Raw genomic sequence first — 113,980 nt, forward strand, 5'->3', positions numbered from 1 at the left:
GGGGTGGGGTGCGCAATGTGCTGGTGGGAGCGGCGCTGATCGGCATCCTGCTCAACGCCATGACAATTATCGACATTCCGCTGCTCTACCAGAACCTGATCAAGGCGGCGATCCTGCTTGGCGCGATCATCGTCGACGGCATCATCAACCCGCGCGACGAACAGACCGCGCAACAGGGCGACATTTAGAGCAGATGGGCTAGCCCATCTTGCTCGGGGTACCCGGCGCGATCGCGACGATCGGCCGGCAATGAAAACCGAACCAGAGGACGTGACATGAGACTGATCAAGACACTTATGGCCGCCGCAACGGCGCTCGCCGTTACCGCCTTCGTGGCGCCGACCTTCGCCGCCGACGATCCGGGCCCGGCCGCCTATGCACAGGCGCTGAAGGGCAAGCGCGTCATGCTGGTGCCGCTGGCGATGGGCTTCGATCTGGCGCAAGGCTGGGCGCATTACCTGAAGAAGGAAGTTGACGCCTGGGGCGGCACGTTCGAAACGCGCGATCCGAACTGGGTCGTCGACGCCGGCGCGCAGGCGATCACCGACGCCATCTCCTCGGACACCAGGCCCGACGTGCTGATCATCCACGCACCGGACCTCAACTCCTACTCCAAGCTGATGAAGAAGGCGCAGGCCGCCGGCACCTATGTGCTTCTGGTCGACAATCCCGCCAACTTCCCGGCCGACGCTTTCGTCGGCAGCGACTGGGACCGGCTTGGCCAGCTCGAGGCCGAAGCGGCGATCAAGGGCTGCGGCGAGAATTCGTCGAAGAAGATCGGCCTGGTGCAGGGCGACCAGGCGAACTCTTCCAGCCTCTATCAATATGCCGGCATCATGAAGGTGCTGGACAAGCATCCTGACTTCAAGGTCGTGGCCAAGCCCGACTCCAACTGGGATGCGACGACCTCGCGCAATGTGACGACGACGATGCTGCAGCAGAACCCGGACATCTGCTCGATCATCGATTTCTGGGATGGTGACGCCACCGGCGCATCGGCCGCGATCCGCGACGCCAAGCTCGACGGCAAGGTGTTCCTGGTCACCACCGGCGGTGGCGAGAAGGCGGCCGATTGCGACAAGCTGCAGGACGGCACCTATGGCGCCGTGGTGATGACCGATCTCGCTCGCCAGTCGGGCGACATGAACGCCATCATCAAGTTCCTGCTGCAGAGCGGCCAGCCAGCCGGCACCTCGCACACCTACATCTACACGCTGGAGAAGGCGACGACCAAGGCCGACCTCAAGCCCGATACTTGCTGGGACCTGAAGGCGCTGCAGGCTGAAGCGGCGGCGAAGTAAGCCACGTCTTCGAACAGAATCAACGAGGTGGCCGGATCAGTTCGGCCACCTCTTTCTCTTGAGTAACGGCAGCCAATGTCCTTTCGCGAACGCCTCCAGTCCTGGCGCTACAATCTCGTGCCCGACCATCTCGTCGGCGAGATCCTGACCAAACGCTGGACCGACAACGCCATTCCGTTCCTGGCGCTGGTGGTGACATTGGCGAGCTTCGGCTCGGTCATTCCGGGCTTCTTCAAGCTGAACGCGCTGCAGGAATCCACCCGCCAGCTCGGCGAATTCTCGATGGTGGTCATCGGCATGACGGTGGTGATGCTGGGCGGCGGCATCGATCTGTCGGTCGGCTCGATCTTCGCGCTGTCCTGTTTCTCCGCCGTCTATGTGTTCTTCATCCTCGAACAGTCTATCTGGCTGGCGCTGGCCGCTTCGCTTGCCACCGGCCTCGTCTTTGGCGCCATCAACGGCTATCTCGTGGGGTATCTGCGGCTGCGTGCCTTCCTCACCACGCTGGTCACGTTCATTTTTGGACGGGCGCTGTTCGACATCCTGGTCACCACCTATGCCGCCGACGTGCAGCTCTCGACCGCCACATCGGATGTGCTCGACTTCATCGGCGACAGCACCTTCTGGGGCCTGTCAGTCTCGGTGTGGCTGGCGATCATCCTGGCCATCGTCACCCATATCGCGCTGACGCGCTCGCGGCCCGGCTGGCATGTGCTGGCAGTCGGCGGCTCCCGGCGCTCGGCGCACAATGCCGGCATCCGCGTGCGCCGCACGGTGTTCATGACCTATGTCTTCTCCGGTTTTTGCGCTTCGATCGGCGGCTTCCTCATCGCCTGCCGGCTGAGCGGGGCGGGGCCGGGCACGGGCCTCAACCTCGAAATCATGGCGCTTACGGCGGCGGTGGTCGGCGGCGTCAGCCTCGGCGGCGGGCGCGGCTCGGTGATCAAGGGGCTGATGGGCGCCATCATCGTCTTGACCATGACCAACGGTCTGATCCGGCTGGGCTACGGCACCGGCACCAACCAGATGGTGCTCGGTATCATGCTGGCGGTGGCGGTGACGATCGACATCCGCTGGCTGAAGAACCGCCACAAGGTGCTGAACGAAGTCTATGTCGCGCCGGTCTACCTCAGGATGGGCGCCACACAGTCGGCCGTTCCAGGCTCCGGCACGCCTTACGAACTCGACAACCGGCTGTCGGCGGCGGACCATATCGGGCTCGGCGAGCTGGAAGGGCCGGAAGACGTCATCCTCGACCGCGACGACCATCTCTATTGCGGCACCCGCCATGGCGAGATCGTCCGCTTCTTCGCGCCCGACTATGTCAAGTCGGAAGTCTTTGCGCATATTGGCGGCTTTCCGCTGGGGCTGGCGTTCGACAAATCGGGCAATCTGATCAGTTGCGTCGGCGCCATGGGGCTCTATTCCGTCTCGCCGGAGCGCGAGGTGAAACGCCTGTCGGCGGAGACCGCGCGCTCGTGGACCTCGATCGTCGACGATGCCCGGCTGCGCGATCCCAATGACTGCGACATTGCGCCCGACGGCCGTATCTATTTCACGGATTCCACGAAGCGCTATGACGCCCACGATTGGGCGCTGGACTCGATCGAGAACCGCGCCACCGGCCGGCTGCTGGTCTACGATCCCAGGGATGGTTCGACGAAGACGCTGCTCGACGGCTACCGCTATACCAACGGCGTATGCATGGCGCATGACGGCAAGTCGCTGTTCTTCGCCGAAAGCTGGGCCTGCCGCGTGCATCGCTATTGGCTGGAAGGGCCGAAGGCCGGCACCGCCGAATGCGTCATCCGCGACATGCCGGGCTATCCCGACAACATCAACCGCGCTTCGGACGGCAATTACTGGATGGCGTGGCTCGGCATGCGCACGCCGAGCTTCGACCTGTCGCTGCGCCATCCCGACATGCGCAAGCGCATGACGCGCCGGCTGCCGCAGGACGAATGGCTGTTCCCCAACATCAACACCGGCGGCGTGGTGAAATTTACCGAGAAGGGCGGCATCGTCGAGGCACTCGGTGATCTCACCGGCGACGCGCATCCGATGGTCACCTCGATGCGCGAGCACAAAGGATATCTCTTCGTCGGCGGCATCCTCAACAACCGCATCGGGCGCTACAAGATAGCAAGTGCAGACCCGAACTGGACCAGCCCGGCTTCCTATTGGGGAGCAAAGCCATGATCCTCGATCCGATCCTGGACATGTTTCGCGGCAAGGCGGTGACCATCCCGCCGCTCGACGGCGCTTTCCGGCCCAACACGCGGCTGGACGATGCGCCGGTTTTTGCCGAGCTGACTGAGCCGGATAATTTGCTGACTTCCGGAGACAGGGTGCTCGCCTCCAGCGGCAACGCCGTCTATTCGCTTGCCGCCGGAGCCGAGCCCAAGGTCGTCGAGACCACTCCGTCTCCGGTCACGGCACTGGCGCTGTCGCCGTCGGGCGAGCTCACGGTTGGGCTGGAAAGCGGCAAGCTGCTGATATCAGGCAAGGAGGTTTCGCTGCCGGTGGAGGTCCGCTGCATCACCGCGCTCGCTTATGACGAGGACGGCACGCTGTGGCTGGCCAACGGATCGGCCGAGCATGCGCCCTCGCAATGGGCCGCCGATCTGATGAAGAAGGGTGCGTCCGGTTCGCTCTGGAAGCAGGACGCGACGGGCGACGCGTTCCGCAAGGTGGCCGGCGATCTCGCTTTTCCGTATGGGCTCCATCCCCTCGGCCGGGACGTGCTGGTCAGCGAAAGCTGGCGCCATCAGCTCGTCCGCTTCGATGGCACGACCGGTAACCGTTCGACTGTGTTAACGCATCTGCCCGGCTACCCCGCGCGGCTGTCGCCGTCCGCCGATGGCGGGGCATGGCTGGCCTTGTTCGCACCGCGCAATAGACTGATCGAATTCGTGCTGCAGGAGACGCACTACCGCCAGGACATGATCGACCAGGTGCCGCCGGCCTACTGGATCGCGCCGGCGCTGGCTTCCAGCCGCAGCTTCCTCGAACCGCTGCAATGCGGTGGCATCCGCACCATGGGCATCCACAAGCCATGGTCGCCGAGCCGCTCCTATGGTCTGGTGGTCAAGCTCGACGCAAAGATGCAGCCGCAATTCAGCCTGCACAGCCGCGCCAACGGCACGCGCCACGGCATTTGCAGCGTGGCGGAAACGGATGACCGGTTGTTCATCGCCTCCAGGGGCGGTGATTGCGTGCTGGCTGTCGACGTTGCTTCGGGAGGTTTCTGATGGAACCGATCGTTCGCCTGGAGAATGTCACCAAAAACTATCGCGGCGTGCCTGCCGTGAAGAACGTCACCTTCGACTTGCGCAAGGGCGAAATCCACGCGCTGCTCGGCGAGAACGGCGCCGGCAAATCGACGCTGACCAAGATCATCGCCGGCGTGGTCGACGCCACCTCGGGCAAGATGTTCCACGACGGCCGGGAGATCTCCTACGCCTCGCCGCATGCAGCGCTCGAGGCCGGCATTGCCATGGTGTTCCAGGAGACCAGCCTGGTGCCGTCGATGACGGTGGCGCAGAACCTCTATCTCGGTACTGAAAAATTCCTCAACCGGCTGCGCGGCACGTATATTTCAGCACAGCAGTTCCTGCAGTCGCTGAATTTTCCCGTCGACCCCAACGCCATGGTGGCGACGCTGGGTGCGGCCAAGCGGCAGATGGTCGAGATCGCGCGCGCGGTGCACCACAATGCCGAGATCATCATCTTTGACGAGCCGACGGCGACGCTGACGCCGGAGGAAAAGCGACACTTCTTCGCGCTGATCCGCCGACTGAAGGCGAGCGGCGTCTCCATCGTCTTCATCAGCCACGCGCTGGAGGAGGCGCTTGCCATCGCCGACCGCATCACCATTTTGCGCGATGGCGAACTGGTCATCACCGACGACACATCAGCCTTTGACCGCGACAAGATCGTTGCCGCCATGGTCGGGCGCACGCTGTCGGGGCAGATCTATCGCCAGCGCGACGAGGCCAGGCTGCGCAAGGCCGGCAAGAAGGTGCTGTCGGTGCAGGACATTTCGATGAGCAATGTCGTGCGCAACAATTCCTTCTCGATCTTCGAGGGCCAGATCACCGGCGTGTTCGGGCTGATCGGCTCCGGCCGCACCGAGACCTTCAAGATCGTGTCGGGCATCTACAAGCGCGACTTTTTGCGCGGTGGCGCGATCGAGCTGGACGACAAGCCCGTGCGCTATCTCGTACCCAGCGAAGCGGTGGCCGACGGCATTGTCTATGTCACCGAGGACCGCAAGAGCGAAGGCATTTTCGAGACGATGGGCATTGCCGAGAATCTGTTCGGCGGGCTGCTCGCGGCAAGCCGCGAAAAGGCCTGGGTGATCAACCAGCAGGAAATGCGCACGCTTTCAGCCGAGTGGACCAAGACGCTGAACATCAAGGCGATCAACGACAATGCGCGCGTGGTCGAGCTGTCCGGCGGCAATCAGCAGAAAGTGGTGATCGGCAAGGGGCTGGTGCAGCAGCCGCGCATCGTCATCTTCGACGAGCCGACGCGCGGCGTCGATGTCGGCGCCATCGCCGAAATCCACCAGATCATCAACCGGCTGGCCGATGAGGGGCTGGCCGTCGTGGTTATTTCCTCCTATCTGCCGGAGATCATGAACCTGTCGGACCGTATTCTGGTGTGCCGGCAAGGGCGTATCGTGGAAGAGTTTTCGCCGGCGGAGGCGACGGAGGAGAAGATCATGTATGCGGCGGTGCATTAGATTCAGGTGAGGCCGGCCTGCAAACGGCGGCTTCCTGCGCTTCCCCGTTCTACTGCGTCGCAGTAGAACTGAGCTCACGTACGAAAGTACGCTCCGCTCCGGTTCTCGGAAGCCACCATTTTCGACTCGGCCTGACCTGAATCTCCACGCCAGCGCTGGAAAAGTGAATCGGGCGAGTGGATTGGCGGCGATTGCTCAAGACCTGATTCAATTCACGCTACGATTCAATGAGGAAAAAACGCCATGGCCACCACAAAACTCCTGAGCGATGCCGAGGTCGAAAAGATCCCGGCGGTGAAGGCGGTGTTCGACGATATCCGCGCAACGCGCAAATCCGATTTCGTCAACAATTTTTGGCGCGGGCTGGCCAATGACCCCCCGGCGCTGAAGCGCATCTGGGAACAGCTGAAAGTAGTGATGGTGGCCGACAGCGCCATCGATCCGCTGACCAAGGAAATGATCTATATCGCCGTGTCGACGGCCAATGGCTGCTCCTACTGCGTCCATTCGCATACGGCGGCAGCGCGCGCCAAGGGGATGACCGATGCACAGCATGGCGAACTGGTGTCGATCATCGGGCTCGCCGGCCAGACCAACCATCTGGTGACGGCAATGCAGATCCCGGTCGATCCGCAGTTCGAGGTGAAGTGAGCCTGACTTCTGTCGCGTGTCACAGGATTGTGAGCGCGGCCGATGCACCGACTAACGACAGCAAGTATCTGAAATATCTTGAATTTCCGCGCTGCGGCGATCTTCTCTGACGCTCTTCGTCGACCACTGTTCGCAATTGCACAATTTATCCCGGCGGCTGTTAAGGAAGTGACATGGAACGGCACTAAGGAAGCCCCATGCGATGCCGCCCGCCTGGGGGCGCGGCTCGCATGGTGGAGCCGGCATGAAAATCGTTCAGATCACAGACACCCATTTCAGCCCGACCAAGGCGCACTTCAACGGCAATTGGGCGCCGCTGGCCACCTGGATCGAGCAGAGCGGCGCCGACCTTGTCATCCACACCGGCGACCTCAGCGTCGACGGTGCCGACAAGGACGACGACATCGCCTTCTGCATGGATCTGATGCGGGAAATCTCCATCCCGATGCTGCTGGTGCCCGGCAATCACGATGTCGGCCATCTGCCGGGCTCGCTGCAGCCGGTCAATGCCGGGCGCCTCGAGCGCTGGCGCCGGTTGGTTGGCCCGGATTATTGGATGGAGGATGCCGGTCCCTGGCGCCTCATCGGGCTCGACAGCCTGCTGATGGGTTTCGATGATGCCGAGGACGAGGCGCAGTTCGACTGGCTGCGGACCGCGCTGGAAAGCCGTAGCGGCCGGCGCGTCGCGCTCTTCGCCCACAAGCCGCTGTTTATCGATCAACCCGGTGAGGGCGATACCGGCTACTGGAGCGTCAGACCGGTGCAGCGCCGGCGCCTCTACGATCTGATCGCCGCCCACGATGTCTCCTTGTTTGCAAGCGGCCACCTGCACCGGGCCTGGCAAGGCAAATACGAAAACACGTCGTTGATATGGGGGCCGTCGGCGGCCTTCGTCGTCGGCGACATGGAGCGCGACATGCCGGGCGAGCGGCTGCTTGGCGCCGTGATCCATCAATTCGGCGACACGGTCGCCAGCGAGATCGTCGCCATCCCCGGCATGACCACCTACGTCCTGGATGATGTGGTCGAGGAGGTTTATCCGCACGAGGCGCACAAGGTTCGAAAGCGGGTCGCGTCATGAGCGCGCTGTCCCTTCGCGGTCTGAAGAAATCCTTCGGCGGCAACGCCATTCTGAATGGCGTCAGCCTCGATGTCGAAGCCGGTGAGTTCATTGCGCTCGTCGGCCCTTCCGGATGCGGCAAGAGCACCTTGCTGCGCATCCTGGCGGGGCTCGACCACGCCGACAGCGGCGACATCTTCGTCGGTGGCAGGGACATGTCGCCGGTTGCCGCGGCCGATCGCAACATCGCCATGGTGTTCCAGTCCTACGCGCTCTACCCGCATCTGACGGCCGGCCAGAACATCGCCGTGCCGCTGGCCATGAAGCGGCTGAGCCGGTCGCAACGGCTGCCGCTGATCGGCTCGCTGCTGCCTGGCCAGAGGGAGATCCGCACCGGCATTACGCGCGATGTCCGCGAGATGGCGGGTCTGCTCAAGATCGACCATCTGCTCGACCGCAAGCCGGGGCAGATGTCGGGCGGCCAGCGCCAGCGTGTGGCACTGGCGCGCGCCATGGTGCGCCATCCCAGCATCTTCCTGATGGACGAGCCGCTCTCCAACCTCGATGCCAATCTGCGCGTCCATGCGCGCGGCGAGATCGTCGAACTGCACCGCCGCGCCGGCGTGCCGACGCTCTATGTAACGCACGACCAGGCCGAGGCGCTTTCGATGGCCGACCGCGTGGCGGTGATGATCGGCGGCAATCTGCTGCAGCTCGCCGCGCCCGAGGTGATCTACAACGATCCCGCCCATATCGAGGTGGCGCGTTTCGTCGGCCAGCCGAGGATCAACATCATCCCGGCGCAGGCCGAAAACGGCCGTGTCGGCTTCGAGGGCATCCGGCTGGCCCTGCTGGAGAAAGTGGCGAACGGTCCGGTCAGCCTCGGCATCCGGCCGGAGTTCGTCAAACTGTCCCCCAGCGGGCGCAGCGGCCTTGCCGGGCGGATCGAACGGCTCGAATTCCTCGGCTCGGAAGTCATTGCGCATTGCCGGCTCGACGCCTCCGGCGACAGCGTCATCGCCAAGCTTGTGCCGCATGAGGCGAGGGATCTGATCGCCGGAATGAAGGTGGGGATCCTTCTGGCTGCCGAACAGGCGATGGTCTTCGGGCCGGAGGGAAAGCGTCTGCGCATCGCGGCGGGCGCGCGCCAGGAGCCGGCCTATGTCTAGCGTCGTGCTGGCGGGCAATGTCGCGAGTGCGGCCGCACTGCGTGCGCGCAGCGAGGACCGGACCGCCTGGCTGCTGGCGGCGCCGGCCATCGCGCTGCTGCTGCTGTTCGTGCTGTTGCCGGTGGCCGCCGTCATCTTTCTCGGCTTCACCGACTTCGAGCTCGGCTACGGCAAGTTTCGCTTCGTCGGCTTCGAGAACTACGCGCATCTGCTGAACGACCGCACCTTTCGCCGGTCGCTGTGGAACACCTCAGTCTATACGGCTATGGTCGCGCCGGTCTCGATCGTGCTTGGCCTGGGCGTTGCCCTGCTGATCGAAGGCGAAGGGCGGGCGCGCGGCTTTTTCCGCACCGTCTATTTCCTGCCCGTCGCCTCGCTGATCGTGGCGATGGCCACCGTCTGGCAATACATCTTCCACCCGACGATCGGGCCGCTCAACGCGCTGCTTTCGCTCGCCGGCATTCCCGGCCCGAACTGGCTCGGCGCGTCGAACACCGTGCTCTACAGCCTGTCGATCATCGGCATCTGGCAGTCGGTCGGCTTCAACATGGTGCTGTTCCTGGCGGGGCTGACGGCGATCCCGCGCGAGCTCTATGCCGCCGCGCATGTCGACGGCGCGAAATCGGCGCTCGACCGATTCTTCCTGGTCACCTGGCCGATGCTCGGACCGACGACGCTGTTCGTCGTCACCATCAGCATCACCAATGCGGTGAAGGTTTTCGAAACGGTGAAGATGCTGACCGATGGCGGCCCCAACAAGGCGTCCGAGGTGCTGCTTTTCACCATCTACCAGGAAGGATTCGTCTATCTGCGCGTCGGCTATGCCTCGGCGATGACGGTCGTCTTCCTGGCGATCCTGGTCGTGCTGATGCTCCTGCAATATCGCGTGCTCGACCGGCGGGTGCACTACACATGAGCAGCACCGCCATCCCCGTTGGCCGCATCATCCGCTTCGCGCTGCTTTCGCTCGGTGCGCTGATGATCCTTGCGCCCTACATCTTCATGATCTCGACGGCTGGCAAGACGCAGAGCGACATCTTCACCTCGTCGCTGGCGCTGATCCCCCAGCATTTCTACTTTGCCGAGAATTTCGCCAAGGCGTTTGCCAAGGTGCCGATGGCGACGCTGTTGTGGAACGGCGTCGTCGTCTGCGGCCTGATCTTCTTCTTCCAGGTCGTGGTCGCCATCCCTTGCGCCTATGCGATGGCCAAGCTGAAATTCCGCGCCGCGCGGCTGATGATGGTGCTGGTCATGCTCGGCCTGCTGGTGCCGATCCACGCCACGGCGCTGCCGCTCTATGTCGCCTTCGACCGGATGTCGCTGCTCAACAGCTACACCTCGCTGGTCGCGCCGTTCACCATATCGGTGTTCGCGATCTTCATGTTCCTGCAGTTCTTCCGCGCCATGCCCGACGACCTGCTGCACGCGGCACGGCTCGACGGCATGTCGGAACTCGGCATCGTGGCGCGCGTCATCGTGCCCAATGCGTGGCCGGCGGTGACCGCCTTCGCAATCTTTTCCGTCGTCGCGCACTGGAACGATCTCTACTGGCCGCTGATCGTCGTCAGCAAGCAGGCCTACGCCACACCACCGCTCGGCCTGATGTATTTCCGCGCCGCCGAGGCCGGCGACGACTACGGCGCGCTGATGGCCGCGACGCTGATCATCACCCTTCCGCTCGTCGCCGCTTTCCTGCTCGCGCAGAAGCGCTTCGTCGAGGGCATCACCATGACCGGTCTCAAAGGCTGAATTTGCCAATAACTGACTGGGCCAACAAGGAGCACGAGCAATGAAGCTCTTTTCCAGGATTTTTGCCGCAGCAGTGGTGTCGCTGGTGGCGGCGCTTCCGGCCTATGCCGAAACGACGCTGACGGTTCACTACCCGATGCCCGGCTTTTTCAAGAACGTGATGGACACGATCTCGAAGAAGTTCATGGAAGAAAATCCCGACATCAAGATCCAGTTCGCCAGCCCGTCGGCGACCTATGAAGAAGGCATCCAGACCATTCTTCGCCAGGCTGGCACCGACGAGATGCCCGACATCACCTTCATCGGCCTCAACCGCCTGCGCATGCTCAACGAGCGCAACGTCGCCGTCGATCTCGGCCCGCTGGTCAAGAAGGAAGGCAACATGGCGGAGCTCGGCTTCTCCGACACGATCCTGAAGCTGGCGCAGGTCAACGGCAAGCAGGTTGGCCTCGCCTTCGCCACCTCCAACCCGATCATGTACTACAATGCCGACCTGGTGAAGGCGGCCGGCGGCGATCCGGACAATCCGCCCAAGACCTGGGACGAGGTGATCGCGCTTGGCGGCAAGATCAAGGCGCTCGGCAACGGCGTCGACGGCATCGACTTCCGCTGGCAGGGCGACGACTGGATGTTCTCGGCGCTGCTGTTCGGCGCCGGCGGCAAGATGCTGAACGAGGACGAAAGCAAGGTCGCCTTCAACGGACCTGAGGGCGAGAAGGCGGTGGAGATCCTCGAGCGGATGGTGAAGGAGGGCGGCATGCCGGTCTTCACCAAGCCGGCGGGCGAGCAGGCCTTCGCGGCCGGCAAGGTCGGCTTTGAATTCCAGACCACCGGCGCGCTGGTCAACACGATCAAGAATGTCGGCGACAAGTTCACGCTGCGCACCGCCAAGATCCCGCTGATCGATCCGGTCAACGGCCATCTGCCGACCGGCGGCAATGCCGTGGTCATCCTGACCAAGGACGCAGCCAAGCAGGAAGCGGCCTGGAAGTTCGCGAAATTCGCCGCTGGTCCTTACGGCGCCTCGGTCGTCGTGCCGGGCACCGGCTATGTCCCCAACAACGAGCTGGCGGCGAAATCGTCAGACTATCTCGGCGATTTCTACAAGAAGAACCTGCTGTTCCAGGCCGGGCTCAGCCAGATGCCGCTGATGGTTCCGTGGTATGCCTTCCCGGGCACCAATGGGGTCAAGGTGACGCAGACGATCGTCGACAATCTGTCGCGCATCGTCGACCAGTCGGCCACGCCCAAGGAAGCGCTCAATGACGCGGCAAGCGATGTCGAAGGCATGCTGCCGACGCAGTGAGGCTTGTCTCACTACGGGGGCCTCGCGGGTCTTCCCTTCTCCCCTTGTGGGAGAAGGTGGCCTCGCGAAGCGAGGTCGGATGAGGGGTGTTCCAGAAAGCACCAACGCCTCACTCCGCTGGAACACCCCTCAACCGTCTCGGCGCTGCGCGCCGATCCACCTTCTCCCACAAGGGGAGAAGGGAAGAGAGCGCTACACCGGCCGATAAACCTTTTCCGCCGTGTTCCAGAAGATATCGGCCTCGGCCGCCGCGCCGTGCTTCGCCACCACCTCGCGGTGCGCCTTGATCAATTCGGCGTGGCTGGTCCAGAGTTTCTCGATCGGGAAGTTCGAGCCGAACATCAGATGGTCCGCGCCCAGGATGTCGATCGCGTTGTCGACGATGTAGGCGATCAGGGCTGGATCGTTGCGATGGACGAAGGTGCCGAGGCCGGAGAGCTTGGCATAGAAATTCGGTGCCGCTGAGAGCGTGCGCAGGCCGGCTTTCCAAGCCTCGGTGGTTTCCGGCTCCATGCCGGTCAGCATGCCGGCATGGGTGAGGATGAAGTTGGTCCCGGGATTCTCGCCGACCAGCGTCAGCCCGTCCTTCATCTGGGCGGGGAAAAGCTGCAGGTCGAAGGACAGGCCGTAATCCTTCAACCTGGCGACATTGGCGCGCACCTTGGGGTCGATGACCTGATCCGCCGAGGCGGCGAAGCGGAAGGCCGGCGTTTCGTGCCAGTGCAACTGCATGCGCACCCCGCGCAGCAGTGGATATCTTTTCAGCCTGTCGATCTGCGGCCTGACATCGTCGACCGTCATGTCGGCATAGCCGACGATGGCATGCGGCCAGCCGGTCTCGTCAGCCGTCTTCTGCAGGAAGGCGACTTCCTTCTCGAAATCCTCTTTCGCCCAGTTGGTCTGGACATAGACGGCCTTCTCGACGCCTGCGCCTTTCTGGTCTTCGAGGAATTCCCCGATCGGGTAGTCGCGGCGGATCGGCTCGTAAGGGCCGAAGATGCGCGGCACCATCGGCCCGACCAGCCAGGGCTGGTCCTGTTGGCGCCAGATGTGGAAATGTGCGTCGATGGCTTTCTGCATCACGAAACCCTTTTCCAGATTGTCGATGCCGCGGGGGCAGGGCGGGCGAGCGACAGGATGAAATCGGTGAGGCCGGCGAGCGAGGAGCCGTCGACCAGATCGTCGAGGTCAGGCAGGATGGCGCGAAGCGCCGCGGTGGCCGGCCGGAAGCGTGGATCGCCAGCCAGAGGTGTGGCGAGCGACAGCCGGAAGGCGCGTGCGCTAAGCCGGCGCATCGCAATCTCCAGTTCGGCATGATCGCCGCGCTCGAGAGCGTCGGACAGGATGACCACCGCGGCACCGCGCGCGAAGGCGGAAAATCGCGGAACGGAGAGGAAGGCGAGCAGCGTCGGCCCCATGCGGGTGCCGCCGTCCCAGTCGTCGACCTGGGCGGCGGCGCGCGCTAGCGCCTGGTCGCGGTCGCGGATGCGCAATGCCGTGGTGATGCGGGTGAGCCGCGTGCCGAAGGTGAAGATCTCGGCGCGGTCGGCGCCTTGCACGGCGGCATGCGCCAGCTTGAGGTAATCGGATGTGTGCAGCTTCATCGAGCCGGAGACGTCGAGCAGCAGCAGCAGCTTGCGCGGCACGGTCTGGCGGCGGCGCAGCAGCGGGAAGGGCACGTCGCCGTCGGCGCTGACGATTTCGCGCAGCGAGCGGCGCAGGTCGAGCTTGCCGCGCGAAGGGGTGCGCACGGTGCGGAAGGAGCGGCGGGCGGGCAAGGCCGACGAAAGCTTGCGGCGAAAGGCGGTCAGCCTGTCGTCCCCGCGCTGGAAATCGCGGGTGCTCAATTGCTCCAGGGCGGAGGATAGCTCGCCGCCTTCGTGGCTGTGCTCGGCTTCGATGCGCTCGTCGTCGGCGCCGCCATCATCCTTGATCCGGGTTTCCTCGTCGGCGTCGCCTTCGACCACGGCCGATGTGTTGCCATAGAAATGGCTCTGGAAATGCGCCTCGAATTCGTCGCGGCGATCGGGTGGCGGCGCCAATGTGGCAAGGGCGGCCTCGCGGATGTCAGACATTGAGCGCGGGCCGAGCAGCGTGACCGCTTGCATGAAGCTGGAGACTTGCTCTGGGGCGATTGCGAAGGCGTGGCGGCGCAACAGCCTGGCAAAACCCAGGAACGGCGCGGTGGCCGGAGGTAGGCTCTCCTCGCCCCGTTTACGGGGAGAGGATGCCGGCAGGCAGGTGAGGGGCGGCGCCACCTTCTGCCCATGATGGCGCTGCCCCTCCTCCGCCCCTTCGGGGCACCTTCTCCCCGTAAACGGGGAGAAGGGATTGTCGAGGTCCCGCATCACTCCAGCGCCTCCTCGACAATGCGGCCAAGCTCCGGCGCGATGTAGGACAGATCCTCCTCGTCCTTGATCAGCACGCCGATGGCGCGGCGGAAGGCTTCCGGCCAGGGGCTACCGCCTTTTTCCAGGATGGTCGCGGCATTCGCCCATTCGACGGCCTCGGCGATGCCGGGCGGTTTGGCCAGCGGCCGGGCGCGGATGGTCTGCACGGCTGACGCCACGGCGCGTGCGGTTGCCTGCGCCACATCGCCGGCACGCAGCATGATGATGGCGGCCTCGCGCTCGGCATCGGGATAGCCGATCCAGTGATAGACGCAGCGGCGCCGCAGCGCTTCGGCGAGCTCGCGGGTGCGGTTCGAGGTCAGGATGACGATCGGCTGTGCGGCAGCGCGTATGGTTCCGCGCTCGGGAATGCTGATCTGGAAATCGGACAGGAACTCCAAAAGCAGCGCTTCGAACTCATGGTCCGAACGGTCGATCTCGTCGACCAGCAGCACGCGCTGTTCGGGTGCGCGCAGCACTTGGAGCAGCGGTCGGGCAATGAGAAACCGGTCGTCATAGATGTCGATTTCATGCTCGCCGGCATGGCGGATGGCGAGCAACTGGCGCTGGTAGTTCCATTCGTAGAGCGCATGCGCGGCATCGATGCCTTCATAGCATTGCAACCGCACCAGATCGCGGCCGAGGAGTTCGGCGATCGCCTTGGCCGCTTCCGTCTTGCCGACGCCCGGCGCGCCTTCGAGCAGCAGCGGCTTGCCGAGCCGGATGGCCAGGAAGATGGCGGTCGCCAGGCTGTCATCGGCCAGATAGCGCGAGGCGGCGAGATGCTGCGCCACCTCCTCCGGCGAGGTCGCGACAGTCTCTGCATTCACTCCAGACATCTCGTCTCTCAATTCGCCGCTTGCGCCTTGAGCGCGCGCAAAATGCGCTCGGGCGTGATCGGCAGCGTGTCGATGCGCACGCCGACGGCGTCGAAGACGGCATTGGCGACGGCGGGGATCTGCGGGTTGGCGCACATTTCGCCCGGGCCCTTGGCGCCGTAAGGTCCGTCGGCCGATGGCCGCTCCAGGACGATGATCTCGGTCTCGGCGAGATCGCCGGGACCCGGCATCAGATATTGGTTGAAGTCGGTGCCGCCATGGTCGCGGTTGGGATAATAGGGCTCGGTCGTCTCGTAGAGCGCATGGCTGATGCCCATCCAGGAGCCGCCGACCAGTTGCTGCTCGACCATTTTCGGATTCAGCGCGCGGCCGATCTCGAAGACGTTCTTGACCGTCAGCACGGTGACCTCGCCGGTTTCGTCATCGACCTCGACTTCGGCCACGGTGCAGGCATGCGCATAGCAGGTCGACGGCTTCATCGCGCCGGTCTCTTTCTCTGGATAGGAGCGCGGGATCAGGAACATGCCGCGGCCTGAGATCGAGCGGCCGCGCTTGAAATGCGCCGACAGTGCGACATCGAAGATCGAGATCGATTTTTGTGGCGCACCCTTGACCAGAATGTTGCCCTGGCCATCGGTCTCGAGGTCGGAGGCGTTGACCTCCAGCTCTTCCGCCGCCACTTCCAGCATCACCTGGCGGGCTTCCTTCGCCGCCTGGATGACGGCATTGCCGGCGCGGTGCGTGCCGCGCGAGGCGAAGGTGCCCATGCAATGCGGGCCGGTATCGGTGTCGGCGGTATCGACGACGACGCGGTCGGTCGGCACGCCGATCGTCTCGGCGCAGATCTGTGCCATGATCTGTTTCATGCCCTGGCCGAGATCGACCGAGGACAGCGTCACCATGAAATTGCCGGTCGGTGTCGAATGCACCAGCGCCTGGGTCGGGTCGCCACCGAGATTCATGCCCGTGGGGTAGTTGATGGCGGCAACGCCGCGTCCGCGCCTGATCGCCATCTCAGGCTCCCTTCACATAGGAGGACATCGCCATGTATTTCTCCGCCACCGGCCAGTTGGCGGCGCGCGAGGCTTCCTGCATGCATTCGATGAGTGCTGCCCCTTCGGTCGGCTGGCGATGCGCCTTCATGTCGCCGTCGCGATAGGCGTTGATGAAGCGGAATTCGAGCGGGTCCATGCCGATCAGCCGCGCCAGTCTGTCCATCTGCACCTCCAGCGCGAAATCGCCGATGGTGACGCCGAAACCGCGCATGGCCGACGACGGTGTGCGGTTGGTGTAGACGCAGTAGGTGTCGATCCAGACATTGGGGATGGTATAGGGGCCGGGATAGTGGCCGGCGCCCTTTTGCGCGCCGTATGGCGAATGGCGGGAATAGGCGCCGGCATCGGTGTAGCCGGTAACCTTGCGCGCGATGATGCGGCCATCCTTCATCACGCCGTCCTTGATGACGACCTTTTCGGCTGCGCGGGGCGACGAGATCTGCATCTCCTCCTCGCGGCTGTAGATGAAGGACACCGGGCGGCCGGTGAGCTTGGCGCCGAGGATGGCGATCGGCTCGACGATGACGTCGACCTTGCCGCCAAAGCCGCCGCCGACGGTGCCGCCGACGAAATGCAGCTTACTGCCCGGCATTTGCAGTATGATCGAGGCGTTGTCGAGGGTGAAGAACATCGCCTGCGTGTTGGTGTAGCAGGTGAACCGGTCATTTCCCTCGGGCACCACCACGCAGCCGGTGGTCTCGGTCGGCGCATGCTCGATCGGCGAGGACTGATAGCTTTGCTCCAGGATGTGGTCGGCGCCGGCAAAGCCCGCCTCGACATCGCCGAAGCGCACCTTGCGGCACTCGCCGCTGTCATAGAGATAATAGTTCCGGCCGTGATATTCGTTGACCAGCGGCGCGCCGGGTTTCAGCGCTTCCTCCATGTCGAAGACGGCCGGCAGCACTTCGTAGTCGACCTTGACCTTGGCGGCGGCTTCCTGGGCGGCGCGTTCGGTCTCGGCTAGCACCGCCACCACGGCCTCGCCCTTCCAGCGCACCTTGCCGTCGGCCAGCACCGTCTCGTCCTCCGGTCCAATCTGGATCAGGATCAGGATGGTGTAGACATTGTGCGGCACGTCCTTGGCCGTCAGCACCTTGACCACCCCCGGATGCTTCTCGGCCTCCGACGTGTCGATGGAGCGGATGCGGGCGTGGTGATGCGGGCTGCGCACCATCTTCAGGTGCAGCATACCGGGAAAGTTGCGGTCGGCGAAAAAGGCTGTTTTGCCGGTGACATGGCCGGGCGAGTCCGAGCGGGGCCGGGGCTGGCCGACCTCGTGCAGATCGTCCTTGCGGACATCGGCGAAGTAGTTCTTGCGCAGTTCCATTCTTTTGCCCCCTCAGGCCGCGTTCTGCGAGTTGGCGCGGGCCGCGGTGAGCACCGCCTGGATGATCGGCTCGTAGCCGGTGCAGCGGCAGATGTTGCCCGACAGCGCCTCGACAACTTCATCGCGGCTGGGGTTGGGCGTGTGGTCGAGCAGCACCTTGGCGGCCATGATCATGCCCGGCGTGCAGAAGCCGCATTGCGTGGCGAAGGTGTCGAGGAAGGCGCGCTGCAGCGGTTGCAGCACGCCGCCTTCGGCAAGGCCCGATGTCGTGGTGATGGCTGTCCCGTTGCAGGTCTCGGCCAAAGTCAGACAGGAGAGCCGCAGCTCGCCGTCGATGATGACCGAGCAGGCGCCGCAAGTGCCCTGGTGGCAACCACCTTTCGGCGAGGTGTCGCCGACCTTGTCGCGCAGAGCGTTGAGCAGCGTCGTGCCGCTGTCGATGAATTCGGCCTTTTCGGAGCCGTTGAGCGTGAACTGGACCGGGACCTTCGCCATGTTTCCTCCTTGCGCGCCTGCCGGCGGATCGGACAGACGCGCGCCCCCCAACGGGTGATTTCAGCTCAGCAGCAGCCGGCCGAGATGGACCGGCAAGACTTCAGCGCGGTACCAGGCGCTGGCGATCGGATCGGTGATGGGCGCGATGCCTTCGGTGGCGGCGGTCAGTGCCGCTGCGATGCCGTCGGGGTCGAGCGTCCTGCCGAGCAGCGCCTTTTCCGCCGCCTTGGCGCGCAACGGCCGGTCGGCCATGCAGCCAAGCGCAATCCGCGCCGACGACACGGTGCCGTCGGCAGCCTGTTCCACAACGGCGGCGATGCTGAGCACCGAGACACCCTTGGGCTTGACCCGCGACACTTTCAGGAAGCGGAAGCCGTCAGTCTTCGGCAACGTGAAGCTGACCGAGGTGACGATCGCACGGCTGCGGTCCCGTCCGGCCAGGAAGGTCCCGATCGGTGTCTCTCCGTCCTCAGTGCCGACCGTGGCGTCGAGCGCCAGCAAGGCCACGGCGAAATCGCCATAGGGTGCGGGCGCGAACAGATTGCCGCCGACGGTCGCCATGTTGCGAATCGCCGGGCCGCCGACAGCGCGTGCGGCCTTGGCGAGGATGGCGAGCCCGGGATGACGGGCGATCGCCGCCATGGTCACCGAAGCGCCAATGCGGGCTTTGCCGCCAGCGACCGCAATGGCCGACAGGGCCGGGTCGGTCGACCTGACAAGGCCGGAGACCGAAACATCGCCTTCATTGGCCGCGCGGACCACGAGTGTACCCCCGCCGAGATAGCGGGTGCCCTGGGCCTTCAGCGCCGCGTTGGCGTCCTTCACCGTTGCAAAAGTCTGCAGTGCCAGCGCCATGGCCCGCTCCCTCAGCTCTGGCCGGAAAAATGGCTCTTCAGGGCGTTGAAGCCGCCCTGGAAGACATTGGCGCCCATGCCGGCGGCGATCTTGTCGGCCTCTTCGGGTGCCGCATCGAAGTTGGCGGTCCATTCGGCATAGGTGCGGTCGCCATCGGTGACGCGGCGCAATTGCAGCGTCGCCTTATGGTTGGTGAGCGGCTGCGGCGTCTCCAGGATGGAATAGCTGACGAGGAAATTGTCATCGGAAAAGTCGAGCAGCTTTTCACGGATGCGCGCACCGCTGGCGAGCTCGAAATTGCGCACGCAGCCGATCGTGCCGGCATCCTTGCCGTCCTCGATATGGCTCTCGACCATGCGCGGATGCCAACCCGGCAGGCCGTTGAAGTCGCGTATGCGCGCCCAGACCTTTTCGACCGGCGCGTCGATGACGCTGGAGATGGTGACTTTTGCCATAGGACGTTCCCTTGCGAATGCGACAGCTGGGCAAGGGTAGGGCGCTGCTCCTGGCGGCGCTTATCAAAGCGTCTTGTGCGCGTATCAAGGAGTCTGAAAAAGCGGGCCCGGCGGGTCGGCTCAGGCATTCGCCCGCGCGGCCTCGCGGTAGAGCGTCGGCGGCACCCCGACATGGTCTCGGAAGAAGCGCGAGAAATTGCCCTGCGTGGTGAAGCCGAGATTGCAGGCGACGGAGATCAGCGGCTCCTGCGACCATTGCAACTGCCGCACCGCTTCCTCCATGCGCAGCGTGTTCCAGTAGACGTTGGGCGTCAGATTGGTCTGTTCCTTGAACAGCGCGAAGAAATGCGGCCGCGACAGGCCGACGCTGCGCGCCACGTCGTCGAAGGAGATGCGCTCACAGACATTGGCCTTCATCAGCTGGATCGCCTTGCGGACGCGGAAATCCTGCATGGTGTTGATGCGGGTGCGGGCTTCCTGCGGCGCCGAGGCATCGGCGGCATCGAGCACCGAATCGATAAAGCGCTCGATCTCGTAATTGGCGACATCATCGACGCTTTCATTGTCTGTCAGATGGTCGAGCAGGCTGGCGGCGGCCTGGTGCAGCCACGGCTCTAGCGTGATCGCGGCCTGGGCAAACAGTGGCGCGGAAGAGGGCAGGTCGCGGCGGCGGCGCGCCCAGTCGGGATCGATGTAGAAGGCAAGGAACAGGCCCGGCCTGCCGTTTTGCGACAGGACGTGGCTGTGCGGCTGGAAGGAGTTGATGCCGGCGGCGGTGCATGGTCCAAGCCGGACCGTCTCGCGGCCGATGGTCATCTCGCCGGCGGTGCCTTCGAGCCAGATGATCAGATGTGCCTCGACATGGGCATGGGTGACGAAGTCGCTTGCGACATTCAGGACAGAAACATGTCCGAACCGGCCCCAGTAGAGCCTGATCGCGTCCGTCATGGGTATATCCTCCCGCAGACGACTGGCCTCCCTTCGCCTGCATCGAGGATTGTGCGGCCGGTTTCCAGTTTCCGTCAAGACATCGGCTGTTGGCCGGTAGCCATGGCGGACCGCTTCTGCCGATTTTCAGACTGAGCGATAGGCACCGGAACGAATAGCGCTTCGGTGCAAACCCGATCAGTCGCTGCGCCTGAAATTGCGAATGCGATCGAACAGCACCGCCAGCAGGATGGCGCCGCCGATGAAGACGCCTTGCCAGAAGGCGTTGATGCCAAGCAGGCCAAGGCTGTTGCGGATCACCTCGATGAGGGCCGCGCCGACAATGGCGCCGAAGGCGGTGCCGACGCCGCCGGCCAGGTTGGCGCCACCGATGACGGTGGCGGCGATGACCTGCAGTTCCATGCCGGTGCCGAGATTGGTGGTGACGGCGCCGAGCCAGCCGGTCTGGATGATGCCGGCAATGCCGGCCGACAGCGCCGAGATCATGTAGACGGCGACCTTGATCTGCTTCACCGGAACACCGGTCAGGGTGGCGGCGTGCTCATTGCCGCCAATGGCGAAGATGTGCCGGCCGAATTTGGTCCAGCGCAGGATGAAGCCGGTGATCAGCGCCAAAAGGATCATGTAGAGCACGGGATTGGCGATACCGAACACCCAGGCGCCGCCGCCGAGCGCCAGCAACTTGTCGTGGTCCGGCCCGAACTGGAAGACGACCGTGTTGTTGGAGGCGACCATGGCCAGGCTGCGGGCGATCGACAGCATGCCGAGCGTCACCACGAAGGGCGGGAAGCCGAGATAGGCGATCAGAATGCCGTTGAAGGCGCCGATGGCGAGCGCGGTGGCGATCGAGGCCAGGATGCCGATTTCGATCGAGTAGCCGGCATGCATGGTAACGGCCAGCACCATGGACGACAGGCACAGAACCGAGCCGACCGACAGGTCGATGCCGCCGGTGATGATGACGAAGGTCATGCCGAGCGCGATGATGGCAACGAAGGTGATGTTGCGGGTGATGTTGTAGAGGTTCTTCGACGTCGCGAAGGCGTCGGTGGCGAACGACAGGAAAATGCAGGCGAGGATGACGGCGATCACCACCCAGAAGGTCTGGGTGGAGAACAGCCGCGACAGGAAACTGTGCTGCTTCTGTGCGATCGTCTGGTCAAGGGTGACTGCCATTATCGACCTTTCCTGCCGGCTGCGATACGCGCCAGCCTGGTGAAATTAGCCGCGCTTACGAGACCTGCTCGATGGCGCCAGTGATGAGCCCGGTGACTTCCTCGGGCGAGCTCGAGGCGATTGTCTTGTCGGCGACCTTGCGTCCGCGCCGCATGACGATGACGCGGTCGGCGACGTCGAACACGTCGGGCATGCGGTGGCTGATCAGCACAACCGCGATGCCCTGGTCGCGCAGATGGCGGATCAGGTTGAGCACTTCGGCGACCTGCCTGACCGAGATCGCCGCCGTCGGTTCGTCCATCAGCACGATCTTGGCCTGCGACAGCATGGTGCGGGCGATCGCAACCGCCTGGCGCTGGCCGCCCGACATCTGCTTGACGAGATCGCGCGGGCGGGTCTCGGATTTCAATTCGGCAAAGAGCTGGCCGGCGCGCTTGTACATCGCGGCATAGTCGAGAATGCGGAACGGACCGACGCCGCGCCGCAGCTCGCGGCCGAGATAGACATTGGCGGCGGCCGTCAGATTGTTGCAGAGTGCAAGATCCTGGTGAACGATCTCGATGCCGTGCTGGCGGGCTTCCGCCGGCTTGTTCAGGATCAATTCCTTGCCGTCCATGCGCATGATGCCATGGCTCGCGTGGAAATTGCCGGCGATCATCTTGACCAGTGTCGACTTGCCCGCGCCATTGTCGCCCATCAGCCCTACGACCTGGCCGGGTTCGATCGACAGCGACACGTCGTTGACCGCCTGGATGGCGCCGAAATGCTTCGAGATATTGGTGAGTTCGAGAACCGCCACCAGCCTATAGCCTCCCCATGCCTTGCTGCGTATGTTGAGAGCGCAGCCCTAGCACCGCTCTCCCCAGCTCCTCCCGGAGACAGCGATGGCAGGCATTTACGCAAATGCCTGTGCGGGCGTCAATTGTCCGATGAATAGGAACGGGGTAATTGTCGGACGAATAGTGGAGTACGGTTCCGAAAAATCCGTTTTGTAGGACAAATAGCAATTGACGTTGGCCGCTCGCCGTTATTAGCTGAGGCTCGGAGGAAGATTTGCCGGTTCCCAGCCATGATTGACGGCGGGGTCGGTGGGAGATCATCGATCGTATCGGCACTGCCGGTCCGGTCGCATACGAAAATGCTTATCGGCCTTGCCTGGCGGCACGAGCGTTGGCTCTGCCATCTCGCGTCAGGTCGATTTGTATGGCGGGCACGCCGTGTCCGTCTGTTTCCAAGGGAGGACTGACATGAGGAAAACTGTATTGCTCGCCGCCGTCGCCGCCATGGCGCTGGGCGCCGGGCCGGCTTTGGCCAAGAAGCAGCTCGTCATCGTGGTGAAAGGTCTCGACAATCCATTCTTCGAAGCCATCCATCAGGGCTGCGAGAAATGGAACAAGGAAAACGCCAGCTCGGAATATGAGTGCTTCTACACCGGACCGGCGTCGACTTCCGACGAGGCCGGCGAGGCACAGATCGTCCAGGATATGCTGAGCAAGGCCGACACGGTGGCGATGGCGATTTCACCGTCCAACGCGCCGCTGATCGCGCAGACGATCAAGACCGCCAATCCGACGATCCCGATCATGACCGTCGACGCCGACCTCAGCAAGGAAGATGCAGCACTTCGCAAAACCTATCTCGGCACCGACAACTATCTGATGGGTCACAAGATCGGCGAGTATATCAAGAAGGGCAAGCCGAATGGCGGCACGATCTGCACCATCGAGGGCAATCCCGCGGCCGACAACATCCTGCGCCGTGCCCAGGGCATGCGCGACGCACTGTCGGGCAAGGAAGGCCTCGCTGCACTTGCCGGCGAAGGCGGCTGGACGGAAGTTGCCGGCTGTCCGGTGTTCACCAATGATGACGGTGCCAAGGGCGTGCAGGCGATGACCGACATCCTCGCCGCCAATCCCAAGCTCGATGCCTTCGGCATCATGGGCGGCTGGCCGCTGTTCGGCGCGCCGCAGCCCTATCGCGATCTGTTCGGGCCGCTCAAGGACCGGATAGCCAAGAACGACTTCGTCATCGGCGCCGCCGACACGATCGGCGACGAAGTGGCGATCGCCAAGGATGGCCTTGTCACCGCGCTGGTTGGCCAGCGGCCGTTCGAAATGGGCTACAAGGCACCTTCTGTGATGATCGATCTCATCAAGGGTACCAAGGTCGCCGATCCGGTGTTCACCGGCCTCGACGAATGCACCAAGGACACGGTCGACACCTGCATCCAGAAGTAAGCTGATGATTTCGGGGCGCTCGGCAGCGGGCGCCCCGTCCCTTTGAATTCCTGGACAAGACGCTGTGGCGAGGGGCAACAGGCTCCGGCCTTGACGCGTCCGTAGTTTGGATTTTCGGCAACGGGATCGGCGCCGTGCAGCTCCGGATCAATCCGGTGACAGACGGCCGACCTACTGGAACGTGGATGCCGGACGAGAAGGCAAAGAAACAAGCCAGCCGGGCCAAGGCGCAAGCCAACCGCGATCCCGGGGTCGTGCGCAGGGCGGATGGGGTACACTTTCCCGGGTCCAGCGTTCATGCTTCGCTCGCCAGCGAAATTGGCCTGCGGATCGTGCGCGGCGACTATCCGCCCGGCAGCATCCTGCCCAATGAGGCCAAATGGGCTGAAACCTTCAATGTCAGCCGCTCGGCGGTGCGCGAGGCGATGAAGATGCTGATGGCCAAGAGCCTTTTGGCGTCACGCCCCAAGATCGGCAGCTGGGTCGAGCCGAAGGAGCGCTGGAACCTGCTCGACCGTGATGTGCTTGCCTGGTACGCGACCGCACCCGACCGTGAAGCCTTCCTGCGCACCGTGCAGGAGTTCCGCCACATCATCGAACCGGAAGCCTCCGCCTTTGCCGCCATGCGACGCAGCGACGAGCAGATGGCCGAGATCAGCCTCGCCTGCCGGGAGATGGGCGAGGCGGCGAACCTGCCGGAACGCATCCGCGCCGACACACGCTTTCACCTCGCCATCCTGCGGGCCTCGGGCAACGACCTTTTGGTGCCGCTCGGCGTGCTGATCGAGTCTGCACTCGACCATCTTTTCGTCTTCACGACACGCCAGGTCGGCGACCAGAACCGGGCGCAGAAGCTGCACGAGGCGATCGAGAAGAACATCCGCCTGCAACGGCCGGCGGCCGCGCGCAACGCCGTGCACAAGCTGCTCGCCGACACCGATGAGGGGATCGGAAGCCGGCGGCGGTGAGCCGTCCGGCCGTTTTGAGCACTAGATCGTCTGCTTCTTGCCATCCTTTGTCGGCATCAGGTCGACGCCGTTGACCTTGGCGATATGCGTCGCCAGCATCGGCACGAACTGCTCAGCCGGGCCGGTGGCATGGGCGCCGGCGAAGGAATTCTTGGTGGCATTGCCCAGCGGGTTGGCGATGCCGGCCGCACCCGCCATGGACTCGAGATAAGTCAGGTCCTTGAAGGCGTTGGCGATGGTGAATTTGTGGGCGTCGCGGTCGCCTTCCAGCGTCCAGCGCATGAAGGTCTGGTAGAAGCCGCAGTCCATGCGGCCGTTGCGGATGACGCTGTCGAAACGCGGCGGCGAGATGCCGACCTTTTCGGCCAGGGCCAGCGCCTCGGAATAGATGGCGGCGTAGCCCAGCGAGATGAAATTGTTGAGGAGTTTCATGCGGTGGCCGTCGCCGGTGTCGCCGATATGGACGATGCGGCCGGCCCAGGTTTCGATCACCGGCTTGACCCTGGCGAAGAGGGCGTCGGGCGCGCCGACCATGGCGTCGAGCGTGCCTTCCCAGGCCTCTTTCGGCGTGCGGCTCAGCGGCGCGTCGACATAGTCGATGCCCAGTGCCTTGAGTTCGGCCGCAAGCGCTACGGTCGAGACCGGATCCGAGGTCGAGCAGTCGACGACGACCGAGCCCTTTTTCAAGCCTTCCTTGAGGCCGCCGGGGCCGCGGATGATGGCCTCCACTTCGCGCGACCCGGTGACGCAGATGAAGACGATGTCGGACGCTGCCGCAACATCGCGCGAGGTGGCGGCCTCCTTGGCGCCGCGGCCAAGGAGATCCTCCGCGGGTTTGCGGTTCTTGCGGCCAAGGAATGTCAGCGGATAGCCCTTGTCGACGATATTCTTGGCGATGCCGTGCCCCATCAGGCCAAGGCCGATGAAGCCGATCTTTTCGCGCGCGGTGGTGGTGTTCATGTCGTCGTCCTATCCCGGATTATCGATAATTGCACTGGCGTTTTAGCCATATGCGGTTGCAGAAAGCAATATTGTCTGACAATAGACGGTTATTCCAGAGCCTGTCATGGAGACCAGAATGACGAAGCGGATCATGTTCACCGGCGGCAGCGGCAAGGCTGGGCGTCATGTCGTGCAATATCTTGTCGAGCAGGGCTGCCAGGTGCTCAACATCGACACCAAGCCGCTCGACAATCCCAAGGTGCGCACGCTGATCACCGACATCACCGACAGCGGGCAGGTGTTCAACGCGCTGTCGAGCTATATGGGCCTGCATGAGTTCGATCCGTCGCTGCGCCCGCAGCCGGTGGATGCGGTGGTGCATTTCGCCGCCATCCCGCGCATCATGATCACGCCCGACAATGAGGTGTTCCGCATCAATGCGATGGGCACCTACAATGTCATCGAGGCCGCGGTGAAGCTGGGCATCCGCAAGGTGATCGTCGCGTCGAGCGAGACGACCTACGGCCTGGTGTTCGCCAACGAGCCGCGCGATCCCAAATATTTCCCGCTCGACGAGGAGTATGACGTCGACCCGATGGACAGCTATGCGCTGTCGAAGATCGTTAACGAGAAGACGGCGCGCGCCTTCGCGCAGCGCAACGGCACCGACATCTATGCGTTGCGCATCGGCAATGTCATCGAGCCGCATGAGTATTCGCTGTTCCCGAAATGGTTCGCCGATCCCGGCTTCCGCAAGCGCATCGCCTGGAGCTATGTCGACGCGCGCGACCTTGGCCAGATCACGCTGCGCGCCATCGAAAAGGACGGGCTCGGCTACCAGGTGTTCAACGCCGCCAATGACGACACGTCGTCCGACCTGCCGACGGCCGAACTCCTGAAGCGGTTTTATCCCAACGTACCGGTCAAGGCAGAACTCGGCGAATACGAGACGCTGCTGTCGAACCGCAAGGCGCGCGACATGCTCGGCTTCCGCCCGGAACATAGTTGGCGCAAATATGTAAAAACTGCTTGAGCAAGCGGCTGAATGAGGCTGGCTTGTGTATAGCGGCGCGCTTTGCGGCCCAAGCGTTCGGTGGTGCTTGACAGCTTCCACAAACCGGCCTTTCTGAAGCATATGCGGGACGCAAAGCCGAACAAGGAAAAACCGCCGAAGAAGCCGGCATCCGGCGAGCGCCAGGCTGGCGTTCGTCGACCCGACGCGGCACGCATTCCCGGCGCCAGCGTGCACACGTCGCTGGCCAGCGAAATTGGCCTCAGGATCGTGCGCGGCGATTATCCGCCCGGTACCATCCTGCCCAACGAGGCCAAATGGTCGGAGACCTTCAGCGTCAGCCGCTCGGCGGTACGCGAGGCAATCAAGATGCTGATGGCCAAGAGCCTCTTGGCTTCACGTCCCAAGATCGGCAGTTGGGTCGAGCCGAAGGAGCGCTGGAACCTGCTCGACCGCGACGTGCTTGCCTGGTACGCGACATCGCCCGACCGCGAGGTGTTCCTGAAGACGGTGCAGGAATTCCGCCACATCATCGAGCCGGAAGCGACGGCCTTCGCCGCCCTGCGGCGGACCGACGAACAGATGGCCGAGATCAGCCAGGCCTGCCGCGAGATGGGGGAGGCGGCCAGCCTGCAGGAGCGCACGCGCGCCGACACGCGCTTCCACCTTGCCATCCTGCGGGCCTCCGGCAATGACCTTCTGGTGCCGCTCGGCGTGCTGATCGAATCCGCATTCGATCATCTGTTCGCCTATACGACGCGGGCGGTCGACGACCTCAACCATGCGCAGAAGCTGCATGAGGCGATCGAGAAGAACATCCGGCTGCAGCGCCCGGATGCAGCACGCGCTGCGGTGCGGAAATTGCTGGCCAACACCGACCACGTGATCAAATCACGCTAGGCCGCTAATCTTCCTTCTCGCGGCCGAAGACCACGCGCAGTTCATCCTTGGCGTGCTCGAGCACTTGCCTGCGCGCGGCGGGAAGATTCTTGCCGGCGCGATTGATGTAGAAATTCAGCATCGACATGGCTGACTGGAATGGTTCGGCCTTGCGGCGGTGGCTGTGTTCGGCCGACCGCTTGAGCGAGGCGGCGATCTTTTTGGCATCGTCGGATTCGAAGATGTGATCCTCAAGATCCATCGCGTCGCTGTGCTCGGTCACCTCGGCTGACCACTTTTTGGCGGCTGTCATGGCTGGGACTCCTTTGCAGGCTTGCTGATCGGAAAACTCCACACGTTGGCGTCGGTTCCCGCCACCTTGTCGCCTCTGGAGCCACGGATTTGCCCGCCGTGGCGCTGCTGTGTACCGAGAATGCGTCGATAGTGGTGCAAACGGCAGCCGGTTTTCGAGACCGCCGACAGGAAACGCCTTTGACCCGAACCGATTTGAGCCGGCCGAGCCCCGGCATCGACAGCTCCTACGCCTGGATGCGGCTGGCCATCTCGATGGTGCTGGCGACGATCGGTGCGGTCGGTATGTGGGCCGTGGTCGTGGTGCTGCCCGCCGTGCAGGCCGAGTTCGGCGTCGACCGCGCCGCGGCATCCATGCCCTACACCGCGACCATGGTGGGCTTCGCCGCCGGCAATGTGCTGGTCGGCCGCGCCATCGACCGCATGGGCTATTGGATTCCGGCGTTGATTTCTTCCGTGGCGCTCTCGGCCGGCCTCCTGCTCGCGGCGTTGTCGACCTCGATCCTGCAATTCACCCTTGCCCAGGGCGTGCTGATCGGTGTCGGCACGTCGGTGATCTTCGGGCCGCTGATCGCCGACATCTCGCACTGGTTCAACCGCCGGCGCGGCGTCGCCGTCACGGCGGCGGCCGCCGGCAACTATCTCGCCGGGGCGCTCTGGCCGACCATCATGCCGACGCTGATCAAGGCGGAAGGCTGGCGCTTCACCTATGCGGCGATCGGCATCTTCTGCCTGGTCACCATGGTGCCGCTGGTGCTGATGTTGCGGCGCGGCGCTCCGGAGGCCGCCGCCGGTTCGCCGGGAAGCCGGTCGGTGCAGCCGATTCCCATGTCGCCGGCGGCGTTGCAGGTGCTGCTGGTCATCGCCGGCCTCGGCTGCTGCGTGGCGATGTCGATGCCGCAGGTGCACATCGTCGCCTATTGCATGGATCTCGGCTACGGCATGGCGCACGGCGCCGACATGCTGTCGATCATGATGGCGGCGGGCGTCGTCAGCCGGCTTGCCTCCGGCTTCATCGCCGATCGCATCGGCGGCGCGAAAACCCTGGTCATCGGCTCGGTGCTGCAATGCCTGTCGCTGCTGTTCTACATCCCGTTCGATGGGCTCGCCTCGCTCTATGTCGTGTCGCTGGTGTTCGGCCTGTCGCAAGGCGGCATCGTGCCTTGCTATGCGATCATCGTGCGCGAATATCTGCCCGCCAAGGAGGCTGGCCAGCGTATCGGCATCGTCATGATGGCAACGATTTTCGGCATGGCGATCGGTGGCTGGATGTCAGGCTGGATCTACGACCTGACGGGTTCCTACGCCGCGGCGTTCCTCAACGGCATCGCCTGGAATTTGCTGAACATATTGGCCGTCGGCCTGTTCATGTGGAAGGCAAGGCAAAGGACTGTCGTGGCAGCCTGAGGAAAGCGGGGGGCGTGGCCGCCCGAGGCACCTCGGCTTGACAACGGGCAGGCACTGCGCGACCCCAGAGACCAAGGGGCAACAGGCCGGTGAGATGGCAACAGCTGAGACAAACCTATTGCGGGTGCACTTCGGCCATGCGTACGGGCCTTGGCCTTGATCAAGCCGCGCTCGCGCCGGGGCGGCGGCCGCCCGACCATAGCGGATGTCGCGCGCAAGGCCGGCGTCGGCGCCATCACCGTGTCGCGCGCGCTACGCGAGCCGGAGCGCGTCAGCCAGGATTTGCGCCGCCAGATCCAGGCTGCCGTCGATGAGCTCGGCTATGTGCCGGATCCCAATGCAAGGGCGCTGGCCTCGGCGCGTGCCGAGGTGTTTGGCGTGCTGGTGCCTTCGCTCACCAACAACGTCTTCGCCGAGGTGGTGCGCGGCATCTATGACAGCCTGTCGGACAGTCCGTTCCGCATCCAGCTCGGCAACACGCATTATTCCGGGCTGGAGGAAGAGCGGCTCTTACAAGTGTTCGGTTCGCAGCGGCCGGCAGCACTGATCGTCGCCGGCATCGACCAGACGCCAACCTCGCGGAAACTGCTCGAAAATGCCGGTTGCCCGGTGGTGCAGGTGATGGAGACCGGGCCAGATCCGGTCGACATGCTGGTCGGCTTCTCGCATTTCGATGGCGGCAGGACGGCGACCGAACACCTGATCGAGGCAGGCTACCGGCGGATCGGCTTCATTGGCGCGCGCATGGACCCGCGCTCGCAGCGGCGCCTTGCCGGCTATCGCGCGGCGATGGAGAAGGCCGGCCTGTTCGACCCACGGCTGGTCACCACCACGCCCGTGCTGTCCAGCGTGCCGCTCGGCCGCGAATTGTTCCGCGACGCGCTGGCCAAGATGCCGACGCTCGATGGCGTGTTCTGCAACAATGACGACATCGCGCTCGGCGTGCTGTTCGAGTGCCGTCGGGCCTCGATCGACGTGCCGAAGACGATCGGTATCGTCGGCTTCAACGATCTCGACATGATGCAGGTGGCCTTTCCCTCGATCACCAGCATCCGCACCTACCGCTACGAAATCGGCAGGCGCGCGGTCGCCATGGCGCTGGCGGCGATCGCCGGTGACAGGCCGCAGCAGCGGATCGTCGACCTCGGCTTCGAGCTCATGCGCCGGGAGAGCACGGCGCGCTGAACAGGCTTTCGAGAAGGCCTGCAAATGGCGCTTTACACCACGTCATGGTAGCGCTACCATTTTCCCTGAACGAGTATCGCCACTTAGGCGCTGGGTCTGTTTATTATACATAAGCAACAGCTCACGCTTGTTTATTATGGATAATATGATAAATTTCACCGGCTGAAGGGGACGGCAAAGGGAGGGGGCGCGGAGGTCTTCGGCACCTGGCAGGCGTGACTGGGCAAGGCGGAGGAGCCGCCCAGAAGCGCGAAAATTCCACAAAAACTGAACCGACAAATCAGAACTGCAACTGGGAGGATTATCGATGATCAAGTCACTTGTCGGTGGCATCGTTGCCGCCACTGCATTCGTTATGTTGAGCTCGTCGGCGATTGCCGCAGGCCCTGAAATCGTCAAGGGCCCGGCTGCCGAGCCGGATTGCTTCGCACCCTGGGCCGCGGACACACTGTTCTTCAAGTTTCCCAAGAAGGCCGGCCCATACCGCATTGCGCTCGCCAACGGCTATATCGCCAACACCTGGCGTATCCAGATGGTGCAGACCGCGAAGGCCTATGCGGCGCAGAAGGATGTCGCGGCGAAGCTGAAGGAATTCAAGGTCGTCTCGACCGGCGAAGACGTGCCGGCACAGATTTCGGCGATCAACAACTTCATTGATTCCGGCTACGACGCGATCGTCGTCAACGCGCAGAACCCGACCGCCTTCGGGCCGGTGATCAAGCGCGCCAAGGAAGCCGGCGTCGTGCTGGTTGCCTTCGACAACATTCTCGACACCAAGGACGCCATCAACGTCAACGTCGACCAGAAGGGTCTTGGCGAGCTGTGGGGCAAATGGCTGGTCTCGCATGTGCCGAATGGCGGCAAGGTGCTCGAAGTGCGCGGCGTTGCCGGGACATCGGTCGACACCGACCGCCACAACGGCATCCATGAAGTGCTCGACGCCTCCGGCAAGAAATGGGCGGTCACCGAGGTCGTCGGCAAATGGGATGACGGCGTTGCGCAAAAAGCTTCGGCCGACGCGATTGCCACCAACGGCCCCTTCGACGGCGTCACGGGACAGGGCGGTGACACCGGCATCGTGCAGGCGATGATCGATGCCAAGCATCCGTTCGTGCCGTTCGGCGGGGAGACCGAGAACGGCTTCCGCAAGTTCTGCGCGGCCCACGCGGCCGACGGGCTGAAATGCTCGTCAGCCGGTACCGGCCCGGCGCAGGTGGCGGTTGCCATCAAGACGGCGATCGCAGCGCTTGAAGGCAATGTCGTCCCGCAGTCGGTCAAGCTGCCGCTGGCGATCGTCGAGGATCCGAACTTCAAGGCCGGTCAGGATTTCTTCCCCGACCAGTCCGACAATTTCTTCGTCGGCAATTCCTTCCCGACCTGCGGCATCAATTTCACCGCACAGGAAATCATGGGCCAGACCAAGGCGGACCAGTAGACTGCACTCCCGGCGCCGTGGGATTCTCTCACGGCGCCGGCCACTCGATATCTCTGGTCGTCAAAGTGCCTCGGGAGGGCCTATGGACGCTGCGGTTCCGCTCTTCCAGATGGAAGGCATATCCAAGCGCTATGGTGGCGTGCGGGCGCTGGAAAAGGCGGAGCTTGTCGTCACATCCGGCAGCATCCACGCCATCCTTGGCGAAAACGGCGCCGGCAAATCGACGCTGATCAAGGTGATGGCGGGCGTTGTCGCGGCCGACGAAGGCCGCATGACGCTGGATGGCCGTGAGGTGACCTTCGCTTCGCCGGCTGCCGCCAACAAGGCAGGCATCGTCTGCATCTTCCAGGAACTGTCGCTGGTTCCTGAACTCAGCGTTGCCGACAACATCGTCATTTCCGATCCGCCCAAACGCTTCGGCATGATCGATCGCAAGGCGCAACGCCGTATCGCGGAGGAAGCGCTTGCCCGCGCGGGCGCGGGCGACATCCACCCGTTGGCGTTGGTCAAGGACTTGCCCTTGTCGCGCCGGCAGATGGTCGAGATCGCCAAGGCGCTGGCCAGGAAGCCGCGTATCCTGATCCTCGACGAGGCGACGTCCGCGCTCACCGCCGCGGATGTCTCGAACATTTTTGGCGTGCTGAAGCGGCTGCGCAGGGAAGGACTGGCGCTGCTCTACATCTCGCATCGCATGAACGAGATCGCGGAACTCGCCGATCAGTGCACGGTGTTCCGCAACGGCCGCAACGTCGCCAGCTACAAGGCCGGCTCGAAGAGCGACAATGAGGTGGTCGAATTGATGATCGGCCGCGAATACAGTCACATCTTCCCGCCCAAGCCGGCGGCCGTGCCGGCTTGGGCCGCACCCAGGCTTGAAGCCCGCAAGCTCTCATGGACCGACCGGCTGCACAACATCTCGCTGACCGTCAGGGCAGGCGAGGTGGTCGGCCTCGGCGGTCTCGACGGGCAGGGACAGCGCGAATTGCTGCTCGCTTTCTTCGGCGTGCTGCGCGGCCTTTCCGGCGAGGTGCTGATCGACGGCAGGCCGGTGACGATCAGCAGTCCCGCCAAGGCGCGGCAGGATGACATCGGCATGGCGCTGATCCCGGAAGACCGCAAGACCGAAGGGTTGATGCTGCCGATGACGGTGCGCGAAAACCTGTCCTTCGCCGCGCTCGACCGGCTGTCCAAAGGCGGCATTATCGACCGCGCCGCCGAGCAGCGGCTGATCGACGACATGGTCGGCCTTCTGGCCATCAAGACGGCGGGTCTCGACATTCCGGTCGGCGCGCTGTCGGGCGGCAACCAGCAGAAGGTGGTTATCGCCAAGTGGCTGATGCGCCAGCCGCGCATCATCCTGCTCAACGACCCGACGCGCGGCATCGATGTCGGCACCAAGCAGGAACTCTACCAGCTGATGCGCAAGCTGGCGGATGCCGGTGCGGCGATCCTGTTCTATTCGACCGACTATGACGAGCTGATCGGCTGCTGCGACCGCGTGCTGGTGCTCTATGACGGCGCGGTCAAGCGCGAGCTGGTCGGTGCCGAGATCACCGAGCGGGCGCTGATATCAAGCGCGCTCAACATCCATGGCGAGGAGAGCCCGGTGGGCCTGGGAGCAGACGCGTGAAGGATTGGCGCTATTGGCTGGCCGAGCAGCGCGGAACGCTGCTGGCGTTCGGCATCTTCATCGTCATGTTCGTCATCTACACCTCGAACCATCCGGCCGGCTTCACCGCCAATGTGGTGCAGACGGCGGCGAACAAGGGCGTGCTGCTCGCCTTCGTCGCCATGGCACAGACGCTGGTGGTCATCACCGCCGGCATCGACCTGTCCGTCGGCATGATCTTTCTCCTCACCAACTGCCTGGCCTCCTGGCTGGTAGTGGGCACGCCGATGCAGACGACGCTCGGCGTCATTGCCGTGCTGGCGGTCGGCCTTCTCTGCGGCGCCATCAACGGCGCCATCGTCATCTACGGCCGGCTGCAGCCGATCGTCGCCACCATCGCAACCGGGGCCGTCTATTACGGCATTGGCCTCTTGCTGCGGCCCTTCCCGGGCGGTTCGGTCAATGAGGATCTGGCCGATGCGATGACCGGCCGTGTCTTCGATGTGGTGCCGGCGAGCCTCGTCGTGCTGCTCGCCATCGTGCTGGTGATCTGGGTGCCGTTCAGCCGCTCGGTGCTTGGCCGGGCCGCCTACGCGGCGGGGTCTTCGGAGACGGCGGCCTATATGTCGGGCGTTCCGATAAGGCGCGGCAAGTTCGCCGCCTACACGCTGGCCGGGCTGCTGGCGGCGATCGGCGGGCTGTTCCTCACCTTCTTCACCTATACGGGCGACGCGGCCTATGCCAGCGGCAACGCCTACACGCTGTTCTCGATCGCCGCCGTGGTGCTCGGCGGCGTCTCGCTGTTCGGCGGCAAGGGCAGCGCCATCGGCGCCATCTTCGGCGCGCTCGCCTTCCGCACCATTGGCGATCTGTTGTTCGTGTTCGATTTCGATCCGCTCTGGCAGCCGCTGTTCCAGGGCGTTATCCTGCTGGTCGCCGTCAGCCTCGGCGCCTTCGCCCTGTTTCGGGTCCGCAACCGGCTGGAGTGGTTCCTGTGAGCGAAACGACGCCGATGGTTGGGAAGAGCAACGGCGGCATTGCCGGCCGCATGCCGAAATTCATCCGCCGCGCCGACCCGGCGGTGCTGACGGCCTTTGCCTGCATCGTGTTGTTGCTGTTCCTCGGCAGTCTCTATTCCAGAAGCTTCCTGTCGCCTGAATATCTGCTGCAGCAGCTCAAGGTCGCCTCGTTCCTCGGCGTCATCGCCACCGGCATGATGCTGGTCGTGCTGCTCGGCCAGATCGATCTGTCGGTGCCGTGGTCGGTGGCGGCGGGCGCGATGATGGCCTGCGCGGCGGCCGCCTATGGTCCGGCGGGCGTGGTGCTGGCTATCCCGTTCGGCATCTTCTGCGGCGTGCTGATCGGCATCGTCAACGGCATCGGCGTCGCCTATCTGCGCATTCCCTCGATGATCATCACGCTCGCCACCAACGCCGTCGCGCAAGGGCTGATGGTGGTCTACACTGGCGGCTTCTCGCCGCAGGATTCGGCCACCGGCGCCATGCGTTACCTCGCCACCGGCTTTGCCATCCCCGGCGTGCCCAACGCCGTCATCATCTGGGCCCTGATCGGGGCGGCAATGGTGTTCGTGCTGACCCGCACCGGCTTTGGCCGCACGGTCTACGGCATCGGCAACCGCGAGCGCGCCGCCTATCTCTCCGGCATCGACACAAGGCGCGTGGTGATGATCGCCTTCGCCGTCTCCGGTGGGCTCTCCGCCTTTGGTGGTGTGCTTCTGGCCGGTTATGCCTCCAAGGCGGCTCAGTCGATGGGCGATGCCTACCTGCTGCCGTCGATCGCCGCCGTGGTGCTCGGCGGCACCTCGATCTTGGGCGGGCGCGGCTCCTATCTCGGCACCGTCGCCGGCGTCATCCTGATCACGCTGCTGCAATCCATCTTGTCGGTCATGCAGATGCCGGAGGCGGGGCGGCAGATCATCTATGGCGTCGTCATCGTCGCCATGCTGCTGCTCTACGGCCGCGCGCCGGCAAGCCGCTGACAGTGGGTGAAAAAGCAGCGCAGGCGCCGACGGGCGCTCCCGGCTCAGTGCCTCCGGCCATCGTGGTGATGGGCGTTGCCGGCTGCGGCAAGTCGGCCGTCGGCATCGCGCTGGCGGCAGCACTCGGCGCCGTCTTCATCGAAGGCGACAGGCTTCATCCGCCGGAGAATGTGGCGCGCATGGCAAGCGGCGAGCCGCTCACCGACCAGTTGCGCGAGGGCTGGCTCGACGCCATCGGCGAGCGTATCGCGGCATCGATCCGCGAAGGGCAAGGCGTGGTCGCGGCCTGCTCCGCTCTGAAGCGCAACTATCGCGAACGCCTGCGGGGCTTTTGCGCCGACATCGTCTTCCTCTATCTGGAAATCGACCCGGCGACGGCGCGTGAGCGCGTCGCCGGCCGCAAGGGCCATTTCATGCCGGCAAGCCTGGTCGACAGCCAGTTCGCCATCCTGGAGCCGCCGGCGAGGGGTGAGCGGGCCCTGACAATCGATGCGACGCGTCCGGTTGCCGATGCCGTTGCGGATGCAATGCGGCTGCTGGCCAGGTCATGAACCGGTATCGTCGCCTGTCATGGTATGGTCCGAGGCTTCCGTCAGCCTCCTGCTGCTGGACCAGATCAGCATCTGTTCGGGAAATAGTTTCAGCGCTTCGAGCAGCCGGTCGCGCTTGAGCAGGATGTAGCGTGCCTGCATCACCATGTCCTTGGCTCCGTCCCGTCCCGTCTCCGCTTCAGCCGGCAACAATTCCGGGCTGATGACGGCCCGGTATTCGCGGAAGGGAACCGTCTCGAAGGTCGACATTGCAAACAGTGCCGCTCTGCCCCTTGCGGCGAAATTCGCCGGCGCCGACGCAAGATGCGTCCAGCCGCTTTCGCCGATCGCGACCTCGGTGAAGATCGAGCCTGCATGGATGGTGTTGGTCATCAGCACCACGCCATTGCGCTTCAGGATCTTCTGGATGCGGATGGTGACCTGATAGGCATCGTCGCGCTCGAAGACGATGCGGCTCTTGAGGTAGCGGTTCTCGACCTTGACCAGCGGTGGGTTCAGGAAACGCAGGCCGAACATCGATTCCGAGATGCCGTGGGAATTGACACTCACCTGATGTGCCTCGATGCCCGCCTCGTGCAGGGCGCGCTTGCCGAGAATGGTCTGGGAGGTGAACTGATCGCACCAGACGATGGCGCCGTGGCCGCGCTGCAAGGCCGCCTGCAGCCCCTCCTGTCCCTCCAGCCGGATTGTCGGGGCCCATCGGAAGCCGGCAATGTGCGCGGCAAGCTGCAGCCGGCGGCGGTGGCGCGCCGCGAGCAATGCCTCGAACAGCTTGCGCGCGTCGATGCTGCCGCCAAGCACTGCGCGCGTCGCGGCTGCGTAGCCAGGAAATTGCTTGCGCATATGGCGTTTCAGGCGAAGCCTGGACATCCGGTCGCAGATCGACGCCCACCAGCGCACTGGCACTGAAGCCGCGACGAGAAGATAGAAGGCAGCGAGCAGGCTTTCGCGCAGGTCCTGGTTCGAGAACCGGCGCACCCTGCCGGGGTAGATGACCTTGCGGCTGAAGAAGCGTACATCCTCTGCCCGTTCCGGAACGAGAATGTCGGCGATGATTTCACTGCGGAAGGTGGCCGCGGATGGCGGCTTGTGGTTGCGGGATTTTGCGAACCACGACAGCCTCATCGGTCCAGCCTGTTGTCCAAGACCGCTTTACTGCGTTGGCATGGACCGTGCAACCTTGCGACGCTGAGCGCCACGCAGAGGCTCAGATTTGCGAGGACAGCTCGACCGGGAAATCGTCGTTGTCGGCATCGCGCATGGCGGCGAGGCTTCTGTTATCCAGCACCTCGGCGATCGCCTGGCGCACTTCCAGCATCATGTGCCGGACCTGACAGGTCGCCTCGTCGCAATCCTCGCAGCGCTGGTACTGCGTGCGGCTGGCGCAAGGTATCGGCGCCAGCGGCCCGTCCAGCACGCGAACGACATGGCCGATCTTGATCTCGGAGGCCGGGCGGGCAAGCCGATAGCCGCCTTCCTTGCCCTTGCGGCTCAGGACGAAGCCGGCATTGCGCAATTCGCCGAGAATGGCATCGAGGAATTTCTTCGGGATGTTGTTGGCGACGGCGATGTCGTTGACGAAGGCCAATTGGCCCGCCGGAAGACTGGAAAGATGTACGAGGGCCTTGAGGCCGTACTTGCCTTTTTTTGTCAGCATGCCCGAGTCAACCCTTGAAGCCCCAACCACCCCGCATCTGGCGGCTGTTTGTGTGCAAATAATGACGGTTTCGCCGCGCGATGGCATTTCGCGAAAACAAGACGCCAAATGGCACGTTAGGCACAAACGCGTTGATTCTTTGTAACGTTTTGCAGGGATGGCGCCGTATTTGTCATGGCCGATGGCAAAAACGAAGAAAGCCGGCTCATTGCCGGCTTTCCCTTAGCTGTTCTTTGTATGCTGTAGCCGTCAGCGGCTGCCATAGGCCTGGTCGAGCAGGCCGCCGGCGGCGAAATGCTCTTTCTGGATCTTGTCCCAGCCGCCGAAGACGTCTTCCACCGTCAGCAGACGCACGTCGGGGAAGTCAGCCTTGTATTTGGCGGCGACGGCTGCGTCGCGCACCCGGTTGCCGTTCTGGGCGAGGATGTCCTGGCCTTCGGGCGTGTAGAGGAAATCGAGATAGGTCTTGGCCAGAGCGCGCGTGCCGTGCTCGTCGGCGACCTTGTCGACGATCGCCACCGGGAATTCGGCGAGCAGGCTGACCGAGGGCGTGACCTGCTCGAACTTGTCGTCGCCATACTCCTTGCGGATGCCGCGCGTCTCGGATTCGAAGGTGATCAGCACGTCGCCGATCTCGCGCTGCACGAAAGTGGTGGTCGCGGCGCGGCCGCCCGTATCGAAGATCGGCACATTGTTGAACAGCTTGGTGATGAACTCCTTCACCTTGGCGTCATCGCCCTTGAAGGCTTCCTTGGCGTAGGCGGTGGCGGCCAGATAGGTGTAGCGCGCATTGCCCGAGGTTTTCGGGTTGGGGAAGATCACCTGCACGTCGTCGCGCACCAGATCGTTCCAGTCCTTGATGTGCTTGGGATTGCCGGCGCGGACAAGGAACGAAGGCAGCGAATAGAAGGGCGAGGCGTTGTTGGGAAAGTCCTTCTGCCAGTCGGCGGAGACGAGCCCTTTCTTGACCAGGAAATCAACATCGGTGACCTGGTTGAAGGTGACGACATCGGCGCCCAGCCCCTCGGCGATGGCGCGCGCCTGCGCCGAGGTGCCGGCATGCGACTGGTCGACGGTCACGCCCGGATGCCCGGCGACGAAGGCCCTGTTGACCTGAACGAACAGTTCGCGGCCGACGTCATAGGAGGCGTTGAGCAGCTTGTCGGCCGACCAGGCTTGGGAGGATGCGAGGAACAGGCCGGCAACCGTGGCAACACCGAGAAAAAATCGCTTCATGAAAAGGCTCCGGATGCAATGCGTTTATGCCCAGACCATAGCCGTGGGATGGCCCGCACGACGAGGCACGCGCGATGGTTGTGAGGTGGTGTCGTGAGAAAAGACGTCGTCACAAATACCTGTCGTTAGAATTCTGTTCCGGCCAGCGCCTTCTCGCCTCCGAATTGTTTCTCACCTTGCGTTGCTGTGTCATTTGGCATATACAAATGGGATATACAAAGGGAGGCAGCCATGCCCCAGCACCGTCATTCGACAACGCCACCACCGAAGGAGGCCAAGCTCTTCCGCAACAACCGCAGCCAGGCGGTGCGCATTCCTGTCGAGTTCGAGCTCCCCGGCGATAAGGTTTTGATCAGCCGCGAAGGCGACCGCCTTGTTATTGAGCCGGTCCGCAAACCCGGCCTTGCCGCGCTGCTCGCCCAATGGGCGAAAGAGGCGCCGCTTGGTCCTGAGGACGATTTTCCCGAGATCAACGATCCGCCTGTCGAAGCCGAGGACATTTTTTGATGCGGTTCATGCTGGATACCAACATTATCAGCGACATGATCCGGAACCCGGCCGGCAAGGCCGCCAGTGCAATGTCGCGCGAGGGAGACGCCGCTGTGTGCACCAGCATCGTCGTCGCCTCTGAATTGCGATATGGCTGCGCCAGGAAGGGATCGGCCAAACTGCTCAAGAAGGTCGAGGACCTGCTGGCCGAGATCCCTGTCCTGCCGCTCGATGTGCCGGTGGATGCCAAGTACGGCGCACTTCGCGCCGAGCTGGAGGCTGTTGGCCAACCCATTGGCCACAACGACCTTTTTATTGCCGCTCACGCCTGCGTATTGGGCACCACGTTGGTGACGGCCAACATGGGGGAGTTCACCCGGATACGGAAACTGAAGGTCGAGAACTGGCTGGAATAGCGCCTGACCTGGAGATCACGCCGCCGGAAACAGCTTCCAACGCCCCGGACGGAAAGCCACCCGGCTCTTTTGCGCCGCCGGATGGTCGACAGGCAGTTCGATCTCGACCCGCTGGCGCTCGCCGCCGATCTCGAGTTCGACGCGCCGCGTACCGGCGACGCGGCGGCTGGCGGCCACCGTGCCGGCGATGCAGCCGCTGCAGCCGTCGAGCAATTCGACATCGTGCGGGCGGAAATACAGCGTCGCGTCACCCTCGGGTGCGTGCGGCGCCGACAGCCCGATCGGGCGATCGGCGAGCCAGATTTCGCCATTCTCGACTTTGACAGGAAGCGAGCTCGATTCGCCGATGAAGCCATAGACGAAGGGCGAGTTCGGCGTGTCGTAGATGTCGTCGGCGGTGCCGACCTGCTCGATGCGGCCCTGGCTCATCACCACGACGCGGTCGGCAAGTTCCAGCGCCTCTTCCTGGTCGTGGGTGACGAAGACGGTGGTGTGGCCGGTGCGGTCATGGATCTCGCGCAGCCAGCGGCGCAGTTCCCGGCGCACCTGTGCATCGAGCGCGCCGAACGGCTCGTCGAGCAGCAGCACCTTGGGTTCGATGGCCATGGCGCGCGCCAGCGCGACACGCTGGCGCTGGCCACCGGAGAGCTGTGCCGGATAGCGTTTCTCCAGCCCGGAAAGCTGGACGAGATCGAGAAGCTCGGAGGCGCGGCGGCGTATTTCCTGCGCCGGCGGCCGCGAGGACCCGTGCCGCACCTTCAGGCCGAAGCCGATATTGTCGGCCACCGTCATGTGCCGGAACAGGGCATAATGCTGGAAGACGAAGCCGACATTGCGCTCCTGGATCGACTTCTGCGAAGCGTCCTCGTCGCCGAAGAAGATTTTTCCCCGCGTCGGCCGCTCCAGCCCGGCGATCAGCCTGAGCAGCGTCGTCTTGCCGGAGCCGGACGGCCCTAGCAGGGCGATCAGTTCGCCCGACTTGATGTCGAGCGACACGTCATGGAGCGCCGGAAACCGCTCGAACTCTTTGCGCACGTTGGCAACGCGAACTTCCATACAAATCCCTCTGCTAATGTCCGCGCGTCGCGGCAAGCTCGGCGCCGTAGCGCATCTCGAGCAGTGTTTTCAAGACCAGTGTGACCAGCGCCAGCCCGGCAAGCAAGGAGGCGACGGCGAAAGCACCGACCGCATTGTACTCGTTGTAGAGGATTTCGACATGCAGCGGCATGGTGTTGGTAAGGCCGCGTATATGGCCCGACACCACCGACACCGCGCCGAACTCACCCATGGCGCGCGCGTTGCACAGGAGCACGCCGTAGAGCAGGCCCCATTTGACGTTGGGCAGCGTCACATACCAGAAGGTCTGCCAGCCATTGGCGCCGAGCGAAAGGGCTGCCTCCTCATCGCCATTGCCCTGTTCCTGCATCAGCGGGATCAGTTCGCGGGCGACGAAAGGGAAGGTGACGAAGACGGTGGCCAGCACAATGCCGGGCACGGCGAACAGGATCTGGATGCCATGTCCCTTCAGCCACTCGCCGAGCAACCCTTGCGCGCCGAACAGCAACACATAGACCAGGCCTGAAATGACAGGCGAGACCGAGAAGGGCAGGTCGATCAGCGTGGTGAGGAAGGCCTTGCCCTTGAACTCGAACTTGGCGATGGCCCAGGCGGCCGAGATGCCGAAGACGACATTGAGCGGCACCGAGATCGCCGCGACAAGCAGTGTCAGATGGATGGCCGAGCGTGCGTCCGGCTCGCCCAGCGCTTGCGTATAGGCACCGACGCCTTTCGCCAGCGCCTCGTGGAAGACGATGATCAGCGGCAGGAGCAGGAAAACGCCGAGGAAGACGAAAGCGATGGCCATCAGCACGGCTTGTGCCGGACGGCTTTCGGTCACCGCCGCCGAGCGGCTCTCATGGTAGGGTTCGTAGGATTTGATTTCGGGGTCAGCCATAGCGCTTGCGGCTCCATGTCTGCACGAGATTGACGACCAGAAGCATGACGAACGACAGAGCGAGCATGATCGCCGCGATCGCGGTCGCCGCCGGGTAGTTGTATTCCTCCAGCCGGATGACGATCAGAAGCGGCGCGATCTCGGACTTGTAGGGCAGATTGCCGGCGATGAAGATGACCGAGCCGTATTCGCCGACGCCGCGCGCGAAGGCCAGCGAAAAGCCGGTGATGATGGCCGGCGCCAGACCCGGAAACAGCACGCGGGTGATGATCTGGAAACGGCTGGCGCCAAGCGTGGCGGCGGCTTCCTCGACCTCTTTGTCGATCTCCTCCATGATCGGCTGCACGGTGCGCACGACGAAGGGCAGGCCGATGAAGACGAGTGCCACGACGATGCCGAGCGGCGTGTAGGCGACCTTGATGCCGAGCGGCATCAGCAATTTGCCGATCCAGCCGTTCGGCGCATAGAGCGTGGTCAGCGCGATGCCGGCCACCGCTGTCGGCAGGGCGAAGGGCAGGTCGACCATGGCGTCGACGATGCGGCGGCCGGGGAAGCGGTAACGCACCAGCACCCAGGCGACCAGCGTGCCGAAGATGACATTGACGGCCGCCGCGAGGAAGGCGGTGCCGAAGCTGATTTCCAACGCATTGATGGTGCGGCGGTCGCTGGCGATCGCCCAGAATTCAGCCCAGCCGAGAGACGCCGAGCGCCAGACCAGCCCGGACAGCGGAATGAGGATGATGAGGGTGAGGTAGGCAAGCGAGAAGCCGAGCGTCAATCCGAAACCCGGAATGACACTCGGCTGCCTGAATCGCCACCCCGCCTGCGCGGGTGCTGTGGTCATGGAGTTCTGGATCGTCCCTTCTTACTCAACCAGATTTTCGCTCAAGAAGCCCATTCGCGGGCTTCTTCGGCACTGCCGAACCTCACTGGGCCGGCTTATAGATCTGGTCGAATATACCACCGTCGCCGAAATGATAAGGCTGCGCCTTCTTCCAGCCGCCGAAAAGCGGGTCGTCGATGGAGATCAGCTTGATATCGGGGGTCTTGGGCAGATCCGCCGGCGCCACGAGTTCGGGCTTGGCCGGGCGATAGTGGTTCTTGGCGATGATCGTCTGGCCTTCCTTGGAATAGAGCCAGCCGAGATAGGCTTCAGCCACCTTGCGCGTGCCCTTGGCATCGACATTGGCGTCGACGATCGCCACCGGCGGCTCGGCCAGGATCGATGTCGGCGGATAGACGATCTCGAAATTATCCGCGCCGAATTCGTTGAGTGCCAGATAGGCATCGTTTTCCCAGCCGATCAGCACGTCGCCAATGCCTTTTTGCGCGAAGGTGACGGTCGAGCCGCGCGCGCCGGTGTCGAGCACCGGGGCATTGGCGTAGAGCTTGCCGACGAATTCCTTGGTCTTAGCTTCGTCGCCGCCATCGTTGGCATTGGCGTAGGCCCAGGCGGCCAGGTAGTTCCAGCGGGCGCCGCCGGAGGTTTTCGGGTTGGGCGTGATCACCTGGGTGCCGTCCTTGATCAGGTCGCTCCAGTCGTGAATGCCCTTGGGATTGCCCTTGCGCACCAAGAAGATGATGGTCGAGGTGTAAGGCGCTGAATTGTTTTCGAATTTCTTGCGCCAGTCGGGATTGATCTTCTTCGATTTGGAGACGATGGCGTTGATGTCGCCCTCGAGCGCCAGCGTCACCACGTCGGCGTCTAGGCCGTCGATCACGGCACGGGCTTGCGCGCCCGATCCGCCATGCGACTGCTGGATGGTCACCGTCTCGCCGGTCTCGGCCTTCCAGTGCGCGGCGAAGGCCTCGTCATAGGCCTTGTAGAGCTCACGCGTCGGATCGTAGGACACGTTGAGGATGGTGGTGTCGGCGAACGCGAAACCGAGCGTGCCGAACTGGACAGATGTGGCGACCAGTGCGCCGAGCAGTTTCCGGAAATGAGGTTTGGTCATTTCTGCCTCCGTTGAACCGGCGCCAAATCTAGCGAATTGATAGAAATTAGATGCATCGAATGTTGCCTTTTTTGTCCTCCTGAAGAAAATCTTGGACGATCTTCCGTCGCATGGGGAAATATTTTCCTCGCTGGCGCTCAGCGCGGATTCGAGGTCTATTTAGAGACGCGCGATGCCGAGGCAAGGTCGTTTGGGGCTTGATCCGGCAATTACTCGGCGCTCACCGGGAAATCGAAGCGCTGGGTGGGAAAGGGCTCATGCCCAAGGGTAAAATGCCACCATTCACGTGCGTAATTCTTGAAACCGCCGGCAAGCATGGCCTCGACAAGCAACTTGCGGTTTGCTGTCGCTTCATTGCCAGGCGGGCGGTGCGCGGTCTCGCTCATCGGGTCGAAACAGTCGAAACCGGTGCCGAAGTCGAGTGTATCGGCATCGATGGCGCCGCAAGCGGGTTTGGAGACGGATGGACCGCCGACCCGCGCAATCGCGACATCGACGGTCGAGCCACGCGAATGGGTTGACAGTTCACCGACATAACCCTTGGCGATGAGATCGCCACGCCGGACCCCGGGATACCATTGCGGATCGGACGGGCCGCCTTCGCGTGTCCATTCGCCCATGTCGGCGACGGCGCGGGCAGGGCGGTAGCAGTCGAATACGACCAGCGTCAGTCCTTTCGCTGCAATTGCTTGCTGGACGCCGGCAAGAGCTTGCGCCGCCTGCAAGGTGAGAATGCAGACTGGTGCGTCGTAGCCGTTGACCTTGCGGTGCAGGAAATTGCCCGATCCGGCGTAGCGGATGTCCTGGCGGATCGACGGGGCGATATCGGCGAGGCGGACGAAGCCGGTGGGGAGGGGGGTGGCATGTGCTGGCGGGACGGAAGCGGCAACCGTCAGCGCGTAAAAGCCAACGCGCAGAATCGCCTGGCGTACTCTATTCAACGAACACTTTCACGCTGGCCGCGCGCCCGGCCGCGTCGATCACGGTCAACGTCGAGTAGCCGGCACCGTCCGGTTGCCAGGTCGCGGTGCGGCGGCGGTCGAGGCCAACCAGCGGCTTGCCGTTGGCAAGCCAGCGGAACGGCGCCCGGCCGCCCTGCAGTTTCAGCACCAGCGGCGTGGCGTCGGCGGAATTGGTGGCGAGGTCGACGCGGGCGCCGTCCGGCGGGAAGATGATCGTCGGCGCGGGCTCGGTCGGCGTCGCCTGCACCAGGCCATCGGCGCCGGCGCCGAAGCGGGCGAGCGTCACCGGCAGGTCCTCGCGCTTGGGGGTGAAGGCGCCTGATGGTTTGCCCGGCAGCGGCACGGTGGCCAGGCCCGAACGGACGAAGCCCTCGAACAGGATGGGAGCGGCCGAGACATAGCCGGAAAGACCCGGCACCGCGCTGGCGTCGGGACGTCCGACCCAGACACCCAGCACGTAGCGGCCGTCGAAGCCGACCGACCAGGCGTCGCGGTAGCCGTAGGAGGTGCCGGTCTTGTAGGCGATGCCGCGCTGCAAGGCGCCTTCCGGTGGCTTGACGCCCGACAATATGTCGATGATCTGCCAGTTCGCCTGGTCGTTGAGGATGGTGGCGGTGGTGCGTTCGGCGTTCGCCGGCTCGGTGCCGTCATGCAGCGTGTGTGTCTTGCCGCCATTGGCGAGCCCCGTATAGAGCTGGACGAGGTCGCGCAGCGTGACGCCAACGCCGCCAAGGCCGATGGCCAGGCCCGGCGCCTCGTTGATCGGCAGGATCGGGTTGACGCCGGCCTGGCGGAAGCGCGCCATCAGCCGCGCCGGCCCCACCGCGTCGAGCACGCGGATCGCCGGCACGTTGAGCGACAATTGCAGCGCCTGGCGGACGCTGACATCGCCCTGGTAACCCATGTCGAAATTCTTTGGCCGGTAGCCGCCGAAATCGACCGGGCTGTCCTCGATCAGCGTTTCCTGCGCCACCAGCCCCTGTTCGAAGGCGAGGCCATAGATGAACGGTTTCAGCGTCGAGCCGGGCGAGCGCACGATCTTGGTCATGTCGATCCAGCCGGAGCGGCTGGCGTCGAAGAAATTGGCCGAGCCGACTTCGCCCAGAATGTCGCCGGTGCGGGAGTCGGCCAGCACCATGGCGACGGACAGACGCGGTCCAAGCTTGGTCGCGGCGTCGCGCGCCACCTGTTCCAGGCCTTCCTGGACGCTTTTGCGGATGGTCAGTTTGAGCGGCTGGCCGGGAACAGCCCTGGGCAGCATTGCATAGGCGGCGTGCGCGGCGAGCGCCGGAAGAGTGCGGCGCAGGCCCGACACATCGTCAAGGGCGGCGCGTGCGGCCTCGCGTTCGCCGATCAGGCCCGACGAGACCATGCGGGTCAGCACGCGGTCGCGGGCGGCATGGGCGATTTCGAGGTTGCGGTCGGGTCGGCGCTTTTCCGGCAATTGGGGCAAGGCGACGAGCAGGGCGGCTTCGGAGACAGTGAGCCGCTTCGGCTCCTTGCCGAAATAGGCGAGCGAAGCGGCACGCACGCCTTCCAGATTGCCGCCATAAGGCGCCAGCGTCAGATAGCGCTCGAGGATCTCATTCTTCGACAGCCGCCGCTCGATCTGAATGGCGCGCAGCATCTGCTTGATCTTGGACCCGAGGCTGCGGCTTTCGCGCGGCTCTATCAGGCGCGCAAGCTGCATCGACAGCGTCGAGCCGCCGGAGACGATGTGGCCGCTGGTGATGAGCTGGCCCGCCGCGCGGCCAAGCGCCAGCACGTCGACGCCCTGATGGTCCCAGAAGCGCTTGTCCTCATAGGTGACCAGCATGTCGACGAACTGCTTGTCGACCTGGTCGAGCCGGGTTTCGAGTCGCCAGTAGCCGTCCGGCGTGGCGAAGGCACGCAACAGCTGGCCATCGCGGTCCTGGACTTCGGTGGAGACCGTCAACGTCGCCGGCAGGGGTGGCGGGAAGGCGCGGTCGAGTTCCCACAAGGTAGCTGTGGCGACCGCCGCAAAACCCACCAGGGAGGCGGCGGCGATGCCTGTTCGACGGAGAAATTTTCTGGAGAGCATGGCGCTACCCCTCATCCGCCTGCCCGTCCTCCGCAGCAGCTGCGCTGCAGCTGCGGAGGGTGGACCGGCACCTTCTCCCCGTTGAACGGGGAGAAGGTAACTGTCGCGGACATCGGCGTGTTCATCTTCGCCAAGGCACCTTACGGCGCCTTGATCTCCATCATGCCAGTTGCGGTGCGGGCCGAGTATTGCGGCCGGTACATGTCTTCCACCGTTGCCGCCGGATGAGCGTAGGTGCCCGGCGTCACTGCGCGCACGACATAGGCGAGCGTCAGATTGTGGTCGTGATCGCCGTCGGCAGGGTTGAACGCCGCGACAAAACGGTCGTCGCGGAATTCGAGATGGGCGGCATCGGTCTGTGCCAGCCAGGAGAAATTCGTCAATTGCGCGCTAGAGACCAGGCCGGGATTGTCGATCTCGAAGCCGGCCGGCAACAGGTCGGTGACCAGCAGGCGCGACGGCCAGCTGTTCTGCTCGGTGACCTTGAGCACGACGACATAGCGTTCGTTCTGGGTTGCCTCCGTCACATTGGCTTCGGTGCCATCGAGCTTGTAGTAGGTGCGGTCGATGGTGAAGCCGTCACCGCCGGCCGGCAAGGGCTGGATCGGCGACGCCACGGTGGTGATGACGGCCTGCAGCGGGGTCTTGCCGGTGTTGGCGATTTCGAGCGGGCTGTCGACCAGCTCGGAGCCGTTGACCTGGTTGGAATAGCCGCCTGAATGCGGCGCGCCATTGACGGTCAGCGTGATCGAATCATTGCCCTCCTTCAGCGCACGGGCCGCCAGCAGCATCCAGGAATCGTCCTGGGTGCTGGTCCAGCGGACTTCGGCGCGTTCCCTGGTCACCAGCTTGATCAGTTCCGGCACGATCGTCGACACCGGCTTCGATTCCGCCGCCAGCGACAGCATCGCCGCGCCGTCACGCAGCGCTGAGCCGTAGTCGGAGCGGTACCAGTCGTAGTCGGTCTGCGACTTGGCGAGCTGCAGCGCGGTCTTGAACGTCGCCTCCGAGCGCTGGGTGTCGCCGTAGAGCGCAAGGCTCGCCGCCAGCTGGGCAACGGCCATCGGGCTCGAGAAGGCTTCGAGCTGGGTATCGGCATAGTAGCGCAGATCGCCGATCGAGGCCTTCTTGTTGCGGGCGAGAACGTAGAGGGCGTAGGCGATCTCGCTGCCGCGGTCCTGTACGCTCTGGTCGTAACCGAGCGAGTTCTGCAGATTGCTCAGCGCCTGGTTCATGGCAAGCGCCGGCACGTCGTATTTCTGCTCGCGCGCCCTGGTCAGGAACTCGCTGACATAGGCGTCGAGCCACAGATCGCCGGAGCCCGGACCCCACAGGCCGAAGCTGCCGCTCGAGGACTGGTAGCTCAGCACCTTGTAGATGGCATCCTGGATACGACCGTGCAGGTCGGGGTCGCTTTCCATGCCGATGCCCGACGCCATCTCGTTGACGTAGAGAAGCGGCATGGCGCGGCTGGTCGTCTGCTCGGCGCAACCATAGGGGTAGCGGTCGAGCGTCATCAGCAGTGACGGCACGTCGAAGGCAGCCGCCTGCGAAACGCCGACGCTGACGGAAGCGCCGTCCAGCAGGCTTGCCGCCAGCAGCTCCTTATCGACGCGCAGCGCGCCGCCATTGCCCTTGAGGTCGACCACAAGGCGCGTGGTGACCGGCAATTGCGCCGGGCGCACCGGCACGTAGAGCGTTTGCTCGACCTTGGTGCCGTCGGCATGCGCCAGCTTGATGGTGAGCGAGGCATTGCCCGGCGTCTTTGCGATCAGCGGCACGGTCAGCGTCTGGCGCTTGCCCTGGGCGAGCGTCAGCTTCTGGGGCAGGGGCTTGTCACCGGTTGACAGGTCGCCTGTCGTGTCGATCGAGAAGGCATAGTCGCCGGCAGGACCGTCGGTATCGGCCACGTCGAGCCGCATGACGGCGGCGTCGCCGGGCGCCAGGAAGCGCGGCAGGCCGGCGGTGATGACCACCGGGTCGCGCACGATGACGTCGGACTGGGCATGGCCGACCGCTTCCTTGGTCCAGGCGACGGCCATGACGCGCACGGTGCCGTTGAACTGCGGAATGTCGAAGTCGATCCGTGCCTTGCCGTCGGCGTCGAGCTGGACGGGGCCGGAGAAGAAGGCGACCAGCTTTTCGGTGGGCGGGCTGCCTTGCGCCTGCATGTTGGCGCCGTCACCGCCGGTCCTGAGCTTGCCGGTGGTGCCGAGCGAGCCGTCGATCAGGCGGCCATAGATGTCACGGATCTCCATGCCCAGCATGCGCTGGCCGAAGAACCAGTTCTCCGGGTCCGGCGCCTTGTAATTGGTCAGGTTGAGGATGCCGACATCGACGGCGGCAACCATGACATAGGCGTTGGTGCCCGGCTGCACGCCGGCCACGGAAACCGGGATCGACAGCTGCTGGCGCGGCATCGTCTTGTCCGGCGGCGTCAGCGTGACCGCGAGCTTCTTGGCGCCCGGATCGACCGTCAGCCATTTCACGCCGATGGCGCGGGCCGGCATGCGCGTTTCCTGCGCATCGCCCGGCCGGAACAGGGTTGCCGTGACATAGGCGCCGGCGCCCCAATCGTCACCGACCGGGATGTCGACGGTGCTGCCGCCGGCAGGCACGGTCGCCGTGATGGTCTTCAAGAGCTTGTCGGAACCGACATTGATCAGAAGTTCGCCGGCAAAATGCGGCGAGACCTTCAGCTTGGCCACTTCGCCAGCGGCATAATTGTCCTTGTCGAGGGCGATCTCCAGGCCGTCGGGCGTCTCGGTGGTTGTCGAGGCGACATACCAGCCGGCGTCGAATTCATAGCTGGTGGCAGGACCCTCAGGATCGGAGGTCTCGACCTCGAGCCGGTACTGGCCCCAGTCGACCGGCACGGAGACGGTGGCGTCGCCATCGGCGCTAAGGTCGATCTGGCCGTTGGCGATCGACTTGGTCAAGGAGACCGGCTCGTAGTTCCAGGAGTTGTTGTTACGGTACCACTGGTAATTGCGTTCGACCTTGACCAGCGTCCACTGCGCGCCTTTCAGCGCCTCGCGCTTGCCGGCCGGATCGACGGCGATCAGGCTGAACTTGGCCGTGCCGCCCTGCGGCACTTCACCATCGGCGAAGTCCGGACGGATGCCGATCATATGGCCTTGCGGGCGGATGCCGATGTTGAGCGAGCGCTCGATGGCGCGGCCACCGGTTTCGCGCATGCGCACCGTCACCTTGCCGTTGACCAGCTTGGTGGTCGAGGGCAACTGGTCAACGGTAATAGGGAAGGTCGCCTTGCCGTCATCGCCGACCACCGGCAGGTTGGTCAGCGGCGTGACGGTGGGCTCCGCAGACTGCTCGTCGGCGAGGCCGAAGGAGAAGTTGGGGAAGCGGTCCCAGTCGCGTGCCGTCGACAGCGTCAACTCGCCTTCCAGCGCCAGGCCCGCCGCCGGCGCGCCATAGAGGAAGCGGCCGTCGATGTTGATGTTGGCGGTTTCGCCGCGCTCGATTTCCTGCTTGTCGGCCTTCATATCGAATTCGATGCGATCCGGCACGAAATCCTCGACCAGGAACATCTGGCTGGCGACTGCCGGCTGCTTGGGATCGGTGTAGATGGACACCGACCAGGTGCCCCGCATGGCGTTGGGTTCAAGCGGCAGGTCGACGGCATGGCCGCCGGCCGAAGCGCCGTCGCTGACGATGCGGCGGTCCTCGACGCCATCGGGGCGCGAGAAGATGAAGGTCAGCGGCAGGTTCTCGACCGCCTTGGCGGCGCCATCGCGGGCAAGGGCCGCGACATGGACATCCTCGCCGGCGCGGTAGATGCCGCGTTCGGTCCAGGCATAGACGTCGAGCGCGCCGGGCGCCGCGCGCCCGGTGACGCCGCGGTCGGACAGGTCGAAACCGGCCTTGGACATGTCGAGGAAGACGAAATCATTGTCGCCCTGCTTGGCCATCAGCACGGCCGGCACCATGCCGCCGTCGCCTCGCGTCAGGCCGGGATTGAAGATGGCATGGCCCTCGGCATCCGACGTCGCGGTGCCGAGAACCTCGTTGTTCCTGGCAACCAGCGTCAGTTCGGCGCCGGCTATCGGCTTGGCTGAGCCCAGCGAACGGGCAAAGACATTGAGCCCGTCCTGGCCGGTATAGGTCGACAGGCCGATGTCGGAGACGACGAACCACTGCGTGGCCAGCGAACCGTAATCGTCGCTCTTGTCGTTGACGGCCTGGGCGGTCAGCACATAGACGCCGGGCTTGCGTTGCGGCAGCGCTTCGTCGACCGGGAAGGAGGTCGTCACTTCCTTGTTGAGGTCGTTGACGATGTCGAGCTGACCTTGCCAGACCGGCGCGCCCATCTGCTCGGAAATGTTGGAGATGTCATAGCTGTCGAGCTGGTGCAGGAACTGGTAGCCGGACAGAAGCTGCGCCAGCGAACGGTCGCCGATGCGGTAGAGCTTCATCTCAGCGGCGTTCATGTTGACGGTGACGACCGGAATGCCGCGGCGCGCGCCGGCCGGCAGCACGAAGCTGTCGCCGGTGAAGCGGGCGGACGGGGCGCGGTCCTGCACATAGATCGACAGCACCACGGGAGCGGCGGTCACTTCGCCGATGGCGGCCGGCAGGCCGGCGCGGAAGGTGACGTCATAATGCTGGCCGTGTTCCAGCCCTTCGACGCAGATCTGCTTGTCCTTGGCCTCGACGCCCTTGGGCGGCGCGTTGTCGACGGTGACGAACTGCGCATAGTCGACGTCGGTTTTGACCAGTTCCTCGGAGAACTGCGCGCAGATGCGCGGCGCGCTGGTGTCGGCATCGACGCTGTGGTCGATGACACGGAAACCCTTGCGGGCCTTGAGATCGGCATAGTCCGCCTGCACGGCCGGCGACGTGACGAGCGCAAGGCTGGCTTCATAGGCCTGCAGCGCCGGGCGGTAGAGATCGCGCTTGTCGAGGCCGGCGCCAAGCAGCGCCAGCACGTCGGCGCGCGTCTTGGTGGTGCGCAAGAGCTTGTAGGCGTTGAAGGCGGCCGAAGTGCCGTTCATCGGCAAGGTCGACGCTTCGGAGGTGTTGGTTGCGGGCTGCACGGCCAGCGTTTCGCGCGCCAGCTTGAGCCAGAGCTGGCCATCGTCGGGCATCACCGAGACCGCGGCCTCGTATTTCTGCATGGCGGAGCGATGGTCGCCGGTCAGCACGGCCTGCTCGGCCGAGTTGATCAGAGCGGCCATGCCCTCGGTCGGCTTGTCAAAAGCCGGGCCGAGCAGCCTGTTGCGGTATTGCTGGGCCTGATCGGCCATCCAGTTGGGGAAGAAGGCGAGTTCCGGCGGGGCGCCGATATCGGGATCGCCGTCGATGTTGACGATCTTGCCCGCAACCGCGCCGTTGAAGGGTTTCAGCTGATTGTAGTCGGATTTGAGAAAGCACCATTTGGCCTTGGTGTTGTAGGTGAAGGCGCGGCAGGCCGGATCGCCAAGGCATGTCGTCTTGCACTGGTCGAGGGTGACATTCTGGTCGGATCTGAGATCAAAGCCGAAATAATCGGAATTGTCGGATGTTGCGATTCGCCGGGCCTCGGCCGCTTGCGCGACGTCATTCCAGGCTAAGACATTGGCCCAGGCGAAGAAGAGAAGGATCAGGATCGACAGATCACGAGCCGCGCGCATTGCCATAACACCCTCCAGACAATTGCAGACGTCCAGGCATGTTCAAGCTTCAGTCAAGCTTGTCAACACAAGGACGCGGCAGGGTTCCGCCTGCCAACGGTTTCCTTTCCGGCCAATGACCGGTAGTACCTCCATAGGACAGGGGATCACGCATTCTTGCGGCGACGCAGAAGGTGTGAATTCCAAGCCCGTCCTATTTCAGACAATTGGATTGTGGCCCCTTTACGAGCGCTTCAGAACTTCATTCCAATTTTAGTTTTGTAACCTAGGTTGTCTTAATGCCGGCGCATGAAGAGCAGATGTCAGGAGGGACCGCGCCAGGGCGCGCTCTTCCGCGCGCCCTGCTTTTGGCCATGATGTGCGCGACCGCGCTGGTTGCCGAATCACGGCCTGCGGCCGCTTTCGAGCTTTTCGGCATCAAGCTGTGGGGATCGTCCAAGGACGAGGACGCCGACATCGTCGACCCGCTGCGCTATGCCGTGACCATCACCGCGCCGGATGCCGACAAGGATCTGGTCAAGAAGCTCGAAAATGCCTCGGCGCTTAAAGGCGACGAGGACCGCCCGGTTTCGGGGTCGCTCGGGCTGATGGCCAAGGCGCGTAGCGACCGTGAACAGCTGGTTGCCGCCCTTTACGCCGATGCTCGCTACGAAGGCGTGGTCACCATCACCATCGACGGCAAGCCGATCGACCAATTGCCGCCGGACGCCGAATTCAAGGGGCCGCAGCCGATTCCGGTGGCGATCAACATCGCCGCCGGCCCCAAATTCACACTCGGCACCATCAGGCTGGAAGGTGACGCGGCCGGGCTGATGAGCGCCGACTATGGCCTGATATCAGGCGGCGACGCCGGGTCCGGCGCGGTGCTCAAGGCCGAGGCGCTGATCGTGCGGACGCTGAAGGAGCAGGGCAGGCCGCTGGCCAAGGTGACCGACCGGCAGATCGTCGCCGACCATGCCACCTCGACGCTCGACGTGACGCTGACGGTGGCGGCCGGGCCGGTCGCCGGCTATGGCGCGACGACGGTGGAAGGCACCGAAAAGGTCGACCGCGACTTCACCGAGTACATGACCGGGCTGAAGCGTGGCAAGCAGTACTCACCGCAGGAGATCAGCGACGCGCGCGACAGGCTGCTGGCGCTGGAAGTCTTCAACAGCGTGACCTTCAAGGAAGCCGACAAGCTCGATGCCGACGGCAACCTCCCGATCGGCGTCCAGGTCAGCGAGCGCAAGCCGCGCTATTTCGGCCTTGGCGGCACCTTCTCGAACACGGAAGGGCTCGGCCTCGAAGGCTATTGGGGGCATCGCAACCTGTTCGGCCAGGCCGAGAAGCTGCGTATCGACGGCGCCATCAGCGGTATCGGCAACAACAATCTGTCCGAGCTGAACTACAATGCCGGCATCATGTTCGAGAAACCCGGCGTGATCGGACCGGCATCGAAGTTCTTTGCCAGCGTCAAGACCGTCTTCGAGCATCCGGACGCCTACGATCATTTCTCGGTCAAGGGCAGCACCGGCCTGTCCTATGAACTCGACAAGAAGCAGACCGTGTCGGCCGAAGTGGCGCTCGACTATTCCAGGATCACGGATGCCTTCGGCAAGCACACCTATCTGATCGCCAGCATTCCCCTGCAATATGTCTACGACAACAGGGACAACCGGCTGAACCCGACCAGTGGCTTCCGGGTGCTGGCCTATGCCGAGCCGAGCTACGACATTATGAGCGGCGCCGCCTTCCTCAAGCTGAAGGGCGAGGGATCGGCCTATCAGTCGCTGGATACGGCCTCGAAGTTCGTGCTGGCCGAGCGCGTCGCTGCCGGCTCGATCGTCGGCACCGGGCTGGAGAACGTTCCGGCCGACCGGCGTTTCTATTCCGGCGGCGGCGGTTCGGTGCGCGGCTATGCCTATCAGGGTATCGGCCCCAAGGACTTCACCGGCCAGCCGATCGGCGGCCTGTCCTTCTTTGAGACCTCGGTCGAGATGCGCATCGCCGTCACCGACACGATCGGCATCGTACCGTTCGTCGATGCCGGCACGGTGTCGACCAGGTCGATGCCCAATTTCTCTGAGGTCAAGGTCGGCGCCGGTGTCGGCCTGCGTTATGTGACGCCGTTCGGGCCGCTGCGCATCGACGCGGCGGTGCCGCTTAACCGCGATCCCAGCGATCCGCATTTCGGCATCTATGCCGGCATCGGGCAGGCGTTTTGACATGAAGACGGTCCGGCGCATCCTTCGCATTGTTCTTTACACGCTGCTGATCGTCGTCGCGGGCGCGATCGGTGCGCTCGTCGTGCTGACCAAGACCGAGCGCGGCCGCGACAATCTCGCCGGCATCATTTCGCGGCTGGCCTCGAACGACGACCGCAAGGTCACCGTCAGCGGCATTGACGGCATCTGGTCGGGTGCGCTCAGCGTCGATCATGTCGTGGTGGAAGACCGCCAGGGCCCGTGGCTGGTGGCGCGCAAGGTGGCCGTCGACTGGTCGCCGCTTTCGCTTTTGTCGAAAAACTTCTCCGCCGACCGCATCGCGGCCGAGCGCATCGAACTGGCACGCCTGCCGGTGGCCGGCACGCAGCCGCCGGCGCCGAGTGGCACGACGACGCTGCCGGTTTCCATCGACGTCAGAGAGATCGACCTGCCGGAAATCGCCCTTGGCCAGCAACTGGCCGGCAGCGGCATCGCCGAACTCGCCGCCAAGGGAATGCTCAAGGCCGATGCCGCGCCGCTGGCGGTCGAGACGACACTCAACGTCACCCGCCATGACGGCAAGCAAGGCAATGTCGACGCCAAGATCCACTTTGCGCCGGCGGACAACAGGCTCGACCTCGACCTCAAGGCGTCGGAGCCGGCAGGCGGCATCATCGCCAATCTGCTCAAGCTGCCCAATACGCCGCCGGTCGACATAGCCGTCTCGGGCACCGGACCGCTTGCCAACTGGAACGGCATCGCCACATTCATGGTCGATGGCAAGATCGTCACGCAGCTGACGGGCCGTCATCAACTCACCGACAAGGGCAATCACGTCGAAGCCAAGGGCGACGGCGCGTTCGCGCCTTTCCTGCCGGAAAATCTGCGGCCGCTGTTTGCCGGCAAGACCAGCTTCGACGTCGCGGGCACCGCCACGACAGCTGGCGGCATCAGTGTCGACCGGGCCAGCATCGAAAGCGATGCCATACATGGCACTGCGACCGGCATCGCCGACCCGGCCGGCGCCAGCGACCTGTCGGTTGAAATTGCCGCCAAAGGCGCACCTGTGCCGATCACCGTGGGCAATGCAGCACAGCCGATCACGGTGGTTATCCGGAACATCACCGCCCGCGCCTTTGGCGACGGCAAGGCGCCGATCATCGACATCGGTGCCTCGCTGGTCTCGGTGGTGGCGGGCGGCACCCAGCTCAACGATCTGGCGGCGCAGATCCATTCCGACGGCTTCGATATCCAGAGCCGCGCCGGGCCGTTTGCCGTCAAGCTGACCGCGGGTGGCCTGAAGACCGACGTGGCGACGCTGGCGCCGCTGATCACCGGCAAGGTCGATGTCGATCTCGGTGGATCGCTGAGCAAGGACGCCATCACCATCGACCAGGGCACGCTGCGCTCCGATGCGCTGAACGCCTCGCTGACCATGACGGTGGCGCTTGCCGATCTGTCGATGCAGCTCAAGATGAATGCCGATGCGGTATCGACCGCTTTGCCACCGCAAATCAGTTCGGTGCTCGGCGAGCGGGTGAAGTTCTCGGCCGCCGCCACCCGCGATCCGCAGGGGGCATTTGCCGCCAATTCGATCTCGTTGACCTCCGGTTCGCTGAGCGCCAGCGGCACCGCCAGCGCGCAGGGCAGCGACATCCAGGCCGACATCAAGGGCACGCTGGGCGACGTTTCGGTGTTGTCGCCGATGGTCGGCGTGCCGGTTGCCGGCGGTGTCGATTTCGCCCTGTCGGCAAGCGGCCCACGCTCGGCTCCGGATTTCACCGTCTCAGCCGACAGCGACAGCCTGACGGCCTCGGGCCGGACGGTGAAGGCGATCAAGCTGACGGCGAGCGGCAAAGCCGACATAGCCAGCCCCTCGGCTGACGTTTCGCTGACCGGGACCGTCAACGACCAGCCGCTCGACGTCAAGGCGGCGCTGGTGACGAGCGAGGGCAAGCGCTCGATCAACGGTTTCCTTGTTTCGCTCGGCGATAACAAGGTTTCGGGCGACCTGGCGCTGGATGACAAGTTCTTGCCTCTCGGAACGCTGACGCTGGCGGCGCCGGCAATCGACCAGTTGGCGGCACTCGCCGGCCAGCAGGTGACGGGTGACATCAACGGCACCATCAACTTCGCCAAGGAGGGCGACGCGCCCTCCGTTGCCATCGATGCGAAGAGCACGTCGATCGCACGCGGCGAGGTGACGGCCAAGACGATCGCCGTCAACGCGCTGATCGCCAATTATCTCAAGGCGCCGGCGTTCTCCGGCACCATCAAAGCCGACAGCGTCACGTCGGGCGCCACCGAAATCAGCGGCATCGGCGTCGACCTGAAGCGCGACGGCGACTGGACCAATTTTACCGGCGGCGCGACGATAGCAGGCATTCCGGCGACCGCGGCAGGCCGGGTCAAGATCGCTCAGGGCACCACCAGTGTCGAGATCGCCTCGGGCGAAGCGACGGTGCGCGGCATCAAGGCGGCAATCGCTGAACCCTCGACTCTGACCATCGCCAATGGCACGACCAGCATCGAAAAACTGGCGCTCGATCTCGGTGGCGGCGGGGTGACGCTGTCGGGCAGCGCCGGCCAGACGCTCGATCTTGCCGCCCAATTCTCGGCGCTGCCGGCGGCGCTTGCCAATGATTTTGTGCCCGAGCTCGATGCCGTCGGTACGCTCGGCGGCACGGCGCAAGTGACCGGAACGCCGGCTGCTCCGGAGGTTCGGTTCGATGCGCAGCTTGCCGGCGCCGAAACCAGCCAGACCCGCCAGGCCGGGCTCGGGCCGCTCGCGGTCGATGCGGCCGGCGTTTATACCCTGGCCGGCGGCGTCGCCCTCGACCATGCGACGCTGACCGGCGACAAGATCTCCGGCACGGCCTCCGGTACCATCAATCCGAACGGCGCCAGCGATTTTGCGCTGGATCTCACCTCATCCGGCCCCAGCCTGCCGCTGACGGTCGGCAGTGCTGAGAGTCCGGTCAAGATCGAGGTCAAGTCCTTGTCGGCAAAGGTGGCGGGTGAGAGCACGCAGGCCCGCCTGGATGTCTCCGCGATCCTGCCTTCAGTGACCACCAGCCCGGCGAGAGTGGACGGGCTTGTCCTGGCACTGCACTCGGACGCATTCGATCTCAAAAACCGCGCCGGACCGGTTTCCGGCACGGTATCGGTGGACAAGGTCGGTCTCGACAATGCCGCCATCGCGCCGCTGATCGCCGGCAAGGTGACGGCCGCGCTGAACGCCCGGCTGACGCCGGACGGCGTCGCCATCGAAAGCGGCTCGCTCAAGAGCGATGCGCTCAACAGCCAGGTCGCCGGCCAGGTGTCGCTGCGCGACGGCGCCGTCGATCTCAAGCTGAGTGCGGATGCCCCATCATCGGCCTTGCCGGCGGCGGCGCGCGGTATGCTTGGCGAGCGCGCACAGATCAGCGCCACGCTGAAGCGCGACCCTAACGGCAGTATCAATGTCGATGGGCTGAAGCTGGTGTCGGGCGGACTGACCGCACAGGGGCAGGCGAGCCTTGCCGACAACAAGCTGGCCGCCGACTTCACCGGCGCCCTTACCGATGTCTCGCCGCTGTCGAAGGACGCCAAGGGCGCCATTGCCTTTGCGCTGAATGCCCAGGGGCCGGCCATGGCGCCTGATCTGTCGCTGACGATCAACAGCGATCGGCTGCTGGTGGCGGAGCGCGAGATCACCGGGCTGAAACTCATCGCCACCGGCAAGGCGGATGCCGCCAACCCGGCGGCGAATGTGCAGCTGACCGGCAATGTCGCGGGACAGGCCTTGCAAGGCAGCGCGGTGCTGGCGACGGCGAACGGCAAGAGCGCCATCAACGGCCTGCTGCTGTCGCTGGGCAAGAACCGGATTTCCGGCGATCTGGCGCTTGACGACAAATTCGTGCCGGAAGGCACCATTTCGCTCGACCTGCCCGATATCGGGCCGCTCGCCGCGCTGGCGTTGGAAAAGGCTGAAGGTGACGTGCGCGGCGCGATCGCCTTCACCAGGAATGGCACAGCGCCACAAGTCGCCATCAAGGCGGTCACCGCCTCGATCACGCGCGGCGACCTCCAGGCGAAGGCGGTTTCCATCGATGCGCTGATCGCCAACTATCTCGCCGCACCGGTGATCTCGGGCAAGATCCGCGCCGACACCGTCACGTCGAGCGGCACCGTGATCAGCGGTATCGATGTCGATCTGAAGCGCGACGGCGACTGGACCGGCTTTTCCGGCGGCGCCACGGTCAAGGGCATTCCGGCCAAGGCCGCAGGCCGCGTTAAGGTGGCCAATGGCATCACCACCATCGAGCTCGCTTCCGGCCAGGCGACGGTGCAGGGTATCAAGGCAGCCATCGCCCAGGCTTCGACGGTCAGCATCGCCAATGGCACGACGACGCTGGACCGGCTGGTGCTCAACCTCGGCGGCGGCACGGCGACGGTGACCGGCAAGGTCGGGCAGGCGCTCGACATCAATGCGACGCTGGCGAAAGTGCCGATGTCGCTTGCCAACAGTTTCTCGCCCGGGCTCGATGCCGCCGGTTCGATTTCCGGCACCGTCAAGGTGACCGGCGCGCCGGCGAGCCCTTCCGTTGCGTTCAATATTGACGCGGCGGGCGTGCAGACGTCGCAAACCCGCGGTGCCGGTGTCGGCGCGGTGAGCGTTTCCTCGTCCGGCACCTTTGCCGGCAACAAGCTGACCTTCAACGCCAATGTCGGCGATGGCGCGGGCCTCGGCCTCAAAGGCGGCGGCACGGTGACGACGGCGGGTACGCCGGCGCTGGTGCTCGACTTCAACGGCGCCGTGCCGTTCGGCATGCTCAGCCAGAAACTTGCCGCGCAGGGCCTGGCGCTGACGGGAACGGCCAATGTCAATGTCCAGGTGCGCGGTCCGGCGACATCGCCTGTGATCGGTGGCAGCGTCAGCACTTCCGGTGCGCGGCTGGTCGATGCGCGTTCGGGGCTGGCCGTCAATGATCTCACCGCTGATGTCTCGATCGGCGGCGGTGTCGCCAGGATCAACCGGCTGACCGGGACATTGTCGACCCGCGGCAGCCTGTCGGCCAGCGGTACGGTCGGCATCAACCCGGCGCAAGGTTTTCCGGCCGACCTGTCGATCAAGCTCACCGACGGGCGCTATACGGATGGACGCGTGGTGACCGCCAATCTCGGCGGCGACCTGACGATCAAGGGGCCGCTGACATCGGCCCCGGCGATTGCCGGCACCGTCAATCTCGCCAAGACCGTCATCACGGTTCCAGATAAATTGCCGGGCTCGCTCTCGGCGCTCGATGTCAAGCACAAGAACGCGCCCGCCACCGTCAGGGCGCAGGACAAGGCGCTGCGCCCGCCGACAACGTCAGCTAAGGGCGGTGGCAGCGGGCTCGTGCTCGACGTCACCGTCAACGCGCCGAACCAGATCTTCATCCAGGGCAGGGGCGTCGATGCCGAACTCGGCGGCTCGCTCAGGCTGACCGGCCCGGCCTCGTCGCCGCAGGCGGTCGGCACCTTCACCCTGCAGCGCGGGCGGCTGTCGATCCTCGGCAAGCGGCTGACCTTCACCGAGGGCACGGTCGGTTTCTCCGGCTCGCTGGTGCCCTACCTCAACCTGACGGCGACAACGACGACGACCAGCGCCACCGTCACCATCGTGGTGTCGGGCGAGGCGACCAATCCGAAATTCACCTTCTCCTCGGTGCCGGCATTGCCCGAGGACGAGGTGCTGGCGCAATTGATCTTCGGCCGGTCGATGTCGAACCTGTCGCCGCTGCAGATCGCACAACTGGCCGAAGCCGCCGCGCAGCTGGCCGGCGTTGGCGGATCGACCTCGCTGCTTGAAAACCTGCGCAGCGCCATCGGTGTCGACGATCTCGACGTGACCACGGACAGCCAGGGCGGCACGGCGGTCTCGGCCGGCAAATACCTGAACGACCGTACCTATGTGACCATCCAGAAGGGTGACAAGCCAGGTTCGGGCAAGGCGACCATCGACCTCAATGTCGGGCGCGGCGTCAAGTTGCGTGGCGAGGCGACGGACGCCGGCGAGGCCAAGGGCGGCATCTTCTACGAAAAGGAATATTGAGGGGCTGGCCCTCACCATGGCCGAGACTGGTGCTGTCGTAACTGGTGTAAATGTTTCAGTTTAATCGCCTAAAAGAGATTTAGGCGAAATCTGGGCGCACTAGCAAATTTGCGTCAAGACTGTCGTTATCACGCGAACCGCCCCCCTTCCAAAGTTGCACATTCGCTAACATGTTCCCATCCCACGCTGTCTTTGACATCATGGCCTGGATGCGGAATGTTAAAAGGCGGAAAGCCAACAATGGGAGTTAAGTCATGACGATCTACAAGAGTAATGGCGATCGCGTTCCGGATCACATCCTGGCCATGGCCGAAGAAGCCAAGGCAGGCAATGTGGACCGCCGCGAATTCCTGGCCATGGCCAGCGTCTTCGGCGCCTCGACGGCCATGGCCTACGGCCTGCTCGGCCTCGCCGATCCGACGCCGGCCAAGGCAGAGGACGTAAAGGGCAAGAAGGGCGGCACGCTGAAGGTCGCGCAATGGATCAAGGATCCGAAGGATCCGCGCAAGGCCGACTGGTCGGAAATCGCGGATGCCGAGCGCCAGGCGCTCGAGCCGCTGGTCAAGTACACCACCGAATACACGTTCCGCCCCTATCTCTTGGAAAGCTGGGACGTCAATGACGACGCCACGCAGTACACACTGCATGTGCGCAAGGGCGTGACGTGGTCGAACGGCGATCCCTTCACCGCCGATGACGTCATCTTCAACCTGAAGCGCTGGGCCGACAAGAAGGCCGAAGGCAATTCCATGCCCGGCCGTCTCGGCTCGCTGGTCAAGGACGACAAGCTCGACGAAAGCGCCGTGACCAAGCCGGACGATCACACGGTCGTGCTGAAGCTCACCAAGCCCGACATCGCGCTCATCCCGAACATGTGCGACTATCCCGGTCTCATCGTCCACAAGAGCTTCGATGAGAAGGGCGGCGATTTCAAATCCTGCCCGATCGGCACCGGACCGTTCGAACTCGTCTCCTACGATGTCGGCCAGAAGGTCGTCTACAAGCGCCGTGCCGACGACAAGTGGTGGGACGGCGAGGTGTTCCTCGACGGTATCGAGTTCATCGACTACGGCACCGATCCGGCCGCCATGGTCAGTGCCTTCGAAGCCGGCGAAGTGCACACCAACTTCGAGACCTCGGCCGACTATGTTTCGATCCTCGATGGCATGAACCTGGTGAAGTCGGAAGTGGTGACCGCGGCGACCATCGTCTGCCGCACCAACATCAAGAACAAGCCCTACGACAACCAGAAGGTGCGTCAGGCGCTGCAGCTCGGTGTCGACAACGCCGTCGTTCTCCAGCTTGGCTACGGCAATGCCGGCACTGTCGCCGAGAACCACCATGTCTGCGCCATTCATCCGGAATATTTCGAGCTGCCGAAGATCAAGCGCGATCCGGCCAAGGCGAAGGCACTGATGGCGGAAGCCGGCCAGGCCGACTTCGAGCACGAACTGATCACCGTCGACGAGGACTGGCACAAGAACACCGGCGACGCCATCGCCGCGCAGTTGCGCGACGCCGGCGTCAAGGTGAAGCGTACCGTGCTGCCGGGTTCGACGTTCTGGAACGACTGGACGAAGTATCCGCTGTCGATGACCAACTGGAACATGCGCCCGCTCGGCGTCCAGGTTCTGGCCATCGCCTACCGCACCGGTGAAGCCTGGAACGAGGCAGCCTGGTCGAATCCCGACTGGGATACCAAGCTCAATGCCGCGCTTTCGGTCGCCGATGCCGCCAAGCGCAAGGAGATGATGAAGGATATCGAGCAGATCCTGCAGGATTCCGGCATCATCATCCAGCCGTACTGGCGCAAGCTGTTCAGCCACTCGGTCAAGGCGGTGCAGAACTACAAGATGCACCCGACCTACGAGCACGACTACGGCAAGGTCTGGCTCGACCAGGCCTGATCCGGATCGAAGGGGGAAGGGGCGCTTGCCCCTTTCCCCTCGTTCTCTTGCAGCGATCTGAAGCCACGAGTGTGCACTGCAAAAAAATTGCGGACTCCCCGGATAAGGTCATGCAATAAATCAGGCGCTGATTGCATCCGAGGGCCTGTCTGACAGCCAGCCCGCCGGCAACGGTGGACAAGGCTTTGGAGCCGGCTCAAACCCCAACCCCGTCGGCAGGGGGCCGCCATGCTTTCTTTCATTATCAGGCGTCTCGGCACCATGGCATTGACGATGCTGTGCCTGACGATGATCGTCTTCTTCCTGATCAACCTCGAGCCCAATCTGAAGAAGCTGGCGATCAGCCAGACCGAAATGCACACATCGGCCGAGCAGCTCGAGAGCTGGCTGGTCGAGCATGGCTACCGGCAGAATTTCTTCATCCGTTACGGCCAGTGGCTCGGCGTCCTGCCCAAGCAACCGGTGACCGATCCGGCGACCGGCAAGCCGGCGCAGCGCTTCACCTTCTGCAACGATCCGGTCGTGCCGACTTTCGCCGGCGTCCTGCAAGGCGATTTCGGCTGCTCGACCAAATTCAAGGCGACGGTGGCCTCCAAGCTGTTTCCGGCACTTGGCGCGACCGGCATCCTGATGTTCTGCGTGCTGGCGGTCATGGTTCCAATCTCGCTCCTGATCGGCATCCTGGCCGGCATGCGCGAGGGTTCGCGAACCGACCGGGTGCTGTCCGTCGCCTCCATCGCCTCGACGGCGACGCCTGAATATGTGTCGGGCGTCATCTTCACCGTCATCTTCGCCTCATGGCTCGGCTGGCTGAACGGGTCGGCGGCGTCCGCCAGCCAAGGCATCACCTTCTACAACTTCACGCTGCCGGTGATGACGCTGGCGATCTACGGCATCGGCTATATTGCGCGCATGACGCGCGCCTCGATGGTCGAGGTCATGACGCAGCAATATATCCGCACCGCCCGCTTGAAGGGCCTCTCCTTCGGCAGTGTGGTGGTCAAGCATGCGCTGCGCAACGCGCTGATCGCGCCTTTCACTGTCATCATGCTGCAGTTCCCCTGGCTGCTCACCGGTGTCGTCATCGTCGAGGTGATGTTCCGCTACCAGGGCTTCGGCTACACGCTGGTCGAAGCTGCCGGCAATAACGACATCGACCTTTTGCTCGGCTGCTCGCTGGTCTCGGTGTTCATCGTCTTGATTACGCAGCTCATTTCCGATGTCGGCTACGCGTTTCTCAATCCGCGTATCAGGGTTCAGTAGGGGACGAAGCGGATGCAGGTCCAATATATCGGCGCCTTTACCATCATCCTCGAAGTGCTTTCGCGCTTCTGGCCGGTGTGGATCGCGCTCGTCATCGTCATGGGGGCGAGCTTCGCCTACAAGAAGAAGCTCGCGCTCTACGGCCAATTGTTCGACAGCGGCGTCGGCATCGTCGGCGTCGGCATCTGCCTGTTCTGGCTGTTCACGGCGATCTTCGCATCGACCATCTCGCCTTTCGATCCGCTGGCGCAGGTGCCCGTCATGAAGGACACGCTGCCCGGCGCCATCGAGCCGCAATCGGGGTTGGTCTATCTCTTCGGCGGCGACAAGCTGGCGCGCGACGTGTTCTCGCGCATGGTCTATGGCAGCCAGATCGTGCTGATCATCGCGCCTGCCGCGACCGGCTTCGCGCTGATGGTCGGCATCACCCTCGGCCTGCCGGCCGGCTATTACGGCGGCAAGATCGACACCGTGCTGTCGTTCCTGGCCAATCTGGTGCTGGCCTTCCCGGTTATCCTGTTGTTCTACCTCCTGGTGACGCCCGGGATCATGGACACGCCGATCCCCTATGCGCTGGCCGGCGTCTTCTTCCTGTTTCCGATCATCTTCTTCTGCGTGCTGTTCTGGACGCGCTTCAAGAACCGGCCGGACCGGATCTACATCCTGCTCGGCCTGACCCTGATCATTGGCGGCTGGATCTACCTCGGCCTTGTCTTCGACAGAGACCCACTGCACATCGTCCACATCGACCCCAACCAGTTGAACATCTTCGTGGCGGTGGTGTTCGCCTCCAGTCCCGGCGTGTTCCGCATCGTGCGCGGCCTGGTGATGGACATCAAGACGCGCGACTATGTGGCGGCGGCGCAGACGCGCGGTGAATCGCCCTGGTACATCATGCTGTGGGAGATCCTGCCCAATGCGCGCGGACCGCTGATCGTCGATGCCTGCCTGCGCATCGGCTACACGACGATCCTGCTCGGCACGCTCGGTTATTTCGGCCTCGGCCTGGCGCCGGAAAGCCCCGACTGGGGTACGGCGATCAAGGACGCCAGCCGGCTGCTGCGCTCCTTCATCCATCCGGCGCTGCCGCCGACGATCGCGCTGATGTCGTTCGTGCTGGGGCTTAACCTGTTGGCCGACTCGTTGCGTGAGCAATCGATGAAAGATTGATTGACGGGCTTCGGCCCGCATCTGGTAAGATTGGATTGGAGCGACCCATGAACGAGGCAGTTCGAAATCCCGCGGCACCGATCATCGAGATCGAAAACCTGTCGATCTCCTTCTTCACCCGTAAGGGCGAGATACCGGCGGTCATGGATTTTTCCTGCACGGTCATGCCGGGCGAAGCGATGGGCATTGTCGGGGAATCCGGCTGCGGCAAGTCGACCGTGTCGCTCGGCATCATGCGCGACCTCTCCAACATCGGGAAGATCGTCGGCGGCAAGATCAAGTTCCAGGGCAAGGACATGGGCGAGCTCTCAGACGAGGAGCTGCGCGCCATCCGCGGCAACAAGATCGCCATGATCTACCAGGAGCCGATGGCCAGCCTCAATCCGGCGATGAAGGTCGGCCAGCAGCTGATGGAAGTGCCGCTGATCCACGACAAGGTGTCGAAGGAAGAGGCCTACAAACGCGCCCTCGACATGGTGCGCTCGGTCAAGCTTCCCGACCCCGAGCGCATGATGCGCTCCTACCCGCACCAGCTCTCGGGCGGCCAGCAGCAGCGCATCGTCATCGCCATGGCGCTGCTGTCGAAGCCGGCGCTGCTTTTGCTCGACGAGCCGACGACGGCGCTCGACGTGACGGTGGAGGCGGGCATCGTCGAGCTGGTCAAGGGGCTGGGCGAAAAGTTCGGCACCTCGATGATCTTCGTGTCGCACAATCTCGGCCTTATCCTGGAAACCTGCGACCGGATCACCGTGATGTATTCGGGTGAGGCGGTGGAGACCGGCAAGATCAAGGATGTCTTCGACCGGATGCGCCATCCCTATACGCAAGGGCTGTTCCGTTCGATCCCGCTGCCGGGCGCCGACAAGAACTCGCGGCCGCTGATTGCCATACCCGGGCAATTGCCGCTGCCGCATGAGCGGCCGAAGGGCTGCAATTTCGGCCCGCGCTGCCACCATTTCGTCGAGGGCGTCTGCAACGCCGCCGAAATCCCGATGATCGAGGTCGCCGGCCACGAGGGCCATTTCTCGCGCTGCGTGCGCTTCAACGAGATCGACTGGGAAGCGCTGCCGCCCGGCGCCAAGAAGGTCAATGAGCGCGTCGTGCCCGGCGCGCCGGTGCTCAAGATCGAGGATCTGAGGAAATACTACAAGGTCGGCGGCAGCGAGGTGTTCGGCTCGAGCGAAGGTCGTGTCGTCAAGGCCAACGAGACCATTTCGTTCATGGCGCGCGAATCCGAGACCGTCGCCATCGTCGGCGAGTCCGGCTGCGGAAAGTCGACGCTGGCCAAGGTGCTGCTTGGACTGGAGACGGCAAGTGCCGGCACGGTGACTTTGGGCAACAAGGAAATCCAGTCGACCGGCATCGAGAGCCGCAGCGTCGAAACTGTGTCGTCGATCCAGATGGTGTTCCAGAACCCGTTCGACACGCTCAACCCCAGCCATTCGGTCGGCTCGCAGATCATCCGCACGCTGGAGAAGTTCAATGTCGGCAAGACGGTCGCCGACCGGCGCAAGCGCATGCTGGAACTGCTCGACCTGGTGAAGCTGCCGCGTGCCTTCGAGACGCGCAAGCCGCGCCAGCTCTCGGGCGGCCAGAAGCAGCGCATCGGCGTGGCACGCGCCTTTGCCGGTGATGCCAAGGTGGTGGTGGCCGACGAGCCGGTCTCGGCGCTCGACGTGTCGGTGCAGGCGGCGGTGACCGAACTGTTGATGGATATCCAGCGCAAGAACAAGACGACGATGCTGTTCATCAGCCACGATCTGTCGGTCGTGCGCTACATCGCCGACCGCGTCGTCGTCATGTATCTCGGTTACATCGTCGAGCAAGGCACGACCGACCAGATCTTCGCGCCGCCCTATCACCCCTATACCGAGGCGCTGCTGTCGGCGATCCCGATCGCCGACACCAGCGTGGTCAAACGGCATATCGTGCTGGAGGGCGATATCCCATCGGCGATGAATCCGCCGTCCGGCTGCCCGTTCCAGACCCGCTGCGGCTACAAGAAGCTGGTGCCGGACAATCTGTGCGAGACCAAGGTGCCGCCGGTCAAACATCTCGGCGACGGCCATATGAGCCTGTGCTGGCTGGCCGACGACGTGCTGGCGAAGATGGAACCGGTGATCAAGTTCGACAAGGAGCATGCCGCGCATGAGGGCGTGCCGGAAGATGCGCCGCATGTCACCGATGCAGGCCCGACGGCCGCCGCGCCCAAGCGCCCGCGTGGCAAGAAGCCGAGCTGACCGATCGGGGTTAGAGGCGCGGCGCGTTCAGTTGGCGCACTGCCGTAGCTGTTCGGCATAATCGCGCGCCATCTTCTCCGTCGCCCGTGCATAGCCTTGGACGCCGGCATCGCCACGGTTGCCGCGGCCATAGGCGGTCCAGCCGAGATAGTAGGCGAGGTAGAGATTGTAGGTGTCGTTGCGGGCGACGCCGTAGGTGTCTGCGGTCTTGGAATGATACCAGCCGACGAAGTCGACGGCGTCGGCGAATTTGGTGCGCCGCGCCGCCCAATTGCCGGTTTCGCGCTGATATTGCGACCAGGTGCCGTCGAGCGCCTGCGAGAAGCCGGTGGCCGAGGAGACGTGCTTCCACGGAATGAAGCCGAGCAGCTTGGTGCGCGGCGGGCGGGCATTGCTCTTGAAACCGGATTCCTTGCGCACCGTCGCCATCAGCACAGGGACCGGCACGCCGTATTTCTGCTCTGTGCGTTCGGCCGCCGACTGCCAATTGTCGAACCAGCCGTCATTCTGGTCGAAGACGGCACAGACATTGTTGATGTGGCTGGGCGCGGTCGCGCAGGCCGAAAGTGCCAGCAACACGCCAACCGCTACAATTTTACTAAAACTCGACCTACGCATTGGGTGAGCAATAGGCCGAAATCATAAAGGGAATCTTGCTGTGTCCGTTAACGCTTCGCCGGGACGAGTGTTCGGGAAAATGCCGTATTAGTATTACGACGCTTGGTGTCGATTTTTATAAAATGATATTGCATAAATGCCGCCGTGGCTAAAATCACGCCTGTAAACGGCGCATTTCTGACAGCTCATCCGGCTTGCCGAGGCTTTGATGCCTGGCATGAACGAACCAAGACGCAAGCGCGGCGCCGAGCGCACCAGCAACCGGGGGCCAGCGCCCATCCAGCAACTGCCGCAAAGGCGCGTGACCAATCCCTATCCGCCGATGGCTTTGCTGTCTCCAGACCAGATCGAGGCGATCCACCAGGCGTCGATGCATATATTGGAGAATTTCGGCATCGAGGTGATGAGCCCGCGCGCGCTGTCGCTGTTTGAGAAGGCGGGTGCTGTGGTTGATCACGCCTCGGCCAATGTCCGCATCGATCGCGGCATGGTCGACGAGGCGCTGAAGACGACGCGGTCCAACTATACGCTGACACCCCGCAACCCGGCCAACACGATCCATCTTGGCGGCAACACCATCAATTTCACGCTGGTCGCCGGCCCGCCCAATGTGCATGACATGGAACGCGGCCGCCGCGCCGGAAACTTGCGCGACTATGCCGATCTCACCCGGCTGGCGCAGCATTTCAACTGCGTCCACATGCTCGGCAATCAGGTCTGCGCACCGGTCGAACTGCCGGCCAATTCGCGCCATCTCGACACCTACTTCACCAATCTGACGCTGACCGACAAGAGTTTCCATGTCTCGGCGATTGGCCGGGGCAGGGCGCTGGACGGCATCGAGATGATGGCGATCGCGCGCGGGCTGACGCTCGACCAGCTGCGCGACGACCCGGGCATCGCCACCATCATCTCGGTCAACTCGCCGCGCCGCTTCGACGAGATGATGGCCGAGGGGCTGATGACCATGGCCGAATTCGGCCAGTCGGTGGCGGTGACGCCGTTCACGCTGATGGGGGCGATGAGCCCGGTGACGCTGGCGGGTGCTTTGGCGCAGCAGAATGCCGAGGCGCTGTTCGGCGTCGTGCTGACACAGCTGGTGCGGCCGGGCGCTCCGGTGATGTATGGCGCCTTCACCTCCAATGTCGACATGAAGTCGGGCGCGCCGGCCTTCGGCACGCCGGAGAACACCAAGGCCAACATCGCCTCGGGGCAATTGGCGCGGCGTTACGGGCTGCCTTACCGGACGACGCCCGGCTCGGCCTCCAACGCGGCGGATGCGCAAGGCGCCTATGAGACGCTGATGGCCCTGTGGGGCGCCGTGCTCGGCCACGGCAATCTCGTCTACCATGCCGCCGGCTGGCAGGAGGGCGGACTGACGGCGTCGTTCGAAAAATTCATCATCGATGTCGAGATGATCCAGCACATGATGGAGTTCCTGCGGCCGATCGTGGTCGACGAGGCCGAGCTTGCTGTCGAGGCGCTGGGCGCGGTGCCGACGGGCGGCCATTTCTTCGGCGAGCCGCACACGCTGGAGCGTTACGCCACCGCCTTCTACCAGCCGATGCTGTCCAACTGGCAGAATTTTGAAGCCTGGCAGGAAGCCGGCGGCCTCGACGCGACAGCGCGCGCGACACGGCTGTGGAAGAAGGCGCTGGAGGATTATGCCGAGCCGGCGATGGATATCGCCGTGCGTGAGGCGCTGGAGGCATACATGGCCAGGCGCAAGGAAGCGATCGGGCAGGGGGAACCTTGAGTTCTTTAGCGTCGGCGCGCGGCACCCCCCTCTGCCCTGCCGGGCATCTCCCCCTCAAGGGGGGAGATCGGCTCTCACATCCCGCTTCGCCAATCACCAACGTTGAAAAGAAGACGGCGGGGCAGCCGCTGCTGATCTCCCCTCTTAAGGGGGAGATGGCCAGCAGGCCAGAGGGGGGTGCCTGGCGCTGCCTTTCAGATTCATTTTATCTCTCCAACTCACTGATATCAGAGAAAAATCCATGAAATCGCATGCAAAGGTCGTGGTCATTGGCGGCGGGGTCGTCGGGTGTTCCGTGCTGTTCCATCTCGCCCGCCATGGCTGGACCGACGTGGTGCTTTTGGAGCGCGACGAGCTGACATCAGGCTCGACCTGGCACGCGGCGGGCGGCATGCACACGATCAATGGCGACCCCAACGTCGCCAAGCTGCAGAAATACACGATCAGCCTCTACAAGGAGATCGAGGAGCTGTCGGGACAGGCGACCGGGGTGCACCTGACCGGCGGCGTGCTGCTTGCCGCGACCGAGGCGCGGCTGGACTGGCTGCGCGGCGTCGTCGCCAAGGGCCGCTATCTCGGCATCGACCTGGAAGTGATCTCGCCGAGAGAGGCGGCCGAGCTGATGCCGCTGCTCGATCCCAAGCAGTTCGTCGGCGCCGTCAGGAACAAGGAGGATGGCCATCTCGATCCGTCGGGCGTCACCCATGCCTATGCCAAGGCGGCGCGGAAGCTTGGAGCGGAGGTGGAGCGCTTCACCAAGGTCGAGGACATCGTGCGGCGTCCCGACGGGCTGTGGCGCGTCATCACCAACAAGGGCGAGGTGGTGGCCGAGCATATCGTCAATGCCGGCGGCCTGTGGGCGCGCGAGGTCGGCCGCATGGTTGGCCTCGAGCTGCCGGTGCTGGCCATGGAGCACATGTATCTGATCACCGAGGACATGCCGGAGGTCGCCGCCTGGAACGCCAAAACCGGCACCGAGATCATGCACGCGGTCGATTTCGACGGCGAACTTTACCTGCGCCAGGAGCGCGGCGGCATGCTGATGGGCACCTACGAGAAGGCCAACAAGCCATGGTCCGAGTACCAGACACCATGGAATTTCGGCCATGAATTGCTGGCGCCGGACATCGACCGCATTGCGCCGTCGCTCGAAGTCGGCTTCCGCCACTTCCCGGCCTTCCAGCACACCGGCATCAAGCAGATCATCAACGGGCCGTTCACCTTCGCGCCGGACGGCAATCCGCTGGTCGGGCCGGTGCGCGGCCTTCCCGGCTTCTGGGTCGCCTGCGGCGTCATGGCCGGCTTTTCGCAGGGCGGCGGGGTTGGTCTCGCACTGTCCAACTGGATGATCGAGGGCGATCCCGGCGCCGACATCTGGGCGATGGACGTGGCGCGCTACGGCGACTGGGCGACGATGGCCTACACCAACGCCAAGGTGCGTGAGAACTATTCCAGGCGGTTTTCGATCCGCTTCCCCAACGAGGAACTGCCGGCCGGACGGCCGCTGAAGACGACGCCGGTCTACGATCTTCTGTCGGCCAAAGGCGCGCAGTTTGGCGTCGCCTACGGGCTGGAAGTGCCGCTCTGGTATGCGCCGGAAGGCATCAAGGACGAGTTCTCCTGGCGGCGTTCCAGCGATTTCACCCATGTCGCTGGGGAGGTCGCGACGGTTCGCGACGGCGTCGGCCTGGCGGAGATTTCGAGCTTCGCCAAATACAAGGTGACGGGCGAGGGGGCGGCTGCCTGGCTCGACCGCATGCTCGCCTGCAAATTGCCGAAGCCCGGCCGCATGACGCTGGCGCCGATGCTGAAAGACGACGGCAGACTGATCGGCGATTTCACGCTGGCCAATCTCGGCTTAGACGGCTGGTTCCTCGCCGGCTCTGGCATTGCCGAGCAATATCACATGCGCTGGTTCGAGGCGCATCTGCCAGGCGACGGCTCGGTTCACATCGAGGCGCTGGGCGCGAAACTCACCGGCCTTGCGATTGCCGGGCCGAAGGCGCGGGAAGTGTTGGCCAAGGTCAGCCGCGCTGATGTTTCGAACGCGGCGTTTCCGTTCATGGCGGTGGCCAGGATGGATATCGGCATGGCGCCATGCCTGGTCGGCCGCGTCAGCTACACCGGCGATCTCGGCTATGAGATCTGGGTGGCGCCGGAATATCAGCGCGCGGTGCTCCATGCGCTGATGGCGGCGGGCGCGGAATTCGGCATCGGCCTGTTCGGCTCGCGGGCGCTCAATGCGCTCAGGCTGGAAAAGAATTACGGCTCATGGGGGCGCGAATACCGGCCGATCTATGGGCCGCTCGAAGCCGGGCTCGACCGCTTCGTCGCCTATGGCAAGGAGGCCGATTTCATCGGCAAGGCGGCAGCGCTGGCCGAGCGCAAGCAAGGCGGCAAACTGCGACTGCGCGCCTTCATCGTCGAGACGCAAGATGCCGATGTCATTGGCGACGAGCCGATCTGGTTCGGCGGCGCGGTGCGCGGGTGGGTGACGTCGGGCGGCTATGCCCATCACTCGAAAAAGTCGGTCGCCGTCGGTTATGTGCCGAAGGAGATCGCCGACGAGAGCGACGGCTTCGAAATCGAGTTGCTGGGCAAGCGCCATGCGGCGCGCATCCAGGCAGCGCCGCTGTTCGATGCGAATTTCGAGCGGATGCGGGGGTGAGCGCGTCCCATCATGCGTCAGGCGCTGCAGCGGTCGTGTAGTTGCGGTATTACGTCGTGGGTAGCTCACCGCTGGAGCTTCGCTGGTCAAAGTCAGAGCTCAGCAGTCCATCGAAAAGTTGAATGCTCCAAGCTCGGCGCTCACTCAGCAGGGCCTCATACCGCTGGCACTTCCAAGAGATAAGATCGCGACACATCTCGTCGAGCGAAAGAGCGTCTCTTAAGCCAAACTCCTCGATGGCGCTCATGCGGCCAGAAGGCGACACCGCGCCCCAGATGAGAATTGCGCCAGCGGTCAGCATCTTCTTTTTGCGAACCCATACCTGGAGGTCTTCCGATGGCCGAGCTGATCGCAAGAAAACTTCGAAGGCCGGCTTTTTGTGATGTTTAAGCTGCTCAGCGTTCATCAGAATGAAGTATCGGAAGCTTTGGTATTCGATCTCGCACTTCATCTCGGCAACGTATAGCGCACCGGTCTTCCGGTCTCGCAGGGTGAAGTCCAGCGTGTAGCCCCGGTCGGCCATGCTAGTTTTTACCGTGGGGCGACCGATGTCTTGGTAAGGCGATCGCTCGTCACAACACCAAAGCGAGACAATCCTCTCGGAGAATATGCCGAACATTCGCGACAGAAACTTCGCTCGGTCAGCTTCCGCCCGGCTGTCGGGCTTGAAGATCGCGCTCAGAAGCTGGCTCATGAATGCAATGCCGATCAACAGGTTTCTGACTAAAGCGAAGCAAGCCACCATTCTGTGCCCTGCTCAAGTTCTTAGTGACGGCCGCTCACAGGAAACCGTCTCCAGCATAATCGTAGTAACAATCGGCGAGCCCAACGTAAGTCGTAATCCATCGAGGATCGGGGTTAAGCGAACTACGGCTTTTGGCAGAAGCATGGCCTGCCGAGCAGCCCGGGCCCGCGAGACGCCAGCGCATCGCCTGGTAGTGCTTATTTCGCCAGCCGTTCAACCGGGCTCAATGATCTCCTTGGCCAATGCCTCGCCCTCATGGATTGGTTCGGGCCTGTAAGGAACGAACACCGTTTCTTCGCTGGGTAAGACACCAGGCAAATATGTTTGCTCGCTCGCCATTCGGATCAGGCGAAGAGCCTGCCACGCGTTGCCGAGCGGATCGATGCCGATTCCGTCCATGCAGGCATTCCATTTCGTTTCATGCTCGATTTTGGTAGGAGTTTGAGATGAACCAAGACGGAAGCAACGGACTGTCGTCTCGTAAGCCTTACGCGCAGTACGCTGCGTGGGCGCTCGCAAATCCAGGCGCGACAATCGAGGATATGCGAGCAGCGTTTCCACATATCGCGGCGTCAACAATTACTACGCAGTTTCGACTGACATGCCTCTATATCGCTGACCCTGAACGTTCCACGAGGCAGAAGCGCAGTGTAACGCTGGGTGATCTCGGCGAGGCACGTGCTGTCGCAATGCTTGAAGCGCAGGGCTGGACAGTTGATCACGTCAATGAGCGCAAGCGCAATGTTCCTGTTCTCGATCTAATCGCACGGAAGGATGGACGTGTCATTGAGGTGCAGGTGAAAGCGTCGGCCAGATCATGCGCGCCACTGACGCAGAAGAACGCTCTGCCGCATCTGTGGTTCATCGTGATCGACTACCGCAAAGGCGAACCGCGTGACTACGTGTTGCCGGGGACCGCCCTTGTCGAGCCTATCTACTATCGATCACCTTGCGGCAAAGCCGGACGTATCAGATTGAAAGAACTCGCGGCTTTCGAAAACAACGGTATATCGCTCGCTTGAATTGCGCCGAATAACTGCCTTTGACGATCAGGATGCCGGAGTATCAGCGCGCCGCCTTCCAGGCCGTGATGGCGGCGGGCGCGGAATTCGGCATCGGCCTGTTCGGCTCGCGGGCGCTCAATGCGCTCAGGCTGGAGAAGAATTACGGCTCATGGGGGCGCGAATACCGGCCGATCTATGGGCCGCTCGAAGCCGGGCTCGACCGCTTCGTCGCCTATGGCAAGGAGGCCGATTTCATAGGCAAGGCGGCAGCGCTCAGCGAGCGCAAGCAAGGCGGCAAATTGCGGCTGCGAGCCTTCATTGTCGACGCCAGCGACGCCGATGTCATCGGCGACGAGCCGATCTGGTTCGGCGGTGCGGTGCGCGGCTGGGTGACGTCGGGCGGTTATGCCCATCATTCGAAAAAGTCGGTCGCCGTCGGTTATGTGCCGAAGGAGATCGCCGAGGAGAGTGACGGCTTCGAAATCGAGTTGCTGGGCAAGCGCCACGCGGCGCGCATTCAAGCGGCGCCGCTGTTCGATGCGAATTTCGAACGGATGCGGGGTTGAGGGCTCACCCCCGCATGGAGCATCAGGCCTTGCTGCGGTTGTCCAGCGCGAAGGCGCCGGCGCCGGCGAAGACCAGATAGAGGAAGATGAAGCAGAAGGAGATCGCCGCGTCGCCGCCATTGTTGGCCGGGAAGAAGTCGCGCGGGTAGTGCGCCATAAAATAGGCGATCGCCATTTCACCGGCCAGGAGGAACGCGACCGGGCGGGTGAACAGGCCAAGCGCCAGCAGAATGCCGCCGGCGAATTCGAGGATGGCGGCGGTCGTCGTCAACCCGGTGAGGGCGTGAGGATCGGCGCTGATGGGGAAATTGAACAGTTTCTGACTGCCGTGCTCGATAAACTGCAGCGCGGTCATGATGCGCAGCACGCCGAGCGCCTGCGGTCGGTATCGGGAGAGGCCTTCGAAAAGCTTCATCTAAAACTCCATTTTCACCCTCCCGATCCGGCCATAGATTGTTGCCCGGCGATGGACCATTCACTTCCCATGGCGCGTCATCAACAATCGGTGATTGGAAATGTTCACCGGTATGCCCTTTGATATTGTTCTCGTTTGGGTTGCATTTATAACGCTATGGTTGTATTAGTACGGACACTCTGAACATGTGGATTCCCTTGCCATGAAAAAAGTTATCATCAGCCTATTCGCACTCCTTGCATGCACCAGCTTCGCCATGGCGGAGGACGCCGGCTGCGAGGCCTTCAAATGGCCGGTGACGCGGGAACAGGCGCTGTTTGCCGCGGCGCCCGCCACGCCGGCTGGAGCGGAGCTGGCGGTGGGCGCTGCCGCGGATTTGGCACTGGTCCCGGCGGAGAAAGCCGGCTTTACGCTGCCGCCCGAGCGCGCGCCGGCGGAGGGCACGTTCGGTGCCGTCGCCAGCGTGGAGGTGCCGGCTGAGGGGGCGATTCAGATCAGCCTGTCGGGCGAGGCCTGGATCGATGTCATCCAGGACGGCAAGGCCGTGAAATCGGCCGGCTATAGCGGCGTGAAAACCTGCCCCGGCATCCGCAAGAGCGTGCGTTTCAAGCTTGCGGCCGGCCCGGCCACCGTCCAGTTCAGTGGCGCGAAAAAGGCCGAACTGAAGGTCGCGGTGCTGACGCCGGAATAAGTCGGCCAGGCAGAGGCATGCGGCCTTTCACCCGGGGGTGTGATGAAAGGCCGTCGCCTCGTGCCAGCGGTGTCTGTTGCCGTCAGCGCACCAGCGCCATCAGCGCGAAATGCGCGCCTTGCGGATCCTGGCATTGCACGATCCAGCTGCCGCCGGGCACCTCCATCGGCCCCATCAGGATCTTGCCGCCATTGTCGGTGACGCGTTTTGCCGCCGCGTCGATGCCGGTGACGTTGAAATAGAACTGCCAGACCGGGACGGGGATTTGCGCCGGCTTGTTCATGATGCCGCCGCCGGATTCGGGGCCGGCCGTGAAAGTCTGGTAGGTGCCCATCGGACCCATGTCGAAATCGCCGGCATTGGCCCAGCCGAACTGGCCGGAATAGAAATCGAACGCGGCCTTCCAATCGCTGGTGTAGAGCTCGTGCCAGCCGATATGGCCAGGCGTGCTGGCCGGCACAACGGGCTGGTCGGGGCCGTTGGGCTGCAGGAACATGAAGGTCGCGCCTTGCGGATCGGCGACGACGGCAAAGCGGCCGACGCCGGGGATGTCGTCGGGCTCGCGGTGCACAGCGCCGCCAGCAGCCTTCAGTGCCTTGGTCGAGGCATCAACATCTTTGGTGTGGATATAGCCGAGCCAGGCAGGCGGCATGCCCATCTTGGCGGCATCCTCGGGCATCGTCATCAGGCCGCCGACGCCGCGCTCGCCGACATTCATGACGATGTAGCGCGGCATGCCGGGGGCTTTGTCGAAAGGCTGCGCCGTCCAGCCGACAACCTTGGTATAAAAGGCCTCGGCGGCGTCGAGGTCTGTTGTCATCAGCTCGTACCAGAAGAAAGGCATCGGGGATTTTGGCATGGTCGGTCTCCTCACCGTTCAGCATTGATCGTCGTCCGATCCACCGCAGGACGATCCTGGCGGCGGAAATCCGACAACCACCCGCACAATAATGTCTGCCCATGACATGCGTTCCCCGGTTGCGCGCCCCGCGGTTTTCGATTTCTGTACGGCAGGGGGTTGTTCATGCGCCTTATGTCGCTCACGCCAGAGCTTGTCGCACTGTGTCACAGGGAAGAGGCCGATCCCGGTCCGGACCCAAGCTGGACCGAGTTGAAGGACGGGGATTTCCAGAGCCTTGCCTTGCGGCTTTCCGGCGAAGCGGATGAGGGGCCTCTCTGGGTGTTCGCCTATGGCTCGCTGATCTGGAAGCCGGAATTCGAATCGGTCGAGCAGCGGCTCGCCACGGCCTTCGGCTGGCATCGCTCCTTCTGCCTCGACATGGTGCGTTGGCGCGGCAGCGCCGCGCAGCCGGGGCTGATGATGGCGCTCGAGCGCGGCGGACGCTGCAATGGGGTGATCTACCGCTTGCCGGAGGGCGAAAAGCCGGCCCAGATCGAAAGGCTTCTGCGGCGTGAGATCAGCGACCATGAGAGCGTCAGCTCGGTCCGGTGGCTGCCGGTGCATACGGCGCAAGGCGGGCTACGGGCGCTCGGTTTCTGGGTTGGCGTCAAGGGGCGAGGAACGTCACTCGGCCAGCCGCTGGACAAGGTGGCAAGCGTGTTGGCCAGAGCCTGCGGCCATATCGGGTCCGGCGCGGAATATCTCTACAACACGGTCAGCCACCTCGAAGCGTTCGGCATCCACGACCGCAATCTGTGGCGGCTGCAGCAACTGGTGGCGGACGAGGTCCGGGCACTCCATGGCCGGCCGGTCGGCGAGGACCACCATCCAGTCCGACAAGAGCAGCCGTCCACAGCATAACATGAGTGAAAAAATCATGTTTTTATCGAACCTTTTCAGCGGCTTGCGCTGAAAATTGACCAATTGATAAAAAAATAAAACGTGCTAGCCTTCCCCAAAACGAAAACATGGGGAACTGACAATGCCAGAAGGCCAGTTCAAGGAAGGTATCGTCGGCGGCCGGCTTGCGGCCGAGCAGTACGCGGACAATTTTTCCGACCTGCATCCGCCGCTCGATCATCACGAGGCGCTGGTCGAATCCGACCGCTGCTATTTCTGCTACGATGCGCCGTGCATGAATGCGTGCCCGACCTCGATCGACATTCCGCTGTTCATCCGCCAGATCTCGACCGGCAATCCGATCGGCTCGGCCAAAACCATCTTCGACCAGAACATTTTGGGCGGCATGTGCGCCCGCGTCTGCCCGACCGAAACGCTGTGCGAAGAGGTCTGCGTGCGCGAGGTGGCGGAAGGCAAGCCGGTGCAGATCGGGCGGCTGCAGCGCTACGCCACCGATGTCGCCATGGCCGAGAACAAGCAGTTCTACCCGCGCCCGGAGCCGACCGGAAAAACGGTCGCCGTGGTCGGCGCCGGCCCGGCCGGTCTTGCCGCCGCGCACCGGCTCGCCCGCCATGGCCATGACGTCACCATACTGGAAGCGCGCCCGAAGGCCGGCGGCCTCAACGAATACGGCATCGCCGCCTATAAGAGCGTCGACAATTTCGCCCAGGCCGAGGTCGACTATGTCACCGCGATCGGCGGCATCGACATCCAGAACGGCAAGGCGCTCGGCCGCGACTATCAGCTCTCCGACCTGATCCGCAATTACGACGCGGTGTTCCTCGGCATGGGGCTTGGCGGCGTCAACGCGCTGCGCGCCGATGGCGAAGATGCCGCCGGCGTCACCAATGCGGTGGAGTTCATCGCCGAGCTGCGCCAGGCGAGCGATCTCTCCGGCCTGCCGGTCGGCCGGCGCGTCGTCGTCATCGGCGGCGGCATGACGGCGATCGACGCCGCCGTGCAGTCGAAACTGCTTGGCGCCGAGGAGGTGACGATCTGCTACCGGCGCGGCCAGGAGCACATGAACGCCTCCGGGTTCGAGCAGGACCTGGCCGCCGCCAATGGCGTCACCATCCGCCACTGGCTGCAGCCGAAGCGGGTGATCGCCGAGGCTGGCAAGGTGTCGGGTATCGAACTCGAATACACGGCATTGAAGGGTGATAAGCTCGCCGGCACAGGCGAGACGCTGACGCTGGTTGCCGACCAGGTGTTCAAGGCCATCGGCCAGAGCTTTGTTCCGGCCGCACTCAATGGCAGCGGTACGTCGATCGAGCTCGAAGCCGGCCGCATCAAGGTCGACGCGGAAGGGCGCACTTCGCTGGCCAAGGTCTGGGCCGGCGGCGACTGCATCTTTGGCGGCGACGACCTGACGGTTTCGGCCGTGGCGCAAGGGCGCGACGCGGCGGAGAGCATCAACAGGAGTCTGACGCAGGGATAAGGATCATGGCCACGGTGGAACCGGGCGTCGCCCGTCACTACGACATAGCGGGTCTTGAGCAGCGCATCCTTGCCGCGCTCGCCGAGACCGGCGTGGACATTGCCCATCTGCGTGCCGGCGATCTCGAAGCGGTCGACGAATTCCACATTGGCGGCATCGCCGCCACCAGGGAACTGCTTGGCCAGATGGGTTTGAAACCTGGAGCCAGGCTGCTCGACATCGGATCGGGGGTAGGCGGTCCGGCCCGTTTTGCCGCCAACAATGCCGGCGCCGATGTCACCGGCATCGATCTCACGCAAAGCTATGTCGACATCGCGACCAGCCTGTCGAAGCGCACGGGAATGGCGGAGAAGACGCGCTTCGTGCAAGGCAGCGCGCTGGACATGCCATTCGCCAACGCCAGCTTTGACGCGGCCATGATCCTGCATGTCGGCATGAACCTTTCCGACAAGAAGAAGCTGATGAGCGAGGCCGCGCGCGTGCTCAAGCCGGGCGGCGTTTTTGCGGTCTACGATGTGATGCGGCTTAAGGCCGGCGCGCTAACCTATCCCGTGCCATGGGCCTCAAACGAGACCATGTCCTTTGTCGCCACGCCCGACGACTATCGCTCGGCGGCTACGGCTTGCGGCTTCTCCGTCGTCGCCGAGAGGCAGCGTGGTGCTTTCGCCGTCGAATTCTTCGCCGCGATACGTGCTCGGATGGCCGCCGCGCAGGCGGAAGGAAAAAAGCCGGCGCCCGGCGTCGGCCTGGTCATGGGCGAAGATGCCCGCACCAAGATTGCCAATATCACCGCCGCGCTTGAAGGCGGCATTCTCGCACCCGTCGAACTGCTTCTTCGTCTCGGCTGAAAGGGACCTGTCATGGCAGACCTCCACAACAATTTCGTCGGCATCAAATCGCCAAATCCGTTCTGGCTGGCCTCGGCGCCGCCGACCGACAAGGCCTACAACGTCATCCGCGCCTTCAAGGCAGGGTGGGGCGGCGTGGTGTGGAAGACGCTGGGCGAGGAAGGGCCGCCGGTGGTCAACGTCAACGGCCCGCGCTATGGCGCGATCTGGGGCGCCGACCGCCGCCTGCTCGGCCTCAACAACATCGAACTGATCACCGACCGCGACCTGCAGGTCAATCTGCGTGAAATTAAACAGGTCAAGAAGGATTGGCCCGACCGCGCCATCGTCGTCTCGCTGATGGTGCCTTGTGTCGAGGAGAGCTGGAAGGCGATCCTGCCGGTGGTCGAGGAGACGGAAGCCGACGGCATCGAGCTCAATTTCGGCTGCCCGCACGGCATGTCGGAACGCGGCATGGGTGCTGCCGTCGGCCAGGTGCCGGAATACATTGAAATGGTGGTGCGCTGGTGCAAGCAGAACACCCGCATGCCCGTCATCACCAAGCTGACACCCAACATCACCGATGTGCGCAAGCCGGCGCGCGCCGCACTCGCCGGCGGCACCGACGCGGTGTCGCTGATCAACACCATCAATTCGATCACTGGGGTCGACCTCGACAGTTTCGCCCCGCAGCCGACCATCGACGGCAAGGGCTCGCATGGCGGCTATTGCGGCCCGGCGGTGAAGCCGATCGCCATGAACATGGTGGCCGAAATCGCCCGCGATCCGGAAACGCATGGGCTGCCCATCTCCGGCATTGGCGGCATCACCACCTGGCGTGACGCGGCCGAATTCATGGCGCTGGGCGCCGGCAATGTGCAGGTCTGCACGGCGGCGATGACCTATGGCTTCAAGATCGTGCAGGAGATGATCGCCGGTCTGGAAAACTGGATGGACGAGAAGGGCCACCGCTCGCTCGACGACATCGTCGGCCGCGCCACGCCCAACGTCACCGACTGGCAGTATCTCAACCTCAACTATGTCGCCAAGGCGCGTATCGACCAGGACGCCTGCATCAAATGCGGTCGCTGCCACATTGCCTGCGAGGACACTTCGCACCAGGCGATCACCAACATGGTCAATGGCGTGAGACACTTCGAGGTGATCGAGGCCGAGTGCGTCGGCTGCAACCTCTGCGTCAATGTCTGCCCGGTCGACAATTGCATTACCATGGAGCCGCTGGCCGCCGGCGCGATGGATCAGCGCACCGGCAAGCCGGTGTCGCCGATCTACGCCAATTGGACGACACACCCAAACAACCCGATGGCCAAGGTGGCGGCGGAGTAGGGTTTGTTCCAGCGCAGGTAGGGCTGCTTGGCAGAACTTGGGTTCCTCGCCCCACGGAGTGGGGAGAGGTGGCCCGGCGAAGCCGGGACGGAGAGGGGCCTTCGGGACGACTGGGAGCTTACCCAGGCTCCAGATAGCCTTTCATCTTGTTTGCGCCTGATTCCTCACCGGTTTTGACTTCGTAGAGGTCGTCCCCCTCTCCGTCCCGGCTTCGCCGGGCCACCTCTCCCCCGCTTCGCGGGGTGCGAGGAACCCAGGTCCTGTGACGCCATCGCGAACATGAGGATTTTCGCATTTCCCTATTGCAGATAAAAATTATCCAAGATAAAAGATATCCATGAATAGGAGATCGGCATCATGAAGCTGGGCGAGGGCGTTGAGGCGGCCATCCATTGCGCGGCCACGCTGGCAAGCGTCGAGGGCAACAGCACCATGCCGGGTGCTGCTCTCGCAGAGTGTTTCGGCCTGTCGCCGAGCTATCTTTTGAAGCATCTCAACATGCTGACTGCAGCGCGCATCTTGGAATCGGTATCGGGTCCGGCGGGCGGCTACCGGCTGGCGCGGCCGGCCGAGCGCATCACGCTGCTCGACATCGTGCTGGCGGTCGAAGGGCGCGAGCAGGCGTTTCGCTGCGGCGAAATCCGCCGCAACGGTCCGGTCAAGATTGATGCCTCGGCCTATGTCAAACCCTGCGGCATCAATGCCGCGATGCTCAGGGCTGAGCGCGCCTATCGGGCAGCGCTCGCCGAAGTGAAGCTCTCCGACATCGTGGCGGATTACGCGGCGGAGGGCGATCCAAGATCCTTTGCCGCGAGCTGCGCCTTTGTTGCACGCCACCAGCGGCCGCAGAAATCCAGTTCCAACCCCCAAAACCCAAAGCAGATGTGAAAGGAAAGACGATGAAGCCGAGACTGCAATTCTTCGCCAAGGCGCCCGAGATCATGAAGGCGGTGTCGGCGCTCAACAAGGCGGTCGACGAATGCGGGCTCGAGGTCAGCCTGCTGCACCTGATCAAGCTCAGGGCTTCGCAGATCAATGGCTGTTCCTACTGCGTCGAGATGCACAGCCGCGAGGCGCGGCGCGATGGCGAAACCGAGCAGCGCCTCTACCTCGTCGCGGCCTGGAAGGAATCGCCGCTGTTTTCCGAACGCGAGCGCGCCGCCTTCGCCTGGACCGAGGCGGTCACGCTGATCGCCAACAATGGCGTATCGGATGAGCTCTATGCGCGCACGCTGGAGCATTTCTCGGAAGAGGAACTGGTCAAGCTGTCGGTTGCGCTCGGCATGATCAACACCTGGAACCGGTTGTGCATTCCGTTCCACGCCATTCATCCGATGCCGGCCGCCAAGGCGGCCTGATTGTCCTGATGTGTTTGGGGCGCCGTCGAGGAGGCGGCGCCCCAACTGTTTTCAAAGGAAGGGTTTGATGCCGGTCGATTTGCCTTCGACCTTGTTGTTTCTCGGCCGCCTGCTGCTCGGCGGCGCCTTCGTCTTCGCCGGCCTGCGCAACATCCAGAACGCGGTCTTCCTCACCGGGCTGATGGCCGAGCGCGGCGTACCGCAGGCGCGGCCGGCGCTGTGGGCCGGCATCGTCCTGCAGATCCTTGCCGGCGCCTTGGTGATGGCAGGCCTGTGGACAGCGATCGCCTGCGCGGTGCTGGTGCTGTTCCTGATCGTCGCGACGCCGATGTTCCACAATTTCTGGGACCATCAGGGCCCGGACCGCGCCGCGCGCATCAACGGCTTCGTCGGCAACGTCGCATTGGGCGGTGGTTTCCTGACGCTGATCGCACCGTATGTTGGATGAGCTGCTGATGGCTTGGTTGCCGTTGTCGTCAGCGTATTGCGCCTCCTTACCTTCTCGGTTTCAGTCGATTAGCGCTAGTCAGCCGCTACTTGTGACGCCGCCTTTGGTCTTTTCGAACACGCCGCCAACCGCCGTGCGCCGTTGGGATATCAGAGGGCTAGAGCTTCATCGTAAGTCTGATATGAATATGCAGGCTCGCGTAAGGCCAGTCATGAAACATCATCCTGCAAAACGGTAGCGGGTGCAGGGACTTCGGCCAGGCGATTGGTCAAAGCTCTCGTCGATCGGTGAAGCAGTTGTCAGGGCGCTGATCATCTCGCTGATGGTCGCAAACGTCACCCCGCTGGTTACCTTATCAACGGTGTGATATTCGGTCCGAAGTATAACTTGCGTCCGAACGTGAGTTGCCTGCGCATGACGCATTTTGCAAGTGTCTTAGAAGCAAGGGTAGGAGGGTGGCAATGAAGTACTATTTGTACATTTCCGACTCTAAGGTGGACATGCTCCTGCCTCAGATACCCTTAGGGTTTAAACAGAAGGCCAGTGCCGAATTCGGTTTTGACATAAAGGTGTTCTCAGCGAAGGTTTCGACTGAGGTTAATACCCTGGAGGATCGCGTGCGGCGGCTAAACGCGGTTACCGACTATATTGTGCAGACCCAAGACATGGGTACCATCGACGAGCCGGCTTCGTGGATAGCCGACACTAAGACAGTGAAATACGGACTCATCGGAGACGGTACCAAAGTCACTGGTTACATAGGAAAGTCCGCTGAGACCAGATTTCTTCTTGCGGGTTCATCGGCGCATTTGGTCGGCTCGCCAAGAGATGGCGAAACGATCGGGCATGGATTTTCCTACGTTCCGCGCCTTATGACATACTTGAAAAGTGCGATCGAATACTCCGAAAATGATGAACTCGATGAAGGCAGATTGGAAAATTATCTTGGCAAGGATGCAGGCGACACGAAGCAAAGCAACTGGCAGCAGCTGATCACTGATGGTGACTACAGGATGACTGAGGTCACTGAAATCGAGTTCCTCGCCAAGAGGCTTATGTATCTGGATGGGAAGAAGAAAGTGCTGCTCGCCACGCCCCTGTACGTCGCCATGGTCAATTAGATCGATGCTAACTAGAGCTGGAGCGGGAAGCGAAGATTCTCCCTTCTGGCGGGTCTGATTTCTAAATCTTCTACTCACGCGGCAAACCGCAGGCCGCCATCGCAGGTCAGCACTTGGCCGGTCATGAAGCCATTGGAGACGAGGAAGGCTATCGCCGAGGCGACGTCCTCGGCGCGGCCGACCCTGCCGACAGGCGTCTTGCCGGCATATTCGGCAAAGACCGCCTGCCGCTGTTCGTCGGGCAAAAAGTCCCACCACGGCGTGTCGATGACGCCGGGGGCGACGACGTTGACGCGCAGCGGCTTCAGTTCGACAGCCAGGATCGGCGTCACGGTCAGCAGCATGCCGTTGACGGCACCGATGCCGGCGACGCCGGGCATGGCGACCTGAGCCGACACCGCCGAAATGAAGGTCACCGATCCCGATTTGTTCAGCGTCGGCAAGGCGGCCTGCAGGCAGGACAGTTGCGGCCGCACCTTCTCCTCGACGCCGCTGCCGATATCGGCAAGGTCGAGCGTCTCGAAGGGGCCAAGGCCCTTGCCGCCACTCGCCGCCAGAACGAGATGGTCGAACGGGCCGAGGCGCTCGAAGAACTGGCGGACCTCATCCGGCTTCGAAGCATCGAATGCTGCCTTGTCGGCGGCTCCGCCAAGGCTTTTCCAGGCGCCGTTGAGCTTGTCCTGGTTGCGCCCGGTGATGGTCACCTTCATGCCCGGGCCAAGCAGTTTTCGCGCGGTTGCCAGGCCGATGCCGGACGAGCCGCCGATGATGACTGTGTGTTCGGTTTTGGCGGTCATGAATGCTGTTCCTTCTGTTCTGGGGAAGCCGAGCCGACAAGGTCGAGGCTGAGGCTTCGCAATTGCTGCCGTGCCCTGGCGTCGTAGGCCTGGGCATCGGCGCGGGCTTGGCGCAGGCCGTCGAAATAGAGGCCGCTGCGGCCTTCGAGCGCGGATGAGGTGGCGAGATTGACGATGGCGTCGGCGCCGGTTTCGACAGAGCTCCATGGTGTCACACCGGCCTGGCGGACCATGGTCGTGTCCATGTAGCTCGCCGGATGCAGCGCGTTCACGGTGACGCCGGTGCCTTTCAGCTCTTCCGCCAGATCGACGGTGAGCAGGATCTGCGCCAGCTTGCTCTGGCAGTAGGCGCGCACGCCGCTATAGCCATGGGTCAGCATGACATCGCTGAAATCAATCGCCTGCTGGCCGGCCGAGGCGACGTTGACGATGCGCGCCGGTGCGCTCGCCTTCAGCAGCGGCAGAAGTTCCGAGGTCAGCAGGAAACCGGCGAGATAGTTGACCGCGAAGCGCAGTTCATAACCGTCGGCGCTGATCTGTCTCTTGGCGCCGGCCGTGCCGATGCCGGCATTGTTGATGAGGATATCGAGCCGGTTCGTCTTGGCGCGGACGGCCTCGGCGAGGCGGCGAACCTCCGTCAGTGAGGCGAGGTCGGCGGCGAAGAACTCGGCTCTGCCGCCGGCGGCCTCGATTTCCGCGACCACTGCCTTGCCGCGCGCCGCATCGCGGCCGTGTACCAGCACGCGGGCGCCGGCGGCACCCAGCCTTTGCGCGACGACGCGGCCGACGCCGTCGGTCGAGCCGGTGATGAGGATTGTCTTGTCTTTCAGGTCCATGCTCAGAGCCTCCTGTATGTCGCTCTGGACGCAAGATGGGAGATCCGGCCGACCTCAAACAGTTCAAACTTTATCCTGGTATCAGTACTGCTATAATAGCCATCATGGATGCCCTATCTCATTCCGCTGAAGACAGCCGCCGGCGCGAACTCGGCGCTTTCCTGCGCTCACGCCGCGAAAGGCTCACGCCCTCGGCGACCGGCATCGCGACTGGTCTCAGGCGGCGCACGCCAGGCCTGCGCCGCGAGGAGGTGGCGATGATCGCCGGCGTCGGCACCACCTGGTACACCTGGCTGGAGCAGGGCAGGGACGTGCGCCCCTCGGTGGAGGTGCTGACGGCGCTGTGCGCGGCGCTGCGCCTCGACGCCGCCGAGAAGCGGCATCTGTTCACGCTTGCCGGCCGTCAGCAGCCGGAGCGCCGCCGTATCGCGGCAGGAAAGGTCGAAGGCCCCTTGCTGCATATGCTGCAAAGCCTTGTCCTGCAGCCCGCCTATGTCGTCGGTCCGCGCTGGGACGTGCTGGCGTGGAATGACGCGGCCGTTGCCATTTTCGGCGATTACGGCCAGCTCGATGGCGACGCCCGCAACATCATCCACGGCGTGTTCACCGATCCGCACCGGCGGCATCTCCTGGTGGACTGGGAGCAACTGGCGCGCGCAACCCTCGCCGCGTTCCGCGCCGAGAGCGCCAAATATGTCGGCGATCCGGATTTCGAGCGACTGATCGCGCTGATGATGCGCTCAAGTCCCGAGTTCCGGGAATGGTGGCCGCAACGCGACGTCGTGCACCGCTTGTCCGGCATGAAGCATCTGCGCCACCCGATCGCCGGCCCGATGGTGTTCGAGCATATGAGCCTGTCGATCGATGACGGCTCCGATATGAAGCTGATCGTCTACACGCCGCTCGCCGAGCACAACTCGATCGCCAAGCTGCAGAAGCTGCTGGACGCGCTGCCGGCCGAGCGGCGCAGCGCCTGAGAGGGGTCACCCCCTCGGCTTCAGCCCCTCAAGAAACAACTGCTCCAGGAACCTTGCGGCATCTTCGAAGCGGCCGTCGCCGCCGCGGTTCGGCCCGAGCACCGCGCGGACCTGGACGTCGAAATCGGCATAATGCTGCGTCGTTGCCCAGATCGAGAAGATCAGGTGCCAAGGGTCGGTTTTGGCGATCTTGCCGGCGCGCATCCAGCCCTTGATGATGGCGGCCTTCTCGTCGACCAGCGTCTTCAGCTCGCCGGCCAGCAGCGGCATGATGCGCGGCGCGCCTTGCAGGATTTCATTGGCGAACAGCCGGCTCTCGCGCGGGAAATCGCGCGCCATTTCGAGCTTGCGCCTGATGTAGCTCCTGAGTTCGGTCATGGGGTCGCCGATGTCGTCGAGCTCGCGCAGCGGCGCCAGCCAGGTGTCGAGCAGGCGCTGCATCAACGTCTCGTGAATGTCCTCCTTGCGGCGGAAGTAATAGAGCAGGTTGGGCTTCGACATGCCGGCGGCTTCGGCGATCTGGTCGATGGTCGAGCCGCGGAAGCCGTGGGTGGAGAACACTTCGAGTGCGGCCTCCAGGATGAGCTCGCGCTTTTCCTGCTGGATGCGGGTACGGCGAGGCGCTTCCGTGCCGGTGTTCACCGTTGCGAACCCTCATGTTGGCGGTCATCTGGACCAATTCTCTGGACCAGTTTTTCCCTGGGCTGTGGAACGCACTTCAGGAGCCGCATTTCCGCTAGTAATCCCTTGACCGCCGACAGGGCGGTGCTAACGTTTGTCCAATCGGTCAAAAATTTGCGTAGCATGAAAACGGCGCAAAGACCAAGCGTTGGACGCACCGAAACAGGTTACAAGGGGAAGTCTTGGTCATGTCCAACCGGCTGAAAGTCACGCCGAACGATCTCAGCGCATTCTGGATGCCGTTCACGGCAAACCGGCAGTTCAAGCAGGCGCCACGCATGTTCGTGTCCGCCAAGGACATGCATTACACGACCAGCGACGGCCGCAAGGTGCTGGACGGCACCGCTGGCCTCTGGTGCGTCAATGCCGGGCACTGCCGGCCGAAGATTACCGAAGCGATCCAGCATCAGGCCGCCGAGCTCGACTACGCCCCGGCCTTCCAGATGGGCCATCCGATCGTGTTCGAACTGGCCAACCGTCTGGTCGACCTCGCGCCCAAGGGCATGGACCACGTCTTCTTCACCAATTCCGGTTCGGAATCGGTCGAGACCGCGCTGAAGATGGCGATCGCCTATCACCGGGTGAAGGGCGAGGGCGCGCGCACCCGCCTGATCGGCCGCGAGCGCGGCTATCACGGCGTCAATTTCGGCGGCATCTCGGTCGGCGGTATCGTCAGCAACCGCAAGATGTTCGGCACGCTGCTCGGCGGCGTCGACCACATGCCACACACGCATCTGCCGGAGAAGAACGCCTTCTCGAAGGGCGTGCCGGAATATGGCGCGGAGCTCGCCAATGAGCTGGAGCGCATTGTCACATTGCATGACGCCTCGACCATCGCCGCCGTCATCGTCGAGCCGGTCGCCGGCTCCACCGGCGTCATCCTGCCGCCCAAGGGCTATCTGCAGAAGCTGCGCGAAATCTGCACCAAGCACGGCATCCTGCTGATCTTCGACGAGGTCATCACCGGCTTCGGCCGTCTCGGCGCGCCGTTCGCCGCCGACTATTTCGGCGTCACGCCCGACATCATGACCACCGCCAAGGGCGTCTCCAACGGCGTCATCCCGATGGGCGCGGTGTTCGTGAAGAAGGAAATTCACGACGCCTTCATGACCGGCCCCGAGCACATGATCGAGTTCTTCCACGGCTACACCTATTCGGGCAATCCGATCGCTTGCGCCGCGGCCCTGGGTACGCTCGACACCTACAAGGAAGAGGGCCTGCTCACCCGTGGCGAGGAACTGGCGCCCTATTGGGAGGACGCGCTGCATTCGCTGAAGGGCGAGCCACATGTCATCGACATCAGGAACATCGGCCTGATCGGCGCGATAGAACTGGCGCCGATCGCCGGCAGCCCGACCAAGCGGGCCTTCTCGGCCTTCGTCAAGGCGTTCGAGCGTGGCGCGCTGATCCGCACCACCGGCGACATCATCGCGCTGTCGCCGCCGCTGATCATCACCAAGGGCCAGATCAACGAACTGATCGACCATGTGCGTGAAGTGCTGAGGTCGATCGACTAGTCTATTCAACCCATCGGGCGGCGGTTCCCGCCGCCCGATGGGTGACATGCAATTGGAGAGGTTTTGAATGGCCGCACCCGGCGAGAATCTGCGAATCAATTCAGACCGTTTGTGGGATTCGCTGATGGAAATGGCGAAGATCGGTCCCGGCATTGCCGGCGGCAACAATCGCCAGACCGTGACCGACGAAGACGGCGAGGGCCGGCATCTGTTCAAGCGCTGGTGCGATGCCGCTGGGCTCGAAATGGGTGTCGACGAGATGGGCACGATGTTTGCCCGCCGCGAAGGCACCGACCCCAGCCTGCCGCCGGTCTATGTCGGCAGCCATCTCGATACGCAGCCGACCGGCGGCAAATATGACGGCGTGCTCGGCGTTCTTGGCGGCCTGGAGATCGTGCGCTCGCTCAACGATCTCGACATCAAGACAAAACATCCGATCGTCGTCACCAACTGGACGAACGAGGAAGGTGCGCGCTTCGCGCCGGCGATGATGGCGTCGGGCGTGTTCGCCGGCGTGCTCGAACAGGCCGATGTCTACGAGCATACCGACAAGCAAGGCAAGAAATTCGGCGAGGAGCTGGAGCGCATCGGCTGGAAGGGCACCGAGAAGGTCGGCGACAGAAAGATCCACGCCTTCTTCGAACTGCATATCGAGCAGGGGCCGATCCTCGAGGACGAAGGCATCGACATCGGCGTCGTCACCCATGGCCAGGGCCTGAAATGGCTGCAGGTGACGCTGACCGGCAAGGAAGCCCATACCGGCTCGACGCCGATGCCCAAGCGCCGCAATGCCGGGCTCGGCATGGCCCGCGTGGTCGAACTGGTGCACGAAATCGCCATGGACTATCAGCCCGACGCCGTCGGCGCGGTCGGCCACATGGAAGTGTTCCCGAACTCGCGCAACATCATCGCCGGCCGCACCGTCTTCACCATCGACATCCGCTCGCCCGAGAAGGAAGTGCTTGATGCCATGGATGGCCGCATCCGCGAAGGCATCGACACGATCTGCGAGGCGCTCGACATCCAAAACAAGATCGAGCAGGTCGGCCATTTCGATCCGGTCACCTTTGATGCGGGCTGTGTGAAAGCCATCCGCGATGCCGCCGACCGCCTCGGCTATACGCACCGCAACATCGTCTCGGGTGCGGGCCACGATGCCTGCTGGATCAACCGCGTCGCGCCGACCGCCATGGTGATGTGCCCGTGTGTTGACGGGTTGTCACACAACGAGGCCGAGGAAATCACCAAGGAATGGGCGGGCGCCGGCGCCGATGTGCTGTTCCATGCGGTGGTGGAGACCGCCGTCATCGTGGAGTGAACTTAGACATCTAGATTCCAAACGCCGCTCATAAAGAAGCGCGAAGAGAACAAGGGAACAGAAAATGACCAAAGTTATCAAGAACGGCACCGTCGTCACCGCTGATCGCAGCTGGAAGGCCGACGTGCTGTTCAGCCACGGCAAGATCGTTGCCATCGGCTCGGACCTGCATGGCGACCATGAGTATGACGCCACCGGCTGCTATGTGATGCCCGGCGGCATCGACCCGCACACCCATCTCGAAATGCCGTTCATGGGCACCTATTCGGCCGACGATTTCGAATCCGGTACGCGGGCCGCCCTTGCCGGCGGCACCACGATGGTGGTCGATTTCTGCCTGCCGTCGCCGCAGCAATCGCTGCTTGAGGCCTTGCAGATGTGGGACAACAAGACGTCCAAGGCTGCCTGCGACTATTCCTTCCACATGGCCATCACCTGGTGGGGCAAGCAGGTGTTCGACGAGATGGCCACCGTCGTCGACAAGGGCATCACCTCGTTCAAGCACTTCATGGCCTACAAGGGCGCGCTGATGGTGGACGACGACGAGATGTATGCGTCGTTCCAGCGCTGCGCCGACCTTGGCGCGCTGCCGCTGGTGCATGCGGAGAATGGCGATGTGGTTGCGGCGCTGTCGCAGAAGCTGCTCGCCGCCGGCAATAACGGCCCGGAAGGCCATGCCTATTCGCGGCCGCCGGAAGTGGAAGGCGAGGCCACAAATCGCGCCATCATGATCGCCGACATGGCCGGCGTGCCGCTCTATGTCGTGCATGTCTCCTGCGAGCAGAGCCACGAGGCCATCCGCCGGGCACGGCAGAAGGGCATGCGGGTGTTCGGCGAGCCGCTGATCCAGCACCTGACGCTTGATGAGACCGAGTATTTCAACAAGGACTGGGACCATGCGGCGCGCCGTGTCATGAGCCCGCCCTTCCGCAACAAATTGCACCAGGATTCGCTGTGGGCGGGCCTGCAGGCCGGGTCGCTGCAGGTGGTGGCGACCGACCATTGCGCCTTCACCACCAAGCAGAAGCGCAACGGCATCGGCGACTTCACCAAGATCCCGAACGGCACTGGCGGCCTCGAGGACCGCTTGCCAATGCTGTGGACCACGGGCGTCAACACCGGTCGGCTGACGATGAACGAGTTCGTCGCGGTGACCTCGACCAACATCGCCAAGATCCTCAACATGTACCCGAAGAAGGGCGCCATCGTTGAAGGCGCCGACGCGGACATCCTGGTTTGGGACCCGGAGCGCAAGAAAACCATCACCTCGAAAAAGCAGCAGTCGGTCATCGACTACAATGTCTTCGAAGGCTTCGAGGTGACCGGCTTGCCGCGCTTTGTCTTCTCGCGCGGCGAACTGTCGATCGAGGAAGCCGAGGTGAAGGCCAAGCCCGGCCATGGCCAGTTCGTCGGCCGCGAGCCGAACGCGGCGGTCAACCGGGCGCTGTCGACGTGGAAAGACATCACCGCGCCGCGCAAGGTGGAACGGACCGGCATCCCGGCGACGGGGGTCTAGGCTTGGCGCGTTCGGCCGCGCTCATCTCAGTGGTCCTGGCGGCAGTTGCCGGTGGTCCGGCGACCGCGGCCGGCGTGCTGGCAGGCTCCTGGGGCAATGATGTCGGCTGTGCCGGCACTAAGGCCGGTTATCAGGACAGCGATGCCTATATCCTGCTGACCGCGGAAGGCATCGAGACCTATGGCAGCGGTTGCCGGTTCGAGCGGCAATTGACCTCAGTGCCAGGCCCGCAATCGCTGCGTTCTACCTGTTCCGCCGAGGGCGAGGCGGGGACGACGATCGAAATAGTTGTGGTCACCAACAAGGGTGCGGATGGTTTCTTCGTCACCATTCCCGGCCTCGAGGAACTGGGGCCGCTGCAATCATGTTCGTGATTTTTTGACCATCGGGATCTGGGGGATGAGCATGCGTGGTTTTGGTCTGTCTGTTGCGATAGTTGTCGTTTTGGCTGCCGGTCAGGCATTCGCGGCAGGCATCGACCTGTCGAAACCCTATGGCGACAAATATGGCTGCATCAACCGAAACGGCCAGGAAGTCGCCGCCGATCAGATGCTGCTTTTGACCGACAAGGAATTGATCACCGCCGCCAGCGCCTGCACGTTCACGAAGACGCAAGCGCAGGCTGACGGATCGCTGGTGGTGACGGCGACATGTGAGGCGGAAGGCGAGGAGGGACAGGCGCCGACCAATTTCATCATCAAGCGCAGTGCCAAGAACGCCAAGAAGCTGACGATCACCGATGCGGACGGCAACGTCATGGGCGAAGTCTCGCGGTGCAAATGACCGCGATCCCATCAGCGTCAGGCGACCAGCGCATCCAGCTCCGGCAGCAGGACGACGCTTTCCTGCTCGTTGGGATCGGTGCGGGCAATGACGGCCGAAGAGGGAGCGTTGCTCAGATTGGCCGGCAGATGCGGCACACCGGCCGGAATGTAGAAGAGGTCGCCGGCCTTGACGACGATGTGGTGCTCGAGCCGGTCGCCATACCAGGTATGGACCTCGCCGGAGAGAACGTAGATCGCCGTTTCATGGTTCTCGTGCAGATGCGCCTTGGCGCGGGCGCCGGGAGGCATGGTGAGCACATGCATGCAGATGCCGGAGGAGCCGACCGACTCCGTGGCAATGCCGGCGAAATAGGTCAAACCCTGCTTGCCTTCATAAGTGCTTTCAGGGCGGATAAGATGACAAGTGGGTTTGGGCGACATCGGGGAACTCCGGGCGTCGATTTGAGTGGGACAGGCTTAGTGGGACAGGGCCAAATGGGACAGGGTAAGTGGAAAACAACATCGCGATAAAAGCAATCGGATTCCGGCCGGCGCCGCTGTGGCGGGAACAGGCAGGCAACGGCCGATGACAGGGATTTCGCCAGCCGTCGTCGCGGCAAGCAAACTTGGCCTCACCTTCCAGACCAATGACGGCCCCGTCCAGGCGCTGTCCAATGTCGACCTGACGATCGGCAAGGGCGAGTTCGTCTCCTTCATCGGACCGTCGGGTTGCGGCAAGACCACGCTTTTGCGCGTCATCGCCGATCTGGAGAAGCCGACATCAGGCACGATCTCGGTCAACGGCATGACGCCTGAACAGGCGCGCGAGAAACGCGCCTATGGCTATGTCTTCCAGGCCGCGGCCCTTTTTCCCTGGCGTACCATCGAGCGCAATGTCGGCCTGCCGCTGGAGATCATGGGCCTGTCGAGGGCAGAGCAGGCGGAGCGCATCAAGCGTACGCTCGACCTCGTCAACCTTTCCGGCTTCGAGAAGAAATATCCCTGGCAGCTGTCCGGCGGCATGCAGCAGCGCGCCTCGATCGCCCGCGCGCTCGCCTTCGACGCCGACCTTCTGCTTATGGACGAGCCGTTCGGCGCGCTGGACGAGATCGTGCGCGACCACCTCAACGAGCAATTGCTGGAACTGTGGGGGCGGACGAACAAAACCATCTGCTTCGTCACCCATTCCATTCCGGAAGCCGTGTATCTGTCGACGCGGATCGTGGTGATGTCACCGCGTCCCGGCCGCGTCAGCGACATCATCGAATCGACGCTGCCGAAGGAGCGGCCGCTCGACATCCGCGAAACGCCGGAGTTTTTGGCGATCGCGGCGCGCGTGCGGGATGGGTTGAGGGCAGGGCACAGCTATGATGATTGAGCGGGGCGAGGACTGGGTTCCTCCTCTCCCCACCGGGGAGAGGGTGGCCGGAGCGAAGCGGAGGTCGGGTGAGGGGGCGGCGCCGACGCATCCGGCCAAGAGGAAGGCCGGGGCCACGGAGCGTGCCCGAGAGCTGCGGCTTGACGAAACCAAGGCCGAATACCGGCTTTGGGGCGAGCTACGGGGGCGTCACCTCAACGACTACAAGTTCGTAAGGCAAGTGCCACTCGGCCCGTTCTTCGCCGACTTTCTCTGCCGCGAGAAGAGCTTGATCGTTGAAATCGATGGCAGCCAACATGCGGAGTCCCTGACTGATGAAAGCAGAACAACTTGGCTGAACAGCCATGGTTATTCTGTTCTTCGTTTCTGGAATCACGAGGTTCTGGCGGAACGGCGGGCAGTGCTGGATACGATATTGGCGGTGCTTGAGGGGCAGATACACTCCCCCTCACCCGGCCTTCGCTTCGCTCCGGCCACCCTCTCCCCGGTGGGGAGAGGAGGGGGCGCTTCCCATGGATAGCTTCCGCGACAAGCTCATCCCGGTCACCTCCATCGTCGCCGGCATGGTCGTGCTCTGGTACGTCATGGCCGTCATCCTCAACGCGCCATTCCAGCGCGATCTCGACACCCGGGCCAACGAGACCCCCGGCACCGTCGAATTCATCGGCAAGACGCTGGCGCAGCCGAAGCCGACGCTGCCGGCGCCGCATCAGGTGGCGGTGAACTTCTTCGAGAACACGTTTCTGCGGCCCATCACCTCGAGCCGCAGCCTCGTCTACAATGCCTGGGTGACGCTGTCCTCGACGCTGCTCGGCTTCGCCTTCGGCACGGCGCTCGGCATCATCATCGCGGTCGGCATCGTGCATGTGGCGACGCTCGACCGCAGCCTGATGCCGTGGATCATCGCTTCGCAGACCATTCCGATCCTGGCCGTGGCGCCGATGATCATCGTCGTGCTCGCGGCTATCGGCATCACCGGGCTGATCCCGAAGGCGATGATCTCGACCTATCTGTCGTTCTTCCCGGTGACGGTGGGCATGGTCAAGGGGTTGCGCTCGCCCGAGATCATGCATCTCGATCTGATGCACACCTACAATGCCAGCCCCTCGCAGACCTTCTGGAAGCTGCGCGTGCCGGCCTCGGTGCCGTTCCTGTTCACCTCGATGAAGGTGGCGGTGGCGGCAAGCCTGGTCGGCGCCATCGTCGGCGAACTGCCGACAGGTGCTGTCGCCGGCATCGGTGCCAAGCTGCTCGCCGGCGCCTATTACAGCCAGTCCATCGATATCTGGTCGGCGCTGGTCGCCGGTTCGATCGTGGCGGCGCTTCTGGTCATGGTGGTCGGCATTGCCGGACGCCTCGTCGACCGCGCCATGGGCGGGAGGCCGGCATGAATTGGCTGAAACCCTCCTGGCAGGCGGTGCTGGCGATCGTGTTGTGCGTAGTCGCAATCGCGCTTGGCGCGATGTCGAAGCCGGAAGCGGCGGCGCTCGCGGATCCGGCGGTCAGCATCAACTATCCCTATCTCGGAACCAAGGGCGTGATGCTCGGCCTGGCGATCGTCGCGGCGCTGGTCTCGATGATCAGGATTCCGTCGCTTGCGGAGGCCGTCGTGCTGTTTGTCGGCGCCCATCTCGTTGCCTGGCTGCTGATCTCGGGCATTGCCGGTTTCGAAGGCACGGCACTGGCACCGTACTTCCTGCTGCTCACGGCCGCCTGGCTGCTTGGCTGGCGCTGCGTGGCGGTGCTGTCGGGGCTTCGCCCGATGGCGAGCTCGGCCCGGAACGCGCTGCGCCTGATCATTCCTGCCATCTTCGGCGCCTGGATCCTGATCATCTGGGAAGCGGTGACGCGGGGTGCCGGCATTCCCTTCATCCTGTTGCCGCCGCCGAGCGCCATCGGCGTGCGTATCGCCAATTCGCTGCCGGTGCTCGGCGCCGATGTCCGGCAGACCATCTTCAAGGCGGTGATCTTCGGCTATGTCGTCGGCAGCGGCGCCGGCTTCATCACCGCGATCCTGGCCGACCGCGTGCCGTTCCTGCGTCGCGGGCTCCTGCCGATCGGCAATATGGTCTCGGCGCTGCCGATCATCGGCGTGGCGCCGATCATGGTGATGTGGTTCGGCTTCGACTGGCAGTCCAAGGCGGCTGTCGTCATCATCATGACCTTCTTCCCGATGCTGGTGAACACGGTCGCAGGCCTCGCCGCCTCCGGCCATATGGAGCGGGACCTGATGCGCACCTATGCCTCGGGCTACTGGCCGACGCTGATCAAGCTCAGGCTGCCGGCGGCGGCTCCCTTCACCTTCAACGCGCTGAAGATCAACTCGACGCTGGCGTTGATCGGCGCCATCGTCGCCGAGTTCTTCGGCACGCCCGTCGTCGGCATGGGCTTCCGCATCTCGACCGAGGTCGGGCGGATGAACATCGACATGGTCTGGGCCGAAATCGCAGTTGCAGCACTGGCGGGTTCGGTCTTTTATGGCGTGGTCGCTCTTGTCGAAAGAGCCGTCACGTTTTGGCATCCCTCTGTCCGTGGTGGATAGGGGCGGTGGGTTTAAGGGTGCAAACTTCAGAGGGTAAAAAGATGAAAAGACTTGTTATTCCCGTTCTGGCCGGTGCGATGTCGCTGGCCGCTTTCCAGGCAATGGCCGCCGACAAGGTGACGTTGCAGCTGAAATGGGTCACGCAGGCCCAGTTTGCCGGCTACTATGTCGCCAAGGCCAAGGGTTTCTATGAGGCTGAAGGTCTCGACGTCGACATCAAGCCGGGCGGCCCGGATATTGCGCCCGAGCAGGTGATCGCCGGCGGCGGCGCCGATGTCATCGTCGACTGGATGGGCGGGGCGCTCGCCGCGCGTGAAAAGGGCGTGCCGCTGGTCAACATCGCCCAGCCGTTCAAGAAGGCCGGCATGGAGCTGGTCTGCCCGAAGGACGGCCCGATCAAGACCGAAGCCGACTTCAAGGGCCACACGCTCGGCGTCTGGTTCTTCGGCAATGAATATCCGTTCTACGCCTGGATGAACAAGCTCGGCCTCAAGACCGATGGCGGCCCGGACGGCGTCACCGTCCTGAAGCAGAGCTTTGACGTGCAGCCGCTGATCCAGAAGCAGGCGGACTGCATCTCGGTCATGACCTACAATGAGTACTGGCAGCTGATCGATGCCGGCTACAAGCCGGAACAGCTGACCGTGTTCAACTACTCGGCAATGGGCAACGACCTGCTTGAAGACGGTCTCTATGCCTCGGAAGACAAGCTCAAGGACCCGGCCTTCGAGGACAAGATGGTGCGTTTCGTGCGCGCCTCGATGAAGGGCTGGAAATACGCCATCGACAACAATGACGAAGCCGCAGGCATCGTCATGGACGGTGGTGGCCAGAACGAGAACCACCAGAAGCGGATGATGAGCGAAATCGCCAAGCTGGTCGACAATGCCGACGGCAAGCTCGATCCGGCGACCTATGAGCGCACCGCCAAGGCACTGCTCGACCAGAAGATCATCACCAAGGAGCCGAAAGGCGCCTACACCACCGCGATCACCGACAAGGCGATCAAGTAAACCTTGCTGAGCGTGATCCCGCAAAGGTCATGCTCTGACGTAAAATGGAACGGCGCCCTCAGAGGCGCCGTTCCTTTATGGTGTTCATGACGAAGCTGGTCTCGATCGAGGCGACGCATTTCAGCCGCGCGATCTTCTCCTTGATGAAGCGCTCATACTGCTCCAGGCTGCCCGTCACCACCTTCAGCACATAATCGCGCGAACCGGTGACAAGGTGGCATTCCAGCACCTCTTCCCAGCCGCGGATCGCGTCCTCGAACATCACGATCTCGTCCTCGTTCTGGCGGCCGAGCCGGATGGTGGCGATGGCGACCATGCTCCAGCCGAAGGCGGCGGGATCGACCAGCGCGGTGTAGCCTCTGATGACGCCGGCCTCCTCCAGCCGCCGCACCCGCCTGAGGCATGGTGACGGCGACAGGCCAATGCGCTCGGCAAGCTCGTTGTTGGTGATGCGGGCGTCCGCGCGCAGTTCGCGCAGAATCTTGAGGTCGAAATCATCGGCTATCTTCTGCTGCACTTTTCATCGCTCCAGGCAATTTCTTGCTGGCAAGCAGCCATGTAGGGCTGAAAATAGCAAGGACTGGCTGATCTGGATCGCATAAATTGCGACGCGATATCCCCTTGAACGCAGGAAAAAACCATGACCGCGCCACGCCCGTCGAAAACCCATATCGGCAACCACAAGCTCCATCCGGAGACGCTGATGCTGAGCTATGGCTTCGATCCGCAGCTTTCGGAAGGCGCGGTCAAGCCGCCGGTGTTCCTGACCTCGACCTTCGTGTTCAAATCGGCGGAAGAGGGACGCGACTTCTTCGACTACACGTCGGGCCGCAAGGAACCGCCGAGCGGCACGGCGTCGGGCCTGGTCTATTCGCGCTTCAATCATCCCAACAGCGAGATCGTCGAGGACCGGCTGGCGATCTATGAGGGGACGGATGCCTGCATTCTGTTTTCATCAGGCATGTCGGCGATCGCCACCACACTGCTCGCTTATGCCCGCCCCGGCGATGTCATCCTGCACTCGCAGCCGCTCTACGGCGGCACCGAGACGCTTTTGACGCGCACGCTGTCCGGCTTCGGCATCGGCGCTGTCGGCTTTGCCGACGGTGTCGACGAGAAGGCGGTGCGGGCGGCGGCCGATGCCGCGGTGGCGAAGGGGCGTGTTTCGGTGATCCTGATCGAGACGCCGTCGAACCCGACCAACAGCCTGGTCGATATCGCACTGATGCGGACGATCGCCGACGAGATCGGTGCCAAGCAAGGTGCCGCGCCGATCATCGTCTGCGACAACACGCTGCTCGGCCCGGTCTTCCAGCGGCCGATCGAGCACGGCGCCGATGTCTCGGTCTATTCGCTGACCAAATATGTCGGCGGCCATTCCGACCTCATCGCGGGCGCGGCCATGGGCAGCAAGGCGGTCACCAAGCCGATCAAGGCACTGCGCGGCGCGATCGGCACGCAGCTTGATCCGCATTCCTGCTGGATGCTCGGCCGCTCGCTGGAGACGTTGTCGATCCGCATGGAGCGGGCCAACGACAATGCGCGCCTGGTCGCCGAATTCCTGCGCGATCATGCCAAGGTCGAGAAGGTGCATTATCTGCCCTTCCTCGGCGAGGATACGCCGGCGGGGCGCGCCTATCTCAGGCAATGCAGTGGCGCCGGCTCGACCTTCTCCTTCGACATCAGGGGTGGAGAGAAGGCGGCTTTCGCGTTTCTCAACGCCTTGCAGATCTTCAAGCTGGCGGTAAGCCTCGGTGGCACGGAATCGCTCGCCAGCCATCCGGCGGCCATGACCCATTCCGGCATTCCCTTCGACGTGCGCCAGCGCATCGGCGTGCTGGAGACCACGGTCAGGCTGTCGATCGGTGTCGAGCATCCGGACGATCTGATCGCCGACCTGACGCAGGCGCTGGCGGCGGTCTGACGGCTCTCCTTTGGAAGCTGGAAGGGGCGGGCGATCGCCCCTTTTTGTTTTCCCGGTCACAAAAACGTGTGCAGGGAAACATTGCGCCGCCCAGCCGTTGCGTTGGAGCATGCGCGCGTCGGGGGACCGTGACCCATGCGACAGCCAATCGGAGGTTCTTTATGCGCACTCATTCTTTCCTGCCGGTATTTTCGGCGCTGGCCATTTCGACCGCTTTCCTGCTCGCATCTCCGGCCATGGCCGAGGTGGTGAAATACAAGGCGACGCTCGATGGCAGCCAGCAGAGTCCGCCCGTCACCACCAAGGGCAAAGGCACAGCTACACTCACCTTTGACACCACCAAGAAGAAGCTCAGCTGGGACGTCAAATATTCCGGCCTCAGCGGACCGGCCACGGCCGCGCACATTCACGGCCCGGCGGCGATGGGGGCAAATGCCGCTCCCGTCATCCCGTTCAAAGGCAAGCTCAAGAGCCCGATCAAAGGGTCGGCAACGCTGACGGACGCGCAAGCCGCCGACCTGGCGGCCGGCAACTACTATGTCAACGTCCACACCGCCGCCAACAAGGACGGCGAGATCCGCGGCCAGATCGAGGCAGCGAAGTAGCGCAAAGCGCTTCGACAAAAGGGGCGGGCGACCGCCCCTTTTGGTTGGATCACGCCTTGTCGCGGATCTGCGTCATCGTCCGGGTTGGCGTGATCGCTTCGGGATCGAGCCTGATTTCGACGATGGCCGGCTTACCGCTGGCGCTGGCACGCTCGAAAGCGGGCGCGAAGTCGGCCGTCTTCTCCACCGTCTCGCCATGGCCGCCATAGGCGCGCGCCAAAGCCGCGAAGTCGGGGTTTTTGAGATCCGTGGCGACGACGCGGCCGGGATATTCGCGCTCCTGGTGCATGCGGATGGTGCCGTAAATGCCGTTGTTGACGACGATCACGATGATCGGCAGGTCATACTGCACGGCGGTGGCGAACTCCTGGCCGTTCATCAGGAAGCAGCCGTCGCCGGCAAAGGCGACCACGGTGCGATCCGGATAAAGCGCCTTGGCGGCAACCGCGGCCGGGGTGCCGTAGCCCATCGAGCCGGAGGTTGGCGCCGCCTGCGTGGCGAAGCGGCGGGAGCGGTGGAAGCGGTGCACCCAGGTGGCGTAGTTGCCGGCGCCGTTGGTGAGGATGGCGTCGTCGGGCAGCATCTTTTCCAGATAGTTCATGATCGGGCCCATATGGACCGGGCCGGGGCCGCTTTCCGGCGGTGTCGACCAGTCGAGATAGGCAGCATGCGCCTTTTCCGTCTCGCCCGCCCATACAGGCTTGGCCGCCGGCTTGCGCTTGGCAAAGGCTTCGACGAAAGCGGCGGGCGAGGCGTTGATTGCCAGTGTCGGCCGGTAGACGCGGCCGAGCTCGCCGGCGTCGGCGTGGACATGCACCAGCGCCTGGTCGGGATAGGGGCTTTTCAGCAGCGTATAGTCGGAGGAAGGCATCTCGCCCATACGGCCGCCGATCAGCAGCACGACGTCGGCTGCCTTGATCTGCGCCGCCAGCTTGGGGTTGATGCCGATGCCGACGTCGCCGGCGTAGTTCGCATGCAGATGATCGAACAGCATCTGGCGGCGGAAGGAGCAGCCGACGGGCAGCGACCATGCCTCTGATATGGTGCGCATGTGCGCGACGGCTTCCTCATTCCAGCGCGTGCCGCCGAGGATGACGAACGGTCGCTTGGCGCCATTGAGCAGCATTTCCAGCGCGTCGAGTTCGGCTCCGCCGGGATAGGTCTCGACCGGCGTGCGGGGGAGGGCTTGCGGCGCGTCGACCTCGCTGGTCAACATGTCTTCGGGGAGCGAGATGACGACCGGGCCAGGCCGTCCCGACGTCGCGACGGCGAAGGCGCGGGTGACGAATTCGGGGATGCGCGCGGCGTCGTCGATCTCGACCACCCATTTGGCGATGTCGCCGAAGAACTTCTTGTAATCCACCTCCTGGAACGCCTCGCGCTCCTTGGCGTGGCTGGCGACCTGGCCGATGAACAGGATGAGCGGAACCGAATCCTGCATGGCGATGTGGATACCGGCGGAGGCGTTGGTGGCGCCGGGGCCGCGGGTGACGAAGCAGATGCCGGGCTTGCCCGTCAGCCGACCCTGGCAGTCGGCCATCATCGCCGCACCGCCTTCCTGGCGGCAGACGATGGTGCGGATCGCCGAGTCATGCAGCGCGTCGAGCACCGCCAGATAGGATTCGCCGGGCACGCAGAAGATGCGGTCGGTGCCGTTGGCTTCCAGTGCGTCGACGATCAGTTGTCCACCGGTCTTCATTTCGCTGATTTCTCCAGTTCGGCAAGGATTTCGTCAGTGTGTTCGCCAAGGCGTGGCGAGGGGCGTTCATAGACCAGCGGCGTTTCAGACATCACCATCGGTGCGCGCACCGAAGGCAGAAGATTGCCATGGCCGTCATCGAGGTCGAGCCTCATGCCGCGCGCGATCGTCTGCGGGTCGGCGAACATCTGGCCGATCGTGTTGATCGGGCTTGCCGGCACGCTTGCTGCTTCCAGCTTTGCCAGCAGGGGGGCGCGATCGACCGTGCTCAGCGCCTTGACGATGCGTTCGCGCAGCTTCACCCGGTTGGCGACGCGGGCCGGATTGGTGGCGAAGTCGGGATTGGTCGACAGCTCATCCAGCCCGACGGCGGCGCAGAATTTGGCGAACTGACCGTCATTGCCGACCGCCAGGATGATGTGGCCGTCGCGGACCGGCACCACCTCGTAAGGGGCGATGTTCATATGCGCGTTGCCCATCTGCACCGGCGACTTGCCGGAGACGAGATAGTTGAGGTTCTGGTTGCCGAGCGCCGAGATCTGCGTGTCGAACAGCGCCATGTCGATGTGCTGGCCTTCGCCGGTCTGGTCGGCATGGCGCAACGCAGCCTGGATGGCGATGACGGAATAGAGGCCGGTGAAGATGTCCGAGATGGCGACGCCGGCCTTTTGCGGCTCGCGCCCGACTTCGCCGGTGATCGACATCATGCCGGCCATGGCCTGGATGATGAAGTCGTAGCCGGCGCGCGGCGCGTAGGGGCCATCCTGGCCGAAACCAGTGATCGAGCAATAGACAAGACGCGGGTTGATCTTGCGCAGGCTGTCATAGTCGAGCCCGTACTTTTTCAGGCCGCCGAGCTTGAAGTTCTCGATCAGGACGTCCGCTGTCGCCACCAGCCGGCGGATGGTTTCCGCACCCTCCGGCGTCGAGAAATCGATGGCGATGGAACGCTTGCCGCGGTTGCAGGAATGGTAGTAGGCGGCGGACAGGTTCTCGCCGTCATGGCTCATGACGAAGGGCGGTCCCCATTTGCGGGTGTCGTCGCCGCCATCTGGGCTTTCGACCTTGATGACATCGGCGCCGAGATCGGCAAGCAATTGCCCGGCCCACGGCCCGGCAAGGATGCGGGCGAGTTCGACGACGCGGACGCCTTTCAGGGGTGGTTCGGCCATAAATCACCATGATTGCTGCGAAAGCAGAGCCTCTATCAAGCCCGGCATCGGCTGTCACGGCCCTTGCAATGGGCCAACGGGCCGGTTTGCAATGGATGCGGGTCGTTATTTCAGCACGCCGTCGGCCCAGGCGGCGAAATCATCCATGATGATGTCGCGGTTCAGCTCGTTCAGGCTTTCGTGGCGGGTGTCGGCGTAAACCTTTGAAACGAGATTCGAAAAGCCCATCTTGCGCATGCGGTTGGCGAGGTGGGTTATGCCCTTGCCGTAGTCCGAGGCGGGGTCTTTCTCGCCGCCGATGATGGCGACGGGAAGGTCGCGCCGGATGCCGGCGAAGGCGGCATCCTTGCCGCTGTTCAGCGCCATCGAGACCACGTCGCGCCACATCGAGATAGACGCATCCCAGCCGCACAGCGGATCGGCGATGTATTTCGCCACCTCCGCTTCGTCGCGCGACAGCCAGTCGAACAGCGTGCGGTGGTTGGGCACCGCCTTGCCCCAGGCCTGGAAGGTGAGTTTCGGCAGCAGGCGGGACGGGACATCGGAGCCCAGCCGCATCCGTTCCCAGGCGAGGATGCCGAGCGCCACCTGGCCAAGCAGTCCTTGCGAGAAATTGCCGTTCCAGATTGCGGCGGCATGGATGCGTGGCGAATGGCCCAGGAGGTAGTTCAGCGCCACCGACGCGCCCATCGAGTGACCGAAGAGGATGACCGGCAGATCAGGGCATTCGCCGGCGATGAGATCGTGGATGGCATCGACATCGGCGATCACCTTGGCCGAGCCATCCCTGTCGGCGAATTTGCCGATCGGTGCGTCTGGCGCCTTGGTCGCGCCATGACCGCGATGGTCATGGACATAGACATGGAAGCCGCGCGCAGAGAGAAAATCGGCAAAGCGGGCATAGCGCGCGGCGTGCTCGGCCAGCCCGTGGTTGATCTGAATGACCGCACGCGGTTTGCCTTCAGCGCGGCTGGCGAGGAGATTGAGATCGGCGCCGGTCGGTGAGCGGACCATGCGTTGCTGATTGAAAGGCATGGCCGCCCTCTCTCCTCATTTTATCGTTGTTGGTTTTGTTTGCGCTGACGCCGGTTTTGCGTCAATCCACAGCAACTGTTTTTGCGCGACGATCTTTCTTGCCACGGGCCAGCAAAATATCGCAATTCTGACATGGAGACAGCTTCACTCTGTCGCCCACTTTCTCAGCCGGGGATTTCTCATGCGCATTGGTGTCGTTTTCGGATTGGCCATGCTGGCGGTGTCGCTGGTCAATGCTGCGCATGCCGACGTCAAGATGAGCGGCACCTTCGTTGCCGACGCCGCCTGTCCGGCAACGCAGGCCATCAAGAACGGCAAGAACCCCGGCAATGTTTCGACCGATGCCGGACAGAGCTACCAGCTGCTTGCCGGCAACAAGGATACGCCGACGCATTATCTGATCCTGGTGCCGGGCGCCGATCCGGAACGCCGCTGGGTAAAGGTCACTTGCGGCCATCTGTCGGGCAGCAATGCCGCGACGGTGCCGGCGGCACCTGGCGGACAAGGCAAGCCTGCCGCCTCGGGAAAACCCGAATATGTCTTCGCGCTGAGCTGGCAGCCGGCTTTTTGCGAGACCAAGTCGAACAAGACCGAATGCAGGGCGCAGAGCCCGAACGAGTTCGATGCCACCAACTTCACCTTGCACGGCCTGTGGCCGCAGCCGAACGGCAATTTCTATTGCCAGGTGGCCGCAGGCGACAAGGCCAACGACAATCCGGCCCACTGGAAGGACCTGCCGCCGGTCAATCTCGACGCCGGCACCCGCAAGGAGCTCGATCAGGTGATGCCGGGCACGGCCTCCCAGTTGGAACGGCATGAATGGATCAAGCACGGTACCTGCTACGGCAAGAGCCAGCAGGAGTATTTTTCCGATGCGCTCGGCCTGATGCGACAGGTGAACGCCTCGCCGGTGCGCGAACTCTTCGTCAAGACCATTGGCGGCAAGCTGACGGCGGACCAGATCCGAGGCGCCTTCGATCAGGCTTTCGGCGCCGGGGCAGGGGATCGCGTGCGGGTATCCTGCGTCATCGATCCTTCGAACGGCCGGCGGCTGATCGGCGAACTGACGCTCGGCCTAGCCGGCCCGATTGGCCCGAACGCTTCGCTCAAGGACCTGCTGCTGGCCTCTGTGCCGACCAACAAGGCGGGTTGCCCGACCGGCACCGTTGACGCGATCGGGTTCCAGTAAGGACGCAGCGGGCTTTCGATACGCCGTCGCGGCTGTCGCCGGCCAGTGAAGTGGTGCTATGCTGTCCCGGCATCATTGAACGGGGGCGGCAATGGATGGCATGACAAGCAGTGCGCTGGCGCGGCTGGCTTTCTGGGCCAAGGGCATGGTTTCGATCAACGACGCCCGGATGGAGTGGCCGGGCTTTTCCTATAGCGATGCCGAGTGGGCGCGCATGCGCACACTGTCCGAGCCGATCGGCGCCTGGACCTACCAGTTGTTCACCATCGTCAACGCGGTGATCTTCATCGCCATCGCCGCCATCGGCATGTTCGCCGTCTTCCTGCCGCTGGCGACGCTGCTGTTTCCGGTGCCGGCCGAAACCAGCGCGCTGAAGTTTTCGCTGCTCCTGGCCGCCTGCGCCTTCCTCATCATCGGTCTTGGCCTGCCGATCTCGATGCGCCTCTCGGCCATGATGGTGGGCGGCAAGACGATGCGCGCGGCGCTGGCCCCCACTGCCGGCGATGAGGCGCTGGCCGCAAAAGTGTCCTGGCAGATCAACCGCATCATGCTGATCATGTGTGGGCTGCTGGTGCCGGGCATTCTTTTGTTCATTGCCTATGATATCCAGGCCGGGCCGATCATCACCGCGCTGAAATGGCTGGCGATCGCGCTGATGGCGGTCTCGACGCTGACCGGTATTGCGCGACAGAGAAAATCCTAGATCAGAACTAGAACTGCGCCGACTTCGTCCAGGCAAGGGCGGTGTCGGGCTCGTGGCCGCCCGGCTCGCCGATTACGCGATCGCGTCCGGTCGACTTCGCCTTGTAGAGGCGCTGGTCGGCGAGCGCGAACAAATCGGCAAGGCAGCGTGTCGTTTCGCCGACGGTTGAAACGCCGGCGCTGACGGTCAACTCGAAGCGGCTGGTGACCGTCGATGCCTTGACAGCGTGGCGGATGCTTTCGCCAAACAGCCTGGCGACCGAATGCGGACGTGAACTGAGGATGGCGAATTCCTCGCCGCCGATCCGGAACACCTGGTCTTCGGCGCTCGCCACTTCGCGAAGCAGGCTTGCGACCGCTTTCAGCACCTTGTCGCCTTCAGCATGGCCGAAACGGTCGTTGATCGACTTGAAATGATCGACAACGACGATCAGCAGGCTGAGGGGTCTCGCCGTGCGCAGGCTGACCTCGACGGCGGCTTCACCGTCGGCGTCGAAGCGGCCGCGGTGCAGCAGGCCGGTCAGGCCGTCGCGGCCGACATGTTCGACCAGCGCTTCATAGCGCTCGCGATAGGTCAGGGTTTCGAAAATATCGGTCAGCCCGCGCGGCAGCGCAATGTCGCGGGCCTCGAACCATTTCAGGTAAGCCACGAGCATGGCGCTGAAGGTCAGCGCCGCCGCCATCTTGGCGAACCAGCCGCCGAAGAAGACCGCGATCGGCGCGCCGGCGACGAAATGCAGCGCGGTGAAGAAGCCGGCCTGGTCGAAGGTCAGCACACAGGCGACGCAAATCAGGATGCGCGCGAACTGAGCCTTGCGTAGATGGCGCCCAAGTTTTTCATAGAGCAGGATGATCAGGATGGCGTCGATGACGAGCAGCGTCGTGCCCCACACCATCAGCCAACCCATCTCGTCGATGAAGCCGATATCGGGAAGCTTGCCGTCGGGGAGGGGAGCGATAACGTGCAGGCGCAAGAGCAGCACCAGCCCGATCATCAGCGCATTGCCGAGCAGCAGGCCGTAGATCGGCTGGCGCACTGTGGCGGCGTCCTCCTTGATGTAGAGCAGGAGCAGCATCACCAGCTTGCCCGAAAACAGCACCGCCGAGCCCGGCGATACCATGCCGAACGGCAGCGCGACGTAAAAGACGCTGGCGAGATAGGTTTCCAGGAAATGCATGACGCCGAGCGCGCAGACGAAGACGCCGAGGCCAATGCGCTTGCGAAAGCGGAAAAGCGTCACCATGACGCTGAAGTAGACGACCGCTTCGGCAATGAGCAGGAAACTGTTCAGCAATGCCGTCGATCCGCTTTCTCTACCGGAATCGCGGCCAGCCAGCGATTCCACCCCGATCCTGTTGTGACGCGGAAGGGTTAACCAGAGATTTCAACGCGCCTCGCGACGGGTGGAAAACTTCGGCGGTCAGCGCACACTTGTCCGTGTGTTCAGCTTGATCTGGCAAAAGCGATTGCCGTTCGCCGCCGCATCGCCTACATAGCGGCCAACCTCCATTCAATTCGACAAATCCAGTCAGTTTTTCTGGGCCAGTCAAGTTTTCAGGGAAAGCGCGCGTGGCACGCCAGTTCATCTATCACATGGCCGGCCTCAACAAGGCCTATGGCACCAAGAAGGTGCTCGAGAACATTCATCTGTCCTTCTATCCCGATGCCAAGATCGGCATTCTCGGCCCCAACGGCGCCGGCAAGTCGACGATCCTCAAGATCATGGCCGGCATCGACAAGGAGTGGAGCGGCGAGGCGTGGCTGGCCGAAGGCGCCACCGTCGGCTACCTGGCGCAGGAGCCGGCGCTCGACCCGAAGAAGACGGTGTTCGAGAACATCATGGAAGGCGTCGCCGCCAAGACCGCCATCATCGAGCGCTACAACGAATTGATGATGAACTATTCCGACGAGACGGCCGACGAGTCGGCCAAGCTCCAGGACGAGATGGACCGGCTGAACCTGTGGGATCTCGAACAGCAGGTCGAAATGGCGATGGAAGCGCTGGGCTGCCCGCCCAAGGATGCCGACGTCACCAAGCTTTCGGGCGGTGAGCGCCGCCGTGTCGCGCTCTGCCAGCTCCTGCTGCGCCAGCCCGATCTTCTGCTGCTCGACGAACCGACCAACCATCTCGATGCTGAAACCACGGCGTGGCTGGAAAAGCATCTGCGCGCCTATCCCGGCGCCGTGATGATCATCACCCACGATCGCTATTTCCTCGACAACGTCACCGGCTGGATCCTCGAACTCGATCGCGGCCGCGGCATTCCCTATGAGGGCAACTACACCAAATACCTCGAAGCCAAGGCCAAGCGCCTCAAGCAGGAAGGCCGCGAAGACGACGCCCGCCAGCGCGCCATCGGCCGCGAGCGCGAGTGGATCCAATCGAGCCCGAAGGCCCGCCAGACCAAGTCCAAGGCGCGTATCCAGGCCTTCCAGGACCTGCTGGATGCGGCCGACAAGCGCCGCCCGACCGACACGCAGATCGTCATCCCGCATGGCGAGCGGCTCGGTAATGTGGTGATCGAGGTCGACGGCCTGTCGAAGGGGTTTGGCGACACGCTGCTGATCGAGGGCCTGGAATTCAAGCTGCCGCCGGGCGGCATCGTCGGTGTCATCGGCCCGAACGGCGCCGGCAAGACGACGCTGTTCCGCATGATCACCGGCCAGGAAAAGCCCGATGCCGGCACCGTCCGCGTCGGCGAGACGGTCAAGCTCGGCTATGTCGACCAGAGCCGCGATGCGCTCGATCCTTCGAAGACCGTGTGGGAAGAAATCTCGGGCGGCGCCGAAGTGGTCAAGCTTGGCAAGTTCGAGGCCAACACGCGCGCCTATTGCGCATCGTTCAACTTCCGCGGCGGTGACCAGCAGCAGAAGGTCGGCAATCTCTCCGGCGGCCAGCGCAACCGCGTGCACCTGGCCAAGATGCTGAAGACCGGCGGCAATGTGCTGCTGCTCGACGAACCGACCAACGATCTCGATACGGAAACGCTTGCCGCGCTCGAAGATGCGCTGGAAAATTTCGGCGGCTGCGCGGTCATCATCTCGCACGATCGCATGTTCCTCGATCGCCTGGCGACCCACATCCTCGCCTTCGAGGGTGACAGCCATGTCGAATGGTTCGAGGGCAATTTCGAGGACTATGAGCAGGACAAGATCCGCCGGCTGGGGCCCGAAGCCGTCAATCCGCACCGCATGACCTACAAGAGGCTGACGCGGTAGGATCGTTGCGAGGGATCGTCGTTTGACCTAAATTGGGCTGACGGAGCTTTCGATGATCACAATCAAATTGCCCCCCAAGACCGAGAAGCTTCTGGCCGACATGGCCAAGGCCAGCGGTCGAACGGCCGATCAGGTCGCAGTGGATGCTATCCTCGAGGCCATCGAGGATTGGCAGGATGCCAAGATCGCGGACGAACGCCTGAAAGATGATGACGGTGTGCGCATTCCGCTAAAGGAAATGATCCGCAAGCTTGAACGTCGTGAGGTCGAGGAGCGCGCCAAGAAGCCTGCTGCTGAATGACTTGGCGCGTCGAGTTCACCCGGCGCGCCGAGCGAGACATCGAGCAACTTTCGACGAAAGATCAGCGGCGCATCCTGGAGTTCTTGAATCAGAGAGTTTCGACGCATCCCAATCCGAGGGTGCTTGCCAAGCGCCTGACAGCGACCAAGGAAGAGGCTTGGCGTTTTCGCGTCGGTGACTACAGGATCATCACTCAGTTCCATGACAGCAGACTTGTCGTCCTGGTCGTGGAGGTGGGCAACCGTCGCGAGGTCTATCGATGAACAATACCGCCGCTTCACAAAAGCCCGACTGGTCCGCCGCCCAATATCTGAAATTCGAGGACGAGCGCACGCGGCCCGCGCGCGATCTCGCAGCCCAAGTGCCGGTCGACTTCCCTCGCCGGGTCGTGGACATCGGCTGCGGGCCGGGCAACTCGACCGAGCTTCTGGTCGAGCGCTGGCCGGATGCGCAGGTGAGCGGCTTCGACACCTCTCCCGACATGATCGAGAAGGCGAGGGCGCGCCTGCCCAATGTCAGCTTCGACCTGGCGGACGCGGCGACTTGGCAGCCGGCCGAGCCGGTCAATGTGATCTTCGCCAACGCGGTGTTCCAGTGGCTGCCCGAGCATCCGGCAGTCTTCCAGCGGCTGATGGGCTTTCTCGCCCCTGGTGGCGCGCTGGCCGTTCAGATGCCTGACAATCTGCTTGAGCCTTCACATCAGGTGATGCGCGAGACCGCCGCCGAAATGCCGTTCGCCGCAAAGATGGCAGGCGCAGCGCGCGGACCGTTGCCGCCAGTGTCGTTCTATTATGACCTGCTATCGCCGCTCTCCGATCGGCTGGATATCTGGCATACGGCCTATAATCATCCCCTGGCCGACGCCGAGGCGATTGTCGAATGGGTAAAGTCGACGGGGCTGAAGCCGTTCCTCGATCCGCTCGATGCTGGCGAGCGCAAGATGTTCCTGGACAACTACACAGCCAAGATCGCTAAGGCCTATCCGAAGACCGCGAATGGCAAGGTGCTGCTGCGTTTCCCGCGAATTTTCATTATCGCCAAGCGGGCCGGCTAGGAAAGAATTACCCACTTCGCCCGCGGCCCTTTGTGGCGGCTTGACCCGGTTTAACCGCCGTGCCCAACTCATCGCGTGGGATCACGATGACCCGTCTGGCAGGGGGTGAATGATGACTTTGAAAAGATTGCTTTACGGTGGCGGCGTGTGCGCGGCAGCGCTTCTGGCGTTCTCGGTTTCGGCCGAAGCCAAGCGCGCGCGCTGCTTCACCAGCGATGACGGCTATTTCCCGTGCAGTTACCGCGCGATCGATGATGCGGGCAGCTTCCGCATCTCCGCGCCGGGCTACCCGACCTATGTGCTGGAGATCGATGGGCCGGGCTTTGCCTATGGCTATGTCAATCTCGGCCGCCGCAACGTGCCGTTGCCGGGACAGTTTGTGCGCAGCCGCGACGACGGCGCCTGCTGGAACAACCCGCAGACCAACACCAAATTGTGCGCCTGGTGAACCCGTTTTACGCCAGCCCAAACCTTTGGTTTAAGCCGGCGTAAACCGGCCTGATGAGAAAAGTGTTGCGCCGAAGCGTTTCGGCGCCCACATGAAGCCGCAACGCCCGCGGATGGGACAGACTGAAACATGCATCGCGTCATCATCAGCGGCATCGGCGCTGAAATTCCTGAAGCTGTCATCACGAATGAAGAACTGGTCGAGAGCTTCAACAGCTGGGTCGACACGGAGAACGTGCGGCGCCAGGTTACCGGCGAGGCGCTGCTGCAGAAATCCGACAGCGACTTCATCGTTCATGCCTCGGGTGTGAAATCCCGTCATGTCATCGAGCGCGAAGGCATTCTCGACCCGACCCGGATGACGCCGCGCATTCCGGCGCGGCCGGACGATGCACTGTCGCTGGAAGCCGAATTCGGCATCGCCTCAGCCAGGAAGGCGCTCGACCATGCCGGACTTGAACCGTCCCAGATCGACCTCATCATCTGCTCGGCCTCGCATCATCAGCGTCCCTATCCGGCGATCGCCATCGAAATGCAGGAGGCGTTGGGGACAAAGGGCGCGGGCTTCGACATGGGGCTTGGTTGTTCGTCCGCGGCCGCCGCGCTGCACATGGCGGTCAATCTGGTGCGCTCGGGCGCGCATAAGCGCATCCTGGTGACGACGCCGGAAATCATCACCGGCCATCTCAATTTCCGCGACCGGCAGACGCATTTCATCTTCGGCGACGCCTCGGTGTCGATGGTGGTGGAGGGACTTGCCCAGGGCGACAAGCGGCCGGGGCGTTTCGAGGTGTTGGACACCCGCCTGTGGACGCAGATGTCGAACAACATCCGCACCAATCTTGGCTACCACACCCGCACCGCCCAGGATGATCCCTACATGATCAATCTGGAAGGCAATCTGATCAAACAGGTCGGCAACAAGGTGTTCAAGGAAGTCACCGTCGCCGGCCAGAAGTTCATCGTCGAGTTCCTGGCGGAGCACGGGCTGACCCCTCAGGCCGTCCGGCGCTTCTGGCTGCATCAGGCCAATGCACGCATGAATGCGATGATCCTGAAACTGTCCTTCGGTCACGATGTCGATCACGACCGTGCGCCGATGGTGCTGGAGCGGCTCGGCAACACGGCGGGCGCCGGCGCCATCGTCGCGCTGTCGGAGAACCATGCCGACATGAAGCCCGGCGATTTCGGCTTGATCTGCGCCTTCGGCGCGGGGTATTCGATAGGCGGCGCGCTTATCCGAATGCTTTAAACAATGTCGCGGTGACGCTGGCCTGAAAGGCCATTCGGACTCTCGTCCCCAGTTGGGCCGCTTCGCACCCGTCTTCCACTCCCGTTCAGCCTGACCTGACCCTCGACACAGCCTGTGTGTCGGGGCTCGGCTTGAATCAACGCGATCCCGTTTCAGAAAGCAGAGTTTCCAATGGTTGATGCCCGATGCAGTTGCGGCGCTCTCACGCTGACGCTTCCTGGACCTTCAAAACTGGTTGTCGCCTGCCATTGTCTCGACTGCCAGCGCAGAACCGGAGCGCCCTTCGGCGTCGGCGCCTTTTATCCGGCCGAAGCCGTCGCCATCTCCGGAACCCCGAAGGAATTCACCCGCGATGCGGCAAGCGGCGGCAAAGTTCACAGCTACTTTTGTCCAGACTGCGGCTCGACGGTCTATTGGAAGGCCGACAGGCTGCCGTCGATGATCGGCGTCGCGGTCGGCGCGCTGGCCGACCCGAACTGTCCGCCTCCCATCCGGTCGGTCTTCGAGCAGTCGAAACATGACTGGGTTCAGATCGACGGTGCCGTCGACCATTTTTCGCAAGGCAGCGGGGCGAAAAAATCAGGCTGAACCGGCGTCGCAGCGCAGCTTGCCGTGTCAGGCCGGCGTGAAGGGAACCAGCATCGGCACCCGCCGCGCGTAATCGTCATAGGCGGGGCCAAGTTCGCCGCGCAAGAAGCGTTCCTCGAGCTTTGCCTTGATGATGATGCCGATGGTGAGCAGTGCGACGCCTGCAATGCCCCAGACCGTGCCTTTCGCCGCCATGGTGGCGAGAAGCGCCAGCAGCAATCCTGAGTAGATCGGGTGGCGAACGAGGCCGTAGGGGCCGGTATCGATGACGCGGTGGTCTGCCTTCGCGGTCACCGATGCGGACCACAGCCTGCCCAGATGAATGCGCGCCCACCACGAGAAGATGAGGCCGATGGCGATCAGGGCAATGCAGGCCCAGGCCTCGGCGAGCGTCGGAGACCACAATCTCAACCTGCCTTCGTAGCCATGCGCCGGGACGAACAGCAGGACGGTGCCTGCCAGCCAGAAGATACGATAGCGGACCTCCGCGCCGATGGTGGCGCGTTTCTGAGCCGGATCAGCCCACATGGCGGCCGCAAGCCAGCTGACCACCCAGATCAGCCAGAGTAGCCCGATTGCCGTCACCGGTCGCATGAGTGCCTCCGCAGTGTCTCACCACCATGAAAGCGATCCGACGCGGCGGCAATGCGGCACCAATTCCATTTCCGGTAAGAAGATCGTGATCCTTCGCCTTCATTGATGCGAGCAACTGAACATCCACTGCACGCCATAAGCGTCGACCAGCATGCCGAAGCTGGTTCCCCAATATTGCCGCGCCAGGGGCACCGTGATGCGGCCGCCGGCCGCCATGCGGGAGAAAATCTCCCGCATGGCGGCGAGGTCATCGAACTCCAGCATCATGGCTGAGCCTTTCATCGGCTCCGCATCGTCATTGTCGGAGGCATGGAACAAGACGCCTGGACCTTCGAAGCGCGCATGCAGGATTTTTCCACGCATGGCTTCCGTGCGCACCGGCATGCCGTTGTCACCCCAGCGCAGCAGGATCGTTGCCCGGCCAAGGCCGCACCGTTCGTAGAAGGCCAGTGCCGGCTCGCAATTGGTGGTGAAGAACAGCGAAGGGGAGAGCCGCATCCTATCTTTCCCCATCATCAGTGCGCGGCGGCCATGGCGGCAGCGACGAGCGCGTCTCCCGTAAATTGCCTGTCACCGATGCCCCAGCCGCCGTCAGGCGCGTTGACGATGTTGATCCAGGTGTTTTCGGGCCTGTGCTCGGGCACGCAGAGTTCGGCGACAATCCCGGAAGCGGCGTCGATGAAGGCCCTGCGGGCTTCGACAGAGCCAAGGCCGATATTGGGCAATTTCAACTCCACCATGACGACGGGCCTGTTGGCGCCGCCGGCATAGATGTGGCGGGGCGGCAGGAC

At 63.5% G+C, this 113,980-nt stretch carries 103 protein-coding genes and 2 pseudogenes (1 of these 105 cut by a window edge); 65 read left to right on the top strand and 40 right to left on the bottom strand.

Translation table 11 applies throughout. From position 1 onward, the window contains the following. The 11 genes and pseudogenes from CKW40_RS22355 to CKW40_RS22405 all read left to right on the top strand — a co-directional run. Positions 1–188: pseudogene (locus tag CKW40_RS22355) on the top strand (ABC transporter permease); the annotation flags it as partial. A gap of 87 nt (positions 189–275) precedes the next feature. Further along, entirely contained in the window at positions 276–1,301 is a 1,026-nt protein-coding gene (locus CKW40_RS22360) for a sugar ABC transporter substrate-binding protein (RefSeq protein WP_095202040.1), read from the top strand. A gap of 75 nt (positions 1,302–1,376) precedes the next feature. Further along, positions 1,377–3,500, top strand: coding sequence for an ABC transporter permease (locus CKW40_RS22365; protein ID WP_095202041.1), 2,124 nt, complete (start codon positions 1,377–1,379; stop codon positions 3,498–3,500). Beyond that, the gene (locus CKW40_RS22370; RefSeq protein WP_095202042.1) at positions 3,497–4,552 is read left to right on the top strand and encodes an SMP-30/gluconolactonase/LRE family protein; all 1,056 of its coding nucleotides are present in this window, start codon (positions 3,497–3,499) and stop codon (positions 4,550–4,552) included. Before CKW40_RS22365 ends, CKW40_RS22370 begins: the two co-directional genes overlap by 4 nt. Next, on the top strand, positions 4,552–6,048 hold the full coding sequence (locus tag CKW40_RS22375; RefSeq protein ID WP_095202043.1) for a sugar ABC transporter ATP-binding protein: 1,497 nt from the start codon (positions 4,552–4,554) through the stop codon (positions 6,046–6,048). The genes CKW40_RS22370 and CKW40_RS22375 overlap by 1 nt, the downstream gene beginning before the upstream one ends. A 243-nt stretch (positions 6,049–6,291) precedes the next feature. After that, complete coding sequence (locus CKW40_RS22380) at positions 6,292–6,699, top strand: carboxymuconolactone decarboxylase family protein (RefSeq protein ID WP_063172539.1); 408 nt, start codon at positions 6,292–6,294, stop codon at positions 6,697–6,699. Positions 6,700–6,943: 244 nt separating this feature from the next. Then, on the top strand, positions 6,944–7,780 hold the full coding sequence (locus CKW40_RS22385; protein WP_095202044.1) for a metallophosphoesterase family protein: 837 nt from the start codon (positions 6,944–6,946) through the stop codon (positions 7,778–7,780). Beyond that, positions 7,777–8,928, top strand: a complete 1,152-nt coding sequence (locus CKW40_RS22390; protein WP_095202045.1) for an ABC transporter ATP-binding protein — start codon at positions 7,777–7,779, stop codon at positions 8,926–8,928. Before CKW40_RS22385 ends, CKW40_RS22390 begins: the two co-directional genes overlap by 4 nt. After that, positions 8,921–9,844 carry a carbohydrate ABC transporter permease gene (locus CKW40_RS22395; protein ID WP_095202046.1) on the top strand — a complete coding sequence of 308 codons (924 nt, stop codon included), beginning with the start codon at positions 8,921–8,923 and terminating at the stop codon, positions 9,842–9,844. Before CKW40_RS22390 ends, CKW40_RS22395 begins: the two co-directional genes overlap by 8 nt. Next, the gene (locus CKW40_RS22400) at positions 9,841–10,677 is read left to right on the top strand and encodes a carbohydrate ABC transporter permease (protein ID WP_095202047.1); all 837 of its coding nucleotides are present in this window, start codon (positions 9,841–9,843) and stop codon (positions 10,675–10,677) included. The genes CKW40_RS22395 and CKW40_RS22400 overlap by 4 nt, the downstream gene beginning before the upstream one ends. Before the next feature lie 40 nt (positions 10,678–10,717). Then, complete coding sequence (locus CKW40_RS22405; RefSeq protein ID WP_095202048.1) at positions 10,718–11,983, top strand: ABC transporter substrate-binding protein; 1,266 nt, start codon at positions 10,718–10,720, stop codon at positions 11,981–11,983. A gap of 192 nt (positions 11,984–12,175) precedes the next feature. Here CKW40_RS22405 and CKW40_RS22410 read toward each other — a convergent pair whose 3' ends face one another. The 11 genes from CKW40_RS22410 to CKW40_RS22460 all read right to left on the bottom strand — a co-directional run bounded on the left by CKW40_RS22410 (position 12,176) and on the right by CKW40_RS22460 (position 22,322). Further along, positions 12,176–13,063, bottom strand: a complete 888-nt coding sequence (locus CKW40_RS22410; RefSeq protein WP_179298084.1) for an amidohydrolase family protein — start codon at positions 13,061–13,063, stop codon at positions 12,176–12,178. After that, positions 13,063–14,331, bottom strand: coding sequence for a vWA domain-containing protein (locus CKW40_RS22415; protein WP_244571252.1), 1,269 nt, complete (start codon positions 14,329–14,331; stop codon positions 13,063–13,065). The genes CKW40_RS22410 and CKW40_RS22415 overlap by 1 nt, the downstream gene beginning before the upstream one ends. After that, positions 14,331–15,212: an AAA family ATPase gene (locus CKW40_RS22420; RefSeq protein WP_095202050.1), complete on the bottom strand. Its 882-nt coding sequence runs from the start codon at positions 15,210–15,212 to the stop codon at positions 14,331–14,333. Before CKW40_RS22420 ends, CKW40_RS22415 begins: the two co-directional genes overlap by 1 nt. 8 nt (positions 15,213–15,220) lie before the next feature. Next, complete coding sequence (locus tag CKW40_RS45375; RefSeq protein WP_023779827.1) at positions 15,221–16,225, bottom strand: xanthine dehydrogenase family protein molybdopterin-binding subunit; 1,005 nt, start codon at positions 16,223–16,225, stop codon at positions 15,221–15,223. 1 nt (position 16,226) lies between these two features. After that, positions 16,227–17,594, bottom strand: a complete 1,368-nt coding sequence (locus CKW40_RS45380) for a xanthine dehydrogenase family protein molybdopterin-binding subunit (protein ID WP_095202051.1) — start codon at positions 17,592–17,594, stop codon at positions 16,227–16,229. A gap of 12 nt (positions 17,595–17,606) precedes the next feature. Then, positions 17,607–18,089, bottom strand: a complete 483-nt coding sequence (locus tag CKW40_RS22435; RefSeq protein ID WP_095202052.1) for a (2Fe-2S)-binding protein — start codon at positions 18,087–18,089, stop codon at positions 17,607–17,609. A gap of 60 nt (positions 18,090–18,149) precedes the next feature. Next, the gene (locus CKW40_RS22440; RefSeq protein WP_095202053.1) at positions 18,150–18,944 is read right to left on the bottom strand and encodes an FAD binding domain-containing protein; all 795 of its coding nucleotides are present in this window, start codon (positions 18,942–18,944) and stop codon (positions 18,150–18,152) included. Between the two features lie 11 nt (positions 18,945–18,955). Further along, the gene (locus CKW40_RS22445; protein WP_095202054.1) at positions 18,956–19,399 is read right to left on the bottom strand and encodes an SRPBCC family protein; all 444 of its coding nucleotides are present in this window, start codon (positions 19,397–19,399) and stop codon (positions 18,956–18,958) included. A 120-nt stretch (positions 19,400–19,519) separates the two neighbouring features. Beyond that, positions 19,520–20,347: an AraC family transcriptional regulator gene (locus tag CKW40_RS22450; RefSeq protein WP_095202055.1), complete on the bottom strand. Its 828-nt coding sequence runs from the start codon at positions 20,345–20,347 to the stop codon at positions 19,520–19,522. 177 nt (positions 20,348–20,524) lie between these two features. Beyond that, positions 20,525–21,523 (bottom strand): ABC transporter permease, encoded by a 999-nt coding sequence (locus CKW40_RS22455; protein ID WP_095202056.1) that lies wholly within the window; start codon positions 21,521–21,523, stop codon positions 20,525–20,527. 55 nt (positions 21,524–21,578) lie between these two features. Further along, positions 21,579–22,322, bottom strand: a complete 744-nt coding sequence (locus tag CKW40_RS22460; protein WP_031258459.1) for an ATP-binding cassette domain-containing protein — start codon at positions 22,320–22,322, stop codon at positions 21,579–21,581. A gap of 448 nt (positions 22,323–22,770) precedes the next feature. On the opposite strand from CKW40_RS22460, the gene CKW40_RS22465 reads away from it, so the two are divergent. Together CKW40_RS22465 and CKW40_RS22470 are read left to right on the top strand one after the other, a co-directional pair. After that, the gene (locus CKW40_RS22465; protein ID WP_095202057.1) at positions 22,771–23,760 is read left to right on the top strand and encodes a sugar-binding protein; all 990 of its coding nucleotides are present in this window, start codon (positions 22,771–22,773) and stop codon (positions 23,758–23,760) included. A 185-nt stretch (positions 23,761–23,945) separates the two neighbouring features. Next, positions 23,946–24,728 carry a FadR/GntR family transcriptional regulator gene (locus CKW40_RS22470; RefSeq protein ID WP_095202058.1) on the top strand — a complete coding sequence of 261 codons (783 nt, stop codon included), beginning with the start codon at positions 23,946–23,948 and terminating at the stop codon, positions 24,726–24,728. A 21-nt stretch (positions 24,729–24,749) separates the two neighbouring features. Here CKW40_RS22470 and CKW40_RS22475 read toward each other — a convergent pair whose 3' ends face one another. Further along, complete coding sequence (locus tag CKW40_RS22475) at positions 24,750–25,688, bottom strand: NAD(P)-dependent oxidoreductase (protein WP_095202059.1); 939 nt, start codon at positions 25,686–25,688, stop codon at positions 24,750–24,752. A gap of 118 nt (positions 25,689–25,806) precedes the next feature. Here CKW40_RS22475 and CKW40_RS22480 point away from each other — a divergent pair, with 118 nt between their 5' ends. Both CKW40_RS22480 and CKW40_RS22485 read left to right on the top strand, forming a co-directional pair. Further along, positions 25,807–26,703: an NAD-dependent epimerase/dehydratase family protein gene (locus tag CKW40_RS22480; protein ID WP_027047042.1), complete on the top strand. Its 897-nt coding sequence runs from the start codon at positions 25,807–25,809 to the stop codon at positions 26,701–26,703. Between the two features lie 102 nt (positions 26,704–26,805). Further along, positions 26,806–27,582, top strand: a complete 777-nt coding sequence (locus CKW40_RS22485; protein ID WP_095202283.1) for a FadR/GntR family transcriptional regulator — start codon at positions 26,806–26,808, stop codon at positions 27,580–27,582. A 4-nt stretch (positions 27,583–27,586) separates the two neighbouring features. On the opposite strand, the gene CKW40_RS22490 is transcribed toward CKW40_RS22485, so the two are convergent. After that, the gene (locus tag CKW40_RS22490; protein WP_095202060.1) at positions 27,587–27,874 is read right to left on the bottom strand and encodes a DUF3175 domain-containing protein; all 288 of its coding nucleotides are present in this window, start codon (positions 27,872–27,874) and stop codon (positions 27,587–27,589) included. Between the two features lie 179 nt (positions 27,875–28,053). Between CKW40_RS22490 and CKW40_RS22495 the strand changes: the two genes are divergently transcribed. From CKW40_RS22495 to CKW40_RS22525, 7 genes are all read left to right on the top strand, one after another. Then, positions 28,054–29,280, top strand: a complete 1,227-nt coding sequence (locus CKW40_RS22495) for an MFS transporter (protein ID WP_095202061.1) — start codon at positions 28,054–28,056, stop codon at positions 29,278–29,280. Between the two features lie 156 nt (positions 29,281–29,436). Continuing rightward, a complete protein-coding gene (gene gntR / locus CKW40_RS22500; protein ID WP_095202284.1) occupies positions 29,437–30,465 on the top strand; it encodes an HTH-type transcriptional regulator GntR in 1,029 nt (342 codons plus the stop codon). A 307-nt stretch (positions 30,466–30,772) separates the two neighbouring features. Continuing rightward, entirely contained in the window at positions 30,773–31,900 is a 1,128-nt protein-coding gene (locus tag CKW40_RS22505) for a sugar ABC transporter substrate-binding protein (RefSeq protein WP_095202062.1), read from the top strand. Positions 31,901–31,982: 82 nt separating this feature from the next. After that, a complete protein-coding gene (locus CKW40_RS22510) occupies positions 31,983–33,530 on the top strand; it encodes a sugar ABC transporter ATP-binding protein (RefSeq protein WP_095202063.1) in 1,548 nt (515 codons plus the stop codon). Further along, complete coding sequence (locus CKW40_RS22515) at positions 33,527–34,507, top strand: ABC transporter permease (protein WP_095202064.1); 981 nt, start codon at positions 33,527–33,529, stop codon at positions 34,505–34,507. The genes CKW40_RS22510 and CKW40_RS22515 overlap by 4 nt, the downstream gene beginning before the upstream one ends. Before the next feature lie 14 nt (positions 34,508–34,521). Beyond that, positions 34,522–35,508, top strand: coding sequence for an ABC transporter permease (locus CKW40_RS22520; protein ID WP_095202285.1), 987 nt, complete (start codon positions 34,522–34,524; stop codon positions 35,506–35,508). A gap of 2 nt (positions 35,509–35,510) precedes the next feature. Beyond that, positions 35,511–36,059 (top strand): gluconokinase, encoded by a 549-nt coding sequence (locus CKW40_RS22525; protein ID WP_095202065.1) that lies wholly within the window; start codon positions 35,511–35,513, stop codon positions 36,057–36,059. On the opposite strand, the gene CKW40_RS22530 is transcribed toward CKW40_RS22525, so the two are convergent. From CKW40_RS22530 to CKW40_RS22540, 3 genes are all read right to left on the bottom strand, one after another. Then, positions 36,054–37,184, bottom strand: a complete 1,131-nt coding sequence (locus CKW40_RS22530; RefSeq protein ID WP_095202066.1) for a hypothetical protein — start codon at positions 37,182–37,184, stop codon at positions 36,054–36,056. The genes CKW40_RS22525 and CKW40_RS22530 overlap by 6 nt on opposite strands. Before the next feature lie 82 nt (positions 37,185–37,266). Continuing rightward, positions 37,267–37,716 carry an RrF2 family transcriptional regulator gene (locus tag CKW40_RS22535; protein WP_095202067.1) on the bottom strand — a complete coding sequence of 150 codons (450 nt, stop codon included), beginning with the start codon at positions 37,714–37,716 and terminating at the stop codon, positions 37,267–37,269. Positions 37,717–37,965: 249 nt separating this feature from the next. Continuing rightward, a complete protein-coding gene (locus tag CKW40_RS22540) occupies positions 37,966–38,952 on the bottom strand; it encodes a sulfate ABC transporter substrate-binding protein (RefSeq protein ID WP_095202068.1) in 987 nt (328 codons plus the stop codon). Positions 38,953–39,183: 231 nt separating this feature from the next. Between CKW40_RS22540 and CKW40_RS22545 the strand changes: the two genes are divergently transcribed. After that, positions 39,184–39,459, top strand: coding sequence for an antitoxin (locus CKW40_RS22545; protein ID WP_095202069.1), 276 nt, complete (start codon positions 39,184–39,186; stop codon positions 39,457–39,459). After that, positions 39,459–39,857: a type II toxin-antitoxin system VapC family toxin gene (locus CKW40_RS22550; protein ID WP_095202070.1), complete on the top strand. Its 399-nt coding sequence runs from the start codon at positions 39,459–39,461 to the stop codon at positions 39,855–39,857. The genes CKW40_RS22545 and CKW40_RS22550 overlap by 1 nt, the downstream gene beginning before the upstream one ends. Positions 39,858–39,872: 15 nt before the next feature. Here CKW40_RS22550 and CKW40_RS22555 read toward each other — a convergent pair whose 3' ends face one another. The 7 genes from CKW40_RS22555 to CKW40_RS22585 form a co-directional block, all read right to left on the bottom strand. Continuing rightward, a complete protein-coding gene (locus CKW40_RS22555; protein WP_095202071.1) occupies positions 39,873–40,913 on the bottom strand; it encodes a sulfate/molybdate ABC transporter ATP-binding protein in 1,041 nt (346 codons plus the stop codon). Between the two features lie 13 nt (positions 40,914–40,926). Then, a complete protein-coding gene (cysW, locus tag CKW40_RS22560; protein ID WP_095202072.1) occupies positions 40,927–41,811 on the bottom strand; it encodes a sulfate ABC transporter permease subunit CysW in 885 nt (294 codons plus the stop codon). Then, the gene (gene cysT / locus CKW40_RS22565) at positions 41,804–42,655 is read right to left on the bottom strand and encodes a sulfate ABC transporter permease subunit CysT (protein ID WP_095202073.1); all 852 of its coding nucleotides are present in this window, start codon (positions 42,653–42,655) and stop codon (positions 41,804–41,806) included. The genes cysW and cysT overlap by 8 nt, the downstream gene beginning before the upstream one ends. A gap of 82 nt (positions 42,656–42,737) precedes the next feature. Then, complete coding sequence (locus tag CKW40_RS22570; protein ID WP_095202074.1) at positions 42,738–43,766, bottom strand: sulfate ABC transporter substrate-binding protein; 1,029 nt, start codon at positions 43,764–43,766, stop codon at positions 42,738–42,740. 209 nt (positions 43,767–43,975) lie between these two features. Then, positions 43,976–44,707, bottom strand: a complete 732-nt coding sequence (locus CKW40_RS22575) for a M15 family metallopeptidase (protein ID WP_095202075.1) — start codon at positions 44,705–44,707, stop codon at positions 43,976–43,978. Beyond that, positions 44,700–46,790, bottom strand: a complete 2,091-nt coding sequence (gene pbpC / locus CKW40_RS22580) for a penicillin-binding protein 1C (protein ID WP_244571253.1) — start codon at positions 46,788–46,790, stop codon at positions 44,700–44,702. Before pbpC ends, CKW40_RS22575 begins: the two co-directional genes overlap by 8 nt. Before the next feature lie 140 nt (positions 46,791–46,930). Continuing rightward, positions 46,931–52,429: an alpha-2-macroglobulin family protein gene (locus tag CKW40_RS22585; protein WP_095202076.1), complete on the bottom strand. Its 5,499-nt coding sequence runs from the start codon at positions 52,427–52,429 to the stop codon at positions 46,931–46,933. Positions 52,430–52,701: 272 nt separating this feature from the next. Here CKW40_RS22585 and CKW40_RS22590 point away from each other — a divergent pair, with 272 nt between their 5' ends. The 6 genes from CKW40_RS22590 (at position 52,702) to CKW40_RS22615 (ending at position 67,265) form a co-directional block, all read left to right on the top strand. Next, positions 52,702–54,630, top strand: a complete 1,929-nt coding sequence (locus tag CKW40_RS22590; protein ID WP_095202077.1) for an autotransporter assembly complex protein TamA — start codon at positions 52,702–52,704, stop codon at positions 54,628–54,630. 1 nt (position 54,631) lies between these two features. Continuing rightward, complete coding sequence (locus tag CKW40_RS22595; protein ID WP_095202078.1) at positions 54,632–60,685, top strand: translocation/assembly module TamB domain-containing protein; 6,054 nt, start codon at positions 54,632–54,634, stop codon at positions 60,683–60,685. Positions 60,686–60,939: 254 nt separating this feature from the next. Then, a complete protein-coding gene (locus tag CKW40_RS22600) occupies positions 60,940–62,592 on the top strand; it encodes an ABC transporter substrate-binding protein (protein WP_095202079.1) in 1,653 nt (550 codons plus the stop codon). A gap of 228 nt (positions 62,593–62,820) precedes the next feature. Further along, positions 62,821–63,855: an ABC transporter permease gene (locus CKW40_RS22605; RefSeq protein ID WP_095202080.1), complete on the top strand. Its 1,035-nt coding sequence runs from the start codon at positions 62,821–62,823 to the stop codon at positions 63,853–63,855. Positions 63,856–63,867: 12 nt separating this feature from the next. Beyond that, positions 63,868–65,025: an ABC transporter permease gene (locus CKW40_RS22610; RefSeq protein ID WP_095202081.1), complete on the top strand. Its 1,158-nt coding sequence runs from the start codon at positions 63,868–63,870 to the stop codon at positions 65,023–65,025. Positions 65,026–65,072: 47 nt separating this feature from the next. Beyond that, complete coding sequence (locus CKW40_RS22615; protein WP_095202082.1) at positions 65,073–67,265, top strand: dipeptide ABC transporter ATP-binding protein; 2,193 nt, start codon at positions 65,073–65,075, stop codon at positions 67,263–67,265. Positions 67,266–67,292: 27 nt separating this feature from the next. Here CKW40_RS22615 and CKW40_RS22620 read toward each other — a convergent pair whose 3' ends face one another. Continuing rightward, positions 67,293–67,883 (bottom strand): transglycosylase SLT domain-containing protein, encoded by a 591-nt coding sequence (locus tag CKW40_RS22620; protein ID WP_095202083.1) that lies wholly within the window; start codon positions 67,881–67,883, stop codon positions 67,293–67,295. Positions 67,884–68,100: 217 nt separating this feature from the next. Between CKW40_RS22620 and CKW40_RS22625 the strand changes: the two genes are divergently transcribed. Further along, entirely contained in the window at positions 68,101–69,639 is a 1,539-nt protein-coding gene (locus CKW40_RS22625) for a trimethylamine methyltransferase family protein (RefSeq protein WP_179298071.1), read from the top strand. A gap of 241 nt (positions 69,640–69,880) precedes the next feature. Continuing rightward, positions 69,881–72,307, top strand: coding sequence for a GcvT family protein (locus CKW40_RS22635; protein WP_095202085.1), 2,427 nt, complete (start codon positions 69,881–69,883; stop codon positions 72,305–72,307). 49 nt (positions 72,308–72,356) lie between these two features. Here the strand turns inward: CKW40_RS22635 and CKW40_RS22640 are convergent, their stop codons facing one another. Both CKW40_RS22640 and CKW40_RS22645 read right to left on the bottom strand, forming a co-directional pair. After that, positions 72,357–73,019, bottom strand: coding sequence for a hypothetical protein (locus tag CKW40_RS22640; RefSeq protein WP_244571254.1), 663 nt, complete (start codon positions 73,017–73,019; stop codon positions 72,357–72,359). Positions 73,020–73,265: 246 nt separating this feature from the next. Then, a complete protein-coding gene (locus CKW40_RS22645) occupies positions 73,266–73,451 on the bottom strand; it encodes a hypothetical protein (protein ID WP_095202086.1) in 186 nt (61 codons plus the stop codon). A 47-nt stretch (positions 73,452–73,498) separates the two neighbouring features. Here CKW40_RS22645 and CKW40_RS43085 point away from each other — a divergent pair, with 47 nt between their 5' ends. Together CKW40_RS43085 and CKW40_RS22655 are read left to right on the top strand one after the other, a co-directional pair. Further along, positions 73,499–74,074: a PDDEXK-like family protein gene (locus CKW40_RS43085; protein ID WP_143748361.1), complete on the top strand. Its 576-nt coding sequence runs from the start codon at positions 73,499–73,501 to the stop codon at positions 74,072–74,074. Positions 74,075–74,109: 35 nt separating this feature from the next. Continuing rightward, positions 74,110–74,622 (top strand): annotated as a pseudogene (locus CKW40_RS22655) (glycine cleavage T C-terminal barrel domain-containing protein); the annotation flags it as partial. A 22-nt stretch (positions 74,623–74,644) separates the two neighbouring features. Here CKW40_RS22655 and CKW40_RS22660 read toward each other — a convergent pair. Continuing rightward, complete coding sequence (locus tag CKW40_RS22660) at positions 74,645–75,037, bottom strand: DoxX family protein (RefSeq protein ID WP_095202088.1); 393 nt, start codon at positions 75,035–75,037, stop codon at positions 74,645–74,647. Between the two features lie 202 nt (positions 75,038–75,239). Between CKW40_RS22660 and CKW40_RS22665 the strand changes: the two genes are divergently transcribed. Continuing rightward, positions 75,240–75,728: a hypothetical protein gene (locus CKW40_RS22665; RefSeq protein WP_095202089.1), complete on the top strand. Its 489-nt coding sequence runs from the start codon at positions 75,240–75,242 to the stop codon at positions 75,726–75,728. An 82-nt stretch (positions 75,729–75,810) separates the two neighbouring features. Here CKW40_RS22665 and CKW40_RS22670 read toward each other — a convergent pair whose 3' ends face one another. Then, entirely contained in the window at positions 75,811–76,587 is a 777-nt protein-coding gene (locus tag CKW40_RS22670) for a VOC family protein (RefSeq protein WP_095202090.1), read from the bottom strand. A 165-nt stretch (positions 76,588–76,752) separates the two neighbouring features. Here CKW40_RS22670 and CKW40_RS22675 point away from each other — a divergent pair, with 165 nt between their 5' ends. The 8 genes from CKW40_RS22675 (at position 76,753) to CKW40_RS22710 (ending at position 84,068) form a co-directional block, all read left to right on the top strand. Further along, a complete protein-coding gene (locus CKW40_RS22675; protein ID WP_095202288.1) occupies positions 76,753–77,490 on the top strand; it encodes a gamma-glutamylcyclotransferase in 738 nt (245 codons plus the stop codon). 121 nt (positions 77,491–77,611) lie between these two features. Further along, the gene (locus CKW40_RS22680) at positions 77,612–78,967 is read left to right on the top strand and encodes an NAD(P)-dependent oxidoreductase (RefSeq protein ID WP_095202091.1); all 1,356 of its coding nucleotides are present in this window, start codon (positions 77,612–77,614) and stop codon (positions 78,965–78,967) included. A gap of 5 nt (positions 78,968–78,972) precedes the next feature. Continuing rightward, positions 78,973–79,815, top strand: a complete 843-nt coding sequence (locus tag CKW40_RS22685) for a class I SAM-dependent methyltransferase (RefSeq protein ID WP_095202092.1) — start codon at positions 78,973–78,975, stop codon at positions 79,813–79,815. 12 nt (positions 79,816–79,827) lie between these two features. Continuing rightward, complete coding sequence (gene preA, locus CKW40_RS22690) at positions 79,828–81,141, top strand: NAD-dependent dihydropyrimidine dehydrogenase subunit PreA (protein ID WP_095202093.1); 1,314 nt, start codon at positions 79,828–79,830, stop codon at positions 81,139–81,141. Between the two features lie 357 nt (positions 81,142–81,498). Beyond that, entirely contained in the window at positions 81,499–82,029 is a 531-nt protein-coding gene (locus tag CKW40_RS22695; protein ID WP_095202094.1) for an RrF2 family transcriptional regulator, read from the top strand. An 11-nt stretch (positions 82,030–82,040) separates the two neighbouring features. After that, positions 82,041–82,499, top strand: a complete 459-nt coding sequence (locus CKW40_RS22700; RefSeq protein WP_095202095.1) for a carboxymuconolactone decarboxylase family protein — start codon at positions 82,041–82,043, stop codon at positions 82,497–82,499. 67 nt (positions 82,500–82,566) lie between these two features. Further along, entirely contained in the window at positions 82,567–82,947 is a 381-nt protein-coding gene (locus CKW40_RS22705) for a DoxX family protein (protein WP_095202096.1), read from the top strand. 461 nt (positions 82,948–83,408) lie between these two features. Next, the gene (locus CKW40_RS22710) at positions 83,409–84,068 is read left to right on the top strand and encodes a DUF7019 family protein (RefSeq protein WP_095202097.1); all 660 of its coding nucleotides are present in this window, start codon (positions 83,409–83,411) and stop codon (positions 84,066–84,068) included. Between the two features lie 74 nt (positions 84,069–84,142). Here the strand turns inward: CKW40_RS22710 and CKW40_RS22715 are convergent, their stop codons facing one another. Continuing rightward, a complete protein-coding gene (locus CKW40_RS22715) occupies positions 84,143–84,865 on the bottom strand; it encodes an SDR family oxidoreductase (RefSeq protein WP_095202098.1) in 723 nt (240 codons plus the stop codon). Next, entirely contained in the window at positions 84,862–85,701 is an 840-nt protein-coding gene (locus CKW40_RS22720; protein WP_095202099.1) for an SDR family NAD(P)-dependent oxidoreductase, read from the bottom strand. The genes CKW40_RS22715 and CKW40_RS22720 overlap by 4 nt, the downstream gene beginning before the upstream one ends. Before the next feature lie 104 nt (positions 85,702–85,805). Between CKW40_RS22720 and CKW40_RS22725 the strand changes: the two genes are divergently transcribed. Beyond that, positions 85,806–86,678, top strand: a complete 873-nt coding sequence (locus CKW40_RS22725; protein WP_095202100.1) for a helix-turn-helix transcriptional regulator — start codon at positions 85,806–85,808, stop codon at positions 86,676–86,678. A 6-nt stretch (positions 86,679–86,684) separates the two neighbouring features. Here CKW40_RS22725 and CKW40_RS22730 read toward each other — a convergent pair whose 3' ends face one another. Further along, positions 86,685–87,320, bottom strand: a complete 636-nt coding sequence (locus CKW40_RS22730) for a TetR family transcriptional regulator C-terminal domain-containing protein (protein ID WP_095202101.1) — start codon at positions 87,318–87,320, stop codon at positions 86,685–86,687. Between the two features lie 227 nt (positions 87,321–87,547). On the opposite strand from CKW40_RS22730, the gene aptA reads away from it, so the two are divergent. The 5 genes from aptA to CKW40_RS22755 all read left to right on the top strand — a co-directional run bounded on the left by aptA (position 87,548) and on the right by CKW40_RS22755 (position 92,493). After that, positions 87,548–88,876 carry an omega-aminotransferase AptA gene (aptA, locus tag CKW40_RS22735; protein WP_095202102.1) on the top strand — a complete coding sequence of 443 codons (1,329 nt, stop codon included), beginning with the start codon at positions 87,548–87,550 and terminating at the stop codon, positions 88,874–88,876. A gap of 67 nt (positions 88,877–88,943) precedes the next feature. Next, the gene (locus CKW40_RS22740) at positions 88,944–90,194 is read left to right on the top strand and encodes a Zn-dependent hydrolase (protein WP_095202103.1); all 1,251 of its coding nucleotides are present in this window, start codon (positions 88,944–88,946) and stop codon (positions 90,192–90,194) included. Between the two features lie 64 nt (positions 90,195–90,258). After that, positions 90,259–91,710, top strand: a complete 1,452-nt coding sequence (gene hydA / locus CKW40_RS22745; RefSeq protein ID WP_095202104.1) for a dihydropyrimidinase — start codon at positions 90,259–90,261, stop codon at positions 91,708–91,710. Positions 91,711–91,712: 2 nt separating this feature from the next. Beyond that, entirely contained in the window at positions 91,713–92,084 is a 372-nt protein-coding gene (locus CKW40_RS22750; RefSeq protein WP_095202105.1) for a hypothetical protein, read from the top strand. A gap of 31 nt (positions 92,085–92,115) precedes the next feature. Further along, complete coding sequence (locus tag CKW40_RS22755; RefSeq protein ID WP_179298072.1) at positions 92,116–92,493, top strand: hypothetical protein; 378 nt, start codon at positions 92,116–92,118, stop codon at positions 92,491–92,493. Positions 92,494–92,510: 17 nt separating this feature from the next. On the opposite strand, the gene CKW40_RS22760 is transcribed toward CKW40_RS22755, so the two are convergent. After that, entirely contained in the window at positions 92,511–92,915 is a 405-nt protein-coding gene (locus tag CKW40_RS22760) for a cupin domain-containing protein (protein ID WP_015317160.1), read from the bottom strand. 145 nt (positions 92,916–93,060) lie between these two features. Between CKW40_RS22760 and CKW40_RS22765 the strand changes: the two genes are divergently transcribed. The 5 genes from CKW40_RS22765 to CKW40_RS22785 are packed head-to-tail and all read left to right on the top strand — an operon-like array spanning position 93,061 to position 97,407. Next, the gene (locus CKW40_RS22765; protein ID WP_027057889.1) at positions 93,061–93,852 is read left to right on the top strand and encodes an ABC transporter ATP-binding protein; all 792 of its coding nucleotides are present in this window, start codon (positions 93,061–93,063) and stop codon (positions 93,850–93,852) included. After that, on the top strand, positions 93,845–94,372 hold the full coding sequence (locus tag CKW40_RS22770) for an endonuclease domain-containing protein (protein ID WP_244571262.1): 528 nt from the start codon (positions 93,845–93,847) through the stop codon (positions 94,370–94,372). The genes CKW40_RS22765 and CKW40_RS22770 overlap by 8 nt, the downstream gene beginning before the upstream one ends. Continuing rightward, the gene (locus tag CKW40_RS22775) at positions 94,365–95,243 is read left to right on the top strand and encodes an ABC transporter permease (RefSeq protein ID WP_095202108.1); all 879 of its coding nucleotides are present in this window, start codon (positions 94,365–94,367) and stop codon (positions 95,241–95,243) included. The genes CKW40_RS22770 and CKW40_RS22775 overlap by 8 nt, the downstream gene beginning before the upstream one ends. Next, a complete protein-coding gene (locus CKW40_RS22780; RefSeq protein ID WP_095202109.1) occupies positions 95,240–96,394 on the top strand; it encodes an ABC transporter permease in 1,155 nt (384 codons plus the stop codon). Before CKW40_RS22775 ends, CKW40_RS22780 begins: the two co-directional genes overlap by 4 nt. Positions 96,395–96,435: 41 nt before the next feature. Next, positions 96,436–97,407 (top strand): ABC transporter substrate-binding protein, encoded by a 972-nt coding sequence (locus CKW40_RS22785; RefSeq protein WP_095202110.1) that lies wholly within the window; start codon positions 96,436–96,438, stop codon positions 97,405–97,407. A 58-nt stretch (positions 97,408–97,465) separates the two neighbouring features. On the opposite strand, the gene CKW40_RS22790 is transcribed toward CKW40_RS22785, so the two are convergent. Next, positions 97,466–97,924, bottom strand: a complete 459-nt coding sequence (locus tag CKW40_RS22790) for an Lrp/AsnC family transcriptional regulator (protein ID WP_095202111.1) — start codon at positions 97,922–97,924, stop codon at positions 97,466–97,468. A gap of 123 nt (positions 97,925–98,047) precedes the next feature. Between CKW40_RS22790 and CKW40_RS22795 the strand changes: the two genes are divergently transcribed. Both CKW40_RS22795 and CKW40_RS22800 read left to right on the top strand, forming a co-directional pair. Next, positions 98,048–99,331: a cystathionine gamma-synthase family protein gene (locus CKW40_RS22795; RefSeq protein WP_095202112.1), complete on the top strand. Its 1,284-nt coding sequence runs from the start codon at positions 98,048–98,050 to the stop codon at positions 99,329–99,331. A 161-nt stretch (positions 99,332–99,492) separates the two neighbouring features. After that, complete coding sequence (locus CKW40_RS22800; protein WP_095202113.1) at positions 99,493–99,936, top strand: CHRD domain-containing protein; 444 nt, start codon at positions 99,493–99,495, stop codon at positions 99,934–99,936. Between the two features lie 49 nt (positions 99,937–99,985). On the opposite strand, the gene CKW40_RS22805 is transcribed toward CKW40_RS22800, so the two are convergent. The 3 genes from CKW40_RS22805 to CKW40_RS22815 form a co-directional block, all read right to left on the bottom strand. Further along, a complete protein-coding gene (locus tag CKW40_RS22805) occupies positions 99,986–101,635 on the bottom strand; it encodes a thiamine pyrophosphate-binding protein (RefSeq protein ID WP_095202114.1) in 1,650 nt (549 codons plus the stop codon). After that, positions 101,632–102,807 (bottom strand): CaiB/BaiF CoA transferase family protein, encoded by a 1,176-nt coding sequence (locus CKW40_RS22810; protein ID WP_095202115.1) that lies wholly within the window; start codon positions 102,805–102,807, stop codon positions 101,632–101,634. Before CKW40_RS22810 ends, CKW40_RS22805 begins: the two co-directional genes overlap by 4 nt. A 105-nt stretch (positions 102,808–102,912) precedes the next feature. Next, on the bottom strand, positions 102,913–103,842 hold the full coding sequence (locus tag CKW40_RS22815; protein WP_095202116.1) for an alpha/beta fold hydrolase: 930 nt from the start codon (positions 103,840–103,842) through the stop codon (positions 102,913–102,915). 181 nt (positions 103,843–104,023) lie between these two features. Between CKW40_RS22815 and CKW40_RS22820 the strand changes: the two genes are divergently transcribed. Then, positions 104,024–105,031 carry a ribonuclease T2 family protein gene (locus tag CKW40_RS22820; protein WP_095202117.1) on the top strand — a complete coding sequence of 336 codons (1,008 nt, stop codon included), beginning with the start codon at positions 104,024–104,026 and terminating at the stop codon, positions 105,029–105,031. 91 nt (positions 105,032–105,122) lie between these two features. Continuing rightward, a complete protein-coding gene (locus CKW40_RS22825; protein ID WP_095202118.1) occupies positions 105,123–105,734 on the top strand; it encodes a hypothetical protein in 612 nt (203 codons plus the stop codon). A 7-nt stretch (positions 105,735–105,741) separates the two neighbouring features. Here CKW40_RS22825 and CKW40_RS22830 read toward each other — a convergent pair whose 3' ends face one another. Beyond that, positions 105,742–107,028, bottom strand: coding sequence for a GGDEF domain-containing protein (locus CKW40_RS22830; protein ID WP_095202119.1), 1,287 nt, complete (start codon positions 107,026–107,028; stop codon positions 105,742–105,744). 275 nt (positions 107,029–107,303) lie between these two features. Here CKW40_RS22830 and ettA point away from each other — a divergent pair, with 275 nt between their 5' ends. From ettA to CKW40_RS22865, 7 genes are all read left to right on the top strand, one after another. Further along, entirely contained in the window at positions 107,304–108,953 is a 1,650-nt protein-coding gene (ettA, locus tag CKW40_RS22835; protein ID WP_095202120.1) for an energy-dependent translational throttle protein EttA, read from the top strand. Between the two features lie 52 nt (positions 108,954–109,005). Further along, positions 109,006–109,254 carry a DUF6290 family protein gene (locus CKW40_RS22840; protein WP_095202121.1) on the top strand — a complete coding sequence of 83 codons (249 nt, stop codon included), beginning with the start codon at positions 109,006–109,008 and terminating at the stop codon, positions 109,252–109,254. Continuing rightward, positions 109,251–109,517: a type II toxin-antitoxin system RelE family toxin gene (locus CKW40_RS22845; RefSeq protein ID WP_095202122.1), complete on the top strand. Its 267-nt coding sequence runs from the start codon at positions 109,251–109,253 to the stop codon at positions 109,515–109,517. The genes CKW40_RS22840 and CKW40_RS22845 overlap by 4 nt, the downstream gene beginning before the upstream one ends. Continuing rightward, the gene (gene tam, locus CKW40_RS22850) at positions 109,514–110,308 is read left to right on the top strand and encodes a trans-aconitate 2-methyltransferase (RefSeq protein ID WP_095202123.1); all 795 of its coding nucleotides are present in this window, start codon (positions 109,514–109,516) and stop codon (positions 110,306–110,308) included. The genes CKW40_RS22845 and tam overlap by 4 nt, the downstream gene beginning before the upstream one ends. A 112-nt stretch (positions 110,309–110,420) precedes the next feature. After that, positions 110,421–110,756 (top strand): hypothetical protein, encoded by a 336-nt coding sequence (locus CKW40_RS22855; RefSeq protein WP_095202289.1) that lies wholly within the window; start codon positions 110,421–110,423, stop codon positions 110,754–110,756. 129 nt (positions 110,757–110,885) lie between these two features. Continuing rightward, positions 110,886–112,007 (top strand): beta-ketoacyl-ACP synthase III, encoded by a 1,122-nt coding sequence (locus CKW40_RS22860; RefSeq protein ID WP_095202124.1) that lies wholly within the window; start codon positions 110,886–110,888, stop codon positions 112,005–112,007. 171 nt (positions 112,008–112,178) lie between these two features. Beyond that, the gene (locus CKW40_RS22865; protein WP_095202125.1) at positions 112,179–112,595 is read left to right on the top strand and encodes a GFA family protein; all 417 of its coding nucleotides are present in this window, start codon (positions 112,179–112,181) and stop codon (positions 112,593–112,595) included. 27 nt (positions 112,596–112,622) lie between these two features. Here the strand turns inward: CKW40_RS22865 and CKW40_RS22870 are convergent, their stop codons facing one another. The 3 genes from CKW40_RS22870 to CKW40_RS22880 all read right to left on the bottom strand — a co-directional run. Next, positions 112,623–113,189, bottom strand: a complete 567-nt coding sequence (locus CKW40_RS22870) for a methyltransferase family protein (protein ID WP_095202126.1) — start codon at positions 113,187–113,189, stop codon at positions 112,623–112,625. Positions 113,190–113,288: 99 nt separating this feature from the next. After that, positions 113,289–113,687 (bottom strand): VOC family protein, encoded by a 399-nt coding sequence (locus CKW40_RS22875; RefSeq protein ID WP_095202127.1) that lies wholly within the window; start codon positions 113,685–113,687, stop codon positions 113,289–113,291. Between the two features lie 17 nt (positions 113,688–113,704). Beyond that, a protein-coding gene (locus CKW40_RS22880; RefSeq protein ID WP_095202128.1) for a hypothetical protein crosses the window boundary here: on the bottom strand, positions 113,705–113,980 show its 3' portion. It continues 147 nt past the right edge of the window; only the last 276 of its 423 coding nucleotides appear in the window; its start codon lies off the right edge, out of view; its stop codon occupies positions 113,705–113,707.

It is taken from the genome of Mesorhizobium carmichaelinearum, from assembly GCF_900199455.1.
Classification (GTDB): domain Bacteria; phylum Pseudomonadota; class Alphaproteobacteria; order Rhizobiales; family Rhizobiaceae; genus Mesorhizobium; species Mesorhizobium carmichaelinearum.

Excerpts from the sequence above, each read along its gene's own strand:
- CKW40_RS22825 (WP_095202118.1), top strand. The coding sequence starts at position 105,123 with ATGGATGGCATGACAAGCAGTGCGCTGGCGCGGCTGGCTTTCTGGGCC.
- CKW40_RS22740 (WP_095202103.1), top strand. The coding sequence starts at position 88,944 with ATGGCCGCACCCGGCGAGAATCTGCGAATCAATTCAGACCGTTTGTGG.
- CKW40_RS22810 (WP_095202115.1), bottom strand. The coding sequence starts at position 102,807 with ATGGCCGAACCACCCCTGAAAGGCGTCCGCGTCGTCGAACTCGCCCGC.
- CKW40_RS22710 (WP_095202097.1), top strand. The coding sequence starts at position 83,409 with ATGAAGTACTATTTGTACATTTCCGACTCTAAGGTGGACATGCTCCTG.
- CKW40_RS22465 (WP_095202057.1), top strand. The coding sequence starts at position 22,771 with ATGAGGAAAACTGTATTGCTCGCCGCCGTCGCCGCCATGGCGCTGGGC.
- cysT (WP_095202073.1), bottom strand. The coding sequence starts at position 42,655 with ATGACCACAGCACCCGCGCAGGCGGGGTGGCGATTCAGGCAGCCGAGT.
- CKW40_RS22610 (WP_095202081.1), top strand. The coding sequence starts at position 63,868 with ATGCAGGTCCAATATATCGGCGCCTTTACCATCATCCTCGAAGTGCTT.
- CKW40_RS22870 (WP_095202126.1), bottom strand. The coding sequence starts at position 113,189 with ATGCGACCGGTGACGGCAATCGGGCTACTCTGGCTGATCTGGGTGGTC.
- CKW40_RS22445 (WP_095202054.1), bottom strand. The coding sequence starts at position 19,399 with ATGGCAAAAGTCACCATCTCCAGCGTCATCGACGCGCCGGTCGAAAAG.
- CKW40_RS22665 (WP_095202089.1), top strand. The coding sequence starts at position 75,240 with ATGAAAAAAGTTATCATCAGCCTATTCGCACTCCTTGCATGCACCAGC.
- CKW40_RS22700 (WP_095202095.1), top strand. The coding sequence starts at position 82,041 with ATGAAGCCGAGACTGCAATTCTTCGCCAAGGCGCCCGAGATCATGAAG.
- CKW40_RS22775 (WP_095202108.1), top strand. The coding sequence starts at position 94,365 with ATGGATAGCTTCCGCGACAAGCTCATCCCGGTCACCTCCATCGTCGCC.
- CKW40_RS22415 (WP_244571252.1), bottom strand. The coding sequence starts at position 14,331 with ATGCGGGACCTCGACAATCCCTTCTCCCCGTTTACGGGGAGAAGGTGC.
- CKW40_RS22705 (WP_095202096.1), top strand. The coding sequence starts at position 82,567 with ATGCCGGTCGATTTGCCTTCGACCTTGTTGTTTCTCGGCCGCCTGCTG.
- hydA (WP_095202104.1), top strand. The coding sequence starts at position 90,259 with ATGACCAAAGTTATCAAGAACGGCACCGTCGTCACCGCTGATCGCAGC.
- CKW40_RS22450 (WP_095202055.1), bottom strand. The coding sequence starts at position 20,347 with ATGACGGACGCGATCAGGCTCTACTGGGGCCGGTTCGGACATGTTTCT.
- CKW40_RS22645 (WP_095202086.1), bottom strand. The coding sequence starts at position 73,451 with ATGGACGGAATCGGCATCGATCCGCTCGGCAACGCGTGGCAGGCTCTT.
- CKW40_RS22520 (WP_095202285.1), top strand. The coding sequence starts at position 34,522 with ATGGTTGGGAAGAGCAACGGCGGCATTGCCGGCCGCATGCCGAAATTC.
- CKW40_RS22585 (WP_095202076.1), bottom strand. The coding sequence starts at position 52,429 with ATGGCAATGCGCGCGGCTCGTGATCTGTCGATCCTGATCCTTCTCTTC.
- CKW40_RS22845 (WP_095202122.1), top strand. The coding sequence starts at position 109,251 with ATGACTTGGCGCGTCGAGTTCACCCGGCGCGCCGAGCGAGACATCGAG.
- CKW40_RS22765 (WP_027057889.1), top strand. The coding sequence starts at position 93,061 with ATGACAGGGATTTCGCCAGCCGTCGTCGCGGCAAGCAAACTTGGCCTC.
- CKW40_RS22680 (WP_095202091.1), top strand. The coding sequence starts at position 77,612 with ATGCCAGAAGGCCAGTTCAAGGAAGGTATCGTCGGCGGCCGGCTTGCG.
- cysW (WP_095202072.1), bottom strand. The coding sequence starts at position 41,811 with ATGGCTGACCCCGAAATCAAATCCTACGAACCCTACCATGAGAGCCGC.
- CKW40_RS22800 (WP_095202113.1), top strand. The coding sequence starts at position 99,493 with ATGCGCACTCATTCTTTCCTGCCGGTATTTTCGGCGCTGGCCATTTCG.
- pbpC (WP_244571253.1), bottom strand. The coding sequence starts at position 46,790 with ATGCTCTCCAGAAAATTTCTCCGTCGAACAGGCATCGCCGCCGCCTCC.
- CKW40_RS22820 (WP_095202117.1), top strand. The coding sequence starts at position 104,024 with ATGCGCATTGGTGTCGTTTTCGGATTGGCCATGCTGGCGGTGTCGCTG.
- CKW40_RS22615 (WP_095202082.1), top strand. The coding sequence starts at position 65,073 with ATGAACGAGGCAGTTCGAAATCCCGCGGCACCGATCATCGAGATCGAA.
- CKW40_RS22570 (WP_095202074.1), bottom strand. The coding sequence starts at position 43,766 with ATGACCAAACCTCATTTCCGGAAACTGCTCGGCGCACTGGTCGCCACA.
- CKW40_RS22670 (WP_095202090.1), bottom strand. The coding sequence starts at position 76,587 with ATGCCAAAATCCCCGATGCCTTTCTTCTGGTACGAGCTGATGACAACA.
- CKW40_RS22785 (WP_095202110.1), top strand. The coding sequence starts at position 96,436 with ATGAAAAGACTTGTTATTCCCGTTCTGGCCGGTGCGATGTCGCTGGCC.
- CKW40_RS22660 (WP_095202088.1), bottom strand. The coding sequence starts at position 75,037 with ATGAAGCTTTTCGAAGGCCTCTCCCGATACCGACCGCAGGCGCTCGGC.
- CKW40_RS22815 (WP_095202116.1), bottom strand. The coding sequence starts at position 103,842 with ATGCCTTTCAATCAGCAACGCATGGTCCGCTCACCGACCGGCGCCGAT.
- CKW40_RS22720 (WP_095202099.1), bottom strand. The coding sequence starts at position 85,701 with ATGGACCTGAAAGACAAGACAATCCTCATCACCGGCTCGACCGACGGC.
- tam (WP_095202123.1), top strand. The coding sequence starts at position 109,514 with ATGAACAATACCGCCGCTTCACAAAAGCCCGACTGGTCCGCCGCCCAA.
- CKW40_RS22535 (WP_095202067.1), bottom strand. The coding sequence starts at position 37,716 with ATGCTGACAAAAAAAGGCAAGTACGGCCTCAAGGCCCTCGTACATCTT.
- CKW40_RS22540 (WP_095202068.1), bottom strand. The coding sequence starts at position 38,952 with ATGAAGCGATTTTTTCTCGGTGTTGCCACGGTTGCCGGCCTGTTCCTC.
- CKW40_RS22470 (WP_095202058.1), top strand. The coding sequence starts at position 23,946 with ATGCCGGACGAGAAGGCAAAGAAACAAGCCAGCCGGGCCAAGGCGCAA.
- CKW40_RS22380 (WP_063172539.1), top strand. The coding sequence starts at position 6,292 with ATGGCCACCACAAAACTCCTGAGCGATGCCGAGGTCGAAAAGATCCCG.
- CKW40_RS22530 (WP_095202066.1), bottom strand. The coding sequence starts at position 37,184 with ATGAGGCTGTCGTGGTTCGCAAAATCCCGCAACCACAAGCCGCCATCC.
- CKW40_RS22550 (WP_095202070.1), top strand. The coding sequence starts at position 39,459 with ATGCGGTTCATGCTGGATACCAACATTATCAGCGACATGATCCGGAAC.
- CKW40_RS22440 (WP_095202053.1), bottom strand. The coding sequence starts at position 18,944 with ATGGCGCTGGCACTGCAGACTTTTGCAACGGTGAAGGACGCCAACGCG.
- CKW40_RS22505 (WP_095202062.1), top strand. The coding sequence starts at position 30,773 with ATGATCAAGTCACTTGTCGGTGGCATCGTTGCCGCCACTGCATTCGTT.
- CKW40_RS22480 (WP_027047042.1), top strand. The coding sequence starts at position 25,807 with ATGACGAAGCGGATCATGTTCACCGGCGGCAGCGGCAAGGCTGGGCGT.
- CKW40_RS22455 (WP_095202056.1), bottom strand. The coding sequence starts at position 21,523 with ATGGCAGTCACCCTTGACCAGACGATCGCACAGAAGCAGCACAGTTTC.
- CKW40_RS22865 (WP_095202125.1), top strand. The coding sequence starts at position 112,179 with ATGGTTGATGCCCGATGCAGTTGCGGCGCTCTCACGCTGACGCTTCCT.
- CKW40_RS22420 (WP_095202050.1), bottom strand. The coding sequence starts at position 15,212 with ATGTCTGGAGTGAATGCAGAGACTGTCGCGACCTCGCCGGAGGAGGTG.
- CKW40_RS22760 (WP_015317160.1), bottom strand. The coding sequence starts at position 92,915 with ATGTCGCCCAAACCCACTTGTCATCTTATCCGCCCTGAAAGCACTTAT.
- CKW40_RS22685 (WP_095202092.1), top strand. The coding sequence starts at position 78,973 with ATGGCCACGGTGGAACCGGGCGTCGCCCGTCACTACGACATAGCGGGT.
- CKW40_RS22545 (WP_095202069.1), top strand. The coding sequence starts at position 39,184 with ATGCCCCAGCACCGTCATTCGACAACGCCACCACCGAAGGAGGCCAAG.
- CKW40_RS22555 (WP_095202071.1), bottom strand. The coding sequence starts at position 40,913 with ATGGAAGTTCGCGTTGCCAACGTGCGCAAAGAGTTCGAGCGGTTTCCG.
- CKW40_RS22485 (WP_095202283.1), top strand. The coding sequence starts at position 26,806 with ATGCGGGACGCAAAGCCGAACAAGGAAAAACCGCCGAAGAAGCCGGCA.
- CKW40_RS22360 (WP_095202040.1), top strand. The coding sequence starts at position 276 with ATGAGACTGATCAAGACACTTATGGCCGCCGCAACGGCGCTCGCCGTT.
- CKW40_RS22435 (WP_095202052.1), bottom strand. The coding sequence starts at position 18,089 with ATGGCGAAGGTCCCGGTCCAGTTCACGCTCAACGGCTCCGAAAAGGCC.
- CKW40_RS22620 (WP_095202083.1), bottom strand. The coding sequence starts at position 67,883 with ATGCGTAGGTCGAGTTTTAGTAAAATTGTAGCGGTTGGCGTGTTGCTG.
- CKW40_RS45380 (WP_095202051.1), bottom strand. The coding sequence starts at position 17,594 with ATGGAACTGCGCAAGAACTACTTCGCCGATGTCCGCAAGGACGATCTG.
- CKW40_RS43085 (WP_143748361.1), top strand. The coding sequence starts at position 73,499 with ATGAACCAAGACGGAAGCAACGGACTGTCGTCTCGTAAGCCTTACGCG.
- CKW40_RS22715 (WP_095202098.1), bottom strand. The coding sequence starts at position 84,865 with ATGACCGCCAAAACCGAACACACAGTCATCATCGGCGGCTCGTCCGGC.
- CKW40_RS22410 (WP_179298084.1), bottom strand. The coding sequence starts at position 13,063 with ATGCAGAAAGCCATCGACGCACATTTCCACATCTGGCGCCAACAGGAC.
- CKW40_RS22490 (WP_095202060.1), bottom strand. The coding sequence starts at position 27,874 with ATGACAGCCGCCAAAAAGTGGTCAGCCGAGGTGACCGAGCACAGCGAC.
- CKW40_RS22590 (WP_095202077.1), top strand. The coding sequence starts at position 52,702 with ATGCCGGCGCATGAAGAGCAGATGTCAGGAGGGACCGCGCCAGGGCGC.
- CKW40_RS22405 (WP_095202048.1), top strand. The coding sequence starts at position 10,718 with ATGAAGCTCTTTTCCAGGATTTTTGCCGCAGCAGTGGTGTCGCTGGTG.
- CKW40_RS22860 (WP_095202124.1), top strand. The coding sequence starts at position 110,886 with ATGCATCGCGTCATCATCAGCGGCATCGGCGCTGAAATTCCTGAAGCT.
- CKW40_RS22675 (WP_095202288.1), top strand. The coding sequence starts at position 76,753 with ATGCGCCTTATGTCGCTCACGCCAGAGCTTGTCGCACTGTGTCACAGG.
- CKW40_RS22400 (WP_095202047.1), top strand. The coding sequence starts at position 9,841 with ATGAGCAGCACCGCCATCCCCGTTGGCCGCATCATCCGCTTCGCGCTG.
- CKW40_RS22600 (WP_095202079.1), top strand. The coding sequence starts at position 60,940 with ATGACGATCTACAAGAGTAATGGCGATCGCGTTCCGGATCACATCCTG.
- CKW40_RS22840 (WP_095202121.1), top strand. The coding sequence starts at position 109,006 with ATGATCACAATCAAATTGCCCCCCAAGACCGAGAAGCTTCTGGCCGAC.
- CKW40_RS22370 (WP_095202042.1), top strand. The coding sequence starts at position 3,497 with ATGATCCTCGATCCGATCCTGGACATGTTTCGCGGCAAGGCGGTGACC.
- CKW40_RS22395 (WP_095202046.1), top strand. The coding sequence starts at position 8,921 with ATGTCTAGCGTCGTGCTGGCGGGCAATGTCGCGAGTGCGGCCGCACTG.
- CKW40_RS22365 (WP_095202041.1), top strand. The coding sequence starts at position 1,377 with ATGTCCTTTCGCGAACGCCTCCAGTCCTGGCGCTACAATCTCGTGCCC.
- CKW40_RS22635 (WP_095202085.1), top strand. The coding sequence starts at position 69,881 with ATGAAATCGCATGCAAAGGTCGTGGTCATTGGCGGCGGGGTCGTCGGG.
- CKW40_RS22605 (WP_095202080.1), top strand. The coding sequence starts at position 62,821 with ATGCTTTCTTTCATTATCAGGCGTCTCGGCACCATGGCATTGACGATG.
- CKW40_RS22695 (WP_095202094.1), top strand. The coding sequence starts at position 81,499 with ATGAAGCTGGGCGAGGGCGTTGAGGCGGCCATCCATTGCGCGGCCACG.
- CKW40_RS22625 (WP_179298071.1), top strand. The coding sequence starts at position 68,101 with ATGAACGAACCAAGACGCAAGCGCGGCGCCGAGCGCACCAGCAACCGG.
- CKW40_RS22725 (WP_095202100.1), top strand. The coding sequence starts at position 85,806 with ATGGATGCCCTATCTCATTCCGCTGAAGACAGCCGCCGGCGCGAACTC.
- CKW40_RS22755 (WP_179298072.1), top strand. The coding sequence starts at position 92,116 with ATGCGTGGTTTTGGTCTGTCTGTTGCGATAGTTGTCGTTTTGGCTGCC.
- CKW40_RS22770 (WP_244571262.1), top strand. The coding sequence starts at position 93,845 with ATGATTGAGCGGGGCGAGGACTGGGTTCCTCCTCTCCCCACCGGGGAG.
- aptA (WP_095202102.1), top strand. The coding sequence starts at position 87,548 with ATGTCCAACCGGCTGAAAGTCACGCCGAACGATCTCAGCGCATTCTGG.
- CKW40_RS22780 (WP_095202109.1), top strand. The coding sequence starts at position 95,240 with ATGAATTGGCTGAAACCCTCCTGGCAGGCGGTGCTGGCGATCGTGTTG.
- CKW40_RS22385 (WP_095202044.1), top strand. The coding sequence starts at position 6,944 with ATGAAAATCGTTCAGATCACAGACACCCATTTCAGCCCGACCAAGGCG.
- CKW40_RS22595 (WP_095202078.1), top strand. The coding sequence starts at position 54,632 with ATGAAGACGGTCCGGCGCATCCTTCGCATTGTTCTTTACACGCTGCTG.
- CKW40_RS45375 (WP_023779827.1), bottom strand. The coding sequence starts at position 16,225 with ATGGCGATCAGGCGCGGACGCGGCGTTGCCGCCATCAACTACCCCACG.
- preA (WP_095202093.1), top strand. The coding sequence starts at position 79,828 with ATGGCAGACCTCCACAACAATTTCGTCGGCATCAAATCGCCAAATCCG.
- CKW40_RS22805 (WP_095202114.1), bottom strand. The coding sequence starts at position 101,635 with ATGAAGACCGGTGGACAACTGATCGTCGACGCACTGGAAGCCAACGGC.
- CKW40_RS22475 (WP_095202059.1), bottom strand. The coding sequence starts at position 25,688 with ATGAACACCACCACCGCGCGCGAAAAGATCGGCTTCATCGGCCTTGGC.
- CKW40_RS22875 (WP_095202127.1), bottom strand. The coding sequence starts at position 113,687 with ATGCGGCTCTCCCCTTCGCTGTTCTTCACCACCAATTGCGAGCCGGCA.
- CKW40_RS22390 (WP_095202045.1), top strand. The coding sequence starts at position 7,777 with ATGAGCGCGCTGTCCCTTCGCGGTCTGAAGAAATCCTTCGGCGGCAAC.
- CKW40_RS22375 (WP_095202043.1), top strand. The coding sequence starts at position 4,552 with ATGGAACCGATCGTTCGCCTGGAGAATGTCACCAAAAACTATCGCGGC.
- CKW40_RS22855 (WP_095202289.1), top strand. The coding sequence starts at position 110,421 with ATGACTTTGAAAAGATTGCTTTACGGTGGCGGCGTGTGCGCGGCAGCG.
- CKW40_RS22795 (WP_095202112.1), top strand. The coding sequence starts at position 98,048 with ATGACCGCGCCACGCCCGTCGAAAACCCATATCGGCAACCACAAGCTC.
- CKW40_RS22510 (WP_095202063.1), top strand. The coding sequence starts at position 31,983 with ATGGACGCTGCGGTTCCGCTCTTCCAGATGGAAGGCATATCCAAGCGC.